This is a genomic window from Lysobacter sp. ISL-50 (genome assembly GCF_018612875.1).
In the GTDB taxonomy this organism is placed as follows: Bacteria; Pseudomonadota; Gammaproteobacteria; order Xanthomonadales; family Xanthomonadaceae; genus Lysobacter.
In genome coordinates this window covers 97,673-202,226 of sequence record NZ_JAGGRI010000019.1, presented here as the reverse complement: position 1 = coordinate 202,226, position 104,554 = coordinate 97,673, and the positions used below count along the sequence as shown (strand labels likewise).

Here is a 104,554-nt window from a genome sequence, read left to right as displayed (position 1 = left end):
AGGCAAGATCAAACGCTAAAGCTTCCGCCATGGAGCGGCGGGTCACTTTCTTTGTCCAAAGCCACAAAGAAAGTAACCAAAGAAAGGGCTTTGGCTGTTTCGAGTCAAAAGCCACGAGTTCGATGCCTGCGCAGGCAGGTGCCACATTGGGCATCCTGCCCAAGGTGGCACCCGGCGCACGTCCATGTGCGCAGCCCTTCGGGTGTCCCTGGTCTCGCGAGTAACAAGCGGCGCCCAGCAACAACAAAGGCAAGGCAAAACCGAAGCAAGGCTTGGCAACAGCAACAGCAACAGCAACAGCAACAACAATAGCGACGGCAACGACGGCAACGGCGGCGACTGCATGGCTAGAAGCAAAGGCACCCGAAGCGACCGCACAACAGCACTCGCGACAAGGAGCTACGGCAATCGCGACAACAACCCCTACTCGCCCCCACTCACGGCGGCGGCGGATTCATGCACCGGCTGTCATCCACCCCGCACCGCCCAAACCCGATCACCTGCACCGATATCAACGCCGGAATATCCCGCGTCGCCACCGCCGGCCGCTGCTGCACCATCGCGTCGGCCGCCGCGTCCACGCCGGCGTTCGCCGACGATGCCGCCGCCAACGCACCACCATCCACGCCGCGCGCCACCGGGATGCCGACCGAATCGCCATCGACCTGGATGTTGTCCGCGTTCGCCACCGTCTGCGCCGCCAGAATCAGATTGCCGCTGATTCGGATACCCGCATCGCCCGCGTCGATGGTCCCGCGCGGCGCCACCAGCACCGCGTCGGCGGCCTTGCCGCCCGGCACCGTCTGCAAGGTCGCGATGCCGGCACCGGTCACCAAGCCCTTGGCGTCGATGCGGCAATAGTTGTCGAGATCGCAGTCGTAGGCCACCGGCGGCTTGTCGGACGAAGTCTTCGCGCCCTTGCCCGCGTTGATGTCGCCGTTGGAACTCCAGATCAGCATCTTGCCGCCTTGCTGAGTGAAGATGCGGCTCTGCGCCAGCAGCACGCTGCGGTCGGTGAAGATGCCGATGTCGCCCTGCTCCAAGGCCAGGATGCCCTGCTGGTTCGGGCCGATCCGCACCGCGCCCTGGCTGTCGCGCACCAGCGGCGGCGCGCTCACGCTGCCGACCAATACGTCGCCGCCCGGGCCCAGGATGCGGATGTCGCCGCCGCGCTGGGTCTGGATGGTCGAGCCGCGCATGTCCAACTGCCCGGTCGCGACCAACCGATCGGCGCCGTTCGCCCCGCCCTCCAGACGATTGGCGGTGTAACCGGCCGCGGCCGGGAACAAGGTGTTGATCGCCTGATAACCGAGCGAGTATTTGCCGAAGTTCGGGCTGGCCGGTTCTTTGTTTTCCTTGCCGGCACGTTCGAGCACGTCAAGGAATACGCGATCGACCAGCAACTGACGCTGTTCGGCCGGCTGCCGCAGGAACGCCTGCCACGCCTGTTCGGCGCTCATCGGCGCGGCGTCCGCGCCGGCGCCGTCGCGTTGGCGACGATCGGCGTCGAGTTGGGCGACGAAGGCCAGCAGCCAGTCGCGGTATTGGTTCGCATCACTGTTGGACGGGTCCAGATAGCGCTGCGCGAACGCGTCGGTGGCCACGCCCGGTCCGACGCCGAAGCGCACCACGATGTCGGCGCCTTCGTTCGGCAAACCGGCGTTGTCGCGATTGCCGATGGTGCGCACGCCGCCGCCGTCGCTGTTGAGCGAACCGTTCTGGAACGCCTCGTTGGCCGAGGTGATCCGGCCGAAGTTGCGCCCCGCCTGCAATTCGAAGGTACCCGGGCCGCCGAGCTGCAGCCACGAGTAATTGGTATTGACCGCGCCGCCGGCATTCGGACGCAGCGGGTTGTTGTACAGATCGCGGCCGGCCTCGATCCGGGTCAGATCCGATTCGCGATAGTTCTGGCCGCGGAAGTTGAGATCGACGATGTCGCGGCCGGCGCGGATCGAAGCCGGCTTGGGTACGTCGATGGTCAAGGGGTTGAGGCTGACGCCGTCGCGCTGGCGACCGCCGACGATATCTCCGCCGGCGTACAGCCGTACGAGTTCGCTGTCGTCGCGGTGCAGGTTGGCGCGGTAGCTGCGCTCGCTGCCGTTGCTCAGCACCATGTTGGTGAAGTCCAGCGGCCCGTTGCCTTCGCCGAGCACCTTGCCGATCTGGTTGTCGGGCGTCGGCATCCAATTCGGGTCCAGGTCGATCAGGCTCAGTCCCTGCCCGCGCGGCAAACGGTCGGCCGACAGCAGCAGGTCGCCGCCGGCGAGCAGGCTGAGCTGGCCGCGCGTCGACGGGAACAACGCGCCGCCGTTGTTGAGCACGATGTCGCCGTCCATCGCCGTGGCCAGCACGCGGCCCGGCAAGGCCTGCATGAAGATCGGACGGCTGCGCACTTCGTAGGGCTTGCCCGCGAATCCGTTCATGCGCAGGCCGTAGGAGAACAGCGCGTCGCCGACATCGAGAGTGTCGAAGGCGATCGAACCGGCGACCGAGAACACGTTGAGTTCGGCGTCGGCGCCGTAGGCCTGCGAATCGCCGGTCACCCCGTCGGGCGTGGTGACGTAGGACGGGTTGAGCACCCGCCCCAGTTCCACGTCCTGCGCCGCCTGCACGCGGATGCGCGCGTCCTGCATCGCCAGGATCGGCGCCACCGGCGTGTGCAGTTGCAGGAAATCGCCGCTGCCGCTGAAGAACACCGCGGCGTCGAAATCGAAGGCCGAACCGATGCGGCCGCCGGCGCTCAACTCGCCTTCGCCCTTGGCGAGGAAGTAATCGCCGCCGAGCAGATCGCGTCCGGCGTTCACGCGCAGATCGCCGCCGCCGTAGCTGCGCGCGGCGCCGCCGCCTTCCTTGCTCCACGTGGTCGGCAGCGACACCGACAATTCGCGGATGTCGCGGCCGGCCTGGATCGAGACGTTGCCGCCGACGCTGAGCAGGCCCTGGGCGAAGCCGCCGAAGTTGATCGAGGAAGCCAGCACGGTGCGGCCGTCGTCGGCGACGGTGTTGCCGCTTTGCATCCACGGCCACCAGAACTGGCCCAGGTAGGTGCCGGCGTTGCCGCTGCGGCTGCCCTGCTCGTTGTCGAAGATGCGGCGGTTGCTCAGGATGTCGCGGCCGGCGCTGACCACCAGATCGCCGGCGGCTTCCGGATTGACCTGGCCGGTCACGACCAGATCCGGGCGACCCTCGCCGAGCGGACGGATCTGGCCCGGCTCCTGCGAGGTGCGGCTGCCCTCGCCGGGGCGGCCGGCGGTGTAGACGCTGGCCGGCGCGTCGGCGTCGTCGAAGCGGATATCGCGCGCGGCGACCAGCTCGATGCGGCCGGTGCCGGTGCGCAGCACATTCGGCAGCAACAGTTCGCGTCCGCTGGCGCCGCGGTTCACCGTGGTGTGGCCGTCGAAGCGGATATCGGCCGCCGCGGCGCGCGCGCGCAACGCGGTCGGAGCGGCGCTGGCGCTGTCGGCGCCGGCGACCAGACGCAGCCAACTGCTGTCGCCGCCGGCCAGGGTGCGGGTGGCGAACGGCGCCGGATCGGCGGCGGAGGCTTGCAGGTTCGGGCTGCGGTCGTCGGGGCCGATGCGCGGCAACAACTGCCCCGGCACCGGCAGCTTCGGCGCCTCGTAGGCGAACAACTCGCCGGTGCCATAGAAGGCGTTGCTGGCGATGGCGACCACGTAGTTGCGATAGGCCAGAAGGTAGGCGTCGTAGTCGGCCGGCGAAGTCGGCGCCGGCGGCGGCTGCAAGGCCGGGTCCGGCGAGGTGCCGGCGGAGAAGTCGTACACGCTCTGGACCCACTGCAGCAGGCTGCAGGCGAAGCCGCAGAAGTTGCTGTCGGCGGCGAAGGTCGGATCGGGCTTGGACAGCTCCTGCATCAGCCTGTCGTACTGGCCGTAGTACTGCGCGATCTGTTCGTCGCTGTACTGGCCCGGATCGGGCGCTTGCGGCACGGTGATGAACACGCCGTCCAGCGAGGTCAGGCCCTGGCCATCGACGATGCCGCGATACAGCGCGTTGCTGCCGTCGAGCGTGCCGCTGACGCCGCCGGTGAGTTTGCTGAAGTCGTAGAAACCGTCCGACACGCTGGCGGCGACTTCGATCTCGCCGGCCGCGCGCAGGCCCAGCACCGGCGCGCTGTCGCCGTAGCGGAAGTCCAGGCGCTGGTTGGTGCCGGAGTTGAGGTTCCAGTTGGTCAGCACGCGGATCGCGCCGCCGTTGATGCCTTCGTCGGGATTGCGCAGCTCGATGCCCGGACGCGCGCGGAAGTTGCTGACGCCGGCGAAGCGCTGTTCGAAGGCGAAGCCCGGGCTCTGCACGAAGCCCATCAGCGTGCCCGGCAGCGGCGCGTCGGCGGGACTGCCGTCGCGATAGCCGTAGAAGCCGCGGTGGGCGGCGTTGGCCGCGTCGGGGGCGAAGTAGTGCTTGCTCAGGTACTGCGCCAGGTCCTGCGCGTTCTGCGGCGCCGCCAGGACGTTGCCGGCGGCGTCGGTCCACTGCCCCGGCAACAGCGTGCCCTGTGCGTCGTACCAGCCGGCCGGATCGACGATGCCGTCGAAATGCAATTCCGGGTGCGCCGGGTCCTGCGCGTCGGCCGCGCTCCACACCGCATAGGCTTCCAGGCCGACTTCGCGCGCGCCGCGGATCGAGGCCGGATCGGCGATGTCCACGCGCACGTCGCCGTCGCTGAGCAGCGGCGCGCGCAGGTCCACGCGCCCGCCCGACAGACCGCCGGCGCGGCCGCCGGACACGTCGAGCACGGCGCCGGCGCCGACGCGGATCGCGCCGGAGTCTTCGCGCTGCACGTTCTGGTAACCGTAATTCGAATTCAGCGTGCCGTCGCCGACGCCGCTGACGCCGATGCGGATCTCGCCGCCGCGGCGCTTGGCGTCGCTGCCGGTGGCGATCAGGCGCCCGTCCACCTCCACGCCCTGGCGGCCGTAGAGTTCGATCGTGCCGCCGGACGCGCCGGAGGCGTCGATATCGCCGTCGATATCGACGTGGCCGTTGCCGGCATCGCTGCCGCGCACGCCGGCGCCCGCGTCGGCGATCAGGCTGACCTCGCGCGCCTTCAGACTGTGTCCGGCCGACAGGCTCAGATTGCCGCTGCGCGTGCGCACGGCGATGCGCTGGTCGATGCCGCTGGCGGCCAGGCGCTGCGCCAGCGGGTCCAGTGCCAGCGCTTGCGCGCTGTCGAGTTCGATACTGCCGCCGCGGCCGTTCGCGCTGCCGCCGCGCAAGGCGCCGGCCAGATCGATCGCGCCTTCGCCGGCGATCGCGCGCAGCCCGCCGGCGTCGCCGCCGGAGGGGGCGGAGAAGTCCAGCAGCGTGTTCGCGCCCAGGCTCAGCGAGCCGTGTTCGGAGCCCAACTCGATGCGGCCGGCCGGCGGCGACAGCTTCTGGTCGAACAGGGTCTTGCCGCGCGAGGACACGTCGAGCGTGGCGGTGCCGTCCAGGCGCACGTCGCCGCCGGCGTTGAGCTTGATGCGGCCGGCGTTGGCGCGGATCAGCGCGTCGCCGACGATGCGCCCGCCGGACAGTTCGATCGCCCCGCCCTGCGCGCCGTCGGCGGCGACCGCGCCGGCGCCGCGCGCCAGCGAGATCTCGCCCTGGCTGCTCAGGCGCCCGTCGGCGCCGGCCTCGGCCTGGATCAGCGGCGCGCGCAGGCTCAGCGGCGCGGCGCCGAAATCGAAGCCGCCCTTGCCGCTGACGGCGATGCGCTGATCGGCCTGGACATCGACCCGGCCGAAACCGTCCAGCGATTTGTCGCCGCCGCCGAACACCACTTCGCGCCCGGACAGGCTCAGCGCACCGCCGCGGCCGGACTTGGCCGCGACCGCCGCGCCGAGTTCGTTCGACAGGCTCAGGCGATCGGCGCGCAGATGCACGTCGCCGCCGTCGCCGGCGAACGCGGCCGCGCTCAGGGCCAGTTCCTGCGCCACGTTCACATCGACCGCGCCGTGGAATTCCATGCGCCCGTAGCTGCGCAGGCCGATGCGCTGCGCATCGGCGAAACCGGCCAGAGTGTTGCGGCCGATCACGAAGCCGTCCAGATCGGCGGCGGCGCCGTCGCCGGCGAATACGATCAGGCCGCTGTTGGCCTGCACGTCGCGACCGTGCAGCAGCGCCTGACTGTCGATCAAGGTGTTGCGCGCCGCGTCCAGGGTCAGCGAAGCGCCGCCGTCCACGTTCGCGCCGGCGTCGATGGCGAGCACGCCCTGGCTGTTCTCGAGCGTGGGCAGATTGCGCCGGCGCACTTGCGCGGGGCCGGCGTTGGACACGCGCAGCAAGGCGCCGTCGCCGCTGCGTCCGGCCTGACCCGGCCGGCCCGGCTGAGCGGCCACGGCGTCTTCGCCGATCAGCAGCGGTTTGTCGCTGCTGCCCGCCAGTTGGCCTTGCGCGCTCAACACGCTGCCCTGCGATACGCGCACGTCCTGTCTCGCCACCAGGGTGATCTCCGGCGCCTTGAGCGCGGAACCGGCGTCGTTGTCGAGCAGCACGCTGTCGGCGCGCACGTCCACCGCCACGCCGTCGGCGCGATCGCGGCGCTGGCCGCCGATCAGCAGGCTGCCGGCGCCGAGGCGGTTGAGTTTGTCCGCGTCGAGTTGCACGTAACCCTCGCGCGCGGCGTGGCCGGCGCCGAGGATCTGGATCGCCTTGGCGGCGATGTCCACCTGCGCGGCGGCGCCGCCCGGCGCGGCCGCGGCTTTCAGGCTCGCGCCGAGGTCCAGGGTCTGGCCGGCGTTGAGCACCAGTTGGCCGCCGTCGCGCGGCCGTTGCGGCGCGACCGCGCCGGCGCGCTGGGCGCGATCGGCGAAGAACTTGTCCGCGCTGGTGGCGGCGTACTGCGAGTAACGGCTCCAGGTGTCGTGCGACTGCACTTCGAAGCTGCTGGCGAGCGCATCGCGCGCGCCGCTCAAGGCATCGACCAGATAACCGGCGACCACCGCGGTGCCGTCGGGCGCGATCACCGCCGGCCCCGACTGGCTGTCGCGCGCGCCGCTGCGCTGGACCACGCGGAACGCGCCCGGCAAGGTCGCGTAGCGGCCCGGCAGCAAGGTGTAGACGCCGTCGGGCAGGCCCGGCACGCCGCTGATCCGCACTTGCTTGCCGACCGCGACGCTGCCGAAGTTCGGATCGTTCGGCGCCACCATCGGCTGCGCGCCGGGCACGATCGCGTAGACCTCGCGCTCGTTCGGATACAGCGGCACCTGCCTGGGCGTGCCGTCGGCGTAACTGGTGTTGTAACGCGACAGCACGTCGCGGCTGCCGCCGGTGCCGGGCACCCATTCCACCGCCTGCAGATCGCCGCCGCCGGACAGATCGATGACGGCGCCGTCGGCCAGCGACATCGACGAAGCGTCCAGGGTGATCTGCTTGCGCGGCGGCGCGGCCAGATCGGTCTGGGTGTTTGATGCTTGCCATTGCAGGCCATCGACGGTCACGCCGTAAGGCACGACGCGGCCGTCCAGCGACACCGAGGTCAGACTGCCGGGCTTGAGTTCGACGCGCTGCGTGGCGGTGAGGTTCAAATTGCCGAACGCGGCGCGACTGTCGGCGTTGTCCGGATCGGCGACGCCGAGCAGGATCTGCCCGCCCGGCGCGCGCAGTACGCCACCCTGCTCGATCGCGGTCGCGTCCAGCAGCAAGGCGCCGCCGGCCGACAGCGGCGCGGCCACGGCGGCGCCGTTGCCGGCGATGCTGATGCGGGTGGCGTCGCGTCCGCCGGCGCCGTCGGACGCGCCGAGCGCGCGGATGATGAAACGCTCGCCGGTGCCGGGATACAGCTGCGCGGCGCGGAAATTCAGATCGCCGCCGCTCAGCAGTTGTCCGGGCAGATCGGCCGGCAAGGTCGCGCCTTGCGGCACGAAAGTGCGGAATTCGGCCGGCGTGTAGAAACGGATATCGCCGGCGCTGTCGAAGTTCGCGACCTTGATGCCGTCCAGGCGCACTTGACCGGCGAAGTCGATGAAGCCGGCGTTGACGTCCAGCCGGTTCTCGCCCGGGCGCGCCGGATCGGCCAACGGCACGGCGCCGCGGCCGATGCCGCGCAGGCCGTTGAAGGCCACGTACTGCGCGCTCAGCTTCGCCTGCGCGACGGCGGCATCGGCGTCGGCGCCGGCGGGAAGCGGCGCGGGACGCACGCTGTAGCCGCTGGCGTTCATGACCAGCGCGCGGTCCAGGTGCAGATCGACATTGCCTTCGAACACGATCGGCACGTAGGCGATACCGCCGGGGCGGCCGATCTGCAAGGTGTCCACGCCGCTGTCTTGCAGATGCTCGGCGCCGAAGCGCAATTGTCCGGACGGCGCGGCGCGGTCGGGTTCGATCGCGTCCCCGGGGCGCGCCGCGGCGGCCCGATGCGAGCCGCCAGCGTCGATCACGAACTCGCTCGCGTTGAGCACGCTGAAGCTGCCGTCGCCGAGCGGACGCTGGTTGTCGCCGAGCGCGACCAGTTCGAGCACGCCGCCGCGCGCCTGCGCGGCGCCGCCGTGGGCGCTGATGTCGCCGTCGAAGAACAGGCCGGCGGCGGCGCCGATGGTCAGGCTGCCGGCGTGGCTCCACACCGCGGTCGGGCGCAACGGATCGCGGCCGGGCGCGGCGGCGCCGTCGCGCACTTCGAAGCGGTCGGCGGCGCCGTCGAGCGTGAGCTGCGCGCCCTGCTCGACCACCACGTAGCCGCCGTCGTTGCTCAGGGTGATCTTGCCACCGTCGAGCAACTTGCCGTCGCGCGGCACGCTGCCGTCGGCGCGCGGCTTCAGGGTCGGGTCGATCAGAGCGATGCCGGAAACGTCCAGCGTGCTGTCGGCGCCGAGCCATACCGATTTGTCGCGCGACCAATACTCTTGCGCGATCTCGCCCAGCGGCCTGGACAGGCCGTCGCTGGTGGTATCGCCGGACAAGGTGATGCTGCCGCCGCGCGCACTGATGTCGCCGAGCACGGTGACCTGGCCGCGCGAACCCAGGCGCACGTCGCCGCCGGCATCCACGCTCAGACGCGCGCCTTGCTCGACCCGCAACTCATCGCGCAGTTGCCCCAGCGGCAGGCTCGGCGAAGCGGTGCCGACCGAGCCGCCGGCGGCCAGGGAGAAATCCGCCGCCGGCCGGTGCAGATCGTCGAGACGGCCGAACGCGCCGAAGCCGCCGGCGTAAAGATCGCCGCCGCTGGCCAATTGCCGCAGCGCGCCGGCATCGGCCAGGAAGCTGCGCTGCGACACCCGCACATCGCTGCCGGCGGCGATGCTGCCGTCGAGTTCGGCGCGCAGGTCGTAGGCGCCGAAGTCGCCGTCGGCGAAGAAATCCGCGCCCAGGTGCAAGCCGCGCGGATCGCCCGGCGCGTCGCCGCCGATCCGGATCTCGCGCGCGTCCAGGCGCAGCGTGCCGCCGCCGCCCAGGTTGCGCGCGACCAGCGAATCGCGCGAGAACCGCAAGCGGCCGGCGCCGCCGGCATCGTCGTAGTAAGCGGGCGGGAACGTGTTCTGTATCTCGGTGCCGGCGCCGACATAGGTGCGCAGGCTGATGTCGCCGCCGCGGCCGAGCGCGACGCCGTCCTTCTGCGCCAGTTGCCCGTTGGGCGCGATGCGTCCGCCGCCGGACACGTCCAGGCGCGCGTTCGGGTCGATCAGGATCGAACCGCTGGCATCGACGATCGCATCGCCGCTGCCGATCAACTGCTCATGGGTGCGCAGACTGATCGCGCCGCCGTCGATGTGCGCCGCGCCCGTGCGGCCGTCGTCGAACGCCGCGCCGTCGTTGACCCAGGCGCCGCGCGCGAGCAATCGCGCCTGCGCGCCGAGCACGATGTCGCCGCGCTCTTGCGGACGTTGCGGGATCGGCCGCGACTGCGCTTCCAGATCGATCTTGCCCGACACCGCTTCCAGGGTGCCGTCCACCCGCACCTGGCGGCCGTTCAAGGCGATGCCGCCGCCATCTTCGACCTTCACATGCGCGTCGGCGGCGACCTCGATGCGGCCCCAGCCGTCGCTGAGCGTGATCGAGGAGAACCCGGCGGCGTCGAGCCTATCGCTCGACAACACCGTGGTGCGCAAGCCGAACGCGTCCTTGGCCGCGGCCGCCAGATCGGCGAAGCGCGAGCTCATGTCGAAGCCGTCCGGCACGTCGGCCACCGGCGCGCTCTGCAGCCGCCAGCGGGTGAATTCGAAACCGTCGCCGGTGGCGATCTTGAGCGCGCCGCCGTGGGCCGATTCGCCGTTCTTGATCTGATAGCGGCCGGATTCGGCGTCGGCGTGGATGTCTCCCGCCAGCACCAGACCGGCGTCGATCTGGGCGAGGTTGGCGTCGGGCGTCAGGGTCACGTTGAGCTGGCCGCCGTCGCCGCCGTGCACGTAGTCCGGATCGAAATAACTGTCGGCCGCGGTCATCGGCGAAATGAACAGTTCTTTGACGCCCCAGCGCTGGTGATCGAGCAAGTAATCGCCGGCGAAGCCGACGTAGGCCATGTTCGGATCGGCGTCGGCCTGGCGGTAGATGCGGCCGTCGGCACCGAGCAGGCGCGGCGCGGCGATCATGCCGCCCAGGTAATGCACGTAGCCGCCGGACAGATCCAGCGTGGAGCCCGAGCGTGCGATCAACTCGCGACCCTGAATGTTGATGCTGCCGCCGTCGATCAGCATCTGGTCGATGCCGCGCGGCACCTGATCGGCGTAGCCGGCGGCGTTGAGCAGCGGCGTGCCGACCCAGGCGCGGCCGTCGGCGGTCACGCCCTTGTTGCGCACGTCGATGGCGGTCGATTGGCGATACAGGCCGCCGCCGCGCAGCAGCGGCGAATCGGCCAGTTCGTTTTCGCCGATGCGCGGAATCTTGACGATGTTGTCCGACATCGGCCGCTGCACGTCGGCGATGCCGGCGACGTTGATGGTCGCGCCGCGGTCGATCAATATCCGCGACGCGCTGCGCGCGCCGGTGTCGACGAAAACCGCGGCGTCCAGGCCGAACACATCGAGCTTGGCGCCGGGCATCAGCACCAGCGAGTTTTCCTGGAAGAACATCTGCGCCGCGGCCAGACGCGCGCTGGGCGGCTGGAAGGCCTGATCGGCGCTCTTGGCGCTGGTGGTGGTCTCGCCGTCGTGCTCGGGCAGGATCGTGGTGGCCGACGCGGCGCCGAAACGCAGGCGGCCCCCCCGGCTCTGGGTGAAGGCCTCGTCGTCGGAGGAACGCGCGTATTCCAGCGCCAGGATCGACAGCGTGCCCGGGCGGCTCACGCCGGTGGTGGTGCCGAGGTAACCGTCCTGGGCGATGTCGTAGCCGGTCAGGGTGACGTCGCCGCGCTTGCTGGCGACGATGCCGGTGTTGGTCAGACGGCCGTAGCCGATCTCGTCCGGCGCTTCGCGCCCCAGGGCGGCGCCGATCAGGCCGAATTCCAGCGCGACCTTGTTCTCGGCGGCGAGCTTGGGATCGCCGTATTGCGCGCCGATCACCGCCGCCAACTGCACCTGCCCGTCTTCGGCCTGCACGCTGCCGGCGTTGTCGATATTGGGCGCGGCGATCAGCGCGTAGCCACCGGCGCCGGTCTTGATCTGCGCGCCGGCCTCGATGCGGATGTCGCCGGCCATGGCCGGACGCGCGCCGCCGCTGTATGCGGCCGCATCCGAGGTCAAGACGAAGTCCGCGGCGTTGCCGCGGCCGATGCCGCCGCTGATGAAGGTGCGGTTGCTGCGGGCGATATCGTTGTTGAACAAGTTGAGCGAGGACGCCAGCAGCGAACGCGTATTGACCTGGCTGGTGCCGCCGAACAGCACGCCGTTGCGGTTGAGCAGATAAACGCTGCCTTCGGCCTTGATCCGGCCGAAAATCTGGCTGGGGCGGCCGCTGGGATCGTCGATTCGGTTGAGCGCGATCCAATCGTTGCCGCCGCCGGCCAGATTGCCGCCGCGCTGATCGAAGTAGACCGTGGTCTGCTTGCCGACGTTGAACGTCTCCCAGCTCAGGATGGCTTTCTTCTGCGTCTGCTCGATGGTGACGGTGGTGGTGCCGGCATCGACGTTCTGGGTCGGGCCCTTGGCGCCGAGCCACAGTTTGGATTGGCCCAGGCGCGGATCTTCGGCCGATATCGCGCCGGGTTCGAACTTGACTCCGGCGGCGACCTTGAGCCCGCCCTCGCCCAGTCCGTTGGGCACCTGATTGGCCGCCGCCGAACTGGCCGCGGCCAGGCGCGCGGCCACCTGCGCGGTATCGAGCGCGGCGCGCACCTGCGCGGCCTGCCCGAACGCGGCCAGCGAGCGCTGCGCCATCTGCTGCGCGCGCACCGACTGCAGCCCCTGCTGCTGCGCGCTGCGCGCCGCCTGCGCGGCCGGATCGACGCCGCGACGCGCGAACGGATTGGGATCGGCGTGAGCCGCGCCGCCGAGCAGCGCCAGCGAAATCGCCGCGCTCAGCGCGAGCAGTCGCGCCGGATTGCGCGCACGCAGGGAATGGCGGGATTCGGCGGGCTTGCGGGTCATGACGGCTTCCTTTGCGTGCGGCGTGACGGCGCGGCGATGACGTCGCGCGATGCGGCGACGCGGGGAGTGGGGAGAGGCGCGGTGGTGCGGGCGCGGGTGAGAGCGTGGGCTGGCGGGTGGGCGTTACGGCTTGGCGAAGCCGCGTACCGTTGCCGCCTTTGGAAAACGGGCTGATTCAAGCGAAAGCAAATCCCCCCTAGCCCCCCTTTTTCAAAGGGGGGAACTGTTGCGCGGTGAAAGGGGAGAACGGTCCCGGGTTCGAAGGGGAGAATTGTTTCGACACGACGTAGCGGCCGCGCGACCTGCCGTTGCCCCCTTTCAAAAAGGGGGCGGCGTTCGCGCAGCGAACGCGGGGGATTTGCTTTTGATTTTGCCGTCGCTCGAACCCGCGACAACACCGCGCACCGACGCCCTCCCAACCCGGCGACAACGACAAAACAGCTGACTGTTCGACTGGACATGTCCTCAGCGCACCGGTTTCGGAAACGAAACAGGAAACTGCTGCGCCGGCCGCTGCGGCCGGACCGATTTGCCGTATTGATCTCCCAGCCGTTGCCGGGTCGCGGCCGGTGTCGCCAAGCCCTGCCCGATCGGCGCCAGACGTTCGCCGGGCGAGTCGGTATTGACCACCGGCGCGGTCTTATCGACTTCGGCTTTCAAGGCTTCGTTGAGACACGACCACCGCCCGGCCTCGTCGTTGCCGATACGCACCTGCACGCACGGCGTGGCCTGCGGCTGCGAGGCCGGCAGCAGGCGTTTCTGCGCCTGCGACGCCGAGGCGAACACCGCGCACAATCCCAGCAACGCCAACGCCGCCCGAATCGACCGCCCGCGCGAACACCGCACGAACCCGCGCGGCTTCATCGCAACCCGGGCGGCCGCATACGTCATCAGCTCGACGCCGTGCCATTACCGACGGTACGCGCAGCGCCATCGCCGCTGGCGCATTGCGCCGCCTGATCGTGCTGTTGGTCGAGCTTGTCCTCCAACTCGCGCACCCGGTTCTCTTTCTTCACCCGCCCCAGCCCCAGCGGCGAGAAACCATGCCCGCGCACCGAATCGATGAAGTCCGGATCGCGATACAACTGCGCCAACTCGCGCCCGGCCTGATACACCACTTCGGTCGCCGCGGCGCAACGCGCCGACTGCGCCTGCACGCTCGCCAGCTGCGCCGCCAGCGCGGCGCGTTCGTGTTCTTTCTGCTGCGCGGCCTGCGCGGCTTGCTGCTGCGCGCTCTGCCATTTCTGCGCATCGGCGCGGGCTTGATCGGACGCCGCCGAGGCTTGTCCGAGTTGCCGCTGCAGTGCCGTCAGCCGGGCGCCGTCCTCGCGCGCGGGCGCCTTGGCCGAGGCGGCCTTGAGCGCGTCGCGCTCGCGCTCGGCCGCGGCGGTGGCGGCCTGTTGCGCGGCCAGCGCCGCTTCGGCGGTGCGCAGGCGCGCGCCGGTGTCGCGCAACGCGTCGCGCAGCCGGGTTTCGTTGCCGTTCTGCGCATGAGCGCCGGAGGCGGCGAACCACAGCGCGGCCAGCAACGGGGCGCTGCGCAATGCGCAATGACGGATGGGTCGCAGGCTCATGATCCGGGCTCCGTGCTCAGAATTCGGTGTTCAAGTCGATCTGCACCACATCGACCGAGTACGGCGCGCCGCTGACTTCGTTGGCGCTGAGCCAACGCAATCCCAGCCAGGTGTTGCGCGCCAGGCCCAGCGCGCCGCCAAGGATGAAGCCGCGCGAGTTGGTGCCGCCCAGATGGAAGTCAGAATCGGTGAAGGCGTCGGGCACCGCGTCCGATTCCAGGCGCTTGTAGCCGATGCTGGCGTTCCAGTCCCAGGCCTTGGCGATCTTCGGCTGGCCGACCAGCAGGTTGATGTAGTAGCCCATGTCGCCGCCGTCGAAAATGAAGGTGCGGTCGTTGGGATCGCGCAGCGGCTTGAAGTTGTTGAGCGGGCCCAGCGCGCGGATGCGGTTGGCGTCGTACTTGAGGTTCTTGACCACGTCGGCCTCGACCACGACCTTGACCGGATCGAAGCTGGCGATCTCCAGCGCCGCATGAAGATTGGCCACGCCGAACTCGCTCGCATAGCCGAAGTACTGCAACTGCGGGCCGTCGGGCGCGCCGCTGGCCGGGACGATGTCGCGGATGGCGAACATGGTGTTGCCGAACTGCTGGAACTGCGGCCGCGACAGATCGGTATCGCAAACGTCCTTCGAGGTCGGCGCCACGCACGGCGTGGAGCGCTCGCCGTTGATCTTGTCGAACAGGAAATAACCCAGGCCCAGCTTCAGGTTGACCTCGTCGCTGAATTTCCAGTTCGCGCCGAGCTGCGCGCCGTACAGCCATTTGTCGCGGCTGCTGGCCTTGTCCAGGCGCTGGGTCGAGCCGAAATCGAAATCGGTGTTGAAGATCGGGAACGCGCCGACGTTGACGAAGGGCTTGAAGTCGCCGCCGGTGTCGAACTCGGTCTTGATCGCCACGCCGTCGAAACTCAGGTCGTTGTCGAACAACAGCTCGCTGGTCCAGAACGGATTGGGCGCGCGGCCGATGTCGGCGGTCAGCCAGTCGCTGGGCTTGAGGCGGATGTAAGCGCGATCCAGCCACAGCGAGTACTTGGACAGATTGCCGCCGGCGCCGAGGGTCTGGTTGGTGGACACCGGGCTGCGGTCGCTGCCGGTGGCCAACCGCAGATCCGCCTCTACCCAATCGGCGATCTGCGCATGAACACCGAGCCGCGCCCGCAAACGCATGCGGCCGCGGTTCTTGGTCGTGTTGACCGTCGGCAAGGGATTGTTGAGCGGATCGTTGACGTCGTAGCCGCTGCCGGCGTTGAGCACGCCGAAATTCGGGAAGTCGGTGTAGTTCTCGCCGTCGTTGAGCACGTCCTCGGCGCGCGCGCGCACGTCGCCGTAGACGTTGATGCGCTGGGTCCATTCCGGCAGCGCGTTGGGCGCCGCCCAGCCTTCGCTCTTGGCCTGCTGGGTGACTTCCGCGCGCAGTTCGTCCTTGATCTGCTGGCGCACCACTTCCGGAATGTAGGGCACGACCACCGCGCCGGGCTGGGTCTGATACGCCGGTTGCGCCGCGACCGCCGGCGCCGGACGCGCGGCCGCGCTCGCGGTCGCCTCGGCGATCATGTCGTCGGCCTGCTGACGCGTCATCACGCCCTTGGCCACCAGCAGGTCGATGAGCTTGAGGGTGACTTCCGGGCTGATCTTCGACGCGTCCACCGGCGTTGCGGCCAGCGCCGGCGCCGCGCACAGCGCGGCCAGGGCCAGGGTCAACACGCGAACGGACGTGCGGCGATGCGGATTGGGCGATGCGGTCATGCGTAAAGTCCCAGTAAGCGAAACAGATAAGCGAAGCGGTCGGGCGTGAAGGTCGGCGCGGCCGGTCATCCCGGCGCGATCGCGCCGATGCGCAAATTGATCGGTTGCGGCATTTCCGCCGGCGGCGGCTGCGGCAGCGAGCGGCCCTGCAGCGCGGCGACGATGGCGGCATCGAGTTCGGGCTTGCCGGTGGAGGCGATCACCTGCGAGCGCTGGATCGTGCCGTCGGCGTTCAACCACATCGCCACCGTGGCGCTGTAGCGGCCCTTGCGGGTCTTGTCGGCCTGCTGCAGGTATTGCTGCACCGCGCGCTGCACCATCGAGGCGTAGCCGGCATACGGATTCCCGCCGCCGCCCTTGCCGCCGATGCGCGTGCCGCCGCCGTTGCCGGCCTGCAGACCGAATTCGTTGCTGCCCGGCCCTGCTTCGGCGGTGAGCGGATCGCCGGGCGGTTCGGGCGAATCTTCCTGCGGTTTGTCCAGGGATTCGAACGGCGTGTTCTCGACCAGTTTTTCCTCTTCCTGCACTTTGTCCGGTTGCGGCGGAGGCGGCGGCGGAGGCGGCGGCGGCAGGATCACCTGGGTGATGCGCGGCGGCGTGCGCTTGGGCATCGGCCGGCTGTCCTGCATCAGCGACCACACCAGCCAGGCGAGCACGGCGAACACGCCGAGCGCGCCGGCGACGCCGAGCGCGCGCGACAGCCGGGAGGGACGGCCATGGGTCGTGGGAGCGGACATGCGCGCGCGGACCCGCTCAGCCCGCGGCCTGGCGCTGCGACGCCAGTCCGATCGAGGAGATGCCGAGCTTGCTGCACAGGTCCAGCACCGCCATGACCTTCTCGTATTGCACGGCGCGATCGCCGCGCAGGATCACCGGCAACTCGGCATCGTTGGCCAGCGCGTTGCGCAGTTGCTGCTCCAGCTCGCTCATGCTGACCGGTACCGCGTCGATGCTGACCTGACCGGCGTTGTCGATCGCGATGACCTTGGTCTTGGGCACCGACAAGGGCTGGCTGGCGCTGGCCTTGGGCAGATCGACCTTGATCCCCTGCACCGCCGCGGTGGTCATGATGATGAAGATCACCAACAGCACGTAGGCCAGATCCAGCATCGGCGTGATGTTGATGTCGTCGTAAGGCTTCTTGCCCTGGACCTTCACGGCAGCGACTCCGTGGACACGCTGCGCGACAGGTGCGCGGGCACCGGCGCGTCGCCGGCGTAATCCTCCGCGATGCGCTTTTTCAGTTCGTCCACGAACACCTGCATGTCCGCGCCGATCGCCTCGGTGCGGCTGAGCAGGTAGTTGTAGCCGAACAGCGCCGGGATCGCGACGGCGAGGCCGGCCACCGTCGCCAGCAGCGCGGCGGCGATACCGGGCGCGATCGCGTTGATGTTGACATCGCCCGCCGCGGCCACCGCGGCGAAGGTGATCATCACGCCGACCACGGTGCCGAGCAGGCCCAGGAACGGGCCGCCGGAGATGGCGATGGTCAGCAGCACCATCAACTTGTTCAAGCGCTGGCTCTCGCGCACCGCGGCGGCGTCGAGGGCGGAACGGATCGCGGCGATCGACTGCGTGCGCACCACCGAACGTCCGCCGGCGGCGGCGACACGGTTGCGCAATTCGTCCAGGCCGATCGCGAGCAGCCGGGCGAGATTGGATTTCTCCCCGTTGAGCGGCCCGTCGCCTTCCGCGCCCTTGACCCAGGCGAGGTCGTGCAGCGGATATTCGCCGGCGTACTTGCGGAACGATTGCAGGAAGCGTTCGTTGGCCTTGGAAGTGACGTTGACGAACACGCCCTTGCCGATCATCACCCACCACGAGATCGCGGCCATGAAGCCCAGGATCACGATCACCACCCAGGCATCGACGGTCAGCGCGCTGAACAGGATGCCGAAGTAGTTGTGGCCGCCGTCGCCGGAGCGCTGTTCGACCGGCTGGAAGGTCAGCAGGCGCGCGTCCAGGCCCTGGCTGTGCGCGGCGGCCTGGATCAGGCCGAGCGGACGCGCGGTCTTGGACACTTGCAGTTCGTCGATCAGGCCGATGAAGTTCGGCCGCGCCGCGGCGCCGGCGGCGGCGGGTTCGCCGCCGATCAGCAGGCCGGCGTTGGCCGGCGGCAGGGCCGCCGCGACTTCGCCGGCCGGCGCGCCGTTGACGTAGACGGCGAGCTTGTTGTCGGCGGCGCGCACGGCGATGTGGGCCCAGCCTTCGCTGGTGAGCGGTGCGCCGGCGGAGGTGCGCAGCGGGCCGCTGGCGCCCGGCGTTTCGGCGTAGATCACGCCGGATTCGATTCCGACTGTCAGTGCACCGGGCAGCGACGCGATTATTCCTGTGGCGCTGGCTCCGGTTGGTTTGATCCACGCCGACACGGTCAACGGCTGCGCCGCGGCGAGATTCAGCGACGACGACGCCGGCACCGTCACCGGCGCCTGGCCGTTCAGTTGCAGGCCCGAACCGATCAGCGCCGATTCGGCCAGCGTCAACGGCGCCTGCGCGTTGTTGGCGTAGGCGGTCTGGTCGTTGCCGGCCGCGCCCTGGTTGGCGAAGTGATAGACCGCGATGTTGTCCGCGTCGTAACTGCCCTTGGCGTCGCCGCCGGGCGTCGCCTCGGCGTTGCCGAAGTAGACGTAGACCGACGAGGCCGCGTTGGCCTCCAGGTTCGGCACGTCCACCCAGGCCAGCGCGACCTGATCGACCAGCCCGTCGTATTTCTCGAAGTGGTACTTCAGCGGCGTGCGGTCGTCGGCGGCGATGAAGCGCACGTCGCTGCCGTCTTCCTTCGCGTCGGCGAAGTTGAAATTGCCCGAATGCAGGCGCACCAGGATCTGGGCGCGACCGCCGGGCTCGCTGACCGCGGCGCCGGCCGAGGTGGTGTTGAGATCGATCTTGGCCCGGTAGTTCCATTTACCGTCCCACCACGACGCCGCCGATGCCGGCAACGAGATCAGCGACAGGAACAAGCAGACCAGCAACACGCGCAATTGAGTCACGACACTTTCCCCGGAAATATTCGGTATGGCCTGGGTGCCAGGGCCTTCAGGCCCGACGCCTTTCGATCCGCCGCGATCAGGCCCGGCGAGTTGAAACAAAAGCGTCGGGGCTCAAGCCCCCGCCACAGGGTGTTTCCTTGCCTGCTTAGAACTCGCCCCAAACCCGCACGCCGAGTTCGATCGAATCGGGCTTGCGGTCCTTGCCGTTCGGACTGGACAGCGGATGGGATACATCGATGGAACCGTTGAGATGCTCGAACACCTTCAGCGACGCGCCCAGGCCCGCGCTGACCAGGGTCTCGCTGCGCAGCTGATCCGGCAGGCGGTCGTTGATGCGCGCATAACCGGCATCGACGAAGGCGCGCAGGCGCATTTCCTGGAACGCCTCGCCGAGCGAATCGGCGAACGAGGGCGTGCGCGCTTCCAGCGTCGCCGCCGCGCCCATGTCGCCGAGCGATTCGGATTCGTAATAGCCGCGCACGCTGTCCAGGCCGCCGATGCTGAATTGCTCGTTGCTGATCAGCGGCTCACCGGCGAACTGGGTCTGCAGGCGCAGCATCAGTTGCGCGTCACTGGCGAATTTCCACGTGTGCGAGCCCGAAGCGCGCAGGTAGAAGAAATTCGGCTGGGCCTGGAAGCGCTTGGCGTCGAAAGCGGCGCGGCCGTCGCCGACGCCGCGCAGGTTGAACACCGCCGACAAGGCCAGGTCGCTGACCGAATGCTCCTTGATCCAGTCGGCGTTGTAGTTGACGCTGAACGGGAAATACTCGATCGGCACCGAACCGCGATCGGCGCCCTGCACCAGCGCCTCGTTGAAGTCCTTGTAGTCCACGCCCAGGCTCAGCGAATGGAAGAAGCCTTCGCGCGCGGCGAACGAGCGCATCAGGCGCACGCCGGCCAGGGTGCCGTTGCCGATGACGTTGAGGTCGCCGACCACGGCGATGTCGCTCTTGCTGCGCACCGCATACCCCAGCAGCGACCACGGCGAAGAGCGCAAGCGCGCCAGGTATGAGGCCGAAAACACTTCCGCATCGGCGCGCCGCTGCGGCGCCAGTTGCACCGACACGCTGGCGCTGTGGCCGCGCTGCCACAGATTGTCGTAGCGCACGCTGGCGGCCACGCGTTGCTCGGTGGTGTTGGCGCTGTTGCGGTTGTTGATTTCGAGCGAGCCGTGCAACGGCAGCGAATCCTCGACGTTGAGATCGACATCGACGGTGTTCGGCGTGGCGCCGGCCTTGATCTCCGGCGTCACCCGGCGGTCGGGCAGCTGGTTGAGGGCGACGATGTCGCGCTGCACGTCCTTGAAGTTGGGCACCGTGCCCCGCGCCAACGACGGCGCGGCGCGCTCGATGTCGTCGGGCGAGAAATAGTCCGCGCCGTTGACCCGCAGGCGGCCCACCTTCTGTTCGTTGACCTGCAGCGTGACCAGGCCGGTGGACGCGTCCTGTTCCGGAATCACCACGCTGACGGTCGGATAGCCGCTCTTGTCGTACAGCGATTGCAGCGCCGCGCGCGCGGCTTCCACGTCCTGTTCGCTGCGCTGCGGGCCCAGGTGCGGATACACCGCTTTCTCGATATCCAGCGTGGGCAGTTTGGTATTGCCCAACACCTGATAGGCCATCACGTCGAAACGCGCGAGCGTCGGCGCGGCCTGCGTGCCCTGGGCGGTTTCCTGCGCGTGCAAGCCCGTCGGCCCGAGGAACGTCAGACCAACCGCTGCGATGAGGCGTAGATGCATCGGCCCGGAACCATCCCTGTTGCGCCGACCCGGCGAACGGGGTCGGCAGACCGCGTCACGTTAGGTGCGCTATGTGACGATGTTTGAACTACTGCATGACAAGGCACACGAATGTGGTCATGCGCTTGTCGATCGCGCGCGTCGAATGTCACAAGTCGCTGCGATGACATGGGAATTACGCAGCACGTCACTTGTCATCTCATCTTTGGATGAGCGGTATCACACAGGTGAGAAATGTTGCGCGTTGCGGTTGTGCGCTTTCGATGTCGATCGGCGGTATCGGCGGTTGTGTCGTTCGCGCTTGCGTCTTCGGCGTTATGTACCTGGATTCGATTGCGCGAGTGCGGATGACGCGTGCTGATTCGTCGGAGTATGCGCGCGATCATCGGCGTATCGGTCGCGTGTCGCGCGGAAGAGAATCGAAGACGATCGATAGCGTTGGCGAGGCGTTCGCGGGCGTCGGCCGGCGCAGCGCGCATCGAGGTGATGCATCGGCATCGACTCTCGCCATCCGCAATCACAATGCGCACTGCGCGCTGTCATGCAGCTCGGTTCGAAGACCTGTTGGGGCGCAACAACGTCATCGCGGCATGCACGGACAGCCCGATTTCGATAAGACAAAGCCGAGTCCGCGACGAATGCCCGTCGCGGTCTTGTTTCATCATCGGAACATAGTCGTGAAGGCACGAATCGTGCCGACACGATCGGCAAAGAGGCGAGCGGCGGCGAGGCGCCGCCGATGCGGCGCGACCGTCGCGGTCGCGCCGATAAAGCCCGGGGCCGCCCGCGAACCGGGCGGCGGGCTCAGTTGACCGCGGAGGCAGCGGCGGCGGACTTGTTGGCCGCGTCCTGCTGGGCCAGTTCGGACAGGCGGTCGAGATTGCGCATCGACACCAGGTGGGTATAGATCAGGCCCATGGCGCCGGAGCGCAGCAGCTCCGGCAGCACCGCGTCGTCGAGCTGCAGCAGGCGCTCTTCCGAGACCACGTAGACGCCGCCCAGCTCGCGCTGCGTTTCGCCTTCGCCGCCGAAGCGGATCACCTGCTGGTCCAGCAGGTTCAGTTCCTTGAGCCTGGCGGTGAACGCGGCGGTGCGCTTGAACTCGCCGTGCAGGTCCTGCAGGAAGGTCATCGCGCGGCCGAGGTTCTCGCTGTCGTCGCCGTTTTCCTGGAACAGCGCGTCGCCCTCTTCTTCCGACAGGCCGTCGTAGGCCATATCGACGCAGACGGTGACCGTGCCGCTGTCGCGGTCCTCGGCGAGCATGAACGGATATTGGCGCAGGAACGCCGGCACGTAGCCGCGCTTCCAGCGCGCGTTCTCGTCCACGTACAGGTTCTGCTGGTTGCGCAGCCCGACCACGACCGCCGGCAGGAAGTCGCCGTTCTCCAGGCGCGCGAACACGATCGCGTACTCGGAGGCGGCGTGCGGGAATTCGACCGTGGTCAGCGGCACCGAGTTGAGCTCGGCGGCGAAACGGGCGTTGTGCTGGGCCGAGCGCAGGCGCAGGCGGCGGTGGGTGTGGCGGTTGAGCGGTACGACGCGATCGTAGATCAGCATGGAGGTCCGGTTCCTGGTGGCGGCCGCCCGGTCAATCCGGGTCAGCGGCGAAGATGAGCCATCGAGGTGACAGTTACAAGCAGCGCCGGCAGCACCGCCGGCACACCATGAGTGCTACTTTGACGCGCATTAAGCCCTGTCAAAGCTGTCATCACACCGCTTCCCATATCGTGATTTCAGGCACACAAAAGACATGCCGAGCGCGGACAGGGGAAGCATTTTGTTCAAGGTGTCACTGCGAGAGCACGCTCTGCTGAGCGTCCTGGTGGGGCTGCAGCGTGGGGTGCAGCCGGAAACCAGCCATATGAAGCATGCGTTGATCGAAGACGGGCTAGCCTTGAGCCTGGACGGACGCCTGAGCCTGTCCGACGCCGGCTCGACCCTGCTGCAGGCGCTGCAGCACATGGTCTGGGCCGAGGTCGAATCGCTGCAGCAGGTGTTGTCCAACAAATCCTCGGCGCCCAGCGACGAGGTGCTGCGGATGACCCGGCTGCCGGTGAATCCGCGGGCGGAGTAGATCGCGGCTGGGTGGCCGGCGCCGGATCGGGATCTTGCGGTGTGGTCCGTGACCGCTTTGAACGGTGCGTGTTCGGATTCGTGCCGGTCAGATCGGCGCTATTCGAAAGTCGCGCCGGCCCTGGATCGGCCGTCGCCCGATTCGTGCCGGTGCGGATCGATTCGGGCTCAGATCCGCCCCGGCCACGCCAACTGCCCCAGGCGCCAGCCGGCAAGGATCGCCAGCAGGCCCAGGCCGACGTGGGCGGCGACGGTCAGCGCCAGCCAGTCGTAGCGGGCCGCGCGCAACAGCGCCAGCAGGTCCACGCCGAAGGCCGAGAACGTGGTCAGACCACCGAGCACCCCGGTCAGCAACAGCGCGCGCCAGAAATCGGCGTCTTCGCGCCCGCCCAGCCACACCAGCAGCAAGCCCGCGCACAGGCAGCCCACGACATTGACGCACAGGGTGGACAGCGCCGGCCACGGCGCGGCCGCGCGCGGCAGCAGCAGGTTGGCGCCGTGGCGCAGCATCGCGCCGAATGCGCCGCCGAGGCCGACGGCGAGCAGTTGCAGCAAGGCGGCGCGGGTCATCGGTTGCGGACTCCGTGAAGTGGCATGCATGGCGCCGGTCGCGCCATCGATGTGGACAATGACGCCGACGCCAACCGCCGCGCAACCCCGAAGTCTTTTGTAGGAGGGGCTTCAGCCCCGATGCCTTTCGCTCAAATCGCCGGATTCGACACAAACAACGGCGCCGGCGCCAACCACCGCGCAAGCCCGAAGTCTTTTGTGGGAGGGGCTTCAGCCCCGATGTTTTTCGCTCAGGTCGTCGGATTCGACACAAACAACGGCGCCAGTGCCAACCACCGCCCAACCCCGAAGTCTTTTGTGGGAGGGGCTTCAGCCCCGATGTTTTTCGATCAGAAGGGATCGATTCCGGCGATCTGAACGAAAAGCATCGGGGCTGAAGCCCCTCCCACAAAAGACCTCACAGTTCGATCTTCGCTCAGAAGGGATCGATTCCGGCGATCTGAGCGAAAAGCATCGGGGCTGAAGCCCCTCCTACAAAAGACCTCACAGTTCGACCACGGACTCATTCGCCCTCGCCGCGCGCCTGCGCGCGTTGCGCCCGCAACCGCGCGAGCTTCTCGCCGAGCTTGAGCTCCAGCCCGCGCTCCACCGGCTGGTAATACACCCGCTCGCCCATCGCATCCGGGAACCCGGTCTGATCCAGGGCGATGCCGCCGTCGGCATCGTGGTCGTACTGGTAACCCTTCGAATACCCCAACTGCTTCATCAGCTTGGTCGGCGCGTTGCGCAGATGCAGCGGGACATCCTGGGTGCCGTGCTCGACCACATCCGCCTTGGCCGCGTTGAAAGCGGCATAAGCAGCGTTGGACTTGGCGGTGCTGGCCAGATAGATCACCACCTGCGCCAGGGCCAGATCGCCTTCCGGGCTGCCCAGGCGGTCGTAGGTGTCCCAGGCATCGACCGACATCTGCAGCGCGCGCGGATCGGCCAGGCCGATGTCCTCCACCGCCATGCGGGTCAGCCGCCGCGCCAGGTAATGCGGGTCGCAACCGCCGTCGAGCATGCGCGCGAACCAATACAGCGCCGCGTCGGGGTTGGAGCTGCGCACGGATTTGTGCAGCGCCGAAATCTGGTCGTAGAACTGCTCGCCGCCCTTGTCGAAGCGGCGGGTGCGGTCGGCCAGCACCTGCGCCAGGGTCGCGGCGGTGATCTGTCCGTCTTCGTCGGCGGCCAGTTCGGCGGCGATTTCCAGCAAGGTCAGCGCGCGGCGCACGTCGCCGTCGGCGGCGGTGGCGATCTGCAGCAGCAAATCGTCGCCGACGTGCACCGGCTGCGCGCCCAGGCCGCGCTCTTCGTCTTCCAGCGCGCGCCGCAGGCTGTGGCGGATGTCGTCGGGCGAGACCGCTTCCATCACGTGCACGCGGCAGCGCGACAGCAGCGCAGAGTTGAGTTCGAACGACGGGTTCTCGGTGGTCGCGCCGACGAAGATGATCGTGCCGCGCTCGATATGCGGCAGGAACGCGTCCTGCTGGGTCTTGTTGAAGCGATGCACCTCGTCCACGAACAACACTGTGCGGCGGCCGTCGGCGAAACGATGCGCGGCCTCGGCCAGCACTTGCCGCACCTCGGGCAGCCCCGAGAGCACGGCCGAGATTGCCTTGAACTCGGCGTCGGCGTAGCGCGCCAGCAGCAGCGCCAGGGTGGTCTTGCCACATCCCGGCGGGCCCCACAGGATCATCGAATGCACGCGTCCGGATTCGACCGCGCGGCGCAGTGCCGAGCCCGGCGCGAGCAGGCGGCGCTGGCCGACCATTTCATCGACGCTGCGCGGGCGCATGCGCTCGGCCAGCGGACGCAGGCCGTCGTTATCGACGCTGAGCAGATCGCGCGAGTCCTGCGAGGGGGCGGTTCGACGGGCCACTTACGGGGAAATTCCGGTGTGAGTATCGACCGCCACGATACCAAGATCGCGCCGGCGGCGAATCGCCCGCGTCCGCAACAGCTTGATCCAACGGGATTTTGCAAACCGTCAGGCGGCGGTAAGGCGGCACGGGCGCGATCGCGGCAAGCTCGGCCCTGGCGATGGGCGCCTCACAAGGCGCGGACGGCCGCGTTTGCTCCACAGCGCGGCGGTACGGCCCCGCCGTTCGCCGGTCTCGCGCGCAGCGATGCCGCGCGATCCCGTTTTCCCGTCCGGCGGACGCATCGCGCCCGCCGCACCCCCACCTGCCGGAGACCCGCAATGGCCGACTTCAACGATTACTTCCCGCAACTGCTGATCTTCGAGGGCGGCTTTGTCGATGACCCCAGCGATCCGGGCGGCGCGACCAACATGGGCATCACCCTGCAGACCTTCCAGGCGCACGCGCAGACCCTGCTCGGCGTCGCCCCGACCCTGGCCAATCTGCAGGCCCTGAGCCGGGAGCAGGCCGCGGTCCTGTACAAGGCGCTGTACTGGAACGCGATCTACGGCGACTCGATCGCCGCGCAGGACCTGGCCGCGATCGTGTTCGACTTCTACGTCAACGCCGGCTTCCAGGCGATCTTGCTGCTGCAGAACCTGCTCGGTCCGCCGCTGGCCGCCGACGGCCACTTCGGCCCGGAAACGCTCATCGCCGTGCAGCGCGCCGATCAGGCCTCGTTGTACGCGCTGTATCGCCAGGGCCGGATCAATTATTACGACCATCTGGTCGCGAGCCATCCGCTGCTGCGCCGTTTTCTGCCCGGGTGGCTGAAGCGGGCGAACTGGTTTCCGGCGCAGTTGCCGGCGGGGACTTGATCGATCGGCGATAGAACCGCGACGACGGCTGCGTCGCCGCGCTGCACTTCGCCGCGCGCGGCCGCCGGCGCGGCGTCGCGCGGGCTTTGATGGATGCGCCAGAAACGGCGATGCGCGCCGGAGGCCAAGCCTTGGCCGGCCTGGAAACCGACACCTTCAACAGCGGCAGCCAGGCGCTGACCTCGCCCTGGGCTATCGCGAAATCGCGCGTTATCCGGATAAGGAATGGAACAGCGGCCTGACTACGATCCGCTACGAAAAGCCGCTGTAACGGCGGCACCGCACGCCGGTAGGCGGCAACGCGATTGCGCCTGCATGAGTGCCGCGACCGCCCGTGTTCGCGCTCAGCGGACCGGCATCAACCCTCGCCGATCACATCCACGCCCTTGCCCGGCGCGTACTTGAACGTGCTGGCCGGGAAGCTGGGATTGCGCTTCCAGCCGCTGAAGCTGATTTCGGTCTTCTGGCCGAGCGCGTCGACGATTTCCATCTTGCTCAGGCCGCCGGCGTTGAAGCCCAGCTTGGCGTTGCGGAAACTCGCCTCGCCCTGATTCTTAGGTTCCAGGGTCAGCCAGTTGAGGCCGCCGTTGCTGCCGGCGTCCTTGACCACGAACATGCTGTCGAGCTTGCCCGGGTCGATCAGCGCCGCGAGCGGGCTGTTCTGTTCTTCCGCGCCCTGCGGACGCACGCTGACTTGCTGCAGGTCGGGCTCGTACACCCACACCTTCTTGCCGTCGGCGACGATCAGTTGCGGGTACGGCTTGACGTACTCCCAGCGGAACAGCCGCGGCGCCGACAGCGCGACTTGCCCCGTGGAGGATTCCTTGAGCTTGCCGTTGGTGTCGAACACCTGCTGGGCGAACTGGCCGTCCAGGCCCTTGAGGCCGCGGGTGAACGCGCCCAGGTCGTCGCGCGCGCCGGCGACGGCGGCACCGGCGAACAGGGCCGTGGACAGCGAGAGCGCGATGGCGGCGTGGCGGACGAGACGGTTCACGGCAAGCTCCTCATAAAACGATGGCGGCAGTGTGCGCAGGGAATCCTGAACACGGTATCGACGTGGGGTGGAGCCAACCGCAGCGATTAATACCACCGCAAGATCCGAGGCCGATATGTCCCCGCGCGCCGGCCTTGAACGCTTGCGGGGGCGCCGACTGCGGACGGCGCGCTTGCGTACACCGCGGCGGTTACTTCGGCGGCGGCGGCGCAAGCACGCTGCGGTCGCCGTTGTGCTCCGGCGGGGTCACGATACCGGCCGCTTCCATCGCCTCGATCAGGCGCGCGGCGCGGTTGTAGCCGATCTTCAGGCGCCGCTGCACGCCCGAGATCGAGGCGCGGCGGGTCTCGGTGACGATGCGCACGGCTTCGTCGTAGAGCGGATCGGATTCATCGCCGCCGCTGCTGGCGGTTTCCGGCAGGCCGGTCGCGCCGACCACGGTGCCGTCGCCCATGGTCTGCACTTCGTCGAGCACGCCTTCGATGTAATCCGGGCGGCCGCCGATCTGCTTGAGGTGCTCGACCACGCGATGCACTTCCTCGTCCGAGACGAAGGCGCCGTGCACGCGCTCGGGCATGGCGGTGCCGGGCGGCAGGTACAGCATGTCGCCGTGGCCCAGCAGGGTTTCGGCGCCGGACTGGTCGAGGATGGTGCGCGAGTCGATCTTGCTCGACACCTGGAAGGCGATTCGGGTCGGGATATTGGCCTTGATCAGGCCGGTGATGACGTCCACCGACGGCCGCTGGGTCGCCAGGATCAGGTGGATGCCGGCCGCGCGCGCCTTCTGCGCCAGACGGGCGATGAGTTCTTCGACCTTCTTGCCGACGATCATCATCATGTCGGCGAATTCGTCGATGAAGATGACGATGAACGGCAAGGTCTCCAACTGACGCGGCGCTTCGTCCAGGTCCGGGTTGGGCTTGAACAGCGGATCCATCATCGGCTGGCCCGCTTCCTCGGCGTCGCGGACCTTCTTGTTGAAGCCGGCCAGGTTGCGCACGCCGACCATCGACATCAGCTTGTAGCGCCGCTCCATCTCGGCCACGCACCAGCGCAGGCCGTTGGCGGCTTCCTTCATGTCGGTCACGACCGGCGCGAGCAGATGCGGGATGCCCTCGTAGACCGAGAGTTCGAGCATCTTCGGATCGATCATCAGCATCCGCAGTTCTTTCGCCGACGCCTTGTACAGCAGACTCAGCACCATCGCGTTGACCGCGACCGACTTGCCCGAGCCGGTGGTGCCGGCGACCAGCAGATGCGGCATGCGCGCCAGATCGGCCACGGTGGGCCGCCCGGCGATGTCCTTGCCCAGCGCCAGGGTCAGCGGGCTGCCGGACTTGTCGTATTCCTTCGAGCGCAGCAGCTCGGACAGGAAGATCATCTCGCGGGTGGTGTTCGGCGTTTCCAGGCCGATCACCGACTTGCCCGGGATCACGTCCACCACGCGCACGGATTTCACCGACAGGCCGCGCGCGATGTCCTTGTCGAGCGAGCTGATCTGGCTGACCTTCACCCCCGGCGCCGGCTGCACTTCGAAGCGGGTGATGACCGGGCCCGGGTACGCGCCCATGACCTGGGCGTCGATGCGGAAATCCTTGAGCTTGAACTCGATCTGCCGCGACAGCGTTTCCAGGGTTTCTTCGCTGTAGCCCTTGGGCTGCGGCTTGGGATCGTCGAGCAGCGCCAACGGCGGCAGGCCGCTGCCGTCGCCGGTGTTGAACAGCGGAATCTGGGTTTCGCGCTTGGCGCGTTCGCTCTTTTCCACCACCGGCGCCGGCGGCGGCTCGATCTTGACCTTCTCGCGCTTGGAACGCAGTTCGGTATCGACCTTGCGCGCTTCTTCGCGCTCCTCGCGCATGACCTGGGTCTGGCGCCATTCGGTGGCCTGCTGGCTGCCGCGGCGGAACAGCTTGCTCAGCACCGGGCCCAGCGCCAGGGTCCAGCGGCCCAGCCAGTCCATGACCGCGAACCATGACACGCCCGTGGCCAAGGTGAAGGAGATCAGCAACAAGGCGGCCAGGAACAGATTGCCGCCGACCGGGCCGAAGCCGGAGTACAGCGAACGCCCGACCAGTTGGCCGAGGATGCCGCCGCTGCCGGCGGAGAAATTTTCCGCCACGCCGAAACGCAGGTGCGCCAGACCGGTGGAGGAAACCAGGAATCCGACGATGCCGACCAGGCGCAGCGCGGGACCCAGGTCGGCGTCGCCATCGCCGTCGGTGTCCATGCCGAACAGGGCGATCCAGGCGATCGCGCCGAGCATGATCGGCAACAGGAACGCGATATAGCCGCACAGGTACAGCAGCACGTCGGCGATCCAGGCGCCGACGCGGCCGCCCAGGTTGTGCAGCGGCGCGGTGATCGAGCCCGAATGCGACCAGCCGGGATCGCTGGGCGAGAAGGTGACCAGGCTGGCCAGCAGGTACAGCAGCAACGGGGCGATGATGATCAGCGAGATGTCGCGCATGAGGCGCTGCCTCTTCGGCGACGGTGCGTTGACCGGCGCTTCGGTGGGCTTGGCTTTCTTGCGACTGGCGGTTGTGGGTGCTGACGCCACCGTGATGTGCTGCCTTAGGTTGGTACCGTTAGTCTTTGAATATACAGCGGAATAAAGCGATTTGGGAAGAAAAGTGACGAACAGCGGCATTTACCGACACGCCCGATCGCCGTGCGTGCCGCCGCCGCGCGCGCCCAGACCGGACGCAAATCCGCGCCGCGCAACGAAAAACGGGAACGGCCCACGAACGGTAGCACTCAACGCCACCGCCCGCCCGACCGTTCCCGCTCGCCAGGGAACCGGGACGAATCCCGAATCCCGTATCCCGGCTCTTACAGCTTCATGCCCTGCAACGCCGGGTGGATCAGCTTGCCGCCTTCGACGTTGATGCCGCGCACCAGCGCCTGGTTGCCGCGCCAGTCGTCGCCGGCGAGCTTGTTGACCCACGGCAGGATCGCCGCGCAGATCGCCTGCGAGGAGGTCTGCGGCACCGCGCCGGGCATGTTGGTCACGCAGAAGTGGGTGACGCCCTCTTCCACATAGGTCGGCTCTTTCCAGGTGGTCGGACGCGAGGTCTCGAAGCAGCCGCCCTGGTCGATGGAAATGTCCACCACCACGCTGCCGTCTTCCATGCCCTTGAGCATTTCGCGGGTCAGCACGTGCGGCGCGCGCGCGCCGGTCACCAGCACCGCGCCGATCACCAGATCGGCCGAAGCCACTTCGCGCGCGACCACGTCCACGTACGGGAACAGCGTGGTGACGTTGTTGCCCAGGCGCATCATCTGCTCCATGCGGTCTTGGCGCATTTCGAACACGGTGACGTTTGAGCCGCCGGCCGCGGCCAGCGCCGCCGAGGCGCCGCCGGCCTGGCCCGCGCCGAACACCACCACCTTGCCGCGCTCGGTGGACGGCAGGCCGCCCAGCAGCTTGCCCTTGCCGCTCATGGGCTGGTGCAGCAGGTGGGTGCCGACCTGCACGCCGATCTTGCCGGCGATGATCGACATCGGCGCCAGCAGCGGCAGATCGCCGTTGGGCAGCTCGACGGTCTCGAAGGCGACGCCGGTCAGGCCGATGTCCAGCAACTGCTTGGTCAGGGTCGGCTCGGCGGCCAGATGCAGGTAGCAGAACAGCAGGTGATCCTTGCGCAGGTGCTGCAGGTCGCCGGCGATCGGCTCCTTGACCTTGACGATCAGCTCGCCCTTTTCGTACAGCGCCGCCGCGTCCGGCGCGATCTTCACGCCCAGACGGGTGTAGTCGGCGTCCTTGAAGCCGCTCTTGATGCCCGCGTCCTGTTCCAGCCAGACCTCGTGGCCGCGATTGACCAGGTCGCCGGCCGCGGCGGGAACGAGCGCTACGCGCCCTTCGAGAGTCTTGGTTTCCTTCGGTACGCCGATACGCATTGCTATCTCCAGTGCGGCCCAGAAAAAACGCCGCATATGCGGCGCCCCAAGCCATGTTGTGTTTTAAGCGGTTGTCGTGAGGGTGAACGTGCTGCGTTGGATGCTGTAAGGCGCGGCGCGCGGCCCTGAACCGGCCCGCGACTCGCCGCGTCGACCCGGGCTTTGTACGCCCGCGCCCGCCGATGCGCCAGTTGCCGTTTGGCGGTTCGCGCCACCGCGCACGCTACGCAACGTTGCATCCGCCGGCCATGCCTTGTTTTGCCGGGACGCCGCCTCCAAGCTATGCCCTGCTTCGGAATCTTCAACACGCAGGCGTATGGCCTTGATGTGCATGAAGATTCCTTCCGTGCGCAGCGCACTCCCAACTGGCCGCGATTATATACATGAGCCCTACCAAGCACTCCCGCGTCGTCATCCTCGGTTCCGGCCCGGCCGGCTGGACCGCCGCGGTCTACGCGGCCCGCGCCAATCTGAAGCCGCTGGTCATCACCGGCCTGCAGCAGGGCGGCCAGCTGATGACCACCACCGAAGTGGATAACTGGCCCGGCGACGCGCACGGCCTGATGGGCCCGGACCTGATGACGCGCATGCAGGCGCATGCCGAACGCTTCGACACCGAAGTCGTGTTCGATCACGTCCACAGCGCCGACCTGTCCAAGCGTCCGTTCCGCCTGACCGGCGACAACGGCGACTACACCGCCGACGCGCTGATCATCGCCACCGGCGCGACCGCGAAGTATCTCGGCCTGCCGTCGGAAGAAGAGTTCAAGGGCCGCGGCGTGTCCGCCTGCGCGACCTGCGACGGCTTCTTCTACAAGGACCAGGACGTGGCGGTCATCGGCGGCGGCAACACCGCGGTCGAGGAAGCGCTGTATCTGTCCAACATCGCGCGCAAGGTTTACCTGGTGCATCGCCGCGACACGCTGCGCGCCGAGAAGATCATGCAGGACAAGCTGCAGGCCAAGATCCAGGCCGGCAAGATCGAGCCGGTGTGGCATCACACCGTCGATGAAGTGCTCGGCAACGATGCCGGCGTGACCGGCCTGCGGGTGAAGTCGGTGCAGGACGGTTCGAGCAAGGACCTGTCCATCCACGGCCTGTTCATCGCCATCGGCCACACCCCCAACACCAGCCTGTTCGAAGGCCAGTTGGAGATGAAGAACGGCTACCTGACCATCCAGACCGGTCTGGACGGCAACGCCACCCGCACCTCGGTGGAAGGCGTGTTCGCCGCCGGCGACGTCGCCGACCAGGTCTATCGCCAGGCCATCACGTCCGCCGGTTTCGGCTGCATGGCCGCGCTGGATGCGGAGAAGTTTCTCGACAAGGACGCCTGAGTAGTGGCGCACCGGCGCACGACACCGCTGACGCTTCCGGCCTTCGGGCCGGGATCGGCCGCGGTCGCGCCGGCCGGCACCGCGCGCGCCGTTGCGATGCGGCGCCGCGACCTAGCCACGACCGTCTGATCCGATAGCGTCGATGGCGGATTCCAAACCCAGCGACCACTCGCTGCAACTGCGCCTTTCAGGCTCGCTGGGCGAGATCGAAGCGGCGCAGTGGGACGCCCTGCACGACGGCCGCAATCCCTTTGTCGCGCACGCCTTCCTGCACGGCATGGAAACGCACCGCTGCCTGCGCGAAGACTGGGGCTGGACCCCGCATCATCTGACCGTGTGGGACGGCGACTCGCTGATCGCGGCGATGCCGGCCTATCTGAAGCAGAACTCGCACGGCGAATTCGTGTTCGACCACGCCTGGGCCCATGCCTACGCCCAGCACGGCCTGGATTACTTTCCCAAATGGCTGGCGGCGGTGCCCTACTCGCCGGTGACCGGCCCGCGCCTGCTGGCGCGCACGCCCGAACACCGGCGGTTGTTGCTCGCGGCGATGGCGCAATTGTGCGAACGGCAGAAGCTGTCGTCGGCGCACGTCAACTTCCATCCCGACGAGGAAGACGGCGCCTTCGACGACGACGACGATGCCGGCGGCGATTGGCTGCAACGCATCGACGTCCAGTATCACTGGCGCAACGAGCCCGATGCCGACGGCCGGCGCTGGCGGGACTTCGACCAGTTCCTGGCCGCCTTCGACCACAAGCACCGCAAGAACATCCGCCAGGAACGGGCCAAGGTCGCGCGCGCCGGGGTCAGCTTCCGGGTCGTGGAAGGCCGCGACGCCAGCGACGCGGATCTGGAAACGATGCATCGCTTCTACCTCACCACCTTCGCCGAATACGGCAACCACGCCGCGCTGACCCTGGAATTCGTGCGTCACTTGGCGCGCGAGATGCCGCAGTCGCTGGTGATCTTCCTGGCCCAGCGCGACGGCGAGCCGATCGCCGGCGCGTTGTGCCTGCGCGGCGGCGACACCCTGTACGGCCGCTATTGGGGCGCGCAGGAGAACCTGCCCGGCCTGCATTTCGAAACCTGCTACTACCAGGGCATCGAGTACTGCCTGCGCGAAGGCCTGAGCGTGTTCGAACCCGGCGCGCAAGGCGAGCACAAGCTCGCACGCGGCTTCCTGCCGACCCTGGTGCGCAGCCGCCACTGGATCGCCCACCCCGGTTTCCGCGACGCGCTGCGGCCGTGGTGCCGCGAAGAAGCGGCATCGGTGCGGCGGTACGCGCGCACGCTGGCGGAGCATTCGCCGTTCAAGGCCGTGAGCGGGAATCCGGATTCGCAAACGCCGGTTCTGCTTTAGGCTTCGACGAATCCCGAATCCCGAATCCCGTCCCGATGAGGCGTCTTCCGTTCCTGCTCTCGCCCGACCCCGACGCGGAGTTTCCGCCCGGCGGGCAGGCGCTGGCCGATCCGGACGGATTGCTCGCGATCGGCGGCGATCTGACGCCGCCGCGCCTGCTCAACGCCTACCGCCACGGCATCTTCCCCTGGCCGTCGGACGGCTATCCGCTGCTGTGGTGGTGCCCGGAACCGCGCACGGTGTTCCGCACCGACGGCGTGCGCCTGTCGTCCAGATTCCGCCGCGGCCTGCGCCGCTGCGACTGGACCGTGCGCGCCGACACCGCCTTCGAAGCGGTCATGAGCGCCTGCGCCCAGGCGCCGCGGCCCGGCCAGGACGGCACCTGGATCAGCGACGAAATGCTGCGGGCCTATGCCGAGATGCACCGCCTGGGCCACGCCCATTCGGTCGAGGTCTACGACGGCGAGGCACTGGCCGGCGGCATCTACGGCATCGCCATCGGTCGCATGTTCTATGGCGAAAGCATGTTCAGCGAGCGCTCGGGCGGGTCCAAGGTGGCGCTCGCGGCTTTGGCGCATTGCCTGCATCGCTGGGGCTGGCCGTTGCTCGACGCCCAGGTCGAGAATCCGCACCTGCTGAGCCTGGGCGCGATCAGCCTGCCGCGCGAACTGTTCCTGGCCCGGGCTGGCGAACTCGCGGCCCAGCCTGGGTTTGCGCCCGGTTCGTGGACCGCCCGCTTCGGCGAAATGCGCGCCGCGCAGCTGGCTCAGCCGCGGCCCGCGCCGTCTCCGGCCGCGCCTCAACACCGGCCCGATTAACGGTTTTTTGCTCCTGGGGCGCTCACGTGGCAGAATGCGCGGCTTCGCGGGCGCGCGACGCCCGATCCTTGCGGACCGTTCCGGTCCACCTTTTTGAGAGACACATGGCAAAAGACGACGTGATCGAATTCGAGGGCACGGTGGCGGAAACTCTTCCGAACACCATGTTCCGCGTGCGTCTCGAAAACGGGCACGAAATCATTGCCCATATCTCGGGTCGCATGCGCAAGAACTACATCCGCATCCTGACCGGCGACAAGGTCAAGGTTGAGATGACGCCCTACGACCTGACCAAGGGCCGCATCACTTACCGCATGAAATAAGCGCGGTAACTCGTTGAAAAAAGGCGGCCTATGGCCGCCTTTTTCATGTCCGGCTGCCGCCGTTGCGGCACCGGATCCGGCACGCCCCGTCGCTGAACGAGTGCCCGGCGACATCCGGCGGCGAGGTCTCAGTGCGGGCTACGGGCGAATCGGCCCTCACTCCAGCGGACAGCCGTTCTCGGCCCGGCAGCTGTTGTACTCCACCAGGCATTCGGCATCGCGTTGCCCGTGGCCTTCGTACAGGCACACGTTGTAGGCGATCCGGCATTCCTGGCAGGGAGTGAGCGGCGGGCCAGCCAGGGCGGCGCTGGCGCCAGCGAAGACGAACGCGGCGACGGCCGCGACGATGAGCTTGCGTAACTTCATGGTGTTGCTCCTTTTCCATGGATCGACGCGGGACGGGGGTCCCGCATTGAGTGACTGCGCCGCGAACGCGGACGCAGTGGCGAGCCTCGGCGACACGGGATCTGCCGAGACGGTTGCGGCCCGCGCACCGCGCGAGCCACGGCGACGCTAGCACCGGCACGTCGCGCCAATCGCGCGGCGTCGCGGCAATCGGAAAAGATGTGCGCGAGGTCGCAGCGCGCGCTAGCAACTGCCGATTGGAAACAGCGCATCGCGCGCGGCTTGCGCGATCGCGCGCGGTCGCGAGGCGATGCGCGCGCGGGTTCGCGCCACGCATCGGGCGGCGCGAACAAATAAATACATCGCATCGCAAGAACCGGCTGTGCCCGAGCGGCACGCTCATCCGCGCTAGACGCGGCGATTGCGCGGTCTCCGGCATCGAAACCATCGACACCGATGCGTTCGAACGTTTCCGTTGTCATCGATGAAAGCATGCCGCGCATGCATCGATTAAAAACAACTGATGCACGCCGGCATCGAATCGTTTAGGCCGAAGGTCATGCCATGACGAAGGTCACCGCGACTTATTCCAGATTTGCGCGCTCGCGGCGATCGATACATTGCGTTGCGAGCTCATTCCGAGCCCCTGCCGAGGATGCCCCCATGTTGTTGCCCACAAGGATTGCGTTGGCCACCGTGCTCACTTTCGCCGCGAGCGCGGCATTCGCCGACCCGATCGATGCCTGCGTCGATCTCGGCGCCAAGCCGAAGATCTCGCGCCTGGGCGACAAGGCCGTGCTGGTCAAGGACAGCGACAGCTATTACCGCTTGAACGTGAAGTCCTGCTACGACCTCAGCTTCACGCAGCAATTCGAAGTGTCCGCCGAGAAACAGAAAGGCCGCATCTGCCCGACCGGCACGCGCGTGCGCACCAACCGCGACAACTGCGAGGTGACGCAGGCCGAGAAGATCGACGAAGCGGCGTATCGCAAGTTCGGCGGGCGTTGAGTTCGGGATTCGGGATTCGGGATTCGGGAATCGGGAATCGGGAATCGGGAATCGGGAATCGGGAATCGGCAACAGCGTACTCACCTACCGTCATTCCCGCGAAGGCGGGAATCCAGTGCCTTTCGTGCGAGAACGTTTGAAGACTCTGGATTCCCGCCTTCGCGGGAATGACGAACTGGAAGATGACGCTGGCTGGAAGATAAGTCACTGGATTCCCGCGTTCGCGGGAATGACGATCTGGAAGATGACCGCGACTGAAAGACGGCGCCGAAGTCTCTGAACGCTCGGCGTCGCTGAAGCAAAAGAAACATCCGGCCCGACCGCAAACGATCAACCATAAAAAAGGCGGCCCGAAGGCCGCCTTTTCTTTATCGCATCGTGCCGCGAATCACACCGTCGCCGGCAACAGCTTCTCCGGCTCGGCCTGCGCCTCGACGACGAGCTGATCGTCCTTGACGTCGATGGTGACCCGGCCGCCGCCCACCAGCTTGCCGAACAGCAGTTCGTCGGCGAGCGGACGCTTGATCTGGTCCTGGATCACCCGCGCCATCGGACGCGCGCCCATCAGCGGATCGAAACCGTGCTGGGCCAGCCAGTCGCGCGCGGTCGGCGTGGCGGTGAGGGTCACGTTCTTCTCGTGCAGTTGGCTTTCCAGCTCGATCAGGAACTTGTCCACCACCCGCAGGATGTGATCGAAACCCAGCGCCTGGAACTGCACCACCGCGTCGAGGCGGTTGCGGAATTCCGGGCTGAAGCCCTTGCGGATCACTTCCATCGCGTCGGTGGAGTGGTCCTGCTTGGTGAAGCCGATCGAACGCCGCGAAGCCTGGGCCGCGCCGGCATTGGTCGTCATCACCACGATCACGTTCTTGAAGTTGGCCTCGCGACCGTTGGTATCGGTCAGCGTGCCGCGGTCCATGACCTGCAACAGGATGTTGAAGATGTCCGGATGCGCCTTCTCGACTTCGTCCAGCAACAGCACGCAGTGCGGGGTCTTGACGATCTTCTCGGTGAGCAGGCCGCCCTGGTCGAAACCGACGTAGCCCGGAGGCGCGCCGATCAGGCGGCTGACCGAATGCGGCTCCATGTACTCGGACATGTCGAAGCGGACCAGCTCGATGCCCAGTTGCAGCGCGAGCTGCTTGGTCACCTCGGTCTTGCCCACGCCGGTGGGGCCGGCGAACAGGAAGTTGCCGATCGGCTTGTCCGGATTGCCCAGGCCCGAGCGCGCGAGCTTGATCGCCGAGGCGAGCGTCTCGATCGCCGGGTCCTGGCCGAAGATCACCATCTTGAGGTTGCGTTCGAGATTGCGCAGCACGTCCTTGTCGCTGGCCGAGACCTGCTTGGTCGGGATGCGCGCCATCTTGGCGACGATGGTCTCGATCTCCTCGATGTCGATGAGCTGCTTGCGCGCGCTCTCCGGCAGCAGGCGCTGGCGCGCGCCGGCTTCGTCGATGACGTCGATGGCCTTGTCCGGCAGCAGGCGGTCGCCGATGTGCTTGACCGACAAGTCCACCGCGGCCTGCAGCGCTTCGTCGGCGTAGGTGACGCCGTGGTGCGACTCGTACTTGGGCTTGAGGCCCTGCAGGATTTCGTAGGTTTCGCCCACGGTCGGTTCGACGATGTCGATCTTCTGGAAGCGCCGCGCCAGCGCGCGGTCCTTCTCGAAGATGCCGCGGTATTCCTGGAACGTGGTCGAGCCGATGCAGCGCAACTCGCCCGAGGACAGGGCCGGCTTGATCAGGTTGCTGGCGTCCATGGTGCCGCCGCTGGCGGAACCGGCGCCGATGATGGTGTGGATCTCATCGACGAACAAGATCGACTCGGGCTGCTTCTTGAGCTGCGCGAGCACGGCCTTCAGGCGCTTTTCGAAATCGCCGCGGTACTTGGTGCCAGCCACCAGGGCGCCCAGGTCTAGGGCGAAGATGGTCGCGTTGCGCAGCACCTCGGGCACTTCGCCATCGACGATGCGCTTGGCCAGGCCTTCGGCGATGGCGGTCTTGCCCACCCCGGCCTCGCCGACGTACAGCGGGTTGTTCTTGCGCCGGCGGCACAGCACCTGGATGGTGCGCTCGACTTCGTCGGCGCGGCCGACCAAGGGGTCGATCTTGCCTTCGCGCGCCAGCTGATTGAGGTTGCTGGCGAATTCGGCCAGCGCATCGGACTTGCCATCCACATCCGGCCCCTCCGGCGGCTTGGATTCTTCCTCGTGGTGGCCCTGCCCCTCTTCGCCGCTGTGCTTGACGATGCCGTGGGACAGGTAATTGACCACGTCCAGGCGGGCCACGTCCTGCTGATTGAGGAAGTAGACCGCGTGCGAGTCCTTCTCGCCGAAGATCGCCACCAGCACGTTGGCGCCGGTGACTTCCTTCTTGCCCGAGGACTGGACGTGGTAGACCGCGCGTTGCAGCACGCGCTGGAAGCCCAGGGTGGGCTGGGTGTCGCGATCGACGTCGTCGGGCAGTACCTGGACCGAGGTCGCTATGGCCTGTTCCAGATCGCTGCGCAATCGCGCGAAGTCCGCGCCGGTGGCCTTGAGGACGGCCTCGGCGGACGGGTTGTCGAGTAATGCGAGCAGCAGGTGTTCGACCGTCATGTACTCATGGCGCGCCTCGCGGGCGCGCTTGTAGCACTGGCCGATGCTGTATTCGAGATCCTTGCTGAACATGGGGCGGAGCCTCCAGGACGTATGCACGCTACGTGGGGGCGCTCGCCGGCTTTTCCATGCCCCGCCCCCTAGGCGGTGCTCAGCTCCCTTTTAGGCCTTTTCCATCGTGCACAGCAAGGGGTGCTGATGCAGTCTTGAAAATTCATTCACCTGCGCGACTTTGGACTCAGCCACTTCGCGCGTGAAGACGCCGCATACGCCGCGGCCGCGGGTGTGGACGTGGAGCATGATTTGCGTAGCTTTTTCGACGTTCATCGGGAAAAAGCGCATCAGCACCTCGACGACGAAGTCCATCGGGGTGTAATCGTCGTTAAGCACCAGTACCGAATAAAGCGGCGGACGGGCGACTTCGGGCTTGCCGGCTTCCACCAGCACGCCGTGACTGTGTTCGTGATCGGTCTGTTTTGCCATTTTGCGATTATAGACGCCTGCCCCGCGGGGACGTGGATACGGTCGCGCCCGCAACATGGACGCGTGCACGGCTGCATTGCAAAATGCCGCAGCGCCGCCATCTAGTGCGGAGCCGTCGGTCCAGATTGCGCCGATGTCCAAGAATTCAAGGACCGTCATGCGCCTGATCCGTTTCGTTTTGTCCGCCCTGCTGTTGCCGGCCTTGCCGCTGTCGGCGCTGGCCGGCCCGGCGCCGGGCGCGGAAACGGCACCGGCCGCGGCCGCGGCCGCCGGCCCGGCCAGGCTCGCGCCGGCCAAGGCCGACCGCAGCGATCCGGCCCGGGTCGAACCCGACCACAGCGTTTCCAAGGGCGGCGATCCGCGCATCCGCGCCCAGCTCGAAGGCCTGGGCTACAAGTACGAGGTGGACAAGGACGGCGATTTCGTCCTGACCTTCGCCCTGGACAAGCAGCGCAGCCAGATGGCCTATGTGCTGTCGGGCACCCAGCGCTACGGCAAGCTGGAGGTGCGCGAAATCTGGTCGCCGGGCTACCGCGGCGGCGACAGCCAGCTGCCGGGCGATGTCGCCAACCGTCTGCTGGAGGACAGCCAGCTCAGCAAGATGGGCGGCTGGGTCAAGCAGGACGGCGTGGCCGTGTTCGTGGTCAAGATCGACGCCGGCGCGTCGCAGGACGATCTGGACGACGCCATCGATTACGTGGTGCGCGCGGCCGACAAGATGGAAGCCGAACTCACCCCCGACCAGGACGAATTCTGACGTGAGCTACCGCGAAGGCCGTTTCTGGCAACCCGACGTCACCGTCGCCACCATCGTGGTCGAGGGCGGGCGTTTGCTGATGGTCGAAGAACAGGTCGGCGGCCGGCGGGTGATCAACCAGCCCGCCGGCCATCTGGAGCCCGACGAAAGCCTGCTCGACGCCGCGCTGCGCGAGACCCTGGAGGAAACCGGCTGGGACGTGCGCCTGACCGCGTTCGTCGGCGCCTATCAGTGGAAGGCGCCGGTGCAGCCCGACGGCTCCGGCGGCCGCCATTACCTGCGCTTCGCCTTCGCCGCCGAGCCCGAGCGCCACCACGCTGGGCGCGCGCTCGACGAAGGCATCGTCCAGGCGCTGTGGATGACCCCGGCGCAGTTGCAGGCGCGCTCGGCCGAGCACCGCAGCCCGCTGGTGTGGCAGGTCGTGGCCGATTACCTCGGCGGCCGCCGCCACCCGCTCGACCTGCTGCAGCATTCGGTCGCGCCTGAAGCGCTGTGATCGGGATGTCCAGGTCGGCCAACACCATCGTGGGCATGTCGGGCGGGGTCGATTCCTCGGTCGCGGCCTTGCTGCTGCGCGATTCCGGCGAAGCCCTGTCGGGTTTGTTCATGCAGAACTGGGCCGACGACGGCAGCGGCGACTGCCGCGCCGAGGACGACCGCCGCGACGCGGTCGCGGTGTCCGGCCGGCTCGGGCTGCCGATCCACTTCCGCGATTTCTCCGGCGAATACTGGGCCGGCGTGTTCGAGCACTTCGTCGCCGAGTACGCGACCGGACGCACGCCCAATCCCGACGTGCTGTGCAACCGCGAGATCAAGTTCAAGTATTTCCTCGACGCCGCGCGCGAACTGGGTGCCGACTACATCGCCACCGGCCATTACGCGCGGGTCGATCAGGCCGGCGGCCGTTTCCGCCTGTTGCGCGCGCGCGACGGCGGCAAGGACCAGAGCTATTTCCTGCACCAACTCGGCCAGGCCCAGTTGAGCGCGACCAAATTCCCGCTGGGCGAGCTGATCAAGCGCGACGTGCGCGAGATGGCGCGCGCCGCGGGCCTGCCGACCGCGGCCAAGAAAGACTCCACCGGCATCTGCTTCATCGGCGAACGCGATTTCCGCGAGTTCCTGTCGCGCTATCTGCCGGCCAAGCAGGGCGAAATCCGCACGCCGGACGGGCGTGTCGTGGGGACGCATCCGGGGGTGTTCTATTTCACGCTAGGCCAGCGCGAAGGCCTCAACATCGGCGGCGTGCGCGGCTTCGAGCCGGCGCCGTGGTACGTGGTCGGCAAGGACGTGGCCGCCAACGTGCTTTACGTCGATCAGGGCAGCGACAGCCGCTGGTTGCAGTCGCAGGCCTTGCAGTCGGAAACCGCGCACTGGATCGCCGGCGCCGCGCCGGCCGCGCGTTTTCGTTGCAGCGCGCAGACCCGCTATCGCCAGTCCGACCAGGACTGCGAGGTGCGGGTGCGCGACGACGGCACACTGCAGGTTAATTTCGATCAGCCGCAGCGCGCGGTCACCCCAGGGCAATCGCTGGTGCTGTACGACGGCGAAGTCTGCCTCGGCGGCGCGGTGATCGCCGCCACCGATGCGCCGGCGCTGGCCGACCCGCTTCCGAATTCCACTTCTTCTTTTACGGCGACCCATTGATGGCCGAACTTTCGCAACGCGTCCTCGCCCTCGCCGGCCTCGCCCAGGCCCTGGCCCAGGTGCGGCGCATCGCCGACACCGGCCAGGCCAACGCGGCCGTGCTCGGCACCGCCCTGGACTCGGTGTTCCGCATCGACGCCTCCTCGCCCGCCGCGGTTTACGGCGGCCTGGACAATCTGCGCCCCGGGCTGATGCTGATGCAGGACTACTTCACCCATCGCGCCAAGGACGAACACCTGCCGCGCCTGACCCTGGCGGTGATGCAGTTGGAGCGCCGCTTCGTGCGCGACGCGGCGATGACCGAGAAGGTGCTGCGCGGCATCCACGAACAGGCCAATCCCGCGCACCGGCTCGGCAGCAGCCATCCGGACGTGATCGCGGCGCTGGGCACCTTGTACGCCGACACCCTGAGCCACCTGCGCCCGCGCGTGCTGGTGCAAGGCAATCCGCATTACCTCGGCCAGCCCGGCGTGGTCGCCGAAGTTCGCGCGGTGCTGCTGGCGGCGGTGCGCTCGGCGGTGCTGTGGCGCCAGCTCGGCGGCAGCTACTGGGATCTGCTGCTGCGCAAGCGGGCGATGGTGGATTCGGTCGAATCGCAGTTGGGTTGAGGGCTGACGGAAAAGATCGGCCGTGGCCGCATGTCGCGGTTTTCGCGTCTGGCTTCAAGTCTTCGAACCGAATCCTTTGACTTGCGACCGCTCCGGTTGGAGCGGCGCAAGCTGCGGGATAACCGCCCGCACCGGAACACTCATCGCAGCCGCGTTGTCGCGGCGGCGGGTCGCGCGGCTTCTATGCGGATTATCGGCGCGGCGCTGACGCGGGCTTGGTTGCTCAGTAGTTCACCCGGTACTCGCAACCCACCATCGTCTTGCCCGGATGGGTGGTGATGGTGCTGACCGTCTGCACGATCTTGGCTTCGACGCCGTCGCCCAGGGCCTCGGTGCGCACGTCGCGAACGCGGATGTGGCCGGCCAGCGGTTCGCCGCTGGCGCCGAGCTTGAGCTGCTTCGCCAGCGCGTCGGCATGATCGCCGTCCACTACCGCCAGCATGCCCTGGCCCGCCAGCATCAGCTGCCGGCTCTTGTGACCATACACCGTTACCGGCTCGGGCATGTCGATCATGGCGACGAATGCGTTCGCGTCCTCGGCCTTCTTCCACCCCGCCAACGCCGGTTGCGCCGGCTTGTCGTAGTAGACGTCGGTCAGGGCGCTGGCAAAGCGCATGTACTCGGCGCGGGTCGCCTGACAGGTCAGCACCTTGGTCAGTTCGGCCTGGAGTTCGGCCTTGTCCTGGTACGGCGCGTCGTCGGCGGCGACGGCCGCCAGCGGCGAGGCGAAGGCCATCGCCAGCAGCGCGGGCGTGGCGAGGCGGTAGAGCGATCGGGTCATGTCCAATGTCCTTATGGGTCCTGTCCAAAGAAAAACGGGTACGCCGGGATATCGCCCGACGTACCCGTCCATAGCTTGCATCCGGCAGACGCGACGGTGGCCCGGACGCGCTCCAACTAAGCGATCAGGCCGCGGCGACGGTGTCGGCGACCTGCTTGTAGTCTTCGATCTGATCGAAGTTCATGTAGCGGTAGATCTTGTCGCCGTCGGCCTTGAGCACGCCCACGTCCGCCATGTACTCCTCGCGGGTCGGGATGCGGCCCAGGCGCGAGCAGATCGCGGCCAGCTCGGCCGAACCCAGGTAGACGTTGGTGTTGCGGCCCAGACGGTTCGGGAAGTTGCGGGTCGAGGTCGAGAACACGGTCGCGCCCTCGCGCGCCTGCGCCTGGTTGCCCATGCACAGCGAGCAGCCCGGCATTTCCATGCGCGCGCCGGCAGTGCCGAAGGTGCCGTAGTGGCCTTCCTTGGTCAGCTCGGACGCGTCCATCTTGGTCGGCGGCGCCACCCACAGACGGGTCGGGATGTCGCGCTTGCCTTCCAGCAGCCTGGCGGCGGCGCGGAAGTGGCCGATGTTGGTCATGCACGAACCGATGAAGACTTCGTCGATGACCGCGCCGGACACCGCCGACAGGGTCTTCACGTCGTCCGGATCGTTCGGGCAGGCCACGATCGGCTCGACGATCTGGTTCAGATCGATGTCGATGACCGCGGCGTACTCGGCATCGGCGTCGCCTTCCAGCAACTGCGGGTTGGCCAGCCAGCCTTCCATCGCCTTGATCCGGCGCTGCAGCGAACGCGGGTCGGCGTAGCCTTCCGCGATCATCCACTTGAGCAGGGTGATGTTGCTGGTCAGGTACTCGATGATCGGTTCGGCATCGAGCTTGACCGTGCAGCCGGCGGCGGAACGCTCAGCCGAGGCGTCGGACAGTTCGAAGGCCTGTTCGACCTTGAGCTGCGGCAGGCCTTCGATTTCCAGGATGCGGCCGGAGAAGATGTTCTTCTTGCCCTGCTTGGCGACGGTGAGCAGGCCGCTGTTGATCGCGGCCAGCGGGATCGCGTTGACCAGATCGCGCAGGGTCACGCCGGGCTGCATTTCGCCGCTGAAGCGCACCAGCACCGACTCGGGCATGTCCAGCGGCATGACGCCGGTGGCGGCGGCGAACGCCACCAGGCCGGAGCCGGCCGGGAACGAGATGCCGACCGGGAAACGGGTGTGCGAGTCGCCGCCGGTGCCGACGGTGTCGGGCATCAGCATGCGGTTGAGCCACGAGTGGATCACGCCGTCGCCCGGACGCAGCGAGATGCCGCCGCGGTTGCTGATGAAGGCCGGCAGATCGTGATGGGTCTTGACGTCGACCGGCTTCGGATACGCGGCGGTGTGGCAGAACGACTGCATCACCAGGTCGGCGGAGAAGCCCAGGCAGGCCAGGTCCTTCAGTTCGTCGCGGGTCATCGGACCGGTGGTGTCCTGCGAACCCACCGAGGTCATCTTCGGCTCGCAGTAGGTGCCCGGACGGATGCCCGGCTGCACGCCGCCGACTTCCGGCAGACCGCAGGCGCGGCCGACCATCTTCTGCGCCAGCGAATACCCCTTGCCGGTGTCGGCCGGGTTGGTCGGCAGGCGGAACAGGGTCGAGGTCGGCAGGCCCAGCGCTTCACGCGCCTTGGCGGTGAGGCCGCGGCCGACGATCAGCGGAATGCGGCCGCCGGCGCGGACTTCGTCCAGCAGCACGTCGGACTTCAGAGCGAACTGCGCGATCAACTCGCCGTTCTTGAACGCCTTGCCCTCGTAGGGACGCAGCTCGATCACGTCGCCCATGTTCATCTGCGACACGTCGAGTTCGATCGGCAGAGCGCCGGCGTCTTCCATGGTGTTGTAGAAGATCGGCGCGATCTTCGAACCCAGGCACACGCCGCCGAAGCGCTTGTTCGGGATGAAGGGGATGTCTTCGCCGGTGAACCACAGCACCGAATTGGTCGCGGACTTGCGGCTGGAGCCGGTGCCGACCACGTCGCCGACGTAGGCGACCAGATGGCCCTTGTCCTTCAGCGATTCGATGAAGGCGATCGGGCCGCGCTTGCCGTCTTCTTCCGGCACGATGCCGTCGCGCGCGTTCTTGAGCATCGCCAGCGCGTGCAGCGGGATGTCCGGACGCGTGGTCGCGTCGGGCGCGGGCGAGAGGTCGTCGGTGTTGGTTTCGCCGGTCACCTTGAACACGGTTACGGTCAGGCTTTCGGGCACTTCCGGGCGGCTGGTGAACCACTCCGCGTCGGCCCAGCTTTGCAACACGCCGCGGGCGTGGGCGTTGCCTTGCTCGGCCTTTTCCTGCACGTCGTGGAAGGCGTCGAACACCAGCAGGGTCTTCTTCAGGGCGTCCGCGGCGATCGGCGCGACCTGCGCGTCGTCGAGCAGCTCGACCAGCGGCAGGATGTTGTAGCCGCCGAGCATGGTGCCGAGCAGTTCGGTGGCGCGTTCGCGGCTGATCAGCGGGTTCTTTTCGCTGCCCAGGGCCAGCGCGGCCAGGTACGAGGCCTTGACCTTGGCGGCGTCATCGACGCCGGCCGGCACGCGGTAGGTGATCAGCTCGAGCAGGAACGCATCCTCTCCGGCCGGCGGCGCTTTGAGCAGCTCGATGACTTCGGCGGTCTGCTGAGCGGTCAACGGCAGCGGCGGAATGCCCAGCGCGGCGCGCTCGGCAACGTGGTGGCGATAGGCTTCCAACATAAACAATTCTCCGCGTGAATCTGGGTGGTGAAGGCGCTTGAAAACGTAAGGTGGCGCGATCGGATGGGGTTGGGCGCTCGGGCGCGGCACGGGCTCAGGCTTGCGGCACGATCAGCTTCAGGCCCTTGAAGTAGTCGCGATAAAACGTGTCGTTCCAGGTGATCAGGCCGTCGCATTGCAGCAGCGCGTGGGCGCCGATCAGAAACCCGCCGAAGCCGCGCGAGCGGTCGCCACGCTGGCGATGGCGGCGATGCATCTCGCCGGCGCGCAACGCCGACTTGGCTTCCAGCGCGCTGAAATGGATGCCCATTTCCTCCAGCGCCTCCTGCGCTTGCGCGCCGCCGCGCAGCGCCGCGCAGATTTCGGCCAGGCTGACGTCGCAGACCACGACCCTGCCGCCGACCAGGCTCTGGCGCAGGCAGGATTCGACCGCGTCGGCCTGCGGGCCGTCGCTCAGCAGTTCGATCAAGACCGGCGAATCGACCGCGATCACCGGCTCATTCCTCCTCGCGCATCGCGCGCGCGGCGTCTTCGCCGGACTCGAAGCCGTCCAGGGCGAACTTGCCGCGCGCCTTGGAGATGGCATCGTCCACGCTCTTGCGCAGGATGATGCGGCTGCCGTCCAGCTCGACCTTGAGCAGCGTGCCCTTGGTCAGGCCGAGCGCGTCGCGCACCGCCTTGGGCAGGGTGATCTGGCCTCGTTCGGCGACGGTCGCTTCCATGGGCGGGCTCCGCAGGGTATGTACTTATTATACATACTTGATTCCGCATACCGACCACGGCCCCGGCCGTCGGCGCGGCGGCCCTGCCCAGCGGCCATTGCGTCAAAAAACCAATTGCAGACGGGTATTTAGCGTGTATCCCTGGTCGGCGGCGAGGTACTTGCCGCTGCGGTTGTCGGTTTGCCACCGCACCAGATCGAGCATGACCCGGCTGTAGTCGTTCAAGTACCAGTTAGCGCCGAAGGTCCAGGCATGTCCGGCGCCGCCTCCGGGCAGGTCGCGGAAATCCGCGTTCTCGTAGCGGGCCTTCAATTCCCATGCGCCGCGTCCGCCGGCGGTGACCGGGCGCTCGACCTTGACCCGCCCCCAGGTGCCGGTGTCGGCCGCGTAGGCCGGCGCGCCGCCGCTCAGGAACCAGCCGGCCGAGACGGCGTAAGCGTCGTACCCGGCCGTGTAGGCGCCGCGGCGATCCAGCCCCTCGATCCGGCGTCGGCCCCATTCGCCCGAACCCCAGAACGGGCCGGCGACCGTCGCCAGTTCCAGGCCATGCCCACGCCCGCTTTCGGCGCCAGCCACGCTGCCCGGCGCGAGCTTGACCTCATCGTTGAAGTGGCCGCCGATCGCCGAAGCGCGCACCACCCCGGCCGAGTCCGCGCCGATGTCCTCGTAAAAAGCCCAGGCGCCCAAATGCACGATCGCGCGCTCGCGTTTGAGCGGATTCCAGTGCGCGCGCGCGGCCCAGGTCAGACTGTCGTTGCCGTCGCCGGCATTGTCCAGATCGTTCCCCGCCACCGAAAGGCTGGCATGCCAACCGCGGCCGAAGACGCGCTCGGTCAGCCCCACGCCGAACAGGCCGCGCTGCGGCAACACCAGCGTCCCGACCACGTTGCGCTCCTGGAACGGCGTATTGGAGGTGCTGCTGGAACCGTCGATGCCGCGGTCGTTGAGCCGGTTGCCGACGGTCAATTCGGACTTCTGGCCGAACAACGTGTGGGCGAAGCTGGCGTAGGCGGACTTCCAACTCACGCCGTTGTCGGCGAAGTCGCCTTCCAGGTTCCAGCCGATGCGGCCGTACGCCCCCTCGGCGCCCAGGCGCAGCGAGCGCACTTCGGTGCCGCTGAGGTTGCGGTTCGCGAAGCCGGAGCCGCCGGTGCTGGACGCGTCCAGGAACACGCGGCCACGCGGCCGGAACACGCTGCGGCCGTCGGCGCTGGTGAACTGCGGGGCACCCTTGAACCAGTTCACCGCCGGTTGCCTGGCCTGGGCCTGTTCGAGCTTGTCCAGGCGCGCGGCCAGGCTGGCGTCTTCGGGTGCTGGCGCCGGCGCATCGGCCGTCGCGGAACCGGCCTCCACCGCGGCCAGGCGCCGCTCCAGGCGCTCGATCCTGGCCGCTTGCGCCTGCACCAGCCGCAGCAGTTCGGCGGCGTCGGGCGTCTGCGCGACGGCCTCGCCGATGCCGCCGGCGGCGCCGATAAGCATTGCCAGCGCGATCGGATGCAGGCGAAAACGATTCGTCACGGGGTTCTCCAGGCAGCAGGGCGCCGCTGGCGCAGCGCGCCAGGATTCGTGCGGACGAGGATCCGCGGCTAAGGCAGGTGGATGCCGGTCGCGGCGCGATGCCGCGACGGACCAGGCGCTGGCGTCAGGCGTTTTCGCGCGCCGCGTTCGGGCGCCACGAGATCAGGCGGTTCTCGGCGATGTCGAGCAAGGCATCGATCAGCAGCACGAACACGGCCAGGATCGCGATGCCGGCGAAGACGCCGACGGCGTTGAAGTTGCCCTCGGCCTGGGCGATCAGATACCCCAGGCCCGCCGAAGCGCCCAGGTATTCGCCGATGATCGCGCCGACCACGGCGAAGCCGACCGAGGTGCGCAGCGAGGACAGGATCCAGCTCGCCGCGGCCGGGAAATACACATGGCGCAGCAGATCGCCGCGACCGGCGCCGAGGATGCGCGCGTTGGCAAGCACCGTCGGATTGACCTCGCGCACGCCCTGCATCGCGTTGAAGAAGGTAGTGAAGAACACCAGCGTCACCGCCAGGGCCACCTTCGACCACAGCCCCAACCCCAGCCACAGCACGAAAATTGGCGCCAGCACGACGCGCGGAATCGCGTTGAAGCCCTTGATGAAGGGATCGAGGATGCGCGCCGAACGCCGGCTCAGGCCCAGCCACACGCCGCCGGCCACGCCGAGCGTGGTGCCGATCACATAGCCCAGCCCGGTTTCCGCCAGGGTGATCGCGACATGCTGGTAGAACCCCGGATCGGACAGCCAATCCCAGGCCTGCCGCGCGATCGCCATCGGCGCCGGAAAGAAGAACGGGTCGATCAACCGCGCCGACACGCCGGCCTGCCAGCCGCCGAACAGCACCACGACCAGCAACAATTGCAAGACGCGGTCAGTCACGTTGTTGCGCATAGGTCTTCTCCACTTCGCCGCGCAGGCAGGCCCAGATGTCGCGATACAGATCGATGAAACACGGGTCGAGCTTGATTTCCGCGACATTGCGCGGTCGATCCAGCGGAACGCGGAAACTCTCCACCACGCGGCTGGACGGGCCGGCCGACAGCACGACCACACGGTCGCCCAGGGCGATCGCCTCTTCCAGATCGTGGGTGATCAACATCACCGAGCGGCGCTGCTCCTGCCACAACCGTAGCAACTCGTTCTGCATCAGGTGCCGGGTGTGGATGTCCAAGGCCGAGAACGGCTCGTCCATCAGGATCACCTTGGGTTCCACGATCAAGGCCTGCGCCATCTGCACGCGTTTTCGCTGGCCGCCGGACAACTGGTGCGGATAGCGCGCCTCGAACCCGGCGAGCCCGACCTTGGCCAGCCAACGGCGCGCCTTCTCCTCGCGCTCGGCCGCCGCCACGCCGCGAAAGCGCAGCCCGAGCTCGACGTTCTGCAGCGCGGTCTTCCACGGCAGCAGCGCGTCCTGCTGGAATAAGTAACCCACGCTCTCCTGCACGCCCTTCACCGGCTTGCCGTCGATCGCGATCCGGCCCTGGGCCGGCGTCAGCAGCCCGGCCACCGCGTTGAGGATGGTGCTTTTGCCGCAGCCGGTCGGGCCGACGATGGCGAGGAATTCGCCGTCGCCGACCTGGATATCGACGTCGCGCACTGCGGTGAAGTCGCCGAAGGACATCGTGACGCGCTCGATCGCCACCAGGGTGTCGGCGTCGGCGCCGGCCGGGGCATCGTGAAGTTGCCGCACTGAGGCGGTGGTGGCCATGAGGCGCCCTCCCCTCGGTCAGCGCGACGACGCGGCGAGCGCGTCGTCGACGAAGCGGTTGGTGTAGGTCTTGTCCAGGTCGATCTTGGCGCCGGCGACGCTGCGATCGAACTCGCGCAAGACCGCCAGCGGCGTTTGCAGATCCGCCGCTACGAAACGGCCGTCGCGCGAGAAGATCGCCTTGGCTCGGGCCACGGCCTGGGCGTAAGCGGCGCGGTCGCCGGAGACGTAGCGATCCGGCAGCGCCGCCACGATCTGATCGGGCGGCGTGCTCTCGATGAAGCGCAGCGCCTTCAGCTGGGCGCGCGCGATGCGCTCGGCCACCTGCGGATGCTCTTGCAGGAACCCGCTCTGCGCGTACAGCACCGAGGTCGGATACAGGCCGCCGTAGACCGCGCGCGCGCCTTCGTCGCTGCGCGCGTCGATCAGGATCCGGCCGATGCCGCGGGCTTCGATCAGCGTCGCCGCCGGGTCGTAGTTCACCAGCAGATCGACCTTACCCTGCTGCAGCGCCGCGACCGCGGCCGCGCCCGAGCCCACACCGATGATCGACACCGCGTTTTCGTCGATGCCGTGGCGCGAGAGGAAATGGCGCACGAAGAAATCCGACGAAGACCCCGGCGCGGTGATGCCGATCTTGAGGCCGCCAATGGACTGCGGCTGTTTCGGGTCGAAGCGCGTGTCGTTGCGCCCGGCCAGCACCAGCCCGGAATTACGCGACAGCAGCACGAAGGCGGAGACCTCTTTATGTTTTGCTTGCATTTGGATGGTGTGGTCGTAGAACCCCACGGCCACGTCGGTGGAACCGGCCACCAGCGCCTGCAACACCTTCGACCCGCCTTGCGCAAAGTTCTCGGTGCGCACGTGCACGCCGGCCTCGACGAAATAGCCGTTGGCGTCTGCGACGAAGAACGGCAGATTGTTGAGGTTGTAAGACCCCACGCTGATGCGCACCGGCCTACGTTCGCTGCCGACGATGTCGCCTTGGCCGCAACCGGCGAGCGCCGCGGCCGCCGCCACCAGGACGGTGGCGGCTGCGGCGATAAATTTCCTGCTGAACATCGATCCCTCCCAGGATGTCGTGTACTTCTACTTCAAAGGCCCGTCTGAAGGCCCCACTCTGTCTTGTTATCCATTCACGCTGCCGATGTCCATGCGCTCGCGGTGCCGGAGCCGGGCAGCAGCGAGGTGAACACGCGTCCTTCCAACAGGCGCCGCGCGGTGCGCACCACGCTGGCGACGATGGCATCGTCAGCCGCGGCACGCTCGAGCCTCACCTCCAGGGTGCCGCTGGGATGCTCAAGCCTGATCGGCTTGGCGAGATCGTGCTCGCCCAGGATCGATCGCGCCACAGTCCCTTCGGTGGCGCAGGCCGTGGCGATGCCGACCGCACCGGTGATCGCCAGCGCGCCGTGGCAGCGCTGCGGCATGAAATAACGCACCTGAAGCGTGCCGCCATGCATCGGCGGCGAGAGCAGCACCGGCTTGGGAATGACGCGCTCGGCGGCATCGGCGATGCCCATGCGGTGGCCGGCTTCGATGCGCATCTTCTCCAGGCGCTGCAACAGCGCCGCATCGGCATCCAGTTGCGCCGGCGCTTCGTCGCCGCGCAGGCCCAGCGCCTGGGCGGGCAACAACACCATCGGTATGGCGTAGTCGATGCAACTCACCTCGATGCCGTCAATGCGCTCGCTGGCGCGCCCGGTGGGCAGCAGGCGCCCAGTGCGGGCGCCCGCCGCATCGAGAAAGGTCAGCGGGATCGGACTGCCGGTGCCCGGCGCACCAGCGATGGCGGTATCGCCGCGGTACTTCACCCGGCCGTCCGGCGTCTGCACCGTGGCGATGACGACCTTGCCGGTGTTGACGTTGTGGATGCGCACCTGCGTCTGCGGATGCCGCGCTGCGACCAGCCCGGCCTCGATCGCGAACGGCGCCACCGCGGCGAGCATGTTTCCGCAGTTGGGGGTGGTGTCGACCACCCGCTGATCGACCCGTACCTGAGCGAACAGATAGTCCACGTCGGCGTCGGCGCGCGAGGCGCGGTCGACGATGGCGACTTTGCTCGACAAGGGATTGCCGCCGCCGATGCCGTCGATCTGCAGCGGATGCCCGGCGCCCATCACATCGATCAGGAGGGCGTCGCGCAAGGCCGGGTCGGCCGGCAGATCTTCGGCCAGGAAGAACGGACCCTTGGAGGTTCCGCCCCGCATCAGGACGCACGGCACGCTTAGCAGGTCGCTGGACATCGGGCCCACGGATTGATACCAATATCGGATCAATTAGATCCAGTGATGCGATCCTGTCACGCCGGAATTTATCTGTGAAATGCTATTTTTTGGAAGATTGATCCGATATGAGCATCAATTGCGAAATCCTCGATCTGCGCGCTTTTCTCACCGTCAGCGAGACCCGCAGCTTCCATCGCGCCGCCGAAGCCCTGCACGTCTCGCAGCCGGCCTTGAGCCGGCGCATCCAGAAGCTGGAAGAAGCGGTGGGCGCGCCTTTACTGGAACGCACCACGCGCAGCGTCTCGCTCACGGCAGTCGGGCAGAACCTGCTGCCGTTGGTGCGGCGCATGCTCGAAGAGTTCGACGGCTCGTTGTTCGCCGCGCGCGGCATCGACGACGGCCGCGGCAGCCAGGTCACCATCGCCTGCCTGCCTACCGCCGCGTTTTATTTCCTGCCCAGCGTGATCGCGCGTTTTCACGAGGAACACCCCAACGTGCGCTTCCGCATCCTCGACCTGTCCGCCACCGAAGGCTTGCAAGCGGTGGAACGCGGTGAGGTCGAGTTCGGCATCAACTTCATGGGCGCGTCCGATCCGGAACTGAATTTCGACGTGTTGGTCGAAGATCCCTTCGTGCTGGCCTGCCGGCGCGATCACCCGCTCGCGCTCAAGCGCAAGGTGACCTGGAACGACCTGTCCAGCCATCGCCTGATCACCGTGCACCGCACCAGCGGCAACCGCATCCTGCTCGACGGCGCCCTCGCGCGCGAGAACCTCAAGCTCAGTTGGTTTTTCGAAGTCACGCACCTGTCGACTTCGCTGGGCATGGTCGAGGCCGGCGTCGGCATTTCGGTGTTGCCGCGGATGGCGACGCCGCAGCAGGAGCATCCCATCCTGGTCACCCGCCCGCTCCAGCACCCGGTGGTCTCGCGCACCATCGGGATCGTCCGCCGGCGCAACGCTGTGTTGTCCGCGGCGGCGGAACAATTCCTGCAAATGCTGAAAACAACCTGGCAGGGCCGGGCGAAATGACGCCGGCGCGGCCGGCGCCGCGGGCATCGTCGACGCGCCGTGCACAGTCGCGCAGCATCAAGTGGTGGATAATCCGGCTCACCGACCCGCTGCGCACCGCGCCGCCCGGTCCCCCGCAAGCAGCGCTTCGCCCGGTGCGAGGCGCGCGCCAGCACCTCCACAGGAGTTCATCGCATGAGCGACTCGTTTTCCACCCGCCGCCAGTTGTCCGTCAACGGCCGCGACTACACCTATTTCAGCCTGCCGGCGCTGGGCGAGCGCTACGACATCGCCCGCCTGCCCTATTCGATGAAAGTCCTGCTGGAGAACCTGCTGCGCCACGAAGACGGCGGCATGACGGTCGGCAAGGAACACATCGAAGCGGTCGCGCAATGGGACGCGAAAAAAGAGCCCGACCAGGAAATCGCTTTCATGCCCGCGCGCGTGGTCCTGCAGGACTTCACCGGCGTGCCCTGCGTGGTCGATCTGGCGGCGATGCGCGATGCGGTCGGCAAGCTCGGCGGCAACGCCCGCCAGATCAATCCGCTGATCCCGTCCGAGCTGGTCATCGACCACTCGGTCCAGGTCGATGTGTTCGGCAGCCCGGAAGCGCTGGACCTCAACGGCAAGATCGAATTCCAGCGCAACAAGGAACGCTACAGCTTCCTGCGCTGGGGCCAGAAGTCGTTCGAGAATTTCAAGGTGGTGCCGCCCAACACCGGCATCGTCCATCAGGTGAACCTGGAGAACCTGGCGCGCGTGGTCATGGGCCGCGAGGTCGATGGCGACTTGCTGGCGTTCCCCGACACCGTGTTCGGCACCGACAGCCACACCACCATGATCAACGGCATCGGCGTGCTCGGCTGGGGCGTGGGCGGCATCGAGGCCGAGGCCGCGATGCTGGGCCAGCCCTCCTCCATGCTGATTCCGCAGGTGGTCGGTTTCAAACTCAGCGGCCAGCTGCCCGAAGGCGCGACCGCGACCGACCTGGTCCTGACCGTGACCCAGATGCTGCGCAAGCACGGCGTGGTCGGCAAGTTCGTGGAATTCTTCGGCGACGGCCTGCAGCACCTGCCGCTGGCCGATCGCGCCACCATCGCCAATATGGCGCCGGAATACGGCGCGACCTGCGGCATCTTCCCGATCGACGCCGAGTCGGTCACCTACCTGCGCCTGTCGGGCCGCTCGGAAGAACAGATCGCCCTGGTCGAAGCCTATGCCAAGGCCCAGGGCCTGTGGCACGAACCCGACCAGCCGCATGCGACCTACTCGGCCACGCTCGAACTCGACCTGGGCGACGTGCGTCCGTCGATGGCCGGCCCCAAGCGCCCGCAGGACCGCGTGCTGCTGGAAAACGTGCACACCAATTTCCAGGAAAACCTCGGCCCGCTGGTCGCCAACCGCAAGTCCAGGGTCGGCTGCGCGATAGAGGAACTCAAAGGCGAAGGCGGCGACCAGCCGCAGGCGCAGCAACTGGCCGCCAAGCCGGTATCGAAGATCCGCATCAAGGATCAGGACGCCGAATTGTCCGACGGCTCGGTGGTGATCGCCGCGATCACCTCGTGCACCAACACCTCCAACCCGGCGGTGATGCTCGGCGCCGGCCTGCTCGCGCGCAACGCGGCGAAGCTGGGGTTGAAGTCCAAGCCCTGGGTCAAGACCTCGCTCGGCCCGGGCTCGCTGGTGGTCACCGATTACCTGAAGAAAGCCGGCGTGCTGGCCGAACTGGAAAAGCTCGGCTTCTACGTGGTCGGTTACGGCTGCACCACCTGCATCGGCAACTCCGGCCCGCTCCCGGACGAAGTGTCTAAGGGCATCGCCGAACACGAACTGGTGGTGGCCTCGGTGCTATCGGGCAACCGCAACTTCGAAGGCCGCGTGCATCCGGAAGTCAAAGCCAACTACCTGGCCTCGCCGCCGCTGGTGGTCGCCTATGCCATCGCCGGCACGGTCAACATCGACCTCACCCACGACCCGATCGGCAAGAGCAGCGACGGCAAGGACGTGTACCTGCGCGACATCTGGCCTACGAACAAGGAAATCGGCGACATGATCGCCGCGACCGTCGGCCCGGAGCTGTTCGCGCAGAACTACGCCGACGTGTTCAAGGGCGACACGCGCTGGAACCAGATCGAATCGCCCGACGGCGAATCGTTCCAGTGGGATTCGTCCTCGACCTACATCAAGAACCCGCCCTACTTCGACGGCATGACCATGGACGTGGGCAGCATCGACGACGTGCACGGCGCGCGGGTGATGGGCCTGTTCGGCGATTCGATCACCACCGATCACATCTCGCCGGCCGGCAACATCAAGAAGGATTCGCCGGCGGGCCGTTTCCTGCAGGAGCGCGGCGTGCAGCCGGCCGACTTCAACAGCTACGGCAGCCGTCGCGGCAACGACGATGTGATGGTACGCGGCACCTTCGCCAACATCCGCATCAAGAACCTGATGTTCGGCGGCGAAGAAGGCGGCAACACGCTGTATTTCGGCAAGCACGGCGGCCAGGGCGAGAAGCTGGCGATCTACGACGCGGCGATGAATTACAAGGCCGACGGCGTGCCGCTGGTGGTGTTCGCCGGCAAGGAATACGGCACCGGCTCCTCGCGCGACTGGGCGGCCAAGGGCACCAACCTGTTGGGCGTCAAGGCGGTGATCGCGGAAAGCTTCGAGCGCATCCACCGCTCCAACCTGGTCGGCATGGGCGTGCTGCCCTTGCAGTTCAAGGATGGCGAGAACGCGCAGAGCCATGGGCTGGACGGCTCGGAAGTCATCGACGTGATCGGCCTGGAGGACGGCAAGGCCAAGACCGCGACCGTCGTGGCCAGGAAGGCCGACGGCAGCGAGCGGACGTTCGAGGTGAAGGTGTTGCTGCTGACGCCGAAGGAAGTCGAGTACTTCCGGCATGGCGGGATTTTGCATTACGTGCTTAGGCAACTTGCGGCGAAGAAGGTCGCCTAAGTCCGGCTTGCTTCCTCTCCCGCTCCCTCTCCCGCTTGCGGGGTGAGTGGGCGCTGCTTGCGAGCCACTGGCTGGCGCGTCCACGAACGCCCAAACGCTATGCGTTTGGGCCGGGGTGGGTTGGGGTGAGGGCCGGCCGTGATTCCGCACAGGCACCTCTTGCGGCGAAGAAGGTCGCCTAAGTCCGGCTTGCTCCCTCTCCCTCTCCCGCTTGCGGGGTGAGTGGGCGCTGCTTGCGAGCCACTGGCTCGCGCGTCCACGAACGCCCAAACGCTATGCGTTTGGGCCGGGGTGGGTTGGGGTGAGGGCCGTGATTCCGCACAGGCACCTCTTGCGGCGAAGAACGTCGCCTAAGTCCGGCTTGCTCCCTCTCCCTCTCCCGCTTGCGGGGTGAGTGGGCGCTGCTTGCGAGCCACTGGCTCGCGCGTCCACGAACGCCCAAACGCTATGCGTTTGGGCCGGGGTGGGTTGGGGTGAGGGCCGGCCGTGATTCCGCACAAGCACCTCTTGCGGCGAAGAACGTCGCCTAAGTCCGGCTTGCTCCCTCTCCCACTTGCGGGAGAGGGTTGGGGTGAGGGCCCGCCGTGATTCCGAACAGTCACCTCACCTCGTGCCCTCATCCGCCCCCCGCCTTCGCGGGGGCAGGCTCTATCGGGCACCTTCTCCCGCAAGCGGGAGAAGGACAGTTAGCGATGCATCATCGCTCGATCGCCACCACGCCGAACCCGCGCTACAACCGCGCTACAACCGCGGCGTCCACTGCGCCGAAGTCATCCGCCACTCGCCATCCTCTTCGCGCCAGCCGGTCTGCACTTCGTACAACTGCGCCGCATCCGGCAGCACCTGGCCCGAGCCGCCGCTGAGCGCCGCGTTGAAACGCACCGTGGCGTGGCCCGGTTGCAGATTCACATCGAGGCCGACGATCTTGATCCCGACAGCGCGGTAACGCAGAAAACTCGCCGCGGCCAGCCGCCGCGCGCTGGCGCGATCCAGCCCGTCGGGGCCGACGAAGTCTTTCGACAATTGCGCATCGATCGCCGAGGCGTCGCGTTTTTCGATCGCGCCCTGCAATTGCTCCATCGCCGCGCGCAGGCGCTGCTCCGGCGGCGCGCCCGGGCCGCAAGCGGCGAGCAGCGCCAGCAACGCCGGCAGCCACATCGCGCGCAAGGCGCGGGCGGCGACCGCGCCCCTCCCCGCCCGGCCGCGCCCGCCCGGCCCGCCCACACGGCGAACTTTCGCCGGGTTCGCGCGGCGTCCAAGCCCGGGCCGACCGGTGTCGGCGAAGCGCTGTGCGTGGGTCATCGCGGGTGTTCTCCGTGGAAGGCGTCGGGTAATCGCACGATCGTTCGACTCGGTCGCGGCTGCGCGATCCTGACAGGTTCCAGGTGCCGCGGACAACGCCGGGACTGCGCCGGCGGGCGCCGCCTTGCCAGCCAGTAGAGCCTATGCTCCAATCGAGAAAACACCGTACGCCGGCGCACACAGCGGGGCCTACGATCAGAATCGACTAGCGATTAACGAGGGGATCGCGATGAGTTCCGAACGTCCGTGGCTTGCCCACTATCCGCAAGGCGTGCCGGCGCAGATCGACGTGGAGGAGTTTCCTTCCGTGGTATCGGTGCTGGAAAACGCGATCGAGAATTACCGCGACCGTCCCGCTTTCTCCAATTTCGGCAAGCAGCTGACCTACGCGGACATCGACCGCCTCAGCGCCCAGTTCGCCGCCTACCTGCTCGGCGAGCTCAAGCTCAAGAAGGGCGATCGCGTCGCGATCATGATGCCCAACTGCCTGCAGTACCCGATCGCGACCTTCGGCGTGCTGCGCGCCGGCCTGACCGTGGTCAACACCAATCCGATGTACACCCCGCGCGAGCTCAAGCACCAGCTCGAGGACTCCGGCGCGAAGGTGATCTTCGTGCTCGACAACTTCGGCAAGACCGTGCAGGACGTGGTCGCCGGCACCGACGTGAAGGTCATCGCCACCGGCCTGGGCGACATGATCGGCGGGCTCAAGGGCCCGATCATGAACTTCGTGCTGAAGTACGTGAAAAAGATGGTGCCCGACTACGACATCCCGGGCGCGGTGCGGTTCCACGACACGCTCACCCTGGGGCAGATGCACAAGCTGCCCGAGATCGAGATCGCGCCGGGCGACATCGCCTTCCTGCAGTACACCGGCGGCACCACCGGCGTGGCCAAGGGCGCGATGCTCACGCACCGCAACCTGGTGGCGAACATGCAGCAGGCGGCGGCCTGGGTCGGCGCCAACGCCAAGCTGGGCGAGGAAATCATCATCACCGCGCTGCCGCTGTACCACATCTTCGCGTTGACGGCGAACGGCCTGGTCTTCATGAAGTTCGGCGGGCTCAACCACATGATCACCAACCCGCGCGACATGCCGGCGTTCGTGAAGGAGCTCAAGAACACCCCGTTCACCGCGATCACCGGCGTCAACACGCTGTTCAACGGCCTGCTCAACACACCGGGTTTTTCCGAGGTCGATTTCTCCAAGCTGCACCTGACCCTGGGCGGCGGCATGGCCGTGCAGCGCTCGGTCGCCGAGCGCTGGAAGCAGGTCACCGGCATCACCCTGATCGAGGCCTATGGCCTGACCGAAACCTCGCCGGCGGCGTGCATCAACCCGATGGACCTGCCCGAGTACAACGGCGCGATCGGCCTGCCGATCTCCTCCACCGACGCCTGCGTCAAGGACGAGGAAGGCCGCATCCTGGCGATGGGCGAAGTCGGCGAGCTGTGCATCAAGGGCCCGCAGGTGATGAAGGGGTACTGGCAGAAGCCGGAGGAGACCGCCAAGGTCATCGACGAGGACGGCTGGCTGCACACCGGCGACATGGCCAAGATGGACGAGAAAGGCTTTTTCTACATCGTCGATCGCAAGAAGGACATGATCCTGGTCTCGGGCTTCAACGTGTATCCCAACGAGATCGAGGACGTCATCGCGATGATGCCCGGGGTGCTGGAAGTCGCCGCGGTCGGCGTGCCCGACGACAAGTCCGGCGAGGCGGTCAAGGTGGTCATCGTCAAGAAGGACCCCGCGCTCACCGCCGAGGAGGTCAAGGCCCATGCGCGCGCCAACCTGACCGGCTACAAACACCCCAAGTTCGTCGAATTCCGCAAGGAACTGCCCAAGACCAACGTCGGCAAGATCCTGCGCCGGGAGTTGCGCGACGCGCCGCCGACCGGACACTGAATCCGCGCCTGGCCGGAACCTTTTGGCTCCGGATCGACGCCTCCAAGCCCCCGCACGGATCTCCTCCTTGCGGGGGCTTCATTTTAGGTGCATAGAATCCTCGGTCCCGGACGCAGCCCACCACCACACACAAGCCGTCCTGATGCGGCCGGCGGGACGGCTCTTACCGGAGATACCGCCATGTCCGTCGTACAACCCTTTCCTCGCCCGCATTCCGGCCGCACTCTGCGCATCGTCGAAGAGTTCGATCGGGACGTGTACTGGTGCCACATGCACGCGAACCTGGCGCGCGCGCCCGGACGCGCGTGCTTCACGCCGTCGTTGATCGACGACATCCTGTCTTACCAGCGTCATCTCGGCGAACGGATGCGCCAGGGCGACCGCGACGGCCTCGCCCACGTGGTCCTGGCCTCGGATCACGACGTGTTCAATCTCGGCGGCGATCTGGAGCTGTTCTGCCGGCTGATCCGCGAACGCGACCGCGACGGCCTGCTCGACTACGCGCGCCAGTGCGTGCGCGGCGTGCACGCCTTCCACGCCGGCCTCGGCGCGGGCGTGCACTCCATCGCCCTGGTCCAGGGCAACGCGCTCGGCGGCGGCTTCGAGGCGGCGCTGAGCTGCCACACCATCGTCGCCGAAGCCGGCGCGCTGATGGGCCTGCCCGAGGTCCTGTTCGACCTGTTCCCGGGCATGGGCGCGTATTCGTTCCTGTGCAAGCGCATCGCCCCGCGCCAGGCCGAGCGACTGATGCTCGAAGGCGATCTGTACACGGCCGAAGAGTTGCACGCGATGGGCGTGGTCGACGTGGTCGCGCCGCGCGGCCAGGGCCTGCAGGCGGTCGAGGAAGTGATCCGCGCCAACCGGCGGGTGCCGCACGCGCGCGCGGCCATGCATCAGGTGCGCGAACTGGCCCAGGGCGTGAGCCTGGAGGAGATGATGAAGATCACCGAGATCTGGGTGGATACCGCGATGCAACTGGGCGACAAGTCGCTGCGCACGATGGATCGCCTGGTTCGCGCGCAATCGCGCCGCACGGGAATCGAAGCCGCCTGATGCCAGTCCGGGAGCGCGCGCTCGCCGCCGCTGCCGCATCAGGGGGATGAATCAGGGGGAACGCTCGCTGTCGTCGCGAGCGTGACGGGACCGCTCGCGCGAGTCGAGCGCCGTCCGCCCCTGGGCCAGGCGCTCGCCCAGACCGGACACCCGCGATTGCCATTCGCGCGGCATCTGCTGGTCGATCAAGTGCATCAACTCGCCGCTGGCCGAGGCCAGCCGCACCAAACCCAGATTGCTGGCCACGCCCTTGAGCGCGTGGGCATGCTCGCGGACCCGGTCCCAATCACCCTGCCTGCCGGCCACGCCGAGCGCGCTCACGCAGGCGTCCGCGTCGCGCAGGCACTGGCGGACGAATTCGCGTTCGAAGCCCTCGCCCATGCCGAGCGCACCCAGTTCGTCCAGGATCGCCGCATCGAGCACCTGATCGCCGCTCACGTATGAGGCGGCGCGCGTCATCGGCGCGATCAGCGGGCCGTTGACCCGCGCGCTGGAGGCGATGTCGGCCAGGGTGTCTAGCAGGCGCGAGGTCGCCACCGGCTTGGACAGGAAGGCGCGGGCGCCGGCGCGTTCGCAGGCCTGGATCGATTCGGGCGTGACGTCGGCGCTGAACACAATCACCGGGGTGCGCCGGCCGCCGCTGCCGGCTTCCATCACCCGCAGCTCGCGCAGCAGGTCCAGGCCGCTGACGCCGGGCATGTGCAGATCGACGATGACCGCGTCGTAGTCCGAACTGGCCAACGCCTCCAGCACCGCCTCGCCGCCATCCACGCATATCGCGCGATGGCCGGCTTTCTGCAGCAGGCGGGTGATCACCATGCGGTTGGCTTCGTGATCGTCCGCGACCAGCAGCGACAGGCTGCGCACGCGGGCGCGGTGGCGCAGGAACGGATCGGAAAACGCGATCACGTTCTCCGGGGTTTCCTTGACCGCGGCCTCGGCGCCGGCGAGCGCGGGCTTGTACGGGTCCGCGGCGGGCGCGGCGACGCTGTCGAACGGCAGTTCGACCCAGAACCGGCTGCCGCGCTGCTCGGTGCTTTCGAACCCGATGCTGCCGCCCATCGCCTCGGTCAGGCCCTTGGCGATGGTAGTGCCAAGGCCGGTGCCGCCGTAACGCCGGGCCAGGCCGACGTCGGCCTGCTCGAAGGCCTCGAACAACCGCTTGCGCACCGCCACCGGGATGCCGATGCCGGTATCGGTGACGGTGAAGCGCAGGCGCAGGCCGCCGCTGTCGGCATCGCCGGCCAGCATCACTTCCAGCCGAACCGAGCCTTCGTCGGTGAACTTCACCGCATTGCCGGCCAGATTCAGCAGCACCTGGCGCAGATGCACCACGTCGCCGCGCAAGCTCTGCGGCACGTCGTCGGCGATCCGCGATTCGTAGCGCAACTGCTTGGCCCGCGCCTGCGGCTGCAGGATCAGGCCGATGCCTTCGACCAGCTCGCGCGGCTCGAACTCGACCAGATCCAGGCGCAGCTTGCCGGCCTCGATCGCGGAGATGTCCAGCACGTCCTCGACCAGCGACAGCAGGCTGCGCGTGGAGGCCTGGATGGTGTTGAGGCACTCGCGCTGCTCGCTGTCCAGGCGCGTGGTCGCCAGCAGCTCGGACATGCCGGCCAGGCCGTTGAGCGGGGTGCGGAATTCGTGGCTCATGTTGGCCAGGAACCGGCTCTTGGCCTCGTTGGCGCGGCGCGCATCCTCGACCGCGCGGGTCAGCGCGTTGAGCAGCGAATCGAAATACAGCGGCACCGCGGTCAGGCCGATCAGCAGCCCCCACGATAGATACGGATTGGCGCGCCAGTACGGCGAAATCATGATCACGCAGAAGAACGACAACGACGCCAGCGCGGTGGCGATGCGCAGATAGCGGTTGCCGTAGCGCATGCCGTTGCCGATGGTCACCCACAGGTAGACCGCGTACAGCGGCGAGGCCGGCTCGCCTTCGATGCACATGATCGCGCCCATCGCGCTGTAGTCGGTGAGCATGCCGATCCAGCGCCGCGCGTGCGAAACGCCGGGGCGCATCACGATGGCGACCATCAGCCCGACCGCGACGGTGAGCTCGCCGATCAGGATCAGCCAGGTCGCCGGCAAGGTGTCGCCGACGTCCTGGCCCAGGTAGCGCCAACCCAGGTAGGCGATGAACAAGGCGGTGATGACCACGCGCACCAGGTTCTGCGCATGCTCGCTGTCGGGCCGTTGCGAGAGGCGCTTTCTGACCTTGCCGAGAATGGCGAGCATCGGCTACTCCAAGCCGGGGCGGGTAGAACTCGTCGAATAGCGTTGGCAGATTTCGTCGAGCCGGGCGCGGCTGCGGATCAGCGCGTCCACGCAGCGCGGATCGAACAGACGCCCGCGTTGGGCGTACATATACCCCAAGGCGGCGTCCACGTCCCAGGCTTTTTTATACGGACGCGGCGAAATGAGAGCATCGAACACGTCCGCGACCGCCACGATGCGCGCTTCCAGCGGAATTTCATCGCCGATCAGGCCGTCGGGATAGCCCGAACCGTCGTAGCGTTCATGATGGCGCAGAGCGATCAGGGCGCCGGCCTGAATGAAGCGGTTCTGGCTGCCGCTGAGCAGTTCGTAGCCGATCTTGGGATGGCGGCGCATGATCGCCGTCTCCTCCTCGGTCAGCGGGCCGGGCTTCATCAGCACCGCGTCGGGAATGGCGATCTTGCCGATATCGTGCAGCGGCGCGGCCATCTCGATGACCCGGATCTCGTCCTCGAACATGCCCAGTTGCTCGGCGATGAGGCCGGCGATGTGGGCCATGCGCTCCAGGTAGGCGCTGGTGCCGGCGTCGCGGAATTCGATCGCGCGCGCCAGCCGCGACAAGGTCTCGCGCTCGCGCTCCTCGACCTCGTGCATGCTCGACAGCAGCCGCTGTTCCAGCGACAGCGCGCGTTGCTTGACGTTCTCTGACTGCTGGCGCAGTTGCAGCAGGTTGCGGCAGCGCGCGCGCAGTTCGCGCGGGCGCACCGGCTTGACCAGGAAATCGATGACCCCGGCTTCCAGCGCGGCCTGGCGCACCGGCTCGTCGCCGACCACGGTGACCAGGATGATCGGGATGTCGCGGTGCATCGGCAGGCGGCGGAAGCGGCGCGCGAACTCCAGGCCGTCGATGCCGGGCATGCGGTAGTCGAGCAGCAGCAGATCCGGTTGGTGGCTCTCGCACCAGGCCAGCGCGGCTTCGGGCTCGCCGAAGTCGTGCACGGACAACTCGGACGCGATGTCCTCGATGATGTGGCGCAGCATCGTCCGCGCGGACGTTTGGTCATCGACGATAACGACGTTCACACACCGGTACCCGTAGTGAGACCGCCCCCTGCGGCGGCCGACCTGGGAGCATACCCCGCCGCGTAGCCCAAGACAGCCGCCGAAAGTCCCGGCACATTTCGCTTGGGCCGGCGTTCACCTGATCCGGAGCCGCAATGCGCGCCGTTCATCACGGTTTACACGCAAACGGCCTGCAGGAACGGCCAACCGATGCTGGCCGCGGCGAAGTGTAGGCCGCGTTGTGCGGCCGCGCTCTGGGCCCGATGCGGCCCAGGCCGGCCGCAATGGCCGGCGCGGCCGGTGCGGCCGGCGCGCTCAAGCCCGCGCGCTCATCAACCACCGCTTTCCGGGCGCATGTACGGGAACAGCAGCACGTCGCGGATCGAGGACGAACCGGTCAGCAGCATCACCAGACGATCGATGCCCACGCCCAGGCCGCCGGTCGGCGGCAGGCCCACTTCCAGCGCGCGGATGTAGTCGGCATCGAAGTGCATGGCCTCGTCGTCGCCGCCGGCCTTCTGCTCGACCTGGGCCTGGAAACGCGCGGCCTGGTCTTCCGGGTCGTTGAGTTCGGAGAAGCCGTTGGCCAGTTCCTTGCCGCCGATGAACAGTTCGAAGCGGTCGGTGAGTTCCGGATCGATGTCGTTGGCGCGCGCCAGCGGGCTCACCTCGACCGGATGATCGGTGATGAAGGTCGGCTGGATCAGCGTGTGCTCGACGGTCTTCTCGAAGATTTCCAGCAGCAACTTGCCCCAGCCGTAGGAGGCCTTGGCCGGTACCTTGAGGCGCGCGCAGTGGGCGCGCATGGCGGTCAGGTCGCGCAGTTCCTCGCGCTTGATTTCCGGGTTGTGCTCCAGCACCGCGTCGATCATCGACCAGCGCCGGAAGCCCGGGCCCAGGTCGATCGCGTTGCCGTCCCACTCGACCTGGGTGGTGCCCAGCACGTCCTGCGCGGCGTGGCGGATCACCGCCTCGGTCAGATCCATGATCTCGGTGTAGGTGGCGTAGGCCTCGTACAGTTCGAGCATGGTGAATTCGGGGTTGTGCCGCGTTGACACGCCCTCGTTGCGGAAGTTGCGGTTGATCTCGTAGACCCGCTCCAGGCCGCCGACCACCAGGCGCTTGAGGTACAGCTCCGGGGCCACGCGCAGGTACAGATCCAGGTCCAGCGCGTTGTGGTGGGTGGTGAACGGCTTGGCCGCGGCGCCGCCGGGGATGTAATGCATCATCGGCGTTTCCACTTCCAGGAAACGGCGGCTGTCGAGCCAGGCGCGCATCGAGCGGATGATGCGCGAGCGCTTGACGAACACCTCGCGCGCGTCGGGCGAGACGATCAGATCGACGTAGCGCTGGCGGTAGCGCTGCTCCACGTCGGCCAGGCCGAACCAGCTGCTGGGCAGCGGCCGCAGCGACTTGGTCAGCAGGCGCAGCTGGTCGGCGCGCACCGACAGCTCGCCGGTCTTGGTCCGGGTCAGCGGACCTTGCGCGCCGATAATGTCGCCCAGGTCCCAGCCCTTGAAGGCCTCGTAGGCCTCGCCCAGTGCGTTGGATTGCAGGAACAACTGGATGCGCCCGGATTCGTCCTGGATCTGCACGAAGCTGGCCTTGCCCATCACCCGCTTGGCGACGATGCGCCCGGCCACGACCACCCGCTGCGCCTCGGCGTCGAGCGCTTCCTGGGTCCAGTGATCGGCGTCGCCGTAGCGCGTCTGCAGGTCGCCGACGTAGTCGCCGCGGCGGAAATCGTTCGGGAACGCGATGCCCTCGCCGCGCAAGGCCTTGAGTTTCGCCCGACGCTCGGCGATCAGATGGTTCTCGTCGATGGGCGGCAGGTGGTTGTCGTCGGTCATGGTCTTGGCGTTTGGGTAGGGCTTGGGGAAGCTTGAGGGGTGGAGAGTACTGAAGTCGCGGAGTCGGTGCTTGCGCGGGTGGCTGCAATGAGCACGGAGCGAGACGACGGCGGCGGCCTGGAAAGGTTTGGCGATCCGCGGAATGCCATCGAGTGACCGCCGCCCTTGCCACCGTCATCCCCGCGAAGGCGGGGATGACGACCTGAGAATCTCGCGGCAAACCGATGGTGCAGTGAGGCCGCCGAAGAAGGGTTCGGCGGAACGACGCGGCCTTACACCGCGTCGGTACGTTTCGAACCGACCTCCAGCCCCGATTTCAGGCTGGCCTCGACGAATTCGTCCAGATCGCCGTCGAGCACCTTCTGGGTGTCGCTGCGTTCGATGCCGGTGCGCAGGTCCTTGATCCGGCTCTGGTCGAGCACATAGTTGCGGATCTGGCTGCCCCAGCCGATGTCGGACTTGGTCGCCTCGACCGCGTCGCGCTCGGCGTTGCGCTTCTGGATTTCCAGCTCGTACAGCTTCGCGGCGAGCATCTTCATCGCGCGGTCGCGGTTGGCGTGCTGGCTGCGCTCGGTCTGGCAGGCGACCACGATGCCGCTGGGCACGTGGGTGATACGCACCGCCGACTCGGTCTTGTTGACGTGCTGGCCGCCGGCGCCGGAGGAACGGTAGACGTCGGTCTTCAGGTCGGCCGGATTGATGTCGATCTCGATCTTGTCGTCCACTTCCGGCGACACGAACACCGAGGTGAAGCTGGTGTGGCGGCGGTTGTCGGAGTCGAACGGCGACTTGCGCACCAGGCGGTGCACGCCGGTTTCGGTCTTGAGCCAGCCGTAGGCGAAATCGCCTTCCACGCGGAAGGTCGCCGACTTGATGCCGGCCACGTCGCCGCCGCTGACTTCCATCAGCTCGGCCTTCCAGCCGCGCGATTCGGCCCAGCGCAGGTACATGCGCAGGAGGATTTCTGCCCAGTCCTGGGCCTCGGTGCCGCCGGCGCCGGCCTGGATGTCGACGAAGGCCGACGCCGAGTCCATCTGCCCGGAGAACATGCGGCGGAACTCGAGCTTCTCGACTTCCTTCGCGTAACGCTCGACGTCCTCGACCACGGCCTGCGCGGTGGATTCGTCGTCTTCCATTTCCGCCAGTTCCAGCAGCTCCAGACCGCCGAGCAGGCCCTCGGTCAGGGTGCGGATGCCGTTGACGACCTTTTCCAGCGCGGCGCGCTCGCGGCCCAGGCCCTGGGCGCGCTCGGCGTTGTTCCAGATGTCCGGGCTTTCGAGTTCGCGGTTTACTTCTTCGAGACGTTCGACCTTGGCGTCGTAGTCAAAGATACCCCCTGAGCGAATCCAACCGGCCCTTGAGGTCGGCGATGCGCTGGCGGACGGGATTGAGTTCGATCATGTCCGGTGTCTGGATGCGGATGAACCGGCGATTCTAGCAAACTGGGTGGCGGGGTGGCTTGGGGAACCGAAGCGACGTGGGTGAGCGGCTTTTTCCGGAGCCTAGCTAATCGTAGGCGCTTGTCCGGGCTTGCGCGGCGGCTGGAGCAAATCCCCCCTTCCCCCCTTTTTCAAAGGGGGGAACAGCACGGGTAAGGGGGAAGAGCGCGGGAACGGGGGCAGCATGGGTGGGTGGTAGACGGGAGAGCCGGCTGTCGATACTGGAGCCCCAACCAAGCCCATCAATGAGCCCCCTTTGCAAAAGGGGGTCAGCGCCCGGCGCCCCCCCGAAGTCAGGCGACGCCCCAGCGCGGGGGATTTGCCCCACGCGCGACAGAACCCTCATCAGCGCCGATACAAAGACCGCAAATTCAACCCCTTCTGCAAGCCCGCCAGATCCGCCGCCGACCGCACCGCGATCTCCACCGTCTCCCCCGGCAGCAAGGTCAACGCATTGTCGGCCAGGCTCACGTCCTGATCGCCGAAATCCACCCACACCGCGCGCGCGAACTTATCCGCGTGGACGCTGAGCACATAGCCGTCGCCATCGCGGCGCAAGCGCGCGCTCAGCTTGGGGTCCGGCCACGCCAGCAGGCGCGACTCGGCGAAATACACCGCGCGGCGCGAGACCGTGCGGCCATCGACGATCAACTCGAACACCGCCGCGGTGCGTTTGGGATCGGCGCCGCCCAGCAGTTCGGCATCGCTCCACGAGCCAACACGCGTGGACGCCAACGCCGCCAAGGTCGCCGGCTTGCGCTCCTCGCGCAGCACGCGGCCCTCGAAATCCATCACCCGCATCCGCCACTCGCCCGCGACCGGCGCGATGCGATCGGACAACAGACTCAACTCGGTGCGGCCGCCGTCCGGGCCGGACACCCGGCGCAGCGGCGCGATCGCCAGTTCGGCGAAGAAACGCTTGGCGTGGAAATGCAGCGGCTTCCAGCGGCCGAAATAATCCAGGCTCGACCACGACGCGCCCGGCCAGACATCGTTCAACTGCCAATACAGCGAGCCCATCGTGCGCGGCCGCGAGGCGCGGTGATGCAAGGCCGCCAGTTCGATGCCTTCGGCCTGCACCTGCTGGCTGAGGTAAACGAAATCGGCGAAATCGCGCGGCTCGCCGTATTCGCCGCGGATGTACTTGAGCAGCCGCGTATTGCCGTCGCCGGCGAGGAATTTCTGGTGCGCGCGGATCACCGGCGTATCGATGCCCTGCTCGCCGGGCTGCGCGAACGCGGCGATGGTGCGCAGCGACGGCCAGCCTTGCAGGCCGTACTCGGACATGAAGCGCGGGGTTTCCTCCAGGTACGCGGTGGCCGGCAGCGCCGGGCCGCCCCACACGTCCCAGTAATGCTTGTCGCCGTTGTCGGAGTCGTTGGCTTTCTCGGCCAGATCGTTGCTCGGCGAACTGGACCAGTACGGCACGCCCGCGCCGTCCTCGGCCACGACCGCGCGCAGATCCTTGCCGAACAGCGCGACATAGCCCTCCCACACCGTCTGCGCGAACTTGGGATCGGCCTCGATCAGCTTCTTGCTGTGGCCCCAATCCTTCCACGCGGTTTCTTCTTCGTTGTTGCCGCACCACAGCACGATGCTGGGATGGTTGCGCAGCCGGCGCACGTTGTCGCGCGCCTCCGCGACCACATTGGCGCGGAACGCGGGGTCGTAGCCCGGCGGCATGCCGCCGCCGAACATGAAGTCCTGCCACACCAGCAGGCCCAGTTCGTCGGTCAGTTCGAAGAAGTCGTCGGATTCGTAATAGCCGCCGCCCCAGTTGCGGATCATGTTCATGTTGGCGTCGCGCGCGGACTGCAGGTCGCGGCGCAGGCGCTCGCGCGTGACCCGCGCCGGAAACGCGTCGAACGGAATCGCGTTGGCGCCCTTGGCGAACACCGGAATGCCGTTGATCACGAAGGCGAAGCCCTGCCCTTTCGCGTCGCGCTCGCGCCGCAGTTCGACGCTGCGCAGGCCGGTGCGGCGCTGCGCGCTGGCCTGCACTCCGTCGCGATCGCGGACCACGGCCTTGAAGGTGTACAGCGGCTGCTCGCCGTAGCCGACCGGATACCACAACTGCGGATCGGCGATGTTCACCGCGATGGCGACGCGGTTGACGCCGGCGCGCAGTCGCGCGGATTGGCTCAACGTCTTGCTGCGCGCCTGGGCGTCGGTGTATTCGATCTCGATCGTTGCCGCGTCGGCGCGGTCGCTGTGGATTTCCACTTCGACCGAGGTCTGCGCCGCCTGTTTGGAAACACGCTCGGGCCGCACATGCAGATCGCCGATGCGCAACCGGTCCCAGCTGTCCAGGCGCACGCCGCGCCAGATGCCGGCGGTGACGTAGCGCGGACCCCAGTCCCAGCCGTAGTGATAACCGGGCTTGCGCACGAAGTTGGCGGTCATCGCATCGCGCGGTTCGTCGCCGTAGGGCGAAGGATAGTTGCCGGCGATCTTGTTCGGCATCGCCTGCACCTGCGGCAGCAGGCGGCGGATCGGCGAATCGAAGACCACGCGCAATTCGTTGCCGCGCTCGCGCAGCTGGCCGTCCACCGGCACCCGCCAGGTGCGGAAGCTGTTGTCGGCCTTGAGCAGTTGCTTGCCGTTGAGGTAAATCGTGGCGAAGGTATCCAGGCCGTCGAACACCAGCTCGTTGTGCGCGCGCGCCAGGCTTGCCTGATCGACGTCGAACTGGCTGCGGTATTCCCATTGCGCCAGGCCGATCCATTGCAGCTGCGCTTCGCGCGCGCCGACGTAGGGATCGGGGATCAGCTTCGCGGCGAGCAAGTCGGTGTGTACATGGCCGGGGATGGTCGCGGCATGCCAGCCGGTCGCGTCCTGGTGTTCGGCGGCTTGCGGATCGTCCGGGGTCAGGCGGAATTGCCAGCCTTCGTGCAGCGACCGGCTGCTCAGCGGCGCGGCCTGGGCGGCGTAGGCCGCGAGCGCGGCGATCAGCATCAGGGCGATCGCGGCGAGGCTGCGCAGGCGCGAAACGGAATCAGACGAGGATCGGGCGTGGGGCATGCAGGCACCTGTGGATGGCGGGTGTTGCGGGAGTGCTATGGGCTTGCGCGGTTTTGGAACGAAAGGCATCGGGGCTGAAGCCCCTCCCACAAAAGACTTCGCGATTGCGCGGAACTCGGGTAACGAAAAGCATCGGGGCTGAAGCCCCTCCTACAAAAGACTTCGCTGCGGCGCAGAGTCTGAATAACGTCCAGAAAAAGCGGGAGCGCGTTTCTCGCGCTCCCGATCCGAAACCGGACAAGTCCTCGCGAACGCGCATTGCAAACGCGCCTTGAGGGGTACACCGCCTTGCCCGGGAGGTCCGCGACGCAACCGGCGCGCCCGACTGGAGGGCGTGCGCGCAGGTTCCGCCGCGGGGTACCGCCGATCGAACGGGCCCGGGCGGCCCGCTCGCTCGATTCCGATGTGCCGCGATCAATCGAACTTGTAAACGAACTCCGCCGAGATTTCACGGCCCACGCGCGAGAACACGCGCTCATTGGCGTAGGCGAAGAACTTCTTGTACGGGTCCTTGTAATCGGCCTCGTCGAGCAGGTTGTCGATGTACAGGTTGACCCGGGCCTGTTCGGTCAGCTGGTAACCCGCGCTCAGGTTGAAATACACCGGCGCCTTGAGCTTGCCGACCATGTGGCAGGAGGTGTCGGTCTGGCCGGGGAGAATCGGCGCGCACTCGTTGTAACCGTCGCCGTTGACGTGGCCGATGCGGTTGGCGAACAAGGTCGCGTTCCACGGGCCGCGGCTCCAGCTGGCGCTGGCGCGGGCGAAGGTGCGCACTTCCTTGTCGCGGTTCTCCTGCATCGGCGAACCCGGATCGCGCTGTTCGTTGTTCTTGAGCTGGTTGGTGTAGTTGAACTGGAAGCTGAAATCGCCGAAGCGGGTCGCCGGGATCTTGTAGCGCGCGGTCAGATCGACGCCGGCCACTTCGCGGTAAGCGATGTTGATCGGGCCGCTGAACACCGAGACCACCTGCCCGAGCGGATAATTCGGATCGGCCACGCCGAACGAATTGGTGCCCGGCGCGCTGCGGGTGACGCGCGAGACGATGTCCTGGCACGTCGAGGAGCCCGGGGTGACCTGCATGCGATCGCTGGCGCGGCGCGTGCGGCCGTTGCGGCACTGGCTTTCCAGATCGAGGATGTCGGCGATGTCGAAATCGCGGACCTGGTTGTCGATGGTCATGCGCCAATAGTCGGCGCTGAACGACAGGTTGTCGGTCGCGTCCCACACCAGGCCGGCGCTCCACGACTTGCCGGTCTCGCTGTCGAGCTTGAGGTTGCCGGTGCGGGCGATGTTGTGGCGGTAGTACAGCGCCTGCGAACTGCAATCCGGCCCGAGCCCGCGGCTGATGCAGGTCGCCACGTCGGAGTCTTCCTGGGTGCCGGTGCCGCTGGTGGCGAACAGGTAATGCATGTCCGGCGCGCGGAAGGTGGTGTTGTAAGCGCCGCGGATCAGCAGGCTTTGTATCGGACGCCACTCGATGCCGGCGTTCCAGGTAAAATTGCTCTCCTTGCGCGCGTCGTCGTCGTAACGGTCGAAGCGGCCGGCCGTGGTCACGTTGAGGGTCTTGAACACCGGCACCTTGAACTCGACGCCGACCGCGTAGCGCTTGCGTTCGCCGCCGCCCTGGTTGGTGCCGCCGGGCTGGTCGTAGAGCTTGTTCGGACCAAAGGTCTGCGGATCGGGGTTGAGGCGGTAGCCCTGCGAGCCGGCTTCGATCACGCCGGCGAAGCCGATCGGGCCGGCCGGCAGCTCGAACAGATCGCCGGTGACCGCGAACTGGGCCTGGTTCATCCACGATTCCGCGCTGCTCTTGCCGCGCGTGGTGAGCTGGCGGAAGGTGTCCGGCGTCATCGGGCTCCAGAACCGGTTCATGTCCAGGTTGTACACCGGCAAACCGTTGTTGGTGCCCAGTTGCGGCCCGAGGAAGTAACTGTCGACCGCGCCTTGCAGCATGCCCGGGAAGCTGAAGTCGACCTTGTACTCGGTGCGACCGACCGTGGCGTCCCAGTTGAAGCGCTCGCCGAAGCGGCCGCGCAGGCCGGCGGCGAGGTCCCAGGAACGCTCGCTGGTGTTGAACAGGAACGGATCGCGGCTGCCGGCTTCGGGCACGGTGAAGGCGCGGCGCGCTTGATAGGTGCCACCGGTGTTCTGGTCGTAGAACGCGCCGCCGCGGTTGAGTTCGAAGCGCAGCGCTTCGTCCTGGCGCGACTCGCCGTCGCTGTCCCACAGCGAAGCGCTGACCCAGGCCTGCATGCCGTTGTCGAAGTCGTAGGTGAAGTTGCCGAAGCCGGAGCGGTTGTCCGAGCCGTTGCGCAGACTCCACAGCGAGTTGCCGCGCGATTGCGAGCAGCTGTAGCCGGGGTACTCGGGCGCGTTGCCGTCGTTGCCGAGGAAGTTGTGCAGCGGCAGATCCTGGAAGCGGTCGCAGGCGCCGGCCGGCGGCGTGACGCGGCGCTTGGCGCCGGTGTCGATCAGCTCCACGCCCCACACCCACGGCCAGGGATCGTTGACCAGCGGCTTGACCGTGGCGGCCGGCTCCAGATCGGAGGCGAGGAAGCCGCGCTGGCCGGCGAAAATGGTTTCGCGACCGCTCAATTGCACGCCGTAGGTGGCGCTCCACTTCTCGCCGGTGCGCCCGCCCGTCCACGACAGGTCGTAGGAATCGCCGCCGCCGCGGGTGGTGGTGCCGCCCTTGATCCGAACTTCGTCGCCGTTGAAGTTCTTCTTCATGATGATGTTGATGACGCCGGCCATGGCGTCGGAGCCGTAGATCGCCGAGCCGCCGCTGGCCAGCACTTCGATGCGCTCCACCGCCGACATCGGAATGTTGTTGAAGTTGGCGAAGTTGCCGCGGCCTTCGTACGGCAAGGGATAGTCGGCGACGCGGCGGCCGTCGATCAGCAGCAGCGTGCGGCCGGGGCCGAGGTTGCGCAGGTTGAGCGGGCTGGCGTTGGGCGTGGGGCCCTTGTTGACGTCGGCCTGGACGGAACCGGTGACTTCCGTCAACGAGCTCAGCGCTTCGTACACGTTGGCGAAACCTTCGCGCTTGATCTGCTCGGTGGTGATCACCGTGACCGGCGCCGGACCTTCGATTTCCGCGCGCTTGATGCGCGAACCGGTGACGGTGATCTTGTCGATCGCCTTGACTTCGCCCGACGCGGCCGGCGCGGCGTCCTGCGCCTGCGCGAGCAGCGGCAGGTACAAGGCCGCGAGCGTCGCCGCGGTCAGGACGTTGCGATGCGCGAAGCCGCGCGAACGGCCCGGAATCTGTTGCGACGCATGGCCTTGGCTCGGCTTGCGGTTCTGATGCTGGCTCACTGGCTACCCCTCCCAATCGCGGCCGAACCCTCGGCCAAGGTTACGTTCGTGTGTGCGGGACCGGCGTACTCCGCGCCGCCCGATTTGGATCGATCTAAAACAACAGCAAAAAAAATCCCGCCGCGACATCCGTTCCGACTTCGTCCGCGCGCTTGAACGAAGGCATTCAATGCACCGCCTCGCGCGCGTCCAGCGGCCGCAGTTCCTGGCCCGGCGCCGCCGATTGCAGGCGCAGCGCCAACCCGCCTTCGCGCTGATACCAGTCGATGCGCAGGCGATGCCAACCGCGCCGCAGCGGCACCGAGGCGACCACGGTCTGGTCGTAGGTTTCGTTGCGGATCACCGGTTCGCCGTCGATGTACAAGGCTGAGCGATCGTCGCCCTGCAAGGCGTAGCGATACACGCCGTCGGCCGGCACTTCGATGAAGCCATCGAAGCGCACGCCGAAACGGTTCTTGCGACCGAAGGCGAGCACGTCCAGCGACGACGCCGCGCCCTGCGCCACCGGCGAGCCGGCGCGTTCGAATTCGTCCAGGCTGGAAAACAGACCTTCGTACACGCGATATCCCAGACCGCTTGCGGCGCGCGCCGGCTTGGCGAGCGCCGGCAGATAACTGCGATAACGCACGCTGGCGCTGTGCACCCCACTACGGCGGCCGTCGGCGAGTACGGTCACGGTGCGCAGTTCGCGCGACTGACCCAGCGGCACGACGACCTCGATCGGGCCTTGATAGACCGGCGAGGCTTCGCCCGGCTCGCTGCCGTCGAGGGTGTAGCGGATCGTGGCGCCGGGCACGGCCGGGGTCAGGGTGAAGCGGTGTTTGTACTCGCGCGCGTCGTCTTGCTCGATCTGCAGCGCATCGGTCAGGCCCTGCGGCGCGGGAATGCGATAGCCGACCTGCTCGCGATCCAGTTGCGGGAACTGGCCGCGCAGGCGGCGCTGGAAATCGCCGAAATCGCGATCGGGCTGCGGCGTCCACGCCACCTCGGCCAGCGCGAGCAGGCGCGGGAACACCATGTATTCGACCATCGCCGGGGTCTTGAGGTACTCGGTCCAGACATTGCCTTGCACGCCCAGCACATGCCGCGCCTGCGCGGCGTCGAGCACCTTCGGCACCGGGTCGTAGCCGTAGACCTTGTCCAGGCTCAGTTCGCCGCCCAGGTTCCACTGCTCGTGCGCGGCCGGGCCCTGGCCGTAATCGAAGTAGCAGCATTGGGTCGGGGTCATGATCACGTCGTGGCCCTGCTGCGCGGCGGCGATGCCGCCGGCCTCGCCGCGCCAGGACATCACCGTCGCGTCCGCGGCCAGTCCGCCTTCCAGGATCTCGTCCCAGCCGATGATGCGCTTGCCGCGCGAATGCAGGAACTTCTCCATGCGCTGGATGAAATAACTCTGCAGCTCGTGTTCGTCCTTCAGGCCTTCGCGGCGCATCACCGCCTGCGCGACCTCGCTGCTCTTCCAGCGCGTCTTCGGCGCTTCGTCGCCGCCGATGTGCACGAACGGCGCGGGAAACAGCGCGACCACTTCGTCGAGCACGTTTTCCAGGAACTTGAAGGTTTCTTCCTTCGGGCAGTAGATGTCGTCGTACACGCCCCAGTTGCCGCCGACCTCGAACGGCCCCGGCGTGCAGGCCAGTTCCGGATACGCGGCCAGCGCGGCGAGCGAATGGCCCGGCATCTCGATTTCCGGAATCACCATAATGTGGCGGGCGCGCGCATAGGCCACGACTTCGCGCACTTCGTCCTGAGTGTAGAAACCGCCGTAGGGCTGGCCGTCGCCGACATAAGGCTCGATGTTGCGCCCGAGCACGGTTTCCTTGCGCTTGGAACCGACGCTGGTGAGCTTGGGATAGCGCTTGATCTCGATGCGCCAGCCCTGGTCCTCGGTCAGGTGCCAATGGAAGGTGTTGAGCTTGTAGCGCGCCATCAGATCGACATAGCGCTTGATGAAGGCCAGCGGATACAGATGCCGGCCCACGTCCAGGTGCATGCCGCGATAGACAAAGCGCGGCTGGTCTTCGATGCTCAGCGCCTGCACGCGCAGCGATTGCGCGCCGCGCGCGACCGGCAGCAGTTGGCGCAAGGTCTGGTAGCCGTAGAACAGACCGGCGGGCGGGCCGGCCAGGCGGATGCCGCGCGCGGTGATCTCCAGCGAGTAGCGTTCCTTGGCGCGCGCATCGGCGTTGGCGGCGATCGGCTCGGCGACGAACTGCACGTAGCGGCTGGGATCGGCCTCGCCCTTGCGCGCCTGCGGGGCGCCGCTGCGCAGCGACAGTTGCAGGTCCTGGGTCGCGGCCAGCTCATCGCGCAGCAGATGGGCGACGGCGCGCGCTTCGGCATTGTTGGCGTAGATCGTCACCGCGGCGTCGAGGGCGAACTCGCCGTCGCCGCGTTGCAGCTTCGCCGGCAGCGGCACCAGTTCGGGCGCGAGGACGGCGGAACCGGCATTGGCCGCGGGCGTATTCGTCGCCGCCGCGTGCGCGTCGTGCGCCAGCGGCACCACGCCGATCGCCGCGCCGAACAGGCCGAGCACCGCGGCATGCAGTTTGGTTCGTCCTGATTTGGCCAATGCGTCTTTCATCTAGCTTGGGTCCTTACGGTTGCTTCGCTGCTCTTACCGGGGCGGCATGCTCGCGTTCCTCAACCTCGCGGTCTTCCTTCATGCCGTCATTCCCGCGAACGCGGGCTCTGCCTTACTTCGGCGAAGCCGAACATCCAGCGACTTTCGGACAGATCGCGGCAAGACACTGGATTCCCGCGTTCGCGGGAATGACGGCTTGAGGCTGGCGCGGGTCTATTCACGTATCGAAGCGTCTGGCTTGCGCGTCCTCATTCACTTCGGCGAAGCGCAGGCCGAGACCGGCAACGCCTCCGCCTTCGTCCCCCACCCGCCCACCGCCGGCGTCTTGTCCAGCGCGAACCGCAAGCTGCCGCCCTGGCGCAGCGCGCTCCAATCCAGCCAGACCTTGTCCTGCGGCTTGCCGTCGAAACTCGCCGACTGCACGTACTGCAAGCCGCGCCCGTCCGCGCCGGGCGCCTCGATGGTCAGGGTCTTGCCCTGGCCCAGGTCGAGTTCGACCTTCTCGAAACGCGGCGTGTGCAGCAGCAGCTCGCCGCTGCCCGGCACCGCCGGGTACAGGCCGATCGCGCTGAACAGATACCAGGCCGACATGGTTCCCAGATCGTCGTTGCCGGTGACGCCGTTGGGCGCGTTGGTGAACAAGGCCTGGGCCGAGCGCAGCACGGTCGCGGTCTTCCACGGCTGGCCGATCAGCGTGTACATCCACGGGCTGTGCAGATCGGGTTCGTTGTTGGGGTTGTAGCGGTACTGGTTGTAATAGCTGTACGGCCCGACCACCCACTGCTTGCGCGCGGCGTTGAGCGGATCGGCCAGCAACGCGTCGTAGGCGAAGAACGCATCCAGGCGCTTGCCGGTCTGCTCGGCGCCGCCCATCGCCGCGACCACGCCGGGCACGTCCTGCTGGGTCAGCCACTGGTACTGCCAGGCGGTGCCTTCGTGGAAGCCGTGGTGCGAGCGCGGGCTGTAGGTGCCGTCGGTTTCCGAATAGAACACGCCGCCGTCCAGGCGCGGACGCGGAAAGCCCTTGAATCCCAGTTCGGCATCGGCGGCGTCGTTGTCCCAAACCTTGCGCCAGTTGCGCCCGCGTTCGCGCAAGGTCGCGGCGTCCTCGCTCTTGCCCAGCGCCTGCGCCATCTGCGACAGCGAGCAATCGCCGAGCGCGTACTCCAGCGTGGACGAACCGCCGTGATGCGGGTCCACGTCCATGCTCTTGGCCGGGAACGCGCGGTCGTACTGGACGAAGCCGTCCTTGAGATAACTCGGATTGCCGGCGCGGCCGTTGCTGCGCACCAGCGCCGGCGGCGTGCCGTAGGCGTTCTCGCGCAGCGCCGCGTAGGCCTGCTGCTCGCGGCCTTCCAGCGCGCCGAACCGCCACAGATCGACCATGAACGGAGTGACCGGATCGCCGGTCATCACGTTGCTGTCGTAGTTGGCGTAGCCCCAGCGCGGCAGCCAGCCGTTCTGCTCATGGATCTTCAGCACCGAGTTGGCGATGTCGCGCGCGCGTTGCGGCCGCAGCATGGCCAGCAACTGGTTCTGCGAGCGATAGGTGTCCCACAGCGAGAAATACTCGTAGTAGGTCCAGCCCTCGGCCTTGTGGATTTGCGTGTCGTAGCCGCGATAGCGGCCGTCGCTGTCGCTGCCGGTCAACGGCTGCAACAGCGAGTGGTACAGCGCGGTGTAGAACACGGTGCGGTCGTCGCCGCTGCCGCCGGCGACGCGCACCGAATCGAGTTCCTTGCGCCAGATGTCCTGCGCCTGCTTGCGCATCGCATCGAAGCTCAGCGGCTTGCCGCTCTTGCCGCCTTCCTCGCGCAGATTGCGCCGCGCGCCTTCGGCATCGACGTGCGAGATCGCGCTGATCGCGGTCACCGCGCGGCCGCCCGCGGTATCGAAGGTGAACCACGCGCCGTGCGGACGGGTGTCGCCCTGCATGCTGTTGCTGCCGCCGGGATGGCCGCCGGTTTCGTCCCAGGTGCCGTGGCTGGCGAAGGGACGGTCGAACTCCATGCGGAACCAGGTGGTGTACTGCTGGCCGCCGCAGAAACTCTTGGTGGTGATGCGGCCTTCGACCGCGCGATCGCCGACCACCTGCACGGTGCTGCCGACCACCAGATGGCGCTCGTTGGCCTGCCCGGTGTTGACCAGGATCGTGCCCTGCTTCGCTCCGGCCGGGAAGGTGTAGCGCTCGGCCGCCGCGCGCGTGAGCGCGGTGGCTTCCGCGTCGATGTCGCCGGCCGCTTCGCCGGTCAGGCGCACTTTGTAATAGCCGGCCTGGCCGACTTCGCCGTCGTGGCTGTACGACGACGCGTAGGTCTTCTGATCGAAGGACTTGAATTCCTTCGTGTCGAAACGCTTGCCCGGGCCGATCTCGCCGGTGGTCGGCAACACCGACAACACGCCGCCCTGCTCCCAGCAACCGGCGCCGGACAGGAACGAGTGGCCGAAGCCGCGGATCTTCGGATCGTCGTAGCGCCAGCCGCTGTAGTGATCGCCGATCGGGCTGACCTGGATCAGGCCGAACGGCGCGGAGGCGCCGGGAAAGGTGTTGCCGTCGTCCTTGCTGCCGATGAAGGTGTTGACCTCGCGCACCGGATCGCGCGCGGCCTGCGCCGCCTGCGCGACCGATCCGCACACCAGCACCAGGCCCAACGCCGCGGCGAGGGGCCCGATTCTGGCGAGCAAGCGCGCCGCGCCCATCGTGGAAACCGTACCGCGCCCGCGTCGAACCGGAGTGCCAGCCATCGTGTGTGGAGTCCTTGCTGCAAGAGTGAACTAATGCCGCGGCGGCCGGTGCGGCCGCCGCGGCGCGGCGTTGCTTACTTGAAGTCGAACACGTATTCCAGGGCGATCTCGCGGCCGACCGGGCTGAAGATGCGATCGGCGATGAAGGCGAAATCCTTCTTGTACGGATCCTTGTCTTCGTTGACCTCGTCGAACAGGTTGCTGACGTAGACGTTGATCTTGGCGTTGTCGGTGATCTGATACCCCGCGCTCACGTTCCAGGTGATCGCCGGCCCCACGCGGCCCCAGTACTTCTCGGTCTTCTGGCCGTAGGTCGGGCTGGCGCTATCGTTGTCCACGCAGTTGTCGGAACTGGGCACGTAGCCGTCGGCGAACTCGCGGCAGCCGCCGAAGCGCACGCTGGGCACGCTGCCGACGCGATCGGCGTAGACGGTGGCGTTCCACTTGTTGCGCTGCCAGTTGACGCTGCCGCGGAACTTGCTGCGCGGCTCGCCGGTGCGCTTTTCCTGCATCTGTTCGCTGTCGTCGGTGCGCGTTTCCAGCTTGAGCAGGTTGGTGTAGTTCAAGCCGAAGCTGAAATCGCCCCAACGCTGGGTGTTCAAGCGGTACTTCAACGACGCGTCGATGCCTTCGACGTTGCGCGCGGCGCGGTTGATCGGGCCGGTGCGGATTTCGGTGACCGGGCCGAGCAGCGGGCCGGCGCCGTCGGGATCGGCGCCGCGGGTCACGCGACCGAGCTGCAGCTTGCAGCGGTCGGCGCTGGGCGGGCTCAGACGGGTTTCGCCGGTCGGGGTCTGGCCGGTCAGGCAGTAGGCCTCGTCCAACAGCACGTCGTTGGCGCCGACGTCGTCGATCTCGTCCTCAAGTTCGATGCGCCAGTAGTCGGTGGACACCGACAGGCCGTCGGCGATGTCCCAGACGAAGCCGGCCGTCCACGAGCTGCCGGTTTCGTACTTCAGATCCGGCGTGCCCTGGCGCGAGATGTCCGCGTCCTCGACCTTGAAGCCGGCGTCCCAGGTGCAATTGCCCTGCTGGCCCGCGCGCAGGCAGCTGAGGTAATCGGTCTGGTCCGCGACCGAGGTGCTCGGCGTGGCGTAGACGAAATGCATGTCCGGCGCGCGGAAGCTGGTCGCGTAGGTGCCGCGCACCAGCAGGTTGCTGAAGGGACGCCATTCCAGGCCGGCGTTGTAAGTGCTGGCGGCGTCGCCGGAGACCGCGTCGTACTTGTCGTAGCGCCCGGCCACCGAAGCGGTCAGCGACTTCAGCAGCGGAATCTTGAACTCGACGCCGGCGGCGTAGTGATTGCGCGTGCCCGAGCCCAGGTCGATGTTGGCGGTCTGGTCGTACAGGCGGTTGTCGCCGAGCGAGTTCGGATCCGGCGCCAGGCTGTAGCCCTGTTTGGCCGCTTCGAGTTGGCCGGCGAAGCCGATCGGACCGGCCCAGCCTTCGAACAGGTCGCCGCTGACGATGAAGTTGGCCGAGCTCAGCCAGGATTCGGCGCGGTTCTTGCCGCGAGTGGTGATCGAGGCGTAATCCTGCGGCGAGATCGGGTTCCACAAGCGGCCCTGATCGACCCGGTCGCGGTTGGCGCCGAGGAAATAGCGATCGGCTTCGGCGGTCAGGATCGCGGGGAATTTTTCATCGACGCGGTATTCGGCGCGGCCGATGCTGAAGTCCCAGTCGAAACGCTCGCCGAACTTGCCGCGCAGACCGGCCGACAGATCCCAGGACAACTCGTCGGAATGGGTATAGCCGTTCTCGGCGCCGCCGATTTCCTGCGGCGTGAAGTAGCGCACCAGGTCCAGATTCGCGCCGACGCCGCTGTCGAAGTAGCTGCCGTTGGAGCTCCACGCCGGCATGAAGGTCATGTTGGTGCCGCGCGAGCTCCACACGCCCAGCGTCGCCCAGCCCTGCATGCCGTTTTCGAAATCGTAATTGGCGTAGACGTAGCCGGAGCGGTCTTCGCTGCCGTTGCGCAAGGTCCAGTGCTGGAACACCGCGCTCTGGCCGCACTGCGAACCGGTGTTGCTGATGGTGTCGGTGTTGCGGTTGTAGGTGCGGCGGTTCTGCAGGAAGAACTCGCCGTTGAACTGGTCGCAGGCACCGGGCGGCGGCGCCATGCGCACGCCGGTGTCGGCGTTGAACATGCGGATGCCGACCGAGGGCAGAATGCCGACCTTGCGGTCCTGCGGATTGAGCGACTGCGGCGGCGCGTCGAAATCCGAATCCATGTACTCGCGCTCGCCGGCCGGCAGCGCTTCGCGCTTGAAGTACTGCAGGGCGTAGGTGACGCTCCAGTTGTCGCCGCTGCGGCCGCCGGCCCAGGACAGATCGATCGCGTCGCGGCCGCCGCGCGTGGACGTACCGCCGCGGACCTTGACCTGATCGCCCTGGAAATCTTTCTTCAGGATCACGTTGATCACGCCGGCGACCGCGTCGGAGCCGTAGATGGCCGAAGCGCCGCTGGCCAGCACTTCGATGCGCTCGACGATCGCGGTCGGGATGTTGTTGTAGTTGGCGAAGTTGCTCTTGCCCTGGTACGGCAGCGGGTAATCGACCACGCGGCGGCCGTTGATCAGCAGCAGGCTGCGGCCCGGGCCCATGTTGCGCAGGTTCAACGGGCTGGCGTTGACCGTGTGCTGGCCCCAGGCGATATCGGATTCGACCGTGCCCATGGCTTCGGTCAAGGTGGTCAGCGCGTCGTAGACGGTGTTGAAACCTTCCTTCTCGATCTGCGCGGCGGTGATGGTGAACACCGGCGCCGGGCCTTCGATCTCGGCGCGCTTGATGCGCGAACCGGTCACGGTGACCTTGTCGATCTCGGTGGGCTTGCGCGCGGCGGCGGCCTGGCCGGCTTCGGCGCCGGCCGGCGCTTGCTCGGCCTGGTCGGGCTGATCGGCGGCCGCCTGCGCCCCCCAAGGCGCAAACAGGGCCGACAACAAGGCGCAGGTCAGCGCGCTGCGTTGCAGGGTGGAATGTCTCATTTTCGCGGTGCTCCCCAAGGAAAGTGGACTGCAATGGCGACCGGTCCGTGGTCCCGAAATACACTGGAAACGGATTTCTCTCGATCTAAGGCCAAACGTCGGAGCGCCCCCTCAGGACCTCTCCGACCCATCCAACCCCCAAATTGGATCGATCTAAATTAACCACAACCGGGCCCGTCGTTGCATGACGCGGCGCAGCAATAGACCTGTGCTAGGGCACAGTCGGGCCGTTCACGGCTGCATGCGCAGGGCGGATGTGAACGCTAAGTGGTTGTTTTGCCGAATCTGGCGGCGCGGCTTGTGCGGCCTCGGCCAATCGGCGGACGCAGCGCCGCGGTCGGATGAAAATCCGCCGCTGCGCGGGGAATGCGGGCGGGCTGCGACTTTGCTGCGTTGCGGTGACGGTGGCGGCATCGCCGCATGCGGGTTCATACGGCGACCCGATCGCCTGACTCGGCGCGCGGCCGCGCTCGGCCCGCGATCGGCGGCTCACCAGAACTGCGCCGGCTCGCCGTCGTCGTCCACGTAGCGCGCCTGCCCCGCTCCGCCGATCAGCCGCAGCAGTTCACGCAGATCGGCGCGCACCGCCGGGCTCAGCGCACCCATGCAAGTCAGGCGCACGCGCGTCTCGCCGAACAGCAACTGCACTTCGTCCCAGCCGTCCGCGGGCCGGGCCGGATCGCTGAGCCAGAGTTCGTGCGGCCCGGCCTGACGACGAAAGGTCGGCAAGGCCGCGACTTCGCGCAGCAGACTCTCGCGCCGCCGCGCGTAGTCGCCGGCATCGTCGGCGATCGCATCGTATTCGTGGCCCATCGCTTCGCTCCGACGCCGCGGCCGCTAGGCGTTCAGCGCTTGCGCCAAGGCGCGGACGATGTCCGCGTCGCTTTGCACCCAATCCGGCGACAACCCCGCCAGGTTGTCGTTGCGATAACGCATCGCCGACAGTCGCGGCGCTTTCGCCGAAGCATGCAGTTCGCCGACCTGCGCGCGTTGCGCCAGCGCGGCGATGTTGTGCGCGGTGACGCCGGCGCCGGCCATCAGCGCGATGCGTCCGGCCGCCTGCGCCACCAGAGCGGCGATGCGGTCGGCGCCCTGCCCGGCATCGGCGGCGCCGCCGGAGGTCAGGATGCGTTCGCAGCCCAGGGCGATGACGGCTTCCAGCGCCGCACCGTGATCGCGCGCGGCGTCGAAGGCGCGATGAAAGGTGACGCCGAGCGCTCCAGCGGCCGCGATCAGTTCGGCGCATACGCCGGCATCGACCGCGCCGTCGGCGTCCAGCGCGCCGATCACCACGCCGTCGCAGCCCAGGCGCACGCAGGTTTCGACGTCGGCGCGCATCGCCGCCAGATCGTTTTCGTCGTAAAGGAAATCGCCGCCGCGCGGGCGGATCAGCACATACAGGGGAATGCGCAGGCGATCGCGCGCGACCGCGATGGTGCCGTACGACGGCGTGGTGCCGCCGTCGCGCAGGTTCTCGCACAACTCCACCCGGTCGGCGCCGCCGGCCTGCGCGGCCAGCGCCGAGGCCAGCGAATTGGCGGAGATCTCCAGGAGTTTGCGCGTCATCGCCGGGCTCAGGTCTGTTGCGTGGTGTAGACCGACGGCGAATCCAGCAGCGCATCGCGCTTGCTCGCATCGCACACCGCGTAGACGAAACCGCGATGCAACGCGTGCGCGCCGACTTCGCCGTGCTTGCTGATCGCCAGGAAACACACCTGCAAGGTCTTGCTGGCCTGCGGACGCTTGCGCACCAGGCGGTCGATCGCCTCGCGGCAGGCTTCGTCCGGGCTGCGGCCCTGACGCATCAGCTCGACCACGAGGAAACTGGCGGCGTTGCGCAGCATTTCCTCGCCCACGCCCGACGCGGTGGCGGCGCCGACTTCGTTGTCCACGTACAGGCCGGCGCCGACGATCGGGCTGTCGCCGACGCGGCCGTGCAGCTTCCAGGCCATGCCGCTGGTGGTGCAGGCGCCGGCGAGCTTGCCGCTGCGGTCGATGGCGAGAATGCCCAGGGTGTCGTGATTGGATTTATCCCCGGGCTTGGCCTGATCGAGCCGCTCGGCGTTGATCTGCGGTTGGTACTTCGAAGTCTTGCGCCATTCGTTCCAGGCCGCGCGCGCCTTGTCGGTCAGCAGCGGCTGCTTGCGAAAGCCCTGCTCGATCGCGAACTGCTGCGCGCCCGCGCCGACCAGCAGCACATGCGGCGTGCGCTCCATGACCCGGCGCGCGACCGTGACCGGATGGGCGATGTCTTCCAGCGCGGCGACCGCGCCGCAGCGGCCGTCGCCGTCCATGATGCTGGCGTCCAGCGTAAGCACGCCGTCGCGGTCGGGATTGCCGCAGTGCCCGACCGTGTTGTTGCACAGATCGGCCTCGGCCCAGCGCGCGCCGGCTTCGACCGCATCGAGCGCCGAACCGCCGTCGGCCAACACCGGCCACGCCGCCTGATTGGCGCCGACGCCGAAATCCCAGGTCGACACCACGCGCGCGCCGCTCGCGGCGGCGGGCCGGGCGGTCGAGCCGGCGGTGTTTTTTTCCGCGCCCGACGCGGGCAAGGCGGCGGCGCCGGCGGCCAACAGCGAGCTTTGCAGGAAACGGCGGCGAGAGGTCATGACGGTCGGCTCGAAGGCGGCGCGCAGGCAGCGCGGACCGCCGACACGCTAGCCGCCGCCGCGGGCCGGCGCAAGCAGACGCGGCCGATCATGCGGGTTTGCCATTGTCTGAACTTGTCGAAAAGCCGCTGCGGCGATGTCCGCCGCAACGCGGCGCCGCATGCGTCGTGGGCGCGCGACGAAACGGCCGCGATGCGGAACATCGCCGCCGTTTCGATTCAGCCGTTCACAGCCCGTAAGCCTCGACGATGGCCTCGTGCCGGTCGGTATCGGCGCCGGCCTGCTCGGCCAGTTGCAGCCAGCTCAACGGATGTTCCCAACCGGCGGTGAGTTCCAGCAAGCGCAGATCGACCTGCGAAGGCGCGACCTGCGGCGGCGTGGCGAGGAAGAAATACAGGCCCGGCAAGTCGGCGTATTCGTCCTGCTTCGGATCGCGCACCCGATAGTCGTCGCCGCTGCGGACCCACACCGACCATTGCTGCGCTTCCAGCGCCTCGCGCATCGCCTCGAACGCGGATTCCCCCGGGTGCGCGCCGTCGACGTACCAGCTGCGGTAATCGGCGCGATGACGGGTGTGCAGCACGCGAAATGGCGTCAGCCAGTGTTCGCGCTCGGCCTCGTCTTCCGGCGCCTGCTCCAGCGGCGCGGCGTCGAATACGACTTCGTCGCGCACGTGCTGCGGCCGGCCCGGCGCCGCCACGGCGACCACTTCGGCGGTCACCGGGCCCGTGCGGCGGCCCAGGCAGTCGTAGCTTTCGCCGTCGTGCTCGTAACGAAGGCGCAGCCAGCCCCAGGACTCGCGCACCGGTCCGTCCTCGCTGCTCAGCTGCATGCCCAGGCGCGCGGCGCTGCGCCGCACCGCCGGCCAGTCGCCGGCGGCGCTGGCGGCCGACATCAAATCCCAATCGTCGCCGCCGGGTTCTTCCGATTGTTCCGCCAAGGCCGCGTACAAGCCCACGGCGCGGTCGAAATCCCGATTCGCCATCGCCGCCCTCGCCCACAACCGGCGCGCGCCGTTCGCATCCGGTACGTGGCTCAGCAGGCGTTCGACATGTTCGCCGACCTCGTTCCAGCGTTCGTGAGCGAACGCCAGTTGCGCGCGGCACCAATGCGCGAACGCCGGCCGCGCCGGTTCGACCAGCGCTGCGAGCCGGCCGATTTCGGCTTCGGCGTCGCCCTGCTCCAGCCACTGTTCCAGCAACTGGCTCGCTGGCGCGTCCTCGGATTGCGGGTGCCGGCGCACGAACTCCCACAGGTGCGCGATCGCATCCTCGCGCGCGCCGCAGGCGATCATCGCCGAGCCCAGCAGCCCGGCCAGCGGACCGTCGTCCGGGCGTTCGCGATACGCCGCCAGCAGCAGTTCGATGTCCTGTTCCGGGTCGGAGCCTTCATCGTCGCGAACGTGTTCGTAGACCGCTTCCGCGGGCAGGCGCGGCGCGGCGGCGGTGTCCAGCGCGTCCACGCGCGCGGCGAACGCGGCGATCAGCTCGCTCGCGCCCAGGTCGCTGCGCAGCGACGGCAGATGACGGCGGGCGATCGCCAGGGCCCGGCGCGCGGTCCAGCCGGCCTTGCGCAGCAGCGCCAGCTCGCCGTGACGCAGCGCCAGTTCGATGCAGCGCCGGTGCGCGCCGACGCGATCCATGTGGCTCACCATCGTCGCGAGCAGGCGGCCGAGCCGCCAATGGTTGTGTTCGGGCCGGGCCGCCGCGATCAGCGCGACCGCTTCGGACCAGTGGGGATACAGCAACGGCACCACGGTCGGGCCGTAGGGCGGCAGCGCGTCCCAGGCTTCGTCGATGCGGCCGAGCCGGGCCAGAATCAGCGCGCGGAAAGTCGCGCGGCTGAGCCGGTCGCCGTCGTCGTCGTCGTGGAGTTCCTCTTCTTCGATCGCCTCCAGCTCGGCCAGCGCCTGTTCGCAGCGGCCGGCGCGGAACAAGGCGCCGGCCTGGGTTTCGCGATAGGCCACGCCGGGTTCGCCGCCGTCGCGCAGCATGTTGCGCGCCTGAGCTTGCAGATACGTCACCGCCTCATCCGCGCGACCGCCGTCCATCAGCGCCAGCGCGTACTCGCGGCTGATGCAGTCGTAGCAGTTGCGGCTGGGCTCGATCCGCGCCAGCGTTTCCTCGCTGAGCGCCAGACGCTCGGGCACCCAGCCCGGGCCGTCTACGTTGCCGTAGCAGATCGCGATGTCCTGGGTCACGCAGACCGACTGCGGGCATTGCTGGGTTTCGTCGCGATGGGCGAATTCCAGCAGCGACACCGCCTCGGGCAGCGCCTTCTCGCCCTCGGCCAGATTGCGCATGCGGTTCTGCAGGCCCCAATGGCGGAAGAACACTTCCAGCCACGGGTTCTGCAGCGCGCGCGCCGCCGCCAGCGCTTCGGGCAGCATGGCCTCGACGCGCTCGGGGTGGTTGTCGTGCAGTTCGTGCGGAATGCGGTTGATGAGTTCGACCACGCGGTACTGGCCGGCCTCGCGAAGTTCGTCGCTGAGGTCTTCGATCCAATCGAAGATGTCCATATCGTCTCTGTGCTTAGCTGTTGGTGTAATGGCTATCGTGCATGGCGAAGCGTTGCCGGATCAATCGCCGGCCTCGCCCGCCGCGGCCGGCAGCAGGCGCAGCACGCTGTCGCCGATCGCCGCCAGCGCGCCGTTGAGCCGGTGGCCGTGGCCGTCGGCGTCGTTGTGGGTTTCCATCAGTTGCTTGATCGCCTTGAGCAAACGTGCCGCCGGCTCGGCGGCGGCGCGATCGGCGCGCATCGTCGCCAGCAACGCGCGCATCGCCGGGTTGTCCAGGTTGACGTACAAGCGCGCCTGGGCCGAACCGTCGATGCCGGCGGTGAAGCCGCGCACCAGGCGCAGCGCGGTCATCGAAATGCGCTTGTCGGCGTCGTCGCTTTCCAGCCGGCGCTTGAGCTCGGCCTCGCGATCGGGCACCACCATCAGCGGCAGTTCGGCCGGGGCGAAACGCGCGGGCACGACTTTTTCGCCGTCGGCCAGGGTCTCGCGCAGCCAGTCCAGTTCGGCGTCGGGCAGGCCCAGTTCGGTGAACAGTTGGCGGTTGCCCTGCTCGGTGCCGATCTCGATCAGGCGGCCGCCGTGGCGCTGCACCCACTGCCGCAGGAACGGCAGCACCGCGTAACGGTCGCCGCGCGCGACCGGCACGCCGAGCATGCGGAACAGCATGTCCTCGAAGCCGCCGGTGCTCAGGCCGACATGGATCGCGCCTTCGCGGCGCAAGGCGCTGGCGCGCAGATCGCCGTGCGAACTGGGCACGCGCACTTCCTCGGCCAGCAATTCGAACAGGCGCGCATCGCACAGCGCGGCGCCGAGCAAGGCCTCGTTGTGACGGTTGAGGATGCGCCGCCAGGCTTCGGGCTGCTCGCGCGCCACCGCCGCCAAGCCGCCGATCAGGGATTCGGCGATGGCGTGCTGGGCGCTGCGGTAGGCCTCGTTGCGCTGCAGGTCTTCGCGGCTGGCGGTGGGCATCAGCCGGCTGGACTCGATCACGCCGCCGACGAATCCGGCCCAGCCCGGCAGCAGGTCGCGCGCGTCGTCGTCGAGCAGCATGCCGCGCACGAACACGGACAGATTGCGATTGTCGCTGCTGCCGTAGGTGCCACCATCCTGCACCCACAACAGGCCGCGCGGATCGCCGTCGCCGGCGACGGCCGGCACCTGCATGGCGCAGATCGGTTCGAATTGCTGCTCGAAGCGGCTGGCGAAGCGCAGCTGGCGCTTGCGCGCCTGCACCGGATGTTCGCTGACGCCGCCGCTGTCGCCGCGCCACGGCGGCGGTTCGGGATTGAGCGGCTGCGCCGACTCGCCGATGTAGATCGGCACGCGCAGCAAGGCGCAGTAACGGCCGAGCACGCGCGCCAGGTAGTCCTCGCCGGCCAGGCGCGCGTGTTCTTCGCGCAGCGCCAGCTCGACCACGGTGCCGACCTCGCGCGCCGGCGCCGCGGCCAGGCTGTATTGCTCGCCGTTGCTGGATTGATAGCGCCAGCCGCGATCGGGCTGCTGGAACGAGGTGGTGGTGACGGTGACCCGTTCGGCGATCACGAACGCGGACAGGAAACCCAGGCCGAACATGCCGATCAGCTCTTCGCTGGCGGCCTCGCCCTGGCGCAGGCCGCGGGTGTAGCCCACGCCGACGGTGGCCAGATAGGTGTGGATTTCCGACTCGGTCAGGCCGGTGCCGGTGTCGATCACCCGCACCGTGCGCGTGTTGATGTCGCCGACCACGGTGATGCGCGGCGCCGCCGGCGCGGCGGGATCTTCCAGTCGGCGCCGGACGATGGAATCGTTCGCGTTCTGCACCAGTTCGCGCAGCGCGACCAGCGGCGTCGAGTACAAGTGCTGGCCCAGCACCGTCATCAATCCGCCCAAGTCCACGCCGGCGGTACGCAGTTGTGCCGGATTGCCTTCCAAGTCGCGCCGCTCCTGTTCGATCGAGCGGATAACTTAGCAGAGGGAGCTTTGTGGGAGGGAGCTTGTGGGAAAGAGCTTTGTGGGAAAGAGCTCCTGTGGGAGGGAGCTCCTGTGGGAGGGAGCTCCTGTGGGAGGGAGCTTTAGCCCCGATGCTTTTCGATCAGACTGCAGCTTTCTTGAAGGCATGCGGACAACTGATCGAAAAGCATCGGGGCTAAAGCTCCCTCCCACAAAAGCCATCCAACAAAAGCCATCCCACAAAAGCGCCTACAGCGCTTCGCGATGCACTACCACGAGCTGCACCGCGTTGCCGCCGCGATAATCGTCCGGCTCCAGGCGATAGGCGATGCGCACCCACGGCGGCGGCCGGTTGCCGTCCCAGCCGCCGAACTCGATCGCGTTCAAGCGCAGGCCGTCGCGGCCCAGTTCGAGTTTCAGATGCCGCTCGCCGACCACGCGCCACGACAGCACTTCGAATTCGCCGTCGAACTGCGGCTCGGCGAAACCCTGGCCCCAGGGCCCGGCGTCGCGCAGCGATTCGGCGTGGGCGCGATCGAACTCGGCGGTGGCCAGTTCGCCGTCGCTCAGCACATCGGCCTGCAGCAATTCGGGCGTCAGCGCCGCCCGCGCGCACAGCTCGAACGCGCCGCGGAAGGTTTCGAACGCGTCCTGCCGCAACGACAGGCCCGCGGCCATGGCGTGGCCGCCGAAGCGCTCGATCAGATCGGGATGGCGCGCGGCCACGTCGGCCAGGGCGTCGCGAATATGGAAACCGGGAATCGAACGCGCCGAGCCGCGCAACTGATCGCTGCCCGGTTCGGCCGGGGCGAAGGCGATCACCGGCCGATGCAGGCGCTCTTTCATCTTCGAGGCGACCAGCCCGACCACGCCGGGATGCCAGTCGGGATCGAACAGGCACAGCGCCAGCGGCGCGGCCTGGGCGTCGATGCTGACGCGGGCGAAGGCCAGTTCGGCCTCGTCGGTCATCTGCTGCTGCACCGCGCGGCGTTCGGCGTTGATGTCGTTGAGCGTGGAGGCGATGTAGCGCGCTTGCACGGCGTCGTCGGTGATCAGGCATTCGATGCCCAACGCCATGTCTTCCAGGCGGCCGGCGGCGTTGAGCCGCGGCGCCAGCGCGTAGCCGATGTCGGCGGCGGTGAGGCGGCGGTAATCGCGCTGCGACACTTCGATCAGCGCGCGCAGACCGGCGCTGCCCTGCCCGGCGCGCAAGCGGCGCAATCCGGCGGCGACCAGGGCGCGATTGTTCGCGTCCAGCGAAACCAGATCGGCGACGGTGCCGACCGCGACCAGATCCAGCAACACGGTCAGATCGGGACCGGCATCGGCGAACGATCCCGCCTCGCGCATGCGCCGGCGCAAGGCCAACAGCACGTAGAACATCACCCCTACGCCGGCCAGCATCTTGCTGGGAAACGCGTCGCCGTGTTGATTCGGGTCGACGATGGCGTCGGCCAGCGGCAAACGCTCGCCGGGCAGGTGGTGATCGGTGACCAGCACCTGCCAGCCGCGTTCGCGCGCGGCGGCGATGCCGGCGTGGCAGGCGATGCCGTGATCGACGGTCACCAACAGATCCGGCTGCAGCCCCGCCAATTCCTCGACCAGGGCCGGCGACAGGCCGTAGCCGTGCACGATCCGGTTGGGCACCGCATGCGACACCCGCTTGGCCCCGAGCATGCGCAGGCCGCGCACGCCGACCGCGCAGGCGGTGGCGCCGTCGCAATCGAAATCGCCGACCACCAGGATGTGGCGGTCGGCGGCGATCGCGTCGAACAGCAACTGCGTCGCCGCGTCCAGGCCGAGCATGCCGTCGGGCGGCAGCAGCTGCGCCAGCCGCGGTTGCGCCTGCTCCAGGCAGGTGGCGCCGCGCGCGGCGTAGATGCGGCGCAGCAGCGGCGACATCGACTCGGGCCAGTCGCCCTCGCCCGCGGGCTCGCGGCGGCGCAGCCGCGCGGCGGTTTTCATGGCGAGGAGACCGCGCGGACGAGAGTCATCGGGCGCTTCAATCGAGCAGCGAACGCAAGGGTTTGCGCCAGAAACGCCAGCGCTGCGAGCGCGCCAGCTCGAAGCGTTCGCCGTCGGCGAAGGCCAACGTCACGCGTTCCAGCGCGCCGGCGTCGATGGCGCGCGCGATCGGCTCCAGCCAGTCGCGCTGCAAGGGCGTGAGGTCGCGCGCCGCGCGCAGGTCGAACAGGGCTTCGCCCTCGCCCGCGCTGGCCGTCCATTGCTGCGGCAACGCGCCGACGGCGATGCCGGCCTGGGCGCCGAACGCGGTCAGCGCTTCGTCGTCGCTGAGCACCTGCGCGAAAGCGGTGCGGACGTGATCGGGCAACACGCCCGCGCCCCAGAACCACAGCGAATTGATCGGCGCCAGACCGGCGGCGATGCGCTGGGCGTTGTGCGGATGATTGTGCAGCACCACCTGCGCCTCGCTCAGCAGCGCGCGCCAGCGGCGGCCTTCGCTGCCTTCGCCTTCGCCGCCGGGCAGGTGCTGGAACATGTCCTCGCCGAGCGCCTGCTCGGGCGAAGCGAAGCGCGGCAATCGGGTTTCGCGCGGCAGCGACAGATACCAGCGCGTCGGCACCGGCGCATCGAGCGGGAAACCGGCGTCGCCGAACAAAGGCCGCAGCGCCGGCAGCAGCGCGGCGCTGTCGCGCTCGCTGAGCGACAGCGCGTCGCCGTAAGCGAGCAGGCGCGCGCCGTTGATGTCGGGCCGCACGTAAGCCGGGTCGGCGCGCAGCCACGCGCCGTGCGCGCCGTCGCCGACATCGCGCTGGCGCGACACCGCCGCCACCGGCCAGCCGCGCGGCAGGATGTCGAACACGCGCGCGGCCTGGTCGCCGGCTTCCACGCTGCGCTCGGCGCGGCCGATGCGCCGGCCGATGTCCTCGCTCAGGCGCTGGCCGCCGAAGCGCGCTCGCTCGGGCAGCAACAGGCTGATGCGGTTCATTCGAGGCGGCCTGCGGGCGCGGTCAACGGATCAACCGTTGTAGTTGACGCTGACGATTTCGTACTCGCGCACGCCGCCGGGCGCCTGGATCTCGACGCTGTCGCCCTCGTTCTTGCCGATCAGCGCGCGCGCCACCGGCGAGGAGATCGCGATCAAACCCAGCTTGATGTCCGCTTCCAGGTCGCCGACGATCTGGTAAGTGCGCTCTTCGTCGGTATCCACATCGGTCAGCTCGACGGTGGCGCCGAACACGACCTTGGAGCCGGCGTTGAGCTTGCTGATGTCGATGATTTCCGCGTGCGACAGCTCGGCTTCGAGCTGCTTGATGCGGCCTTCGATGAAACCTTGCTGCTCGCGCGCGGCGTGGTACTCGGCGTTCTCCTTGAGATCGCCGTGGGCGCGCGCTTCGGCGATCGAGTTGATCACCGCCGGCCGCTTGACCGACTTGAGTTCTTCCAGCTCAGCGCGTAAACGCAGCGCGCCCTTGGCCGTGATGGGTGCTCTCATTCCTTGTTTCCTCTGTGATGCGCCGCCGGGCAATCCTTGAGCGCCCGGCGCGGATGTTTCGACGATGCCTGGGGCCATTGTGCCGGGAACCCGGGCGGAAGGCATCCTGTCGGGTTGGGAGGCGGTCGGGGCTGGGTTTGCGGCGCGGTTTGCGGCGGCGTCGCATCCGCAGACTCGACCGCGTTCTTCCCAGGCCCGTCATTCGCGCGAAGGCGGGAATCCAGCGACTTCAGGCGTTCTCGCACGAAAGGCCCTGGATTCCCGCCTTCGCGGGAATGACGGGCTGGAGGATTCGCGGCAAAGCCGAACCTCGCCGCGAATGACGGACTGAAGGATTCGCGGCGAAACCAAAGCCCCGCCGCGTTCGAACCCGGGGACGGCGCGCAACCGCACCATCCCGGCCCTCACCCCATCAAGCCGCGCCGATCTGCGCGTGCAGTTCCTGCAGCGACCACACCGGGCCGGTGCCGCGGTAGTCCAGCGAGCCGACCAGCGCGCGCGCGCCCGACACCGTGGTCGAGTAGGTGACGCGCTGCTGCAGCGCTTCGCGGCGGATCGAGAACGAGTCGGAGATCGCCTGGCGGCCTTCGGTGGTGTTGATGATGTAGACGATCTCGCCGTTCTTGATCAGATCGACGATGTGCGGACGGCCCTCGGTGACCTTGTTGATCACCTCGCAGGCCACGCCGTGCTCGCTCAGGAAGCTCTGCGTGCCGCTGGTCGCGACCAGGGTGTAGCCGCGGCGCACCAGTTCCTGCGCCACCGGCAGCACCCGCTGCTTGTCGGGATCGCGCACGGAGATGAAGGCCTTGCCCACCGGCGGCGCCTTGATGCCGCCGGCTTCCTGCGCGCGCGCCATCGCCGCGCCGAAGTTCTTGCCCACGCCCATGACTTCGCCGGTGGAACGCATTTCCGGCCCGAGGATCGGGTCCACGCCCTGGAACTTGGCGAACGGGAAGATCGCTTCCTTGACCGAGTAGTAGTCCGGCACGATTTCTTCCAGCGCGCCCTGCGACGCCAGGGTCTGGCCGACCATGCAGCGCGCGGCGATCTTGGCCAGCGCCATGCCGGTGGCCTTGGACACGAACGGCACCGTGCGCGAGGCGCGCGGATTCACTTCGATCAGGAAGATGGTTTCCTTGCCTTCGGCATCGGTCTGGATCGCGAACTGGGTGTTCATCAGGCCCACGACCTTCAGCGCCTTGGCCAGGGCGATCACCTGCGTGCGCAGGCGCTCCTGGGTTTCCGGCGACAGCGAATACGGCGGCAGCGAGCACGAGGAGTCGCCCGAATGCACGCCGGCTTCCTCGATGTGCTCCATCACCCCGCCGATCAGCACGCGGCCTTCGCGGTCGGCGATGACGTCCACGTCCACTTCCACGGCGTTGTCGAGGAAGCGGTCCAGCAGCACCGGCGAGTCGTTGGACACTTTCACCGCGTCGCGGATGTAGCGGGTCAGGTCGGCATCGGAGTAGACGATTTCCATGGCCCGGCCGCCGAGCACGTAGCTCGGGCGCACCACCATCGGGTAGCCGATCTGGTTGGCCAGCGCCAGGGCTTCGTCCGGATTGCGCGCGGTGCGGTTGATCGGCTGGGCCAGGCCCAGTTCCTGCACCAGCTTCTGGAAACGCTCGCGGTCTTCGGCCAGATCGATGCTGTCGGGCGTGGTGCCGATGATCGGCACGCCGTTGGCTTCCAGCGCGCGCGCCAGCTTCAGCGGGGTCTGCCCGCCGTACTGCACGATCACACCCTTGGGCTTTTCCAGATCGGCGATTTCCAGCACGTCTTCCAGCGTCAGCGGCTCGAAGTACAGGCGGTCGGAGGTGTCGTAGTCGGTGGACACGGTCTCCGGATTGCAGTTGAGCATGATGGTTTCATAGCCGTCCTCGCGCAGGGCGAGCGCGGCGTGCACGCAGCAGTAGTCGAACTCGATGCCCTGGCCGATGCGGTTCGGGCCGCCGCCGAGCACGATGATCTTGTCGCGGTTGCTCGGGTTGGATTCGCACTCGTCCTCGTAGGTCGAGTACATGTAGGCGGTGGTGGTGGCGAACTCGGCCGCGCACGAGTCCACGCGCTTGTACACCGGACGCACGCCGAAGGCGCGGCGCAGCGTGCGCACCGCGGTTTCGTCGGTGCCGGTCAGCTGGGCCAGGCGTGCGTCGGAGAAGCCCATGCGCTTGAGCGCGCGCATGCGGTCCTTGTCGAGCGCGGCCAGGCCGGCGTCGGCCACGGTACGCTCGGCCGCGATCAGTTCTTCGATCTGGTCCAGGAACCACGGATCGACGAACGACAGCGCGTGCACGTCCTCCACGCTCATGCCGGCGCGGAACGCGTCGCCGATATGGAACATGCGCTCCGGACCGGGTTCTTTCAGCTCGCGGCGCAGCTTGGCCATATCGACTTCGCTGCTCAGGTCCAGGCCGGTGGGGTCGAGGCCGACCTTGCCGGTTTCCAGGCCGCGCAGCGCCTTGTGCAGCGACTCCTGGAAGGTGCGGCCCATCGCCATGACTTCGCCGACCGACTTCATCTGCGTGGTCAGGCGCGCGTCGGCCTGCGGGAACTTCTCGAAGGCGAAGCGCGGAATCTTGGTGACGACGTAGTCGATGCTCGGCTCGAACGAGGCCGGAGTGGCGCCGCCGGTGATTTCGTTGCGCAGCTCATCCAGGGTGTAGCCGATCGCCAGCTTGGCGGCGATCTTGGCGATCGGGAAACCGGTCGCCTTCGACGCCAGCGCCGAGGAGCGCGACACGCGCGGATTCATTTCGATCACCACCACGCGGCCGTCCTGGGCGTTGATGCCGAACTGCACGTTGGAGCCGCCGGTGTCCACGCCGATCTTGCGCAGCACCGCGATGGAGGCATCGCGCAGGCGCTGGTATTCCTTGTCGGTGAGGGTCTGCGCCGGGGCGACGGTGATCGAGTCGCCGGTGTGCACGCCCATCGCGTCGAAGTTTTCGATCGAGCACACGATGATGCAGTTGTCCGCGGTGTCGCGGACCACTTCCATCTCGAATTCCTTCCAGCCCAGCACCGATTCCTCGACCAGGATCTCGTGCACCGGCGACAGTTCCAGGCCGCGCTTGGCGATCTCTTCGAACTCTTCCTTGTTGTAGGCGATGCCGCCGCCGCTGCCGCCGAGGGTGAAGCTGGGACGGATGATGGTCGGGTAGCCCACGCGGGTCTGGATATCGACCGCCTGCTCGAAGGTGCGCGCGACTTCGGCCTTGGGGCATTCCAGGCCGATCTCAGCCATCGCCACGCGGAACAGTTCGCGGTCTTCGGCCATGCGGATGGCGTCGCGCTTGGCGCCGATCAGCTCGACGTTGTATTTCTCGAGCACGCCGTTGTCGGCCAGGTCGAGCGCGCAGTTCAGCGCGGTCTGGCCGCCCATGGTCGGCAGCAGCGCGTCGGGCTTTTCCTTGGCGATGATCTTCTCGACCGTCTGCCAGTTGATCGGCTCGATGTAGACCGCGTCGGCCATGTCCGGGTCGGTCATGATCGTGGCCGGATTGGAATTGACCAGCACCACGCGATAGCCCTCGTCGCGCAGCGCCTTGCAGGCTTGCGCGCCGGAGTAGTCGAACTCGCAGGCCTGGCCGATCACGATCGGGCCGGCGCCGATGATCAGGACGGTTTTGATGTCGGTACGCTTGGGCATGTCTTAACTCCGGGACTCGGGACTCGGGACTGGGGACTCGGCCCTAAGTCGTCGAATCAGGGATTGATGAAGGCGTTGCAGCATCTGCCCCACCCGATCGCATAGTTCTATCGCCGCCTCGCGCATCTGTGCGTCACCCACGTCGAGATCGCCCGTCAGCAGCAATTGCGTTTGCAACTCCGCGCACGATCCCAGCGACATCGACACGAAACGTGCGTAGTCACGGGTTGAATGCCGCGCATTACCTTCGGCGATGTTCGAAGGAATCGAAACGGCCGACCGCTGTAACTGGGAGGTCAGACCAAATCGTTCCTCGCGGGGAAAACTCGCGGTCAATTGATAGGTTTGCTTCGCCAGCGACATGGCCAGACGCCAGACATCCAGCTCTCGATAATGCGAGATGCTCATCCAGCTCCTTTCGAGTCCCGAGTCCCGAGTCCCGAGTCCCGCATCGACTCAACGAAGCGGTCGAACAACGGCGACACATCGTGCGGTCCCGGACTGGCTTCCGGATGGCCCTGAAAGCTGAAGGCCGGCGCGTCGGTCAGGGCGATGCCCTGGTTGCTGCCGTCGAACAGCGAGCGATGGGTTACGCGCACGTTGGCCGGCAGCGTGGCTTCATCGACGGCGAAGCCGTGGTTCTGCGAGGTGATCATCACGCGGCCGGAATCCAGGTCCTGCACCGGGTGATTGGCGCCGTGGTGGCCGAACTTCATCTTCAGCGTCTTCGCGCCGGAGGCCAGGCCCAGCAGCTGATGGCCCAGGCAGATGCCGAAGGTCGGAATCTTCTTGCCGATGAATTCCTTGATCGCCGCGATCGCGTAATCGCAGGGCTCCGGATCGCCGGGGCCGTTGGACAGGAACACGCCGTCGGGTTTGAGCGCGAACACGTCGGCGGCCGGCGTCTGCGCCGGAACCACCGTCACGCGGCAGCCGCGTTCGGCGAGCATGCGCAGGATGTTGAGCTTGACGCCGAAGTCGTATGCGACCACATGAAAGCGCGGCGGCGCGTTGACGAAAGCGTTGCGGTCCAGATCGAGCTGGCCTTCGGTCCACTCGTAGCGCTCGCGCGTGCAGACTTCCTTCGCCAGGTCCATGCCCTTGAGGCCGGGGAACTTGCGCGCGGCTTCCAGGGCTTTTTCGACATCGATCTCGCCCGCCATCAGCGCGCCGTTCTGCGCGCCGGTGTCGCGCAGCAGGCGGGTCAGCTTGCGCGTGTCGATGTCGCAGATCGCGACCACGCCGCGATCGGACAGCCACTGCGGCAGCGCGATCTGGCTGCGCCAGTTGCTCGGGCGGCGCGGCACGTCGCGCACGATCAGGCCCGAGGCCCAGACCTGATGCGCTTCGTCGTCCTGGGCGGTGATGCCGGTGTTGCCGACATGCGGATAGGTCAGCGTGACCAGCTGGCGCGCGTACGAGGGATCGGTGAGGATTTCCTGGTAGCCGGTGATGGCGGTGTTGAATACGACTTCGCCGACGCTGAGGCCGGTCGCGCCTACGGAAACGCCCTCGAACACGGTTCCGTCTTCGAGTGCGAGGATTGCGGGTTGGGTCACGGGGGTCGCCTTGGCTGCCGAAGGATCTGACCCCGAGCGCGACATCGGCAAAACCGACTTGCAGCAAAGCGCGGACGCGGTGCGGGACCGGTCCGGCGGGCGGGGTTCAGGCGAGCCGGAATTCTAGCGGCGATGGGCCCCGGGCGCCAGCCTCAATGTGGCGTTGCGGGAGGATTTCTGCGTGGGCGCGGGCTTGGCTTCAGCTTGTGCGGGGCGATTGGGGGGGGGTGGGATTCGTTGGACTGGGGTGGTTTCGGCGGGAGCGAATCCCCCCTGCCCCCCTTTTTCAAAGGGGGGAGGCGTGTTGGGGGTGGCGTCGGGAGCGGGGTTGGGTGCGGGCTTCGGGTGGCTTGGCGTGGGTCATTCATGTTGCTTTCCCGCTTCGAATTCGCTCGCTTTTTGAAGCCCCCACCCTGCAAATCTCTCCACTCTCTCCGAAAACCCGCTTTGTTTCCCCCTTTGAAAAAGGGGGATCAAGGGGGATTCGCTCTTGCTCCACAGCAAACGGCGCCCCCTCTCCCCGCCATGCCCTCTGGGCGTTCACATTCACGCGCGGCTTGTGGCAAGCCGCCGGCCTGGAGCGGCCGTCATCCGTCCCCGCCTTCGGGGGACAGGCTCTCCGGGCACCTTCTCCCGCGAGCGGGAGAAGGACTCCAATCACCGCGACCGTCAGAAGCCCGATGCACCGGCATGCGCGGTTACAGATTCGGAAACATCAGCTCCGCCAGGCCATAGCGGCCGGGCGCCTGGTGCGCCACGCGCAAGGCGGCTTCGAGCGCGCCGCGGGCGAAGATGTCGCGATTGGTCGCGCGATGAATCAGCTCCAGCCGCTCGCCGGCCGAGGCGAACTGGACCGTGTGCTCGCCGACGATGTCGCCGGCGCGCAGGCTGGCGTAGTGCGGTTCTTCGCCGCGGCCGATCGCGGCGGCGGCGCCCAGGTGCAGCGCGGTGCCGGACGGCGCGTCGAGCTTGCGGGTGTGATGGGCTTCGATCACGTCGCAATCCCAGCCCGGCAACGCCGCCGCGGCGCGGCGCACCAGTTCGGTCAGCACCGCCACGCCCAGGCTGTAGTTGGCCGCCCACACCACCGCGATGCGCGATGCGGCGTCGTTGATCGCGGTGTTCTGCGCCGAACTCAAGCCGGTGGTGCCCGACACCAGCGCCTTGCCGCGCTGCGCGCACAAGGCCAGCACCGGGTCGAAGCCCTGCGGCAGGCTGAAGTCGATGGCCACGTCGAACTCGGGCGCACCGGACAACTCGGCGGTGGCGAAATGCGGGACGCCGTCGATCACCCGCTGCGCCGGCGAGGATCGCGAGTACGCGGCGGCGACGTTCAGATCGGCGCGCTCGGCGGCCAATCGCAACAAAGCCTGGCCCATGCGCCCGGAAGCGCCGTGGACGAGGAGTCTGACCGGGGTCTTGGTGGGCTCGTTCATGCGCGCAGGCTAGCCGCTGCGCGCCCTTGGCGACAAGCGCCGCGCGCGAAAAGCGCGGCGCCGGTCGTGGCTTGCCTTAACGCGCGATCGCCGAAGCCCCGCGCCGGCACGCGCCGCGCTTACTGATAGACCAACTGCGCCTTCAGATTGGGCAGCACTTTCTTCGCGAACTGCTGGTAGCCGCGATTGTGCGCCTGCGTGCACACCGGCCCCTGGCTGGCGTCCACGATCACCCGGCGCGCTTCCAGCACATTGCCCTTGAGCGTGTACTTGGCCTCGTAGCTGGAACCTTCCCATTCCTGGCGCGCATCCGGCGGCACCGCGATGACTTTCATCGTCGCCGGAAACTCGATCCGGTAGATCTCCTCCGAACGCCCGCCGATGCACTGCCCTTCGCTTTCGTACACGCTGTCGTCGTACTGCGCCGAGCCGGCGAAGGTGGCCACGGGCATGGGATTGAAGAACAACGGCGCCACCGGGAACGCGCCCGGCACCGGCAGCATCTGCTTGACCTCGAACTGCGCGCTGTAGCGATGCTTGTCGAGCAACGCCTGCGGATCGTCCTGGGTGAACGAACCTTCCGCGCTCAAGCCGCCGGCCTCGAAGTACTTCTTGACCATCTGCTGCGAGTCTTTCTCGCGCAGCTTGCGAAACGCCGCGCGGGTTTCGATCGCCGGCTGGCCTTCCAGCTCGACCTCGACCTCGACCTTGCCCTTGACCGAGCCGTCTTCGCTCACGATCAGATCGGTGACCATGCGCTGGCGATTGCGCTTGGACGCGAACGGCGCGGTGGCGGCCTTCAGTTCGGGCTGGTCCACGCGCAACACCGGCTTGCCGGCGACCGCCATCGGCAGATCGCCGAACGGAATGCCCTTGGCGGTGGCGTCCACGTACATATCCAGCCCGGGCAGATAATTGAGCACGTGATTGACGCTGGAGGCGACCGGGATATCCGGCAGCTGGAAAACGTTGCCGGCATTGATCAGCGCCTGCGTCGCCGGCACGTTCTTGGCCGCGAGCAAGGCCTGCAGCAAGGTCGCGTGGTCCTTGCAGTCGCCGATGCGGTTGTCGAGCACGAACTCCTGATCGCGCGGCACCACCGCGCCCAGGCCGATGCAGTTGCCGGCGTACTGGATGTTGCTGGACACCCACTCGTACAGCGCCTTCGCCACCTCGCGCTGATCTTTCTTGCCGGCGGCGATTTCGTCCGCCAGCTTGCGCACGCGCGGCGTCGGCGCGGCCTTGGGCAGCGCGCGTTCGCCGTAGGCGGCGGCGATCTGGCCGTAGTTGCGGAAGGTCGAGAACGCGTAGCCGGGGAAGTCCTCGACCTTGTAAACCGAATAATCGCGGCGCGTGTCTTTCGCCGGCGCCAGGTTCTGGTACGTCCATTCGACGATATGGCGGTCGCCGACGGTCTCATCGCGCACCTGCTTCATCGCGCCGAAGGTCCGGTTCTGCGACCACAGGCTGGCCGGCGTATCGATCCGGACTTTCAAGTCGCCCTGGTACGAATTCGCGCTGACGTTGTCGAGCACCGAGAACTGGCGATCGAACATCGGCTGTTTGCCGACCAGCTTGTAGTTGACCACCACCGTGTCGCCGACTTCGACATCGGGAAACACCAGACGGGTGGTGGCGATGTCGGAAAACGCCGGCCCACCGCCGGCGCGACCTTCGTTGGTCTCGACCTGGAAATTCGACTTGGGCACATCGACGCGGCGGCCGTCGGCCTTGCGGGTGTAGGCCTCGGTCACTTCCAGGGTCTGGATGCTGGCGCTGTAGCTGATCGACTCGTGCTTGGCGCGTTCGATCGCCGGCGCCTGCAGCACCTTCAGCGCGGACTCGCGCTGTTCGATGTAGGAGCCGTCGGCCTGGACGGTGTAGCTGATGTGCTGGCGCTCGGCCCGCGCCGGCGCTTGGTCGGCGGCTTCGGCCTTGGCGGCGGGCGCGGTTTTCGCCGGCGCGGCGCTCTGCGCCAGCGCGGACGCGCTCGCCAGGGCCAGCGCGGTGACGGCGAACAGCCGCAGTGTGGTGGTGTGCATCCCTTCTTCCCCTGATCCATGTATGAGTGAGCGGCCGTGGCCGCTGCGCCGGTTGGCGGGCGCGCAGAAGTTCTACCACATCACTTCGCACTTTGAGATACGTGCGCAGCCCATGGGCCGCCGTGCCGTCGGCGGAAAGGCGCCGCGCAGCCACGGCGTTTCGACCCGGCGTGGCCACGGCCATCGTCGCGCGGGCCGACGATGACACCTTGCCGCTGCCGCCCCGATGTCGCCGGAGAACGGGCGTGGCATCATCCCTGTCGTGGTCCGGCGCAACCCATGAGCCGTCCGTACGTCGGAAGCCGGAATTTTCGATGGCCTACCAAGGAGAAGCAGGCATGGAATCCTTTGATCCCCCGTTCGACTGGGTGCAGTTTCCCCAAGGGCGCGCGAGGTTTTCCGGCGGCGTGCGCGGCGCCGACGAACAAGGTCACGAGACCTTCGCCGTCGAAGTGGCCGGCACCGAATACTTCGGCGAAATCGCCCGCGCTTTCCTGCCGAACAACAACGACTACAACATCGAAGTGGTGTCGTTCGGCTACGGCAGCGACGATGTCGGCATTCCGATGCTCGACGCCTGCCGCACCTTCACCGGCGCGCAGATCGCGGCCATCCATGCGCTGATCGTGCAGTTGATCGACGCCGGCACCCGCTACGCCGACCGCCCTCACCTGCTGATGGAATATCCAAACGCGCGCTTCATGGGCGAGGTGATCTTCCGCGACGGTTGGGCGCTGCTCAAGGATGAGGAGTACGCGTCATGAGCGACGATTATTCCGAGCAGATACGACGGATCAGGAAGGCCGCGTCGCTGGAGGAAGTGCAGGCGATCGCGCGCGAATTCCCGGCCAAGGCGGTGGGCGAAGGCGGCATTCTCTACAGCCGCCCGGTGGGCAGCGTGTCGTCGGAAAGCATCGCGCTGGAACTGGCGAGCAAGACCGGCGAGCCGATCATCAACCACACGCCGCGCGCGCAGTTCCTGGGCGACAAGCAAGTCGAGAAGGCGATCCGCGACACCGCCGAACGCATCTTCATGGGGCAAGGACAGGATCTGGCCCAGGCGGGAAAATCCGCGGGCGACCTGCTCTACGGCAATCCCAACGCCGCCGCGCGCAGCGCGACCTCGCTGGAAGGCTCGTTGTGGGGCGAGGCCTCGCATGAGTTCGCCGGTTCCCTGCGCGGCGACATCAAGGTCATCGCCAGCAACGCCAACATCGAGCGCGTGTTCGGCAAGGTCGAACTGCCGGCGGTCCTCGACAATCCCAATGTCCGCACCCTGGGCGGGCAGCCCACGGCCGAGTTGAAGACGCTCTACGCCAAGGGCGGCGCCGATGCGGTGCTGCCGAAAGTGCAGGCGCAATTCATCGAGGCCGCGCCCAAGGGCATTTTCGTGGCGCCGGAGAACACTGGCGCGGCGGTCACCAAGGTCACGCTGTCGCGCGAAGCCGTCGCCAGCCTCGGCGCCGACGCGGCGAAATTCACGCCCGCCGCCGAGCTCAGCGGCGCCGGCCTGGCCCGCGCGCCGACCGGTCTGACCGCGCCGGCGGCGAGCGTGGGCGAAGCCGCGCTCACCGGCGAGGCCGCCGGCGTCGCCCGCGGCCTGCGTCCGGGCACGGTCATGAAAGGCGCGGCGGTGGTCGGCGCGGCCGCGCTGGCCTACGACTTCGTCACCACCGGCCATCAGGTGATGAAGCTGGAGTCGCAGGGCAACACCACCGGCGCCGAATCGGCCCGCACCCATTTCATCGGCCGCAATGTCGGCGGTATCGGCGGCGGCATCGCCGGCGGCTTTCTGGCCGGCGCCGGCTACGGCCTGGTGGCGGGTTCGGAAACCGGTCCCGGCGCGCTCGTCACCGGCGCCATCGGCGGCATCGCCGGCGGCATCGGCGGCGCGGTGTGGGGCGAGAAATGGGCCCAGCAGAAAGACATCGACCGGGTCTTCACCCAGAAGGACCGCGACGGCAACGAGTGGAGCCGCGATCCCAAGGACGAGAAAGCGACCTGGACGCGCGTGGCGCAGACCGAGCAGGTCAAAGCCAGCACGACGGTGGGCGCGGACAACGCGGCCGCGACTTACAGCAAGGTGCGATACGTGGCCGGCGACGTCCTGGCCAACGAGTTGAACTACAAGTCGGCCAACGCCTCTTACGAACTGGGCCTGAGCAATGCGCGCAAGCCGCAGGACCCGTATTCGATCCCGCCCGGCAAAACCGACACGCCCAGTCTGGGCGGCGGCGATTGGACCCGCGATGCGCAGTCGCATGCCTGGAAACGCGAAGTCGTCACCGACTATCTCGAGCACGGGATCAAGGTCAGCCACACCGAAACCGCCAACCCGCAGCGCGCGGCGGAATTGGACCAGAGCGCGAAACTGATCGTCGCCGAGAACGCCGCCAACACGCCCGCGGCGGTCGCCGCGCGGTATCAGGTGGCTTACAACCAGTTCGGCTGGAAGCAGAACGGCGACGTGCCGGCGGCGATCAAGGACGCCGCGGCCAAGACCGAGTCGCTGCAGGCTTCCGACGGCGACACCTACACCCGCGGCGCGAACGGCGAGTGGACGACGCCGGGCATGATCTACGGCACCAATCAGGCCAGCGGCAATGTTCGCGACGAATTGAACGGCATCCACCAAAGCCAACGGGTCGGATTGCAGGAATTGTCCGCGGTCGCCGCCGAAGCGCTGGCGCATCCGACCTTGCCGCAGCCGATGACGATGCGCGGCATGGTGGCCGGCGCCTACGCCAACGCCGGGGTCGCCCGCACGCCGGAGCAGATCGACGCGGCTACTGCCGCGGTCGCGCAGACTCATGCGCACAACGGTCTCGATCGCGGCGGCCGCCCGTATTCGCTGACCTTGCAACCCGATCCCAAGACCGGGCGCCCAGGACAGGGCAGCGCCATCGTCACGATGATGGACGACGGCCGCGACGGGCTGCTGTCCGAAAGCAAGATGGTGCCCAAGGCCATCACCACCGCCGCGGAGATCAAGCAAGCGGAAAAACCCGCCGTGGATGGTCAAGCACCCGCGCCAAGGACCGATGGAAAAAACCAGGGCGCGGCGACGCCGGCTGGCGGCCCCCAGTCCAGGGAGCATGCGAGCAACCCACTGCAACAGCTGCCGTCGACCGATCAAGCCATGTTCGCGAAAATCCGCGGCGGCGCGCCGCCGCAAGTCTCCGACGATCACGTCGCCCACGCCATGTTGCTGGCGAAGAAAGACGGCATTCCCGACGCGACCAAGATCGAAAACGTGAAGATGTCGGGCGATACCTTGTGGGTGGCCGGCACGACGCCTGGATTCAAGGCCTCGGTCAACGTCAACGAAGCGGTTCCGCCGACACAGGAAACCGCGCGGGAAACGCTGGCGTTCAACCAACAGCGCGATCGGCAGCCCACGCAAGAGAACCCGCAACGCCATCAGAGTCAGGCGGGGCCGTCGGTCTGAAATCCGGATCGAGCGTTCGATCGATCAGTGAGCGAGAGCGGTTCGCCGATACGGCGGGCCGCTCTTTTCTCGCAAAACTCTCGTCGCTACCGCAACAAGCGATGCCGTCGCGGATTACCTTGCACCGCCGCCCCACAACCCCGTCTTGGGATGCGGCTTGTCCTCGGCGGCGCCTGTTTTCTTTTCCAGTTCGAACACTCCGACCATCGCCTCGCTCTCGCCGGGCTCGGAGTGAGTGAACCAGGCATATGCCAGATAACGCGGCGACTCACCTGAGAGCCGCCAAACCATGGTAGCGATGCGTTCGTTGACGCCCAGTCCGGCATCCAGCCATACCCCGCCCAGATCGGCTTCGACTGCACTCTTGAAACGGTTGCGCACGCTCGCGCCGGCCACGGCATCGGGCGCATAGACGAAACCGTGCTGCGCGCGGACCACGAAACCGCCGCCGAGCACCTGTTCCACGTCCGAGCGCAGTTGGCGTTGCCGCGTCGCTTGCGCCTGTGCCGGCAGGGGCTTGAGGTCGGCGACGGAAGGCGGGGCGAATCGTTCGATCACGGCGGGCTCCTCGGGACGCGGCTGCGCGAGGCTGCAGGACGCCGACAGCGCCATCAGGCCTGACATCGCGAATCGGAAAAAGATGGACATGGCAATGCTTCACCGACGCATTAGCGGGGCCGCGACTTGCGGCGATTGTGCCTCAGGTTGT

The 104,554-nt window shown here is 67.6% G+C and carries 68 protein-coding genes (1 of these 68 only partly in view); 17 read left to right on the top strand and 51 right to left on the bottom strand.

The window, feature by feature from the left end:
- Positions 1 to 437: 437 nt before the first annotated feature.
- The 9 genes from J7J50_RS12570 to J7J50_RS12530 form a co-directional block, all read right to left on the bottom strand.
- On the bottom strand, positions 438 to 12,455 hold the full coding sequence (locus tag J7J50_RS12570) for a filamentous haemagglutinin family protein (RefSeq protein WP_215057949.1): 12,018 nt from the start codon (positions 12,453 to 12,455) through the stop codon (positions 438 to 440).
- 465 nt (positions 12,456 to 12,920) lie between these two features.
- A complete protein-coding gene (locus J7J50_RS12565; RefSeq protein ID WP_215057948.1) occupies positions 12,921 to 13,259 on the bottom strand; it encodes a hypothetical protein in 339 nt (112 codons plus the stop codon).
- 86 nt (positions 13,260 to 13,345) lie between these two features.
- On the bottom strand, positions 13,346 to 14,029 hold the full coding sequence (locus J7J50_RS12560) for a hypothetical protein (protein ID WP_215057947.1): 684 nt from the start codon (positions 14,027 to 14,029) through the stop codon (positions 13,346 to 13,348).
- Between the two features lie 16 nt (positions 14,030 to 14,045).
- Positions 14,046 to 15,776, bottom strand: a complete 1,731-nt coding sequence (locus J7J50_RS12555) for a putative porin (protein ID WP_215057946.1) — start codon at positions 15,774 to 15,776, stop codon at positions 14,046 to 14,048.
- A gap of 65 nt (positions 15,777 to 15,841) precedes the next feature.
- A complete protein-coding gene (locus tag J7J50_RS12550; RefSeq protein ID WP_215057945.1) occupies positions 15,842 to 16,513 on the bottom strand; it encodes a TonB family protein in 672 nt (223 codons plus the stop codon).
- A gap of 16 nt (positions 16,514 to 16,529) precedes the next feature.
- The gene (locus tag J7J50_RS12545; protein WP_057942847.1) at positions 16,530 to 16,934 is read right to left on the bottom strand and encodes a biopolymer transporter ExbD; all 405 of its coding nucleotides are present in this window, start codon (positions 16,932 to 16,934) and stop codon (positions 16,530 to 16,532) included.
- A complete protein-coding gene (locus tag J7J50_RS12540; RefSeq protein ID WP_215057944.1) occupies positions 16,931 to 18,766 on the bottom strand; it encodes a DUF2341 domain-containing protein in 1,836 nt (611 codons plus the stop codon). Before J7J50_RS12540 ends, J7J50_RS12545 begins: the two co-directional genes overlap by 4 nt.
- Positions 18,767 to 18,911: 145 nt before the next feature.
- Positions 18,912 to 20,504, bottom strand: coding sequence for a ShlB/FhaC/HecB family hemolysin secretion/activation protein (locus J7J50_RS12535; protein ID WP_215057943.1), 1,593 nt, complete (start codon positions 20,502 to 20,504; stop codon positions 18,912 to 18,914).
- A gap of 804 nt (positions 20,505 to 21,308) precedes the next feature.
- Positions 21,309 to 22,061: a SapC family protein gene (locus tag J7J50_RS12530; RefSeq protein WP_215057942.1), complete on the bottom strand. Its 753-nt coding sequence runs from the start codon at positions 22,059 to 22,061 to the stop codon at positions 21,309 to 21,311.
- A gap of 220 nt (positions 22,062 to 22,281) precedes the next feature.
- Here J7J50_RS12530 and J7J50_RS12525 point away from each other — a divergent pair, with 220 nt between their 5' ends.
- Positions 22,282 to 22,578 (top strand): hypothetical protein, encoded by a 297-nt coding sequence (locus tag J7J50_RS12525; RefSeq protein ID WP_215057941.1) that lies wholly within the window; start codon positions 22,282 to 22,284, stop codon positions 22,576 to 22,578.
- Between the two features lie 167 nt (positions 22,579 to 22,745).
- On the opposite strand, the gene J7J50_RS12520 is transcribed toward J7J50_RS12525, so the two are convergent.
- Positions 22,746 to 23,147, bottom strand: a complete 402-nt coding sequence (locus J7J50_RS12520) for a CrcB family protein (RefSeq protein ID WP_215057940.1) — start codon at positions 23,145 to 23,147, stop codon at positions 22,746 to 22,748.
- Between the two features lie 502 nt (positions 23,148 to 23,649).
- Positions 23,650 to 25,008, bottom strand: coding sequence for a replication-associated recombination protein A (locus J7J50_RS12515; RefSeq protein ID WP_343222493.1), 1,359 nt, complete (start codon positions 25,006 to 25,008; stop codon positions 23,650 to 23,652).
- 321 nt (positions 25,009 to 25,329) lie between these two features.
- Between J7J50_RS12515 and J7J50_RS12510 the strand changes: the two genes are divergently transcribed.
- Positions 25,330 to 25,866 carry a glycosyl hydrolase 108 family protein gene (locus J7J50_RS12510; protein ID WP_215057939.1) on the top strand — a complete coding sequence of 179 codons (537 nt, stop codon included), beginning with the start codon at positions 25,330 to 25,332 and terminating at the stop codon, positions 25,864 to 25,866.
- Between the two features lie 358 nt (positions 25,867 to 26,224).
- Here J7J50_RS12510 and lolA read toward each other — a convergent pair whose 3' ends face one another.
- The 3 genes from lolA to J7J50_RS12495 form a co-directional block, all read right to left on the bottom strand.
- Complete coding sequence (lolA, locus tag J7J50_RS12505) at positions 26,225 to 26,860, bottom strand: outer membrane lipoprotein chaperone LolA (RefSeq protein WP_215057938.1); 636 nt, start codon at positions 26,858 to 26,860, stop codon at positions 26,225 to 26,227.
- 190 nt (positions 26,861 to 27,050) lie between these two features.
- Positions 27,051 to 29,423, bottom strand: coding sequence for a DNA translocase FtsK 4TM domain-containing protein (locus J7J50_RS12500; RefSeq protein WP_343222494.1), 2,373 nt, complete (start codon positions 29,421 to 29,423; stop codon positions 27,051 to 27,053).
- A 266-nt stretch (positions 29,424 to 29,689) separates the two neighbouring features.
- Positions 29,690 to 30,757, bottom strand: a complete 1,068-nt coding sequence (locus J7J50_RS12495) for an alanine dehydrogenase (protein ID WP_215057936.1) — start codon at positions 30,755 to 30,757, stop codon at positions 29,690 to 29,692.
- 383 nt (positions 30,758 to 31,140) lie between these two features.
- On the opposite strand from J7J50_RS12495, the gene trxB reads away from it, so the two are divergent.
- The 4 genes from trxB (at position 31,141) to infA (ending at position 34,598) form a co-directional block, all read left to right on the top strand.
- On the top strand, positions 31,141 to 32,094 hold the full coding sequence (trxB, locus tag J7J50_RS12490; protein WP_215057935.1) for a thioredoxin-disulfide reductase: 954 nt from the start codon (positions 31,141 to 31,143) through the stop codon (positions 32,092 to 32,094).
- Positions 32,095 to 32,236: 142 nt separating this feature from the next.
- On the top strand, positions 32,237 to 33,457 hold the full coding sequence (locus J7J50_RS12485) for a GNAT family N-acetyltransferase (RefSeq protein ID WP_215057934.1): 1,221 nt from the start codon (positions 32,237 to 32,239) through the stop codon (positions 33,455 to 33,457).
- Between the two features lie 35 nt (positions 33,458 to 33,492).
- Entirely contained in the window at positions 33,493 to 34,275 is a 783-nt protein-coding gene (gene aat, locus J7J50_RS12480) for a leucyl/phenylalanyl-tRNA--protein transferase (RefSeq protein WP_215057933.1), read from the top strand.
- A gap of 104 nt (positions 34,276 to 34,379) precedes the next feature.
- Positions 34,380 to 34,598, top strand: a complete 219-nt coding sequence (gene infA / locus J7J50_RS12475) for a translation initiation factor IF-1 (RefSeq protein WP_031372296.1) — start codon at positions 34,380 to 34,382, stop codon at positions 34,596 to 34,598.
- Between the two features lie 156 nt (positions 34,599 to 34,754).
- Here infA and J7J50_RS12470 read toward each other — a convergent pair whose 3' ends face one another.
- Positions 34,755 to 34,964, bottom strand: a complete 210-nt coding sequence (locus tag J7J50_RS12470; RefSeq protein WP_215057932.1) for a hypothetical protein — start codon at positions 34,962 to 34,964, stop codon at positions 34,755 to 34,757.
- A 642-nt stretch (positions 34,965 to 35,606) separates the two neighbouring features.
- Here J7J50_RS12470 and J7J50_RS12465 point away from each other — a divergent pair.
- Positions 35,607 to 35,951 (top strand): hypothetical protein, encoded by a 345-nt coding sequence (locus J7J50_RS12465; RefSeq protein ID WP_215057931.1) that lies wholly within the window; start codon positions 35,607 to 35,609, stop codon positions 35,949 to 35,951.
- Between the two features lie 388 nt (positions 35,952 to 36,339).
- Here the strand turns inward: J7J50_RS12465 and clpA are convergent, their stop codons facing one another.
- Together clpA and clpS are read right to left on the bottom strand one after the other, a co-directional pair.
- Positions 36,340 to 38,619, bottom strand: coding sequence for an ATP-dependent Clp protease ATP-binding subunit ClpA (gene clpA, locus J7J50_RS12460; protein ID WP_215057930.1), 2,280 nt, complete (start codon positions 38,617 to 38,619; stop codon positions 36,340 to 36,342).
- A gap of 90 nt (positions 38,620 to 38,709) precedes the next feature.
- Complete coding sequence (clpS, locus tag J7J50_RS12455; RefSeq protein WP_057942828.1) at positions 38,710 to 39,030, bottom strand: ATP-dependent Clp protease adapter ClpS; 321 nt, start codon at positions 39,028 to 39,030, stop codon at positions 38,710 to 38,712.
- A gap of 157 nt (positions 39,031 to 39,187) precedes the next feature.
- On the opposite strand from clpS, the gene J7J50_RS12450 reads away from it, so the two are divergent.
- Genes J7J50_RS12450 through hflD form a run of 4 tightly spaced genes read left to right on the top strand, consistent with a single transcriptional unit; the run spans position 39,188 to position 42,039 of the window.
- Complete coding sequence (locus J7J50_RS12450) at positions 39,188 to 39,787, top strand: hypothetical protein (RefSeq protein ID WP_251044510.1); 600 nt, start codon at positions 39,188 to 39,190, stop codon at positions 39,785 to 39,787.
- A 1-nt stretch (position 39,788) separates the two neighbouring features.
- Positions 39,789 to 40,283: an NUDIX hydrolase gene (locus J7J50_RS12445; RefSeq protein WP_215057929.1), complete on the top strand. Its 495-nt coding sequence runs from the start codon at positions 39,789 to 39,791 to the stop codon at positions 40,281 to 40,283.
- A 5-nt stretch (positions 40,284 to 40,288) separates the two neighbouring features.
- Entirely contained in the window at positions 40,289 to 41,431 is a 1,143-nt protein-coding gene (mnmA, locus tag J7J50_RS12440; protein WP_215057928.1) for a tRNA 2-thiouridine(34) synthase MnmA, read from the top strand.
- Positions 41,431 to 42,039 carry a high frequency lysogenization protein HflD gene (hflD, locus tag J7J50_RS12435; RefSeq protein WP_215057927.1) on the top strand — a complete coding sequence of 203 codons (609 nt, stop codon included), beginning with the start codon at positions 41,431 to 41,433 and terminating at the stop codon, positions 42,037 to 42,039. Before mnmA ends, hflD begins: the two co-directional genes overlap by 1 nt.
- Before the next feature lie 223 nt (positions 42,040 to 42,262).
- Here the strand turns inward: hflD and J7J50_RS12430 are convergent, their stop codons facing one another.
- From J7J50_RS12430 to J7J50_RS12390, 9 genes are all read right to left on the bottom strand, one after another.
- Positions 42,263 to 42,820 carry a hypothetical protein gene (locus J7J50_RS12430; RefSeq protein WP_215057926.1) on the bottom strand — a complete coding sequence of 186 codons (558 nt, stop codon included), beginning with the start codon at positions 42,818 to 42,820 and terminating at the stop codon, positions 42,263 to 42,265.
- A 124-nt stretch (positions 42,821 to 42,944) separates the two neighbouring features.
- Positions 42,945 to 45,545: a bifunctional aconitate hydratase 2/2-methylisocitrate dehydratase gene (gene acnB, locus J7J50_RS12425; protein WP_215057925.1), complete on the bottom strand. Its 2,601-nt coding sequence runs from the start codon at positions 45,543 to 45,545 to the stop codon at positions 42,945 to 42,947.
- Positions 45,546 to 45,639: 94 nt separating this feature from the next.
- Complete coding sequence (locus tag J7J50_RS12420) at positions 45,640 to 46,038, bottom strand: type II toxin-antitoxin system VapC family toxin (RefSeq protein WP_057942821.1); 399 nt, start codon at positions 46,036 to 46,038, stop codon at positions 45,640 to 45,642.
- 4 nt (positions 46,039 to 46,042) lie between these two features.
- Positions 46,043 to 46,267, bottom strand: coding sequence for an AbrB/MazE/SpoVT family DNA-binding domain-containing protein (locus J7J50_RS12415; RefSeq protein WP_057942820.1), 225 nt, complete (start codon positions 46,265 to 46,267; stop codon positions 46,043 to 46,045).
- Between the two features lie 102 nt (positions 46,268 to 46,369).
- Positions 46,370 to 47,746: a porin gene (locus J7J50_RS12410; protein ID WP_215057957.1), complete on the bottom strand. Its 1,377-nt coding sequence runs from the start codon at positions 47,744 to 47,746 to the stop codon at positions 46,370 to 46,372.
- A 163-nt stretch (positions 47,747 to 47,909) separates the two neighbouring features.
- On the bottom strand, positions 47,910 to 48,674 hold the full coding sequence (locus tag J7J50_RS12405; RefSeq protein ID WP_235114956.1) for an ABC transporter permease: 765 nt from the start codon (positions 48,672 to 48,674) through the stop codon (positions 47,910 to 47,912).
- The gene (locus J7J50_RS12400) at positions 48,667 to 49,503 is read right to left on the bottom strand and encodes an ABC transporter ATP-binding protein (RefSeq protein WP_215057924.1); all 837 of its coding nucleotides are present in this window, start codon (positions 49,501 to 49,503) and stop codon (positions 48,667 to 48,669) included. The genes J7J50_RS12405 and J7J50_RS12400 overlap by 8 nt, the downstream gene beginning before the upstream one ends.
- An 18-nt stretch (positions 49,504 to 49,521) precedes the next feature.
- Positions 49,522 to 50,565, bottom strand: a complete 1,044-nt coding sequence (locus J7J50_RS12395) for an ABC transporter substrate-binding protein (protein WP_215057923.1) — start codon at positions 50,563 to 50,565, stop codon at positions 49,522 to 49,524.
- A 74-nt stretch (positions 50,566 to 50,639) separates the two neighbouring features.
- Positions 50,640 to 51,749 carry a 4-oxalomesaconate tautomerase gene (locus tag J7J50_RS12390; RefSeq protein ID WP_215057922.1) on the bottom strand — a complete coding sequence of 370 codons (1,110 nt, stop codon included), beginning with the start codon at positions 51,747 to 51,749 and terminating at the stop codon, positions 50,640 to 50,642.
- Positions 51,750 to 51,856: 107 nt separating this feature from the next.
- On the opposite strand from J7J50_RS12390, the gene J7J50_RS12385 reads away from it, so the two are divergent.
- Together J7J50_RS12385 and acnA are read left to right on the top strand one after the other, a co-directional pair.
- The gene (locus J7J50_RS12385) at positions 51,857 to 52,762 is read left to right on the top strand and encodes a LysR family transcriptional regulator (protein WP_057942816.1); all 906 of its coding nucleotides are present in this window, start codon (positions 51,857 to 51,859) and stop codon (positions 52,760 to 52,762) included.
- Between the two features lie 174 nt (positions 52,763 to 52,936).
- On the top strand, positions 52,937 to 55,702 hold the full coding sequence (gene acnA / locus J7J50_RS12380) for an aconitate hydratase AcnA (protein WP_215057921.1): 2,766 nt from the start codon (positions 52,937 to 52,939) through the stop codon (positions 55,700 to 55,702).
- A gap of 741 nt (positions 55,703 to 56,443) precedes the next feature.
- On the opposite strand, the gene J7J50_RS12375 is transcribed toward acnA, so the two are convergent.
- Entirely contained in the window at positions 56,444 to 57,004 is a 561-nt protein-coding gene (locus tag J7J50_RS12375; protein ID WP_215057920.1) for a nuclear transport factor 2 family protein, read from the bottom strand.
- A 229-nt stretch (positions 57,005 to 57,233) separates the two neighbouring features.
- Here J7J50_RS12375 and J7J50_RS12370 point away from each other — a divergent pair, with 229 nt between their 5' ends.
- Entirely contained in the window at positions 57,234 to 58,913 is a 1,680-nt protein-coding gene (locus J7J50_RS12370; protein WP_215057919.1) for a long-chain fatty acid--CoA ligase, read from the top strand.
- A 180-nt stretch (positions 58,914 to 59,093) separates the two neighbouring features.
- On the top strand, positions 59,094 to 59,966 hold the full coding sequence (locus tag J7J50_RS12365) for a crotonase/enoyl-CoA hydratase family protein (protein ID WP_215057918.1): 873 nt from the start codon (positions 59,094 to 59,096) through the stop codon (positions 59,964 to 59,966).
- Positions 59,967 to 60,017: 51 nt separating this feature from the next.
- Here the strand turns inward: J7J50_RS12365 and J7J50_RS12360 are convergent, their stop codons facing one another.
- From J7J50_RS12360 to J7J50_RS12255, 22 genes are all read right to left on the bottom strand, one after another.
- Positions 60,018 to 62,207: an ATP-binding protein gene (locus J7J50_RS12360; protein WP_215057917.1), complete on the bottom strand. Its 2,190-nt coding sequence runs from the start codon at positions 62,205 to 62,207 to the stop codon at positions 60,018 to 60,020.
- Between the two features lie 3 nt (positions 62,208 to 62,210).
- Entirely contained in the window at positions 62,211 to 63,269 is a 1,059-nt protein-coding gene (locus J7J50_RS12355) for a two-component system response regulator (protein ID WP_057942810.1), read from the bottom strand.
- Between the two features lie 311 nt (positions 63,270 to 63,580).
- The gene (lysS, locus tag J7J50_RS12350) at positions 63,581 to 65,098 is read right to left on the bottom strand and encodes a lysine--tRNA ligase (RefSeq protein ID WP_215057916.1); all 1,518 of its coding nucleotides are present in this window, start codon (positions 65,096 to 65,098) and stop codon (positions 63,581 to 63,583) included.
- Positions 65,099 to 65,370: 272 nt separating this feature from the next.
- Positions 65,371 to 66,499 (bottom strand): peptide chain release factor 2 gene (gene prfB / locus J7J50_RS12345; protein WP_215057915.1). Its coding sequence is split into 2 segments (ribosomal slippage): positions 65,371 to 66,423 and positions 66,425 to 66,499, totalling 1,128 coding nucleotides; the frame shifts between segments, so codons are not numbered across the junction.
- Positions 66,500 to 66,882: 383 nt separating this feature from the next.
- Positions 66,883 to 69,492 carry a glycoside hydrolase family 2 protein gene (locus J7J50_RS12340; protein WP_251044520.1) on the bottom strand — a complete coding sequence of 870 codons (2,610 nt, stop codon included), beginning with the start codon at positions 69,490 to 69,492 and terminating at the stop codon, positions 66,883 to 66,885.
- Between the two features lie 480 nt (positions 69,493 to 69,972).
- A complete protein-coding gene (locus J7J50_RS12335; protein ID WP_215057913.1) occupies positions 69,973 to 72,876 on the bottom strand; it encodes a TonB-dependent receptor in 2,904 nt (967 codons plus the stop codon).
- A 166-nt stretch (positions 72,877 to 73,042) separates the two neighbouring features.
- On the bottom strand, positions 73,043 to 75,457 hold the full coding sequence (locus J7J50_RS12330; protein ID WP_215057912.1) for a family 20 glycosylhydrolase: 2,415 nt from the start codon (positions 75,455 to 75,457) through the stop codon (positions 73,043 to 73,045).
- Between the two features lie 252 nt (positions 75,458 to 75,709).
- Positions 75,710 to 78,202 carry a GH92 family glycosyl hydrolase gene (locus J7J50_RS12325; RefSeq protein WP_251044509.1) on the bottom strand — a complete coding sequence of 831 codons (2,493 nt, stop codon included), beginning with the start codon at positions 78,200 to 78,202 and terminating at the stop codon, positions 75,710 to 75,712.
- Between the two features lie 74 nt (positions 78,203 to 78,276).
- Complete coding sequence (locus tag J7J50_RS12320; protein WP_215057910.1) at positions 78,277 to 81,186, bottom strand: TonB-dependent receptor; 2,910 nt, start codon at positions 81,184 to 81,186, stop codon at positions 78,277 to 78,279.
- A gap of 489 nt (positions 81,187 to 81,675) precedes the next feature.
- Positions 81,676 to 81,999 carry a hypothetical protein gene (locus J7J50_RS12315; protein WP_215057909.1) on the bottom strand — a complete coding sequence of 108 codons (324 nt, stop codon included), beginning with the start codon at positions 81,997 to 81,999 and terminating at the stop codon, positions 81,676 to 81,678.
- A 24-nt stretch (positions 82,000 to 82,023) separates the two neighbouring features.
- On the bottom strand, positions 82,024 to 82,752 hold the full coding sequence (locus tag J7J50_RS12310; protein ID WP_215057908.1) for a copper homeostasis protein CutC: 729 nt from the start codon (positions 82,750 to 82,752) through the stop codon (positions 82,024 to 82,026).
- 8 nt (positions 82,753 to 82,760) lie between these two features.
- Positions 82,761 to 83,798: a N(4)-(beta-N-acetylglucosaminyl)-L-asparaginase gene (locus J7J50_RS12305; protein ID WP_215057907.1), complete on the bottom strand. Its 1,038-nt coding sequence runs from the start codon at positions 83,796 to 83,798 to the stop codon at positions 82,761 to 82,763.
- Between the two features lie 226 nt (positions 83,799 to 84,024).
- Positions 84,025 to 86,316 carry a hypothetical protein gene (locus tag J7J50_RS12300; RefSeq protein WP_215057906.1) on the bottom strand — a complete coding sequence of 764 codons (2,292 nt, stop codon included), beginning with the start codon at positions 86,314 to 86,316 and terminating at the stop codon, positions 84,025 to 84,027.
- Between the two features lie 60 nt (positions 86,317 to 86,376).
- Positions 86,377 to 88,227: an ATP-binding protein gene (locus tag J7J50_RS12295; protein ID WP_251044508.1), complete on the bottom strand. Its 1,851-nt coding sequence runs from the start codon at positions 88,225 to 88,227 to the stop codon at positions 86,377 to 86,379.
- A 267-nt stretch (positions 88,228 to 88,494) separates the two neighbouring features.
- Positions 88,495 to 90,210, bottom strand: a complete 1,716-nt coding sequence (gene recJ / locus J7J50_RS12290) for a single-stranded-DNA-specific exonuclease RecJ (RefSeq protein WP_215057905.1) — start codon at positions 90,208 to 90,210, stop codon at positions 88,495 to 88,497.
- A 37-nt stretch (positions 90,211 to 90,247) separates the two neighbouring features.
- Positions 90,248 to 91,195, bottom strand: coding sequence for a phosphoglycerate mutase (locus tag J7J50_RS12285; protein ID WP_215057904.1), 948 nt, complete (start codon positions 91,193 to 91,195; stop codon positions 90,248 to 90,250).
- Between the two features lie 30 nt (positions 91,196 to 91,225).
- Positions 91,226 to 91,702 (bottom strand): transcription elongation factor GreA, encoded by a 477-nt coding sequence (gene greA, locus J7J50_RS12280; protein WP_215057903.1) that lies wholly within the window; start codon positions 91,700 to 91,702, stop codon positions 91,226 to 91,228.
- Between the two features lie 412 nt (positions 91,703 to 92,114).
- Positions 92,115 to 95,360, bottom strand: a complete 3,246-nt coding sequence (carB, locus tag J7J50_RS12275) for a carbamoyl-phosphate synthase large subunit (protein WP_215057902.1) — start codon at positions 95,358 to 95,360, stop codon at positions 92,115 to 92,117.
- A 3-nt stretch (positions 95,361 to 95,363) separates the two neighbouring features.
- A complete protein-coding gene (locus J7J50_RS12270; protein ID WP_215057901.1) occupies positions 95,364 to 95,768 on the bottom strand; it encodes a four helix bundle protein in 405 nt (134 codons plus the stop codon).
- Complete coding sequence (gene carA / locus J7J50_RS12265; RefSeq protein WP_215057900.1) at positions 95,765 to 96,919, bottom strand: glutamine-hydrolyzing carbamoyl-phosphate synthase small subunit; 1,155 nt, start codon at positions 96,917 to 96,919, stop codon at positions 95,765 to 95,767. The genes J7J50_RS12270 and carA overlap by 4 nt, the downstream gene beginning before the upstream one ends.
- A gap of 698 nt (positions 96,920 to 97,617) precedes the next feature.
- A complete protein-coding gene (gene dapB, locus J7J50_RS12260) occupies positions 97,618 to 98,355 on the bottom strand; it encodes a 4-hydroxy-tetrahydrodipicolinate reductase (RefSeq protein ID WP_215057899.1) in 738 nt (245 codons plus the stop codon).
- Positions 98,356 to 98,474: 119 nt separating this feature from the next.
- Entirely contained in the window at positions 98,475 to 100,397 is a 1,923-nt protein-coding gene (locus tag J7J50_RS12255; protein ID WP_215057898.1) for a DUF3857 domain-containing protein, read from the bottom strand.
- Between the two features lie 170 nt (positions 100,398 to 100,567).
- Here J7J50_RS12255 and J7J50_RS12250 point away from each other — a divergent pair, with 170 nt between their 5' ends.
- Complete coding sequence (locus tag J7J50_RS12250; protein WP_215057897.1) at positions 100,568 to 101,161, top strand: hypothetical protein; 594 nt, start codon at positions 100,568 to 100,570, stop codon at positions 101,159 to 101,161.
- The gene (locus tag J7J50_RS12245) at positions 101,158 to 103,845 is read left to right on the top strand and encodes a hypothetical protein (protein WP_215057896.1); all 2,688 of its coding nucleotides are present in this window, start codon (positions 101,158 to 101,160) and stop codon (positions 103,843 to 103,845) included. The genes J7J50_RS12250 and J7J50_RS12245 overlap by 4 nt, the downstream gene beginning before the upstream one ends.
- Positions 103,846 to 103,959: 114 nt before the next feature.
- Here J7J50_RS12245 and J7J50_RS12240 read toward each other — a convergent pair whose 3' ends face one another.
- Together J7J50_RS12240 and J7J50_RS12235 are read right to left on the bottom strand one after the other, a co-directional pair.
- Entirely contained in the window at positions 103,960 to 104,457 is a 498-nt protein-coding gene (locus tag J7J50_RS12240) for a hypothetical protein (protein WP_215057895.1), read from the bottom strand.
- A 45-nt stretch (positions 104,458 to 104,502) separates the two neighbouring features.
- Positions 104,503 to 104,554, bottom strand: partial view of a C2 family cysteine protease gene (locus J7J50_RS12235; protein ID WP_215057894.1) — the 3' end only. It continues 1,031 nt past the right edge of the window; 52 of the gene's 1,083 nt are visible here — the last part of the coding sequence; its start codon lies off the right edge, out of view; its stop codon occupies positions 104,503 to 104,505.

What these genes read in the sequence shown, in the direction of transcription:
- J7J50_RS12305 (WP_215057907.1), bottom strand. Translation starts at nt 83,798, where the DNA reads ATGACCTCTCGCCGCCGTTTCCTGCAAAGCTCGCTGTTGGCCGCCGGC.
- J7J50_RS12330 (WP_215057912.1), bottom strand. Translation starts at nt 75,457, where the DNA reads ATGAAAGACGCATTGGCCAAATCAGGACGAACCAAACTGCATGCCGCG.
- J7J50_RS12510 (WP_215057939.1), top strand. Translation starts at nt 25,330, where the DNA reads ATGGCCGACTTCAACGATTACTTCCCGCAACTGCTGATCTTCGAGGGC.
- recJ (WP_215057905.1), bottom strand. Translation starts at nt 90,210, where the DNA reads ATGAAAACCGCCGCGCGGCTGCGCCGCCGCGAGCCCGCGGGCGAGGGC.
- J7J50_RS12365 (WP_215057918.1), top strand. Translation starts at nt 59,094, where the DNA reads ATGTCCGTCGTACAACCCTTTCCTCGCCCGCATTCCGGCCGCACTCTG.
- J7J50_RS12555 (WP_215057946.1), bottom strand. Translation starts at nt 15,776, where the DNA reads ATGACCGCATCGCCCAATCCGCATCGCCGCACGTCCGTTCGCGTGTTG.
- J7J50_RS12570 (WP_215057949.1), bottom strand. Translation starts at nt 12,455, where the DNA reads ATGACCCGCAAGCCCGCCGAATCCCGCCATTCCCTGCGTGCGCGCAAT.
- J7J50_RS12315 (WP_215057909.1), bottom strand. Translation starts at nt 81,999, where the DNA reads ATGGGCCACGAATACGATGCGATCGCCGACGATGCCGGCGACTACGCG.
- J7J50_RS12300 (WP_215057906.1), bottom strand. Translation starts at nt 86,316, where the DNA reads ATGGACATCTTCGATTGGATCGAAGACCTCAGCGACGAACTTCGCGAG.
- hflD (WP_215057927.1), top strand. Translation starts at nt 41,431, where the DNA reads ATGGCCGAACTTTCGCAACGCGTCCTCGCCCTCGCCGGCCTCGCCCAG.
- J7J50_RS12375 (WP_215057920.1), bottom strand. Translation starts at nt 57,004, where the DNA reads ATGACCCACGCACAGCGCTTCGCCGACACCGGTCGGCCCGGGCTTGGA.
- J7J50_RS12430 (WP_215057926.1), bottom strand. Translation starts at nt 42,820, where the DNA reads ATGACCCGATCGCTCTACCGCCTCGCCACGCCCGCGCTGCTGGCGATG.
- aat (WP_215057933.1), top strand. Translation starts at nt 33,493, where the DNA reads ATGAGGCGTCTTCCGTTCCTGCTCTCGCCCGACCCCGACGCGGAGTTT.
- J7J50_RS12310 (WP_215057908.1), bottom strand. Translation starts at nt 82,752, where the DNA reads ATGACGCGCAAACTCCTGGAGATCTCCGCCAATTCGCTGGCCTCGGCG.
- J7J50_RS12465 (WP_215057931.1), top strand. Translation starts at nt 35,607, where the DNA reads ATGTTGTTGCCCACAAGGATTGCGTTGGCCACCGTGCTCACTTTCGCC.
- J7J50_RS12450 (WP_251044510.1), top strand. Translation starts at nt 39,188, where the DNA reads ATGCGCCTGATCCGTTTCGTTTTGTCCGCCCTGCTGTTGCCGGCCTTG.
- acnB (WP_215057925.1), bottom strand. Translation starts at nt 45,545, where the DNA reads ATGTTGGAAGCCTATCGCCACCACGTTGCCGAGCGCGCCGCGCTGGGC.
- J7J50_RS12530 (WP_215057942.1), bottom strand. Translation starts at nt 22,061, where the DNA reads ATGCTGATCTACGATCGCGTCGTACCGCTCAACCGCCACACCCACCGC.
- J7J50_RS12255 (WP_215057898.1), bottom strand. Translation starts at nt 100,397, where the DNA reads ATGCACACCACCACACTGCGGCTGTTCGCCGTCACCGCGCTGGCCCTG.
- carB (WP_215057902.1), bottom strand. Translation starts at nt 95,360, where the DNA reads ATGCCCAAGCGTACCGACATCAAAACCGTCCTGATCATCGGCGCCGGC.
- J7J50_RS12495 (WP_215057936.1), bottom strand. Translation starts at nt 30,757, where the DNA reads ATGCGTATCGGCGTACCGAAGGAAACCAAGACTCTCGAAGGGCGCGTA.
- lysS (WP_215057916.1), bottom strand. Translation starts at nt 65,098, where the DNA reads ATGACCGACGACAACCACCTGCCGCCCATCGACGAGAACCATCTGATC.
- J7J50_RS12385 (WP_057942816.1), top strand. Translation starts at nt 51,857, where the DNA reads ATGAGCATCAATTGCGAAATCCTCGATCTGCGCGCTTTTCTCACCGTC.
- greA (WP_215057903.1), bottom strand. Translation starts at nt 91,702, where the DNA reads ATGAGAGCACCCATCACGGCCAAGGGCGCGCTGCGTTTACGCGCTGAG.
- clpS (WP_057942828.1), bottom strand. Translation starts at nt 39,030, where the DNA reads ATGGCAAAACAGACCGATCACGAACACAGTCACGGCGTGCTGGTGGAA.
- J7J50_RS12535 (WP_215057943.1), bottom strand. Translation starts at nt 20,504, where the DNA reads ATGCATCTACGCCTCATCGCAGCGGTTGGTCTGACGTTCCTCGGGCCG.
- J7J50_RS12325 (WP_251044509.1), bottom strand. Translation starts at nt 78,202, where the DNA reads ATGGCTGGCACTCCGGTTCGACGCGGGCGCGGTACGGTTTCCACGATG.
- J7J50_RS12390 (WP_215057922.1), bottom strand. Translation starts at nt 51,749, where the DNA reads ATGTCCAGCGACCTGCTAAGCGTGCCGTGCGTCCTGATGCGGGGCGGA.
- J7J50_RS12560 (WP_215057947.1), bottom strand. Translation starts at nt 14,029, where the DNA reads ATGAGCCTGCGACCCATCCGTCATTGCGCATTGCGCAGCGCCCCGTTG.
- J7J50_RS12550 (WP_215057945.1), bottom strand. Translation starts at nt 16,513, where the DNA reads ATGTCCGCTCCCACGACCCATGGCCGTCCCTCCCGGCTGTCGCGCGCG.
- J7J50_RS12320 (WP_215057910.1), bottom strand. Translation starts at nt 81,186, where the DNA reads ATGAGACATTCCACCCTGCAACGCAGCGCGCTGACCTGCGCCTTGTTG.
- J7J50_RS12360 (WP_215057917.1), bottom strand. Translation starts at nt 62,207, where the DNA reads ATGCTCGCCATTCTCGGCAAGGTCAGAAAGCGCCTCTCGCAACGGCCC.
- acnA (WP_215057921.1), top strand. Translation starts at nt 52,937, where the DNA reads ATGAGCGACTCGTTTTCCACCCGCCGCCAGTTGTCCGTCAACGGCCGC.
- J7J50_RS12285 (WP_215057904.1), bottom strand. Translation starts at nt 91,195, where the DNA reads ATGAACCGCATCAGCCTGTTGCTGCCCGAGCGAGCGCGCTTCGGCGGC.
- infA (WP_031372296.1), top strand. Translation starts at nt 34,380, where the DNA reads ATGGCAAAAGACGACGTGATCGAATTCGAGGGCACGGTGGCGGAAACT.
- J7J50_RS12470 (WP_215057932.1), bottom strand. Translation starts at nt 34,964, where the DNA reads ATGAAGTTACGCAAGCTCATCGTCGCGGCCGTCGCCGCGTTCGTCTTC.
- trxB (WP_215057935.1), top strand. Translation starts at nt 31,141, where the DNA reads ATGAGCCCTACCAAGCACTCCCGCGTCGTCATCCTCGGTTCCGGCCCG.
- J7J50_RS12340 (WP_251044520.1), bottom strand. Translation starts at nt 69,492, where the DNA reads ATGCTGATCGCCGCGCTCGCGGCCTACGCCGCCCAGGCCGCGCCGCTG.
- J7J50_RS12240 (WP_215057895.1), bottom strand. Translation starts at nt 104,457, where the DNA reads ATGGCGCTGTCGGCGTCCTGCAGCCTCGCGCAGCCGCGTCCCGAGGAG.
- J7J50_RS12270 (WP_215057901.1), bottom strand. Translation starts at nt 95,768, where the DNA reads ATGAGCATCTCGCATTATCGAGAGCTGGATGTCTGGCGTCTGGCCATG.
- J7J50_RS12245 (WP_215057896.1), top strand. Translation starts at nt 101,158, where the DNA reads ATGAGCGACGATTATTCCGAGCAGATACGACGGATCAGGAAGGCCGCG.
- mnmA (WP_215057928.1), top strand. Translation starts at nt 40,289, where the DNA reads ATGTCCAGGTCGGCCAACACCATCGTGGGCATGTCGGGCGGGGTCGAT.
- J7J50_RS12395 (WP_215057923.1), bottom strand. Translation starts at nt 50,565, where the DNA reads ATGTTCAGCAGGAAATTTATCGCCGCAGCCGCCACCGTCCTGGTGGCG.
- clpA (WP_215057930.1), bottom strand. Translation starts at nt 38,619, where the DNA reads ATGTTCAGCAAGGATCTCGAATACAGCATCGGCCAGTGCTACAAGCGC.
- J7J50_RS12520 (WP_215057940.1), bottom strand. Translation starts at nt 23,147, where the DNA reads ATGACCCGCGCCGCCTTGCTGCAACTGCTCGCCGTCGGCCTCGGCGGC.
- J7J50_RS12370 (WP_215057919.1), top strand. Translation starts at nt 57,234, where the DNA reads ATGAGTTCCGAACGTCCGTGGCTTGCCCACTATCCGCAAGGCGTGCCG.
- dapB (WP_215057899.1), bottom strand. Translation starts at nt 98,355, where the DNA reads ATGAACGAGCCCACCAAGACCCCGGTCAGACTCCTCGTCCACGGCGCT.
- J7J50_RS12410 (WP_215057957.1), bottom strand. Translation starts at nt 47,746, where the DNA reads ATGCTTATCGGCGCCGCCGGCGGCATCGGCGAGGCCGTCGCGCAGACG.
- J7J50_RS12485 (WP_215057934.1), top strand. Translation starts at nt 32,237, where the DNA reads ATGGCGGATTCCAAACCCAGCGACCACTCGCTGCAACTGCGCCTTTCA.
- J7J50_RS12400 (WP_215057924.1), bottom strand. Translation starts at nt 49,503, where the DNA reads ATGGCCACCACCGCCTCAGTGCGGCAACTTCACGATGCCCCGGCCGGC.
- J7J50_RS12415 (WP_057942820.1), bottom strand. Translation starts at nt 46,267, where the DNA reads ATGGAAGCGACCGTCGCCGAACGAGGCCAGATCACCCTGCCCAAGGCG.